General features: G+C 65.2%; 111 protein-coding genes and 1 pseudogene (2 of these 112 only partly in view). 81 read left to right on the top strand and 31 right to left on the bottom strand.

Translation table 11 applies throughout. The features are described 5' to 3' along the window. Both E4K65_RS29960 and E4K65_RS29955 read left to right on the top strand, forming a co-directional pair. Positions 1-617 carry the 3' portion of an ABC transporter substrate-binding protein gene (locus E4K65_RS29960; RefSeq protein WP_135177189.1) on the top strand. Its footprint begins 967 nt before the window's first position, so the window shows 617 of its 1,584 coding nt (coding positions 968-1,584); the start codon falls outside the window, past its left edge; its stop codon occupies positions 615-617. Further along, the gene (locus E4K65_RS29955; protein WP_135177188.1) at positions 614-1,987 is read left to right on the top strand and encodes an amidohydrolase family protein; all 1,374 of its coding nucleotides are present in this window, start codon (positions 614-616) and stop codon (positions 1,985-1,987) included. The genes E4K65_RS29960 and E4K65_RS29955 overlap by 4 nt, the downstream gene beginning before the upstream one ends. Before the next feature lie 8 nt (positions 1,988-1,995). Here the strand turns inward: E4K65_RS29955 and E4K65_RS29950 are convergent, their stop codons facing one another. Next, positions 1,996-2,895, bottom strand: coding sequence for a LysR substrate-binding domain-containing protein (locus tag E4K65_RS29950; RefSeq protein ID WP_135177187.1), 900 nt, complete (start codon positions 2,893-2,895; stop codon positions 1,996-1,998). A 272-nt stretch (positions 2,896-3,167) separates the two neighbouring features. Between E4K65_RS29950 and E4K65_RS29945 the strand changes: the two genes are divergently transcribed. The 10 genes from E4K65_RS29945 (at position 3,168) to E4K65_RS29900 (ending at position 13,086) form a co-directional block, all read left to right on the top strand. Continuing rightward, positions 3,168-4,202, top strand: coding sequence for an ABC transporter substrate-binding protein (locus E4K65_RS29945; protein WP_135177186.1), 1,035 nt, complete (start codon positions 3,168-3,170; stop codon positions 4,200-4,202). Positions 4,203-4,225: 23 nt separating this feature from the next. Then, a complete protein-coding gene (locus E4K65_RS29940; protein ID WP_167771260.1) occupies positions 4,226-5,263 on the top strand; it encodes an ABC transporter ATP-binding protein in 1,038 nt (345 codons plus the stop codon). Then, positions 5,260-6,159, top strand: coding sequence for an ABC transporter permease (locus tag E4K65_RS29935; protein WP_011089930.1), 900 nt, complete (start codon positions 5,260-5,262; stop codon positions 6,157-6,159). Before E4K65_RS29940 ends, E4K65_RS29935 begins: the two co-directional genes overlap by 4 nt. After that, positions 6,156-6,962 carry an ABC transporter permease gene (locus E4K65_RS29930; protein WP_011089929.1) on the top strand — a complete coding sequence of 269 codons (807 nt, stop codon included), beginning with the start codon at positions 6,156-6,158 and terminating at the stop codon, positions 6,960-6,962. The genes E4K65_RS29935 and E4K65_RS29930 overlap by 4 nt, the downstream gene beginning before the upstream one ends. Before the next feature lie 8 nt (positions 6,963-6,970). After that, positions 6,971-8,107, top strand: a complete 1,137-nt coding sequence (locus tag E4K65_RS29925) for an NAD(P)/FAD-dependent oxidoreductase (protein ID WP_135177184.1) — start codon at positions 6,971-6,973, stop codon at positions 8,105-8,107. Positions 8,108-8,134: 27 nt separating this feature from the next. Next, positions 8,135-8,431, top strand: coding sequence for a (2Fe-2S)-binding protein (locus E4K65_RS29920; protein WP_018641635.1), 297 nt, complete (start codon positions 8,135-8,137; stop codon positions 8,429-8,431). Then, positions 8,428-9,846 (top strand): FAD/NAD(P)-dependent oxidoreductase, encoded by a 1,419-nt coding sequence (locus E4K65_RS29915; protein ID WP_135177183.1) that lies wholly within the window; start codon positions 8,428-8,430, stop codon positions 9,844-9,846. Before E4K65_RS29920 ends, E4K65_RS29915 begins: the two co-directional genes overlap by 4 nt. Beyond that, positions 9,843-10,964: an NAD(P)/FAD-dependent oxidoreductase gene (locus E4K65_RS29910; protein ID WP_135177182.1), complete on the top strand. Its 1,122-nt coding sequence runs from the start codon at positions 9,843-9,845 to the stop codon at positions 10,962-10,964. The genes E4K65_RS29915 and E4K65_RS29910 overlap by 4 nt, the downstream gene beginning before the upstream one ends. Positions 10,965-10,979: 15 nt before the next feature. Continuing rightward, complete coding sequence (locus E4K65_RS29905; protein ID WP_027545617.1) at positions 10,980-11,327, top strand: RidA family protein; 348 nt, start codon at positions 10,980-10,982, stop codon at positions 11,325-11,327. Between the two features lie 163 nt (positions 11,328-11,490). Further along, positions 11,491-13,086: an ABC-F family ATP-binding cassette domain-containing protein gene (locus E4K65_RS29900; RefSeq protein ID WP_135177181.1), complete on the top strand. Its 1,596-nt coding sequence runs from the start codon at positions 11,491-11,493 to the stop codon at positions 13,084-13,086. Positions 13,087-13,332: 246 nt separating this feature from the next. Here the strand turns inward: E4K65_RS29900 and E4K65_RS29895 are convergent, their stop codons facing one another. Beyond that, complete coding sequence (locus E4K65_RS29895; RefSeq protein WP_135177180.1) at positions 13,333-14,661, bottom strand: dicarboxylate/amino acid:cation symporter; 1,329 nt, start codon at positions 14,659-14,661, stop codon at positions 13,333-13,335. 125 nt (positions 14,662-14,786) lie between these two features. Between E4K65_RS29895 and E4K65_RS29890 the strand changes: the two genes are divergently transcribed. Next, positions 14,787-16,118, top strand: coding sequence for a solute carrier family 23 protein (locus E4K65_RS29890; RefSeq protein ID WP_135177179.1), 1,332 nt, complete (start codon positions 14,787-14,789; stop codon positions 16,116-16,118). Positions 16,119-16,191: 73 nt separating this feature from the next. After that, on the top strand, positions 16,192-17,028 hold the full coding sequence (locus tag E4K65_RS29885; RefSeq protein WP_135177178.1) for an SDR family oxidoreductase: 837 nt from the start codon (positions 16,192-16,194) through the stop codon (positions 17,026-17,028). Between the two features lie 52 nt (positions 17,029-17,080). Here E4K65_RS29885 and E4K65_RS29880 read toward each other — a convergent pair whose 3' ends face one another. Further along, entirely contained in the window at positions 17,081-17,341 is a 261-nt protein-coding gene (locus tag E4K65_RS29880) for a DUF1488 family protein (protein ID WP_135177177.1), read from the bottom strand. A 426-nt stretch (positions 17,342-17,767) separates the two neighbouring features. Here E4K65_RS29880 and E4K65_RS29875 point away from each other — a divergent pair, with 426 nt between their 5' ends. From E4K65_RS29875 to E4K65_RS29820, 12 genes are all read left to right on the top strand, one after another. Then, positions 17,768-18,022 carry a hypothetical protein gene (locus tag E4K65_RS29875; RefSeq protein WP_135177176.1) on the top strand — a complete coding sequence of 85 codons (255 nt, stop codon included), beginning with the start codon at positions 17,768-17,770 and terminating at the stop codon, positions 18,020-18,022. Between the two features lie 40 nt (positions 18,023-18,062). After that, positions 18,063-18,860, top strand: coding sequence for a sensor histidine kinase (locus tag E4K65_RS29870; RefSeq protein ID WP_135177175.1), 798 nt, complete (start codon positions 18,063-18,065; stop codon positions 18,858-18,860). A 33-nt stretch (positions 18,861-18,893) separates the two neighbouring features. Continuing rightward, on the top strand, positions 18,894-19,298 hold the full coding sequence (locus E4K65_RS29865; RefSeq protein ID WP_135177174.1) for a hypothetical protein: 405 nt from the start codon (positions 18,894-18,896) through the stop codon (positions 19,296-19,298). Between the two features lie 145 nt (positions 19,299-19,443). Then, positions 19,444-20,265 carry an NAD-dependent protein deacetylase gene (locus E4K65_RS29860; protein WP_135177173.1) on the top strand — a complete coding sequence of 274 codons (822 nt, stop codon included), beginning with the start codon at positions 19,444-19,446 and terminating at the stop codon, positions 20,263-20,265. 141 nt (positions 20,266-20,406) lie between these two features. Continuing rightward, positions 20,407-22,491: a hydantoinase/oxoprolinase family protein gene (locus tag E4K65_RS29855; RefSeq protein ID WP_135177172.1), complete on the top strand. Its 2,085-nt coding sequence runs from the start codon at positions 20,407-20,409 to the stop codon at positions 22,489-22,491. Positions 22,492-22,493: 2 nt separating this feature from the next. Next, entirely contained in the window at positions 22,494-24,152 is a 1,659-nt protein-coding gene (locus E4K65_RS29850) for a hydantoinase B/oxoprolinase family protein (protein ID WP_135177171.1), read from the top strand. 30 nt (positions 24,153-24,182) lie between these two features. After that, positions 24,183-25,181 (top strand): TRAP transporter substrate-binding protein, encoded by a 999-nt coding sequence (locus E4K65_RS29845; RefSeq protein WP_135177170.1) that lies wholly within the window; start codon positions 24,183-24,185, stop codon positions 25,179-25,181. A gap of 10 nt (positions 25,182-25,191) precedes the next feature. Beyond that, complete coding sequence (locus tag E4K65_RS29840) at positions 25,192-25,785, top strand: TRAP transporter small permease subunit (protein WP_092187048.1); 594 nt, start codon at positions 25,192-25,194, stop codon at positions 25,783-25,785. 31 nt (positions 25,786-25,816) lie between these two features. After that, on the top strand, positions 25,817-27,121 hold the full coding sequence (locus tag E4K65_RS29835) for a TRAP transporter large permease (protein ID WP_135177169.1): 1,305 nt from the start codon (positions 25,817-25,819) through the stop codon (positions 27,119-27,121). Positions 27,122-27,451: 330 nt separating this feature from the next. Beyond that, positions 27,452-29,170 (top strand): pyrroloquinoline quinone-dependent dehydrogenase, encoded by a 1,719-nt coding sequence (locus tag E4K65_RS29830; protein ID WP_135177168.1) that lies wholly within the window; start codon positions 27,452-27,454, stop codon positions 29,168-29,170. Positions 29,171-29,323: 153 nt separating this feature from the next. Next, positions 29,324-29,602, top strand: coding sequence for a c-type cytochrome (locus E4K65_RS29825; RefSeq protein WP_235885773.1), 279 nt, complete (start codon positions 29,324-29,326; stop codon positions 29,600-29,602). A 36-nt stretch (positions 29,603-29,638) separates the two neighbouring features. After that, entirely contained in the window at positions 29,639-30,406 is a 768-nt protein-coding gene (locus E4K65_RS29820; RefSeq protein WP_135177166.1) for a substrate-binding periplasmic protein, read from the top strand. Between the two features lie 62 nt (positions 30,407-30,468). Here the strand turns inward: E4K65_RS29820 and E4K65_RS29815 are convergent, their stop codons facing one another. Then, on the bottom strand, positions 30,469-31,113 hold the full coding sequence (locus E4K65_RS29815) for a glutathione binding-like protein (RefSeq protein ID WP_135177165.1): 645 nt from the start codon (positions 31,111-31,113) through the stop codon (positions 30,469-30,471). 107 nt (positions 31,114-31,220) lie between these two features. Here E4K65_RS29815 and E4K65_RS29810 point away from each other — a divergent pair, with 107 nt between their 5' ends. After that, positions 31,221-31,865: a TetR/AcrR family transcriptional regulator gene (locus E4K65_RS29810; RefSeq protein ID WP_135177164.1), complete on the top strand. Its 645-nt coding sequence runs from the start codon at positions 31,221-31,223 to the stop codon at positions 31,863-31,865. A gap of 175 nt (positions 31,866-32,040) precedes the next feature. On the opposite strand, the gene E4K65_RS29805 is transcribed toward E4K65_RS29810, so the two are convergent. Continuing rightward, positions 32,041-34,008: a methyl-accepting chemotaxis protein gene (locus E4K65_RS29805; protein ID WP_167771258.1), complete on the bottom strand. Its 1,968-nt coding sequence runs from the start codon at positions 34,006-34,008 to the stop codon at positions 32,041-32,043. Between the two features lie 276 nt (positions 34,009-34,284). Continuing rightward, on the bottom strand, positions 34,285-35,250 hold the full coding sequence (locus E4K65_RS29795) for a 2-hydroxyacid dehydrogenase (protein ID WP_135177163.1): 966 nt from the start codon (positions 35,248-35,250) through the stop codon (positions 34,285-34,287). Positions 35,251-35,395: 145 nt separating this feature from the next. On the opposite strand from E4K65_RS29795, the gene E4K65_RS29790 reads away from it, so the two are divergent. Further along, entirely contained in the window at positions 35,396-35,764 is a 369-nt protein-coding gene (locus E4K65_RS29790; RefSeq protein ID WP_135177162.1) for a YciI family protein, read from the top strand. Beyond that, positions 35,761-37,062: an RNA polymerase sigma factor gene (locus E4K65_RS29785; RefSeq protein ID WP_135177161.1), complete on the top strand. Its 1,302-nt coding sequence runs from the start codon at positions 35,761-35,763 to the stop codon at positions 37,060-37,062. The genes E4K65_RS29790 and E4K65_RS29785 overlap by 4 nt, the downstream gene beginning before the upstream one ends. A gap of 64 nt (positions 37,063-37,126) precedes the next feature. Here the strand turns inward: E4K65_RS29785 and E4K65_RS29780 are convergent, their stop codons facing one another. Next, a complete protein-coding gene (locus E4K65_RS29780) occupies positions 37,127-37,765 on the bottom strand; it encodes a TetR/AcrR family transcriptional regulator (RefSeq protein ID WP_135177160.1) in 639 nt (212 codons plus the stop codon). Between the two features lie 31 nt (positions 37,766-37,796). Between E4K65_RS29780 and E4K65_RS29775 the strand changes: the two genes are divergently transcribed. The 3 genes from E4K65_RS29775 (at position 37,797) to E4K65_RS29765 (ending at position 39,440) form a co-directional block, all read left to right on the top strand. Further along, positions 37,797-38,342: an ester cyclase gene (locus E4K65_RS29775; protein ID WP_235885772.1), complete on the top strand. Its 546-nt coding sequence runs from the start codon at positions 37,797-37,799 to the stop codon at positions 38,340-38,342. Positions 38,343-38,451: 109 nt separating this feature from the next. Continuing rightward, positions 38,452-38,991: a K(+)-transporting ATPase subunit F gene (gene kdpF / locus E4K65_RS29770; RefSeq protein WP_135177159.1), complete on the top strand. Its 540-nt coding sequence runs from the start codon at positions 38,452-38,454 to the stop codon at positions 38,989-38,991. Between the two features lie 35 nt (positions 38,992-39,026). Next, entirely contained in the window at positions 39,027-39,440 is a 414-nt protein-coding gene (locus E4K65_RS29765; RefSeq protein WP_135177158.1) for a VOC family protein, read from the top strand. Between the two features lie 101 nt (positions 39,441-39,541). Here the strand turns inward: E4K65_RS29765 and E4K65_RS29760 are convergent, their stop codons facing one another. From E4K65_RS29760 to E4K65_RS29745, 4 genes are all read right to left on the bottom strand, one after another. Next, on the bottom strand, positions 39,542-39,892 hold the full coding sequence (locus E4K65_RS29760) for a hypothetical protein (RefSeq protein ID WP_135177157.1): 351 nt from the start codon (positions 39,890-39,892) through the stop codon (positions 39,542-39,544). A gap of 445 nt (positions 39,893-40,337) precedes the next feature. Further along, complete coding sequence (locus tag E4K65_RS29755) at positions 40,338-40,682, bottom strand: hypothetical protein (protein WP_135177156.1); 345 nt, start codon at positions 40,680-40,682, stop codon at positions 40,338-40,340. Between the two features lie 270 nt (positions 40,683-40,952). Next, positions 40,953-41,390: a hypothetical protein gene (locus E4K65_RS29750; protein ID WP_135177155.1), complete on the bottom strand. Its 438-nt coding sequence runs from the start codon at positions 41,388-41,390 to the stop codon at positions 40,953-40,955. Positions 41,391-41,552: 162 nt separating this feature from the next. Further along, positions 41,553-42,341, bottom strand: coding sequence for an SDR family NAD(P)-dependent oxidoreductase (locus E4K65_RS29745; protein ID WP_135177154.1), 789 nt, complete (start codon positions 42,339-42,341; stop codon positions 41,553-41,555). A 140-nt stretch (positions 42,342-42,481) separates the two neighbouring features. Here E4K65_RS29745 and E4K65_RS29740 point away from each other — a divergent pair, with 140 nt between their 5' ends. From E4K65_RS29740 to E4K65_RS29695, 11 genes are all read left to right on the top strand, one after another. Further along, complete coding sequence (locus tag E4K65_RS29740) at positions 42,482-42,811, top strand: cupin domain-containing protein (RefSeq protein WP_235885771.1); 330 nt, start codon at positions 42,482-42,484, stop codon at positions 42,809-42,811. 307 nt (positions 42,812-43,118) lie between these two features. Further along, entirely contained in the window at positions 43,119-43,484 is a 366-nt protein-coding gene (locus E4K65_RS29735; protein ID WP_135177153.1) for a nuclear transport factor 2 family protein, read from the top strand. A 176-nt stretch (positions 43,485-43,660) separates the two neighbouring features. After that, entirely contained in the window at positions 43,661-44,065 is a 405-nt protein-coding gene (locus E4K65_RS29730; protein ID WP_135177152.1) for a YciI family protein, read from the top strand. A gap of 65 nt (positions 44,066-44,130) precedes the next feature. Further along, positions 44,131-44,490 carry a YciI family protein gene (locus E4K65_RS29725; RefSeq protein ID WP_135177151.1) on the top strand — a complete coding sequence of 120 codons (360 nt, stop codon included), beginning with the start codon at positions 44,131-44,133 and terminating at the stop codon, positions 44,488-44,490. Between the two features lie 162 nt (positions 44,491-44,652). Beyond that, positions 44,653-45,393 (top strand): TetR/AcrR family transcriptional regulator, encoded by a 741-nt coding sequence (locus E4K65_RS29720; RefSeq protein WP_027545587.1) that lies wholly within the window; start codon positions 44,653-44,655, stop codon positions 45,391-45,393. A gap of 120 nt (positions 45,394-45,513) precedes the next feature. Then, on the top strand, positions 45,514-45,999 hold the full coding sequence (locus E4K65_RS29715; RefSeq protein WP_027545586.1) for a DUF2852 domain-containing protein: 486 nt from the start codon (positions 45,514-45,516) through the stop codon (positions 45,997-45,999). Between the two features lie 298 nt (positions 46,000-46,297). After that, entirely contained in the window at positions 46,298-46,465 is a 168-nt protein-coding gene (locus tag E4K65_RS29710; RefSeq protein ID WP_135177150.1) for a hypothetical protein, read from the top strand. 69 nt (positions 46,466-46,534) lie between these two features. Further along, the gene (locus E4K65_RS29705) at positions 46,535-46,789 is read left to right on the top strand and encodes a hypothetical protein (RefSeq protein ID WP_135177149.1); all 255 of its coding nucleotides are present in this window, start codon (positions 46,535-46,537) and stop codon (positions 46,787-46,789) included. Then, complete coding sequence (locus E4K65_RS47660) at positions 46,786-46,935, top strand: hypothetical protein (protein ID WP_167771257.1); 150 nt, start codon at positions 46,786-46,788, stop codon at positions 46,933-46,935. Before E4K65_RS29705 ends, E4K65_RS47660 begins: the two co-directional genes overlap by 4 nt. A 51-nt stretch (positions 46,936-46,986) precedes the next feature. Beyond that, positions 46,987-47,754, top strand: a complete 768-nt coding sequence (locus E4K65_RS29700) for a serine acetyltransferase domain-containing protein (protein ID WP_135177148.1) — start codon at positions 46,987-46,989, stop codon at positions 47,752-47,754. A 25-nt stretch (positions 47,755-47,779) separates the two neighbouring features. Next, positions 47,780-48,490, top strand: coding sequence for an SDR family NAD(P)-dependent oxidoreductase (locus E4K65_RS29695; RefSeq protein ID WP_135177147.1), 711 nt, complete (start codon positions 47,780-47,782; stop codon positions 48,488-48,490). Positions 48,491-48,615: 125 nt separating this feature from the next. On the opposite strand, the gene ggt is transcribed toward E4K65_RS29695, so the two are convergent. Continuing rightward, positions 48,616-50,352: a gamma-glutamyltransferase gene (gene ggt / locus E4K65_RS29690; protein ID WP_167771256.1), complete on the bottom strand. Its 1,737-nt coding sequence runs from the start codon at positions 50,350-50,352 to the stop codon at positions 48,616-48,618. 617 nt (positions 50,353-50,969) lie between these two features. Here ggt and tolQ point away from each other — a divergent pair. From tolQ to E4K65_RS29635, 11 genes are all read left to right on the top strand, one after another. Then, the gene (gene tolQ / locus E4K65_RS29685) at positions 50,970-51,686 is read left to right on the top strand and encodes a protein TolQ (RefSeq protein WP_018641591.1); all 717 of its coding nucleotides are present in this window, start codon (positions 50,970-50,972) and stop codon (positions 51,684-51,686) included. Between the two features lie 43 nt (positions 51,687-51,729). Beyond that, positions 51,730-52,182 carry a protein TolR gene (gene tolR / locus E4K65_RS29680; RefSeq protein ID WP_027545581.1) on the top strand — a complete coding sequence of 151 codons (453 nt, stop codon included), beginning with the start codon at positions 51,730-51,732 and terminating at the stop codon, positions 52,180-52,182. Positions 52,183-52,186: 4 nt separating this feature from the next. Then, on the top strand, positions 52,187-53,146 hold the full coding sequence (locus E4K65_RS29675) for a hypothetical protein (RefSeq protein WP_027545580.1): 960 nt from the start codon (positions 52,187-52,189) through the stop codon (positions 53,144-53,146). Between the two features lie 41 nt (positions 53,147-53,187). Continuing rightward, positions 53,188-54,537, top strand: coding sequence for a Tol-Pal system beta propeller repeat protein TolB (gene tolB, locus E4K65_RS29670; protein WP_027545579.1), 1,350 nt, complete (start codon positions 53,188-53,190; stop codon positions 54,535-54,537). A 236-nt stretch (positions 54,538-54,773) separates the two neighbouring features. Further along, entirely contained in the window at positions 54,774-57,104 is a 2,331-nt protein-coding gene (locus E4K65_RS29665) for an EAL domain-containing protein (RefSeq protein ID WP_135177146.1), read from the top strand. A gap of 179 nt (positions 57,105-57,283) precedes the next feature. Next, positions 57,284-58,012: an N-acyl amino acid synthase FeeM domain-containing protein gene (locus E4K65_RS29660; protein ID WP_135177145.1), complete on the top strand. Its 729-nt coding sequence runs from the start codon at positions 57,284-57,286 to the stop codon at positions 58,010-58,012. Between the two features lie 270 nt (positions 58,013-58,282). Continuing rightward, positions 58,283-58,771, top strand: a complete 489-nt coding sequence (gene pal / locus E4K65_RS29655; RefSeq protein WP_027545576.1) for a peptidoglycan-associated lipoprotein Pal — start codon at positions 58,283-58,285, stop codon at positions 58,769-58,771. A gap of 187 nt (positions 58,772-58,958) precedes the next feature. Further along, positions 58,959-60,005 carry a tol-pal system protein YbgF gene (gene ybgF / locus E4K65_RS29650; RefSeq protein ID WP_135177144.1) on the top strand — a complete coding sequence of 349 codons (1,047 nt, stop codon included), beginning with the start codon at positions 58,959-58,961 and terminating at the stop codon, positions 60,003-60,005. An 83-nt stretch (positions 60,006-60,088) separates the two neighbouring features. Further along, entirely contained in the window at positions 60,089-61,165 is a 1,077-nt protein-coding gene (tilS, locus tag E4K65_RS29645; RefSeq protein WP_135177143.1) for a tRNA lysidine(34) synthetase TilS, read from the top strand. 255 nt (positions 61,166-61,420) lie between these two features. Then, positions 61,421-63,343 carry an ATP-dependent zinc metalloprotease FtsH gene (gene ftsH, locus E4K65_RS29640; RefSeq protein ID WP_018641582.1) on the top strand — a complete coding sequence of 641 codons (1,923 nt, stop codon included), beginning with the start codon at positions 61,421-61,423 and terminating at the stop codon, positions 63,341-63,343. Between the two features lie 7 nt (positions 63,344-63,350). Continuing rightward, a complete protein-coding gene (locus E4K65_RS29635) occupies positions 63,351-63,767 on the top strand; it encodes a DUF3052 domain-containing protein (RefSeq protein ID WP_135177142.1) in 417 nt (138 codons plus the stop codon). Between the two features lie 234 nt (positions 63,768-64,001). Here the strand turns inward: E4K65_RS29635 and E4K65_RS29630 are convergent, their stop codons facing one another. The 3 genes from E4K65_RS29630 to E4K65_RS29620 form a co-directional block, all read right to left on the bottom strand. Then, entirely contained in the window at positions 64,002-64,862 is an 861-nt protein-coding gene (locus E4K65_RS29630) for an alpha/beta fold hydrolase (RefSeq protein ID WP_135177141.1), read from the bottom strand. A 108-nt stretch (positions 64,863-64,970) separates the two neighbouring features. Next, the gene (locus E4K65_RS29625) at positions 64,971-66,233 is read right to left on the bottom strand and encodes a glycosyltransferase 87 family protein (RefSeq protein ID WP_235885770.1); all 1,263 of its coding nucleotides are present in this window, start codon (positions 66,231-66,233) and stop codon (positions 64,971-64,973) included. Then, positions 66,230-67,744: a hypothetical protein gene (locus tag E4K65_RS29620; RefSeq protein ID WP_135177140.1), complete on the bottom strand. Its 1,515-nt coding sequence runs from the start codon at positions 67,742-67,744 to the stop codon at positions 66,230-66,232. The genes E4K65_RS29625 and E4K65_RS29620 overlap by 4 nt, the downstream gene beginning before the upstream one ends. A 296-nt stretch (positions 67,745-68,040) precedes the next feature. On the opposite strand from E4K65_RS29620, the gene E4K65_RS29615 reads away from it, so the two are divergent. After that, complete coding sequence (locus tag E4K65_RS29615) at positions 68,041-68,205, top strand: Flp family type IVb pilin (RefSeq protein WP_135177139.1); 165 nt, start codon at positions 68,041-68,043, stop codon at positions 68,203-68,205. Between the two features lie 223 nt (positions 68,206-68,428). Here E4K65_RS29615 and E4K65_RS29610 read toward each other — a convergent pair whose 3' ends face one another. Beyond that, positions 68,429-69,412 carry a phosphatase PAP2 family protein gene (locus E4K65_RS29610; RefSeq protein ID WP_135177138.1) on the bottom strand — a complete coding sequence of 328 codons (984 nt, stop codon included), beginning with the start codon at positions 69,410-69,412 and terminating at the stop codon, positions 68,429-68,431. A 268-nt stretch (positions 69,413-69,680) separates the two neighbouring features. Here E4K65_RS29610 and E4K65_RS29605 point away from each other — a divergent pair, with 268 nt between their 5' ends. After that, positions 69,681-70,361, top strand: coding sequence for a TetR/AcrR family transcriptional regulator (locus E4K65_RS29605; RefSeq protein WP_008136878.1), 681 nt, complete (start codon positions 69,681-69,683; stop codon positions 70,359-70,361). Positions 70,362-70,511: 150 nt separating this feature from the next. Here the strand turns inward: E4K65_RS29605 and pyk are convergent, their stop codons facing one another. Both pyk and E4K65_RS29595 read right to left on the bottom strand, forming a co-directional pair. Then, positions 70,512-71,948: a pyruvate kinase gene (gene pyk, locus E4K65_RS29600; protein WP_135177137.1), complete on the bottom strand. Its 1,437-nt coding sequence runs from the start codon at positions 71,946-71,948 to the stop codon at positions 70,512-70,514. Continuing rightward, complete coding sequence (locus E4K65_RS29595) at positions 71,945-72,544, bottom strand: DUF1036 domain-containing protein (RefSeq protein ID WP_135177136.1); 600 nt, start codon at positions 72,542-72,544, stop codon at positions 71,945-71,947. Before E4K65_RS29595 ends, pyk begins: the two co-directional genes overlap by 4 nt. Positions 72,545-72,723: 179 nt before the next feature. Here E4K65_RS29595 and E4K65_RS29590 point away from each other — a divergent pair, with 179 nt between their 5' ends. The 3 genes from E4K65_RS29590 to E4K65_RS29580 all read left to right on the top strand — a co-directional run bounded on the left by E4K65_RS29590 (position 72,724) and on the right by E4K65_RS29580 (position 74,102). Continuing rightward, entirely contained in the window at positions 72,724-73,029 is a 306-nt protein-coding gene (locus E4K65_RS29590) for a DUF1244 domain-containing protein (RefSeq protein WP_027545565.1), read from the top strand. 196 nt (positions 73,030-73,225) lie between these two features. Next, entirely contained in the window at positions 73,226-73,498 is a 273-nt protein-coding gene (locus tag E4K65_RS29585; RefSeq protein WP_008546273.1) for a DUF2312 domain-containing protein, read from the top strand. 184 nt (positions 73,499-73,682) lie between these two features. Then, a complete protein-coding gene (locus E4K65_RS29580) occupies positions 73,683-74,102 on the top strand; it encodes a DUF1801 domain-containing protein (RefSeq protein WP_135177135.1) in 420 nt (139 codons plus the stop codon). Positions 74,103-74,268: 166 nt separating this feature from the next. Here the strand turns inward: E4K65_RS29580 and mepK are convergent, their stop codons facing one another. The 3 genes from mepK to E4K65_RS29565 form a co-directional block, all read right to left on the bottom strand. After that, on the bottom strand, positions 74,269-75,888 hold the full coding sequence (gene mepK, locus E4K65_RS29575) for a peptidoglycan L,D-endopeptidase MepK (protein WP_135177134.1): 1,620 nt from the start codon (positions 75,886-75,888) through the stop codon (positions 74,269-74,271). 273 nt (positions 75,889-76,161) lie between these two features. Further along, positions 76,162-78,399, bottom strand: coding sequence for a L,D-transpeptidase family protein (locus E4K65_RS29570; protein WP_135177133.1), 2,238 nt, complete (start codon positions 78,397-78,399; stop codon positions 76,162-76,164). A gap of 347 nt (positions 78,400-78,746) precedes the next feature. After that, positions 78,747-80,246, bottom strand: coding sequence for a sigma-54-dependent transcriptional regulator (locus E4K65_RS29565; protein WP_135177132.1), 1,500 nt, complete (start codon positions 80,244-80,246; stop codon positions 78,747-78,749). A gap of 127 nt (positions 80,247-80,373) precedes the next feature. Here E4K65_RS29565 and E4K65_RS29560 point away from each other — a divergent pair, with 127 nt between their 5' ends. Beyond that, positions 80,374-82,371, top strand: a complete 1,998-nt coding sequence (locus E4K65_RS29560) for a M3 family oligoendopeptidase (RefSeq protein ID WP_135177131.1) — start codon at positions 80,374-80,376, stop codon at positions 82,369-82,371. Between the two features lie 19 nt (positions 82,372-82,390). Here the strand turns inward: E4K65_RS29560 and E4K65_RS29555 are convergent, their stop codons facing one another. Next, the gene (locus E4K65_RS29555; RefSeq protein WP_135177130.1) at positions 82,391-83,173 is read right to left on the bottom strand and encodes a sterol desaturase family protein; all 783 of its coding nucleotides are present in this window, start codon (positions 83,171-83,173) and stop codon (positions 82,391-82,393) included. 87 nt (positions 83,174-83,260) lie between these two features. Between E4K65_RS29555 and E4K65_RS29550 the strand changes: the two genes are divergently transcribed. From E4K65_RS29550 to E4K65_RS29500, 12 genes are all read left to right on the top strand, one after another. After that, positions 83,261-83,959, top strand: coding sequence for a TetR/AcrR family transcriptional regulator (locus tag E4K65_RS29550; RefSeq protein WP_135177129.1), 699 nt, complete (start codon positions 83,261-83,263; stop codon positions 83,957-83,959). 72 nt (positions 83,960-84,031) lie between these two features. Then, on the top strand, positions 84,032-87,001 hold the full coding sequence (locus tag E4K65_RS29545) for a patatin-like phospholipase family protein (protein WP_135177128.1): 2,970 nt from the start codon (positions 84,032-84,034) through the stop codon (positions 86,999-87,001). Between the two features lie 140 nt (positions 87,002-87,141). Then, positions 87,142-87,294 (top strand): aa3-type cytochrome c oxidase subunit IV, encoded by a 153-nt coding sequence (locus tag E4K65_RS29540; RefSeq protein WP_008136857.1) that lies wholly within the window; start codon positions 87,142-87,144, stop codon positions 87,292-87,294. Between the two features lie 137 nt (positions 87,295-87,431). Beyond that, on the top strand, positions 87,432-88,559 hold the full coding sequence (locus E4K65_RS29535; RefSeq protein ID WP_135177127.1) for a Re/Si-specific NAD(P)(+) transhydrogenase subunit alpha: 1,128 nt from the start codon (positions 87,432-87,434) through the stop codon (positions 88,557-88,559). Positions 88,560-88,570: 11 nt separating this feature from the next. Beyond that, on the top strand, positions 88,571-88,888 hold the full coding sequence (locus E4K65_RS29530; RefSeq protein WP_027545555.1) for a proton-translocating transhydrogenase family protein: 318 nt from the start codon (positions 88,571-88,573) through the stop codon (positions 88,886-88,888). A 39-nt stretch (positions 88,889-88,927) separates the two neighbouring features. Then, a complete protein-coding gene (locus E4K65_RS29525) occupies positions 88,928-90,325 on the top strand; it encodes an NAD(P)(+) transhydrogenase (Re/Si-specific) subunit beta (protein ID WP_135177126.1) in 1,398 nt (465 codons plus the stop codon). Between the two features lie 20 nt (positions 90,326-90,345). After that, a complete protein-coding gene (locus E4K65_RS47655; RefSeq protein WP_167771255.1) occupies positions 90,346-90,516 on the top strand; it encodes a hypothetical protein in 171 nt (56 codons plus the stop codon). A gap of 22 nt (positions 90,517-90,538) precedes the next feature. Next, the gene (locus E4K65_RS29520) at positions 90,539-91,336 is read left to right on the top strand and encodes an alpha/beta hydrolase (RefSeq protein ID WP_135177125.1); all 798 of its coding nucleotides are present in this window, start codon (positions 90,539-90,541) and stop codon (positions 91,334-91,336) included. Continuing rightward, the gene (locus E4K65_RS29515) at positions 91,290-92,768 is read left to right on the top strand and encodes a sodium:proton antiporter (RefSeq protein ID WP_135177124.1); all 1,479 of its coding nucleotides are present in this window, start codon (positions 91,290-91,292) and stop codon (positions 92,766-92,768) included. The genes E4K65_RS29520 and E4K65_RS29515 overlap by 47 nt, the downstream gene beginning before the upstream one ends. Before the next feature lie 44 nt (positions 92,769-92,812). Beyond that, the gene (locus tag E4K65_RS29510) at positions 92,813-93,910 is read left to right on the top strand and encodes a calcium:cation antiporter (RefSeq protein WP_135177123.1); all 1,098 of its coding nucleotides are present in this window, start codon (positions 92,813-92,815) and stop codon (positions 93,908-93,910) included. A 23-nt stretch (positions 93,911-93,933) separates the two neighbouring features. Beyond that, positions 93,934-94,218: a cupin domain-containing protein gene (locus E4K65_RS29505; protein ID WP_027545550.1), complete on the top strand. Its 285-nt coding sequence runs from the start codon at positions 93,934-93,936 to the stop codon at positions 94,216-94,218. Positions 94,219-94,311: 93 nt separating this feature from the next. After that, entirely contained in the window at positions 94,312-95,223 is a 912-nt protein-coding gene (locus E4K65_RS29500; protein WP_135177122.1) for a hypothetical protein, read from the top strand. Between the two features lie 121 nt (positions 95,224-95,344). Here the strand turns inward: E4K65_RS29500 and E4K65_RS29495 are convergent, their stop codons facing one another. Together E4K65_RS29495 and rpsU are read right to left on the bottom strand one after the other, a co-directional pair. Beyond that, entirely contained in the window at positions 95,345-95,995 is a 651-nt protein-coding gene (locus E4K65_RS29495; RefSeq protein ID WP_135177121.1) for a tetratricopeptide repeat protein, read from the bottom strand. A gap of 216 nt (positions 95,996-96,211) precedes the next feature. Then, entirely contained in the window at positions 96,212-96,508 is a 297-nt protein-coding gene (gene rpsU, locus E4K65_RS29490) for a 30S ribosomal protein S21 (protein ID WP_027545547.1), read from the bottom strand. Between the two features lie 261 nt (positions 96,509-96,769). Between rpsU and aqpZ the strand changes: the two genes are divergently transcribed. After that, a complete protein-coding gene (gene aqpZ / locus E4K65_RS29485; protein WP_135177120.1) occupies positions 96,770-97,492 on the top strand; it encodes an aquaporin Z in 723 nt (240 codons plus the stop codon). A gap of 97 nt (positions 97,493-97,589) precedes the next feature. Here the strand turns inward: aqpZ and E4K65_RS29480 are convergent, their stop codons facing one another. Together E4K65_RS29480 and purE are read right to left on the bottom strand one after the other, a co-directional pair. Then, positions 97,590-98,696, bottom strand: coding sequence for a 5-(carboxyamino)imidazole ribonucleotide synthase (locus E4K65_RS29480; protein ID WP_135177119.1), 1,107 nt, complete (start codon positions 98,694-98,696; stop codon positions 97,590-97,592). Next, on the bottom strand, positions 98,693-99,181 hold the full coding sequence (gene purE, locus E4K65_RS29475; protein ID WP_011089851.1) for a 5-(carboxyamino)imidazole ribonucleotide mutase: 489 nt from the start codon (positions 99,179-99,181) through the stop codon (positions 98,693-98,695). Before purE ends, E4K65_RS29480 begins: the two co-directional genes overlap by 4 nt. 142 nt (positions 99,182-99,323) lie before the next feature. Between purE and E4K65_RS29470 the strand changes: the two genes are divergently transcribed. Beyond that, positions 99,324-100,046, top strand: a complete 723-nt coding sequence (locus tag E4K65_RS29470) for a GGDEF domain-containing protein (RefSeq protein ID WP_167771254.1) — start codon at positions 99,324-99,326, stop codon at positions 100,044-100,046. A 2-nt stretch (positions 100,047-100,048) separates the two neighbouring features. Here E4K65_RS29470 and E4K65_RS29465 read toward each other — a convergent pair whose 3' ends face one another. From E4K65_RS29465 to E4K65_RS29455, 3 genes are all read right to left on the bottom strand, one after another. Beyond that, positions 100,049-100,300 carry a hypothetical protein gene (locus E4K65_RS29465; protein ID WP_135177117.1) on the bottom strand — a complete coding sequence of 84 codons (252 nt, stop codon included), beginning with the start codon at positions 100,298-100,300 and terminating at the stop codon, positions 100,049-100,051. A 22-nt stretch (positions 100,301-100,322) separates the two neighbouring features. Beyond that, positions 100,323-100,535 (bottom strand): hypothetical protein, encoded by a 213-nt coding sequence (locus E4K65_RS29460; protein ID WP_027545542.1) that lies wholly within the window; start codon positions 100,533-100,535, stop codon positions 100,323-100,325. Positions 100,536-100,675: 140 nt separating this feature from the next. After that, positions 100,676-100,882, bottom strand: a complete 207-nt coding sequence (locus E4K65_RS29455) for a YdcH family protein (protein WP_135177116.1) — start codon at positions 100,880-100,882, stop codon at positions 100,676-100,678. A 330-nt stretch (positions 100,883-101,212) separates the two neighbouring features. Between E4K65_RS29455 and E4K65_RS29445 the strand changes: the two genes are divergently transcribed. Further along, positions 101,213-101,395, top strand: coding sequence for a YdcH family protein (locus tag E4K65_RS29445; RefSeq protein ID WP_027545540.1), 183 nt, complete (start codon positions 101,213-101,215; stop codon positions 101,393-101,395). A 112-nt stretch (positions 101,396-101,507) separates the two neighbouring features. Here the strand turns inward: E4K65_RS29445 and E4K65_RS29440 are convergent, their stop codons facing one another. Beyond that, on the bottom strand, positions 101,508-102,611 hold the full coding sequence (locus E4K65_RS29440; protein ID WP_135177114.1) for an NAD(P)/FAD-dependent oxidoreductase: 1,104 nt from the start codon (positions 102,609-102,611) through the stop codon (positions 101,508-101,510). 202 nt (positions 102,612-102,813) lie between these two features. On the opposite strand from E4K65_RS29440, the gene E4K65_RS29435 reads away from it, so the two are divergent. From E4K65_RS29435 to E4K65_RS29405, 6 genes and pseudogenes are all read left to right on the top strand, one after another. After that, positions 102,814-105,501, top strand: a complete 2,688-nt coding sequence (locus E4K65_RS29435; RefSeq protein ID WP_135177113.1) for a sensor domain-containing protein — start codon at positions 102,814-102,816, stop codon at positions 105,499-105,501. 141 nt (positions 105,502-105,642) lie between these two features. After that, positions 105,643-107,142 (top strand): glycerol-3-phosphate dehydrogenase, encoded by a 1,500-nt coding sequence (locus tag E4K65_RS29425; protein WP_135177111.1) that lies wholly within the window; start codon positions 105,643-105,645, stop codon positions 107,140-107,142. Between the two features lie 30 nt (positions 107,143-107,172). Beyond that, on the top strand, positions 107,173-108,345 hold the full coding sequence (locus tag E4K65_RS29420) for an ABC transporter ATP-binding protein (RefSeq protein ID WP_135177200.1): 1,173 nt from the start codon (positions 107,173-107,175) through the stop codon (positions 108,343-108,345). Further along, positions 108,342-109,256: an ABC transporter permease gene (locus E4K65_RS29415; protein WP_135177110.1), complete on the top strand. Its 915-nt coding sequence runs from the start codon at positions 108,342-108,344 to the stop codon at positions 109,254-109,256. Before E4K65_RS29420 ends, E4K65_RS29415 begins: the two co-directional genes overlap by 4 nt. A gap of 4 nt (positions 109,257-109,260) precedes the next feature. Next, positions 109,261-110,073, top strand: coding sequence for an ABC transporter permease (locus tag E4K65_RS29410; protein ID WP_135177109.1), 813 nt, complete (start codon positions 109,261-109,263; stop codon positions 110,071-110,073). Positions 110,074-110,137: 64 nt separating this feature from the next. After that, positions 110,138-111,010 (top strand): annotated as a pseudogene (locus tag E4K65_RS29405) (methyl-accepting chemotaxis protein); the annotation flags it as partial. A gap of 59 nt (positions 111,011-111,069) precedes the next feature. Here E4K65_RS29405 and E4K65_RS29400 read toward each other — a convergent pair. After that, positions 111,070-111,909: the 3' portion of a carbohydrate ABC transporter permease gene (locus E4K65_RS29400; protein ID WP_135177108.1), read on the bottom strand. It continues 12 nt past the right edge of the window; 840 of the gene's 852 nt are visible here — the last part of the coding sequence; its start codon lies off the right edge, out of view; it ends in the stop codon at positions 111,070-111,072.

Here is a 111,909-nt window from a genome sequence, read left to right as displayed (position 1 = left end):
ATCCGGCCTTCCAGGTGTCGCCGATCGGCTACTTCGCGCCGGGGACGCCCATGGCCAGCGAGGTCGGTCTCGACGTGTTCCGCGGCCCGCGCGACTACGCCAAGGTGAAGGCGGATCTGAAGGCTGGCGGGTACAATGGCGAGAAGATCGTGCTGCTCGTCCCCACCAACTCGCTCGCGCAGAAGCCGCTCGGCGAGATCGCGGTCGACAGCTTGCGCAAGGCCGGCATGAACGTCGAATATGCCGGGCTCGATTTCGCCGTCGTGTTGCAGCGCCAGCTCAAGAAGGAGCCGATCGGGCAGGGTGGCTGGAGTGCTGCGGTCGGCAACTGGCAGGGCATCGACTGGCTCAATCCGGCCGGCAACACCAACATCCGCGGCGAGGGCAAGGTCGCCGGCTGGTATGCGAGCGAGAAGATGGGGGCGTTGCGCAGCCAGTGGCTGGCGGCCTCCGAACTTGCCGAGCAGCAGCGCATCTGCCGCCAGATCCAGGCGGTGGCATTCGAGGAAATCCCCTATATTCCGATCGGCCTGTACAAGCAGCCGACCGCCTATCGCAAGGCCATCACCGGCATTCTCGACGGCACCGCCGTCTTCTGGAACGTACGCCCCGCATGAGCACGATCGCAATCTTCGGCAGCTATCTGCTGTCACGGAAAGACGGCGCGCAGGACGTGCTGCGCGACCATTGGGTCCTGGTTGAAGGCAAAAGGATCGCCGCGGTCACGCGCGACAAGCCGAGCGCTGATCGAACTTACGATCGCCCCGGCCGCTTCGTGCTGCCGGGCCTGTTGAACCTGCACAACCACTGCTTCTCCGAAGCGGTGGCGCGCAGCCACAGCGAGGACGGCAACGGCCGCAAGAACAACCAGAGCATCGTTTACACGGTGCTGCTGCCGCTGACCAAGCGCGGCGCCGATATCCTGTCGGCGGAGGAGCGCATGGCAGTGGCCCGGCTCGGCATCCTCCAGCTGCTGAAGGGCGGCGCCACCACGGTGATGGAGCCGTTCCGCAATTCGATCCCCGAGATGTTCGACGCCGCGGAAGAGATGGGCATCCGCTTCTATGGCGCGCCATACCTCTTCTCCACCTCCGACGCCAAGGCGGGGCCGGACGGCGTCGTGCAATATTCCGGCGATGACGGCACCGCCGACATGGCGACCTGGGATGCGCTCTATCAACGCTGGAACAATCGTGGCGACGGCCGCATCAGCCTTGCGATGAGCCCGCACGCCACCGACACCTGCGGCCCCGATCTGCTCAAGGCCTGCGCGGCGCGGGCGCGCGAGCTCGGCGTTCCCATCACGACGCATATGGCGCAGAGCCGTGCCGAGGTCGAGACCATCGGCAAGCGCTATGGCGGCCGCACGCCGGCGCAATATCTGGACTGGCTTGGCCTGCTCGCGCCCGATCTCATGGCGGCGCATTGCATGTTCAGCACCGACGACGACCTCAAGCTGATGGCCGCGCGCGGCATGACCGTTCTGAATTGCCCGCGCGTGTTCGCGCGCGCCGGCGTCACCGCGGCGTTCAGCCGGTTCGCGGAGCACGGTGTGCGCACCGTGGTCGGCACCGACGGTTACAACATGGATCTGCTCGGCGAGCTCAATGCCGCCTCGCTGATCTCCAAGATCACGTCCCAGCGCGCCGATGTCGCCAATTCACCGGAGCTGATCGAGGCGAACACGGCCGTGGCCGCCGACGTCATCAAGCGGCCGGACCTCGGCCGGATCGAGCCGGGCGCGACCGCCGACCTCACCGTGGTCGATCTCACCCACCCGCATCTCCAGCCGCTGTTCGACCCGCGTCGCGCGCTGATCGCGCTCGCCAACCGCGCCAATATCGACCAAGTCATGGTCGACGGTCGCGTGCTGGTCGATGCCGCCCGCTATCTCGGCGCTGACGAGGCTGCGATTACGGCGGCAGGCACCGCCGCGATCGGCAAGATCTGGGACCTGCCGGAGGCGCAGGCCGCGTTCAACGGCTGAGCGCCATTCTAATCCTCAAACTCCGCGAGCGACTTGCGCATGGTCTCGACCAGATCCAGCGCCACCGGCGAGGGGCTGCGCTGCGCCGGAAAGACCGCGGAGAATTCGAAGTCGATGCGCGGCAGGAAGCGGCGCACGACGACGCCGCGGGTGGAAAATTCCTGCGCGGTGAAGGGATCGCAGATGGCGACGCCAAGGCCTGACGACACCATGCCGCACATGATCTCCGACAGCGTGGTCTCGACCCTGAGCACGCGGCGGACATCGTGGCGATGGAAAACCTGGTCGACCAGGTGCCGGCTCGACGACCCCGCAGACAGCGAGATGAACGTCTCGCCCTCGAAGTCGCGCGGCTCCAGCACTTCCTTCTCCGTGAGGCGGTGACCGGTCGGCAGCACCGCGACGCGCGCCGGCGCTGGCAGCCTTTGGCTCGGCAGGCCGGAATGCGCGATCGGCACCTCGGCAAAGCCGACGTCGCACTGATTGTTCAGCACCCAGTCGACCACGATCGGCGAGATCACGCCGAAGAAGGCAAGGTTGAGGTTCGGCCGCTCCTTCAGAAAGTGACCGGTAAGCCGTGGCAGATAGCCGTTCGACAGCGCTGGCAGTGCTGCAATTCGCAATGAGCCGGTGCGGCGGCCGCGGATTTCTTCCGCCGCTGCGGTGATGCGTTCGAGTCCGACGAAGGAGCGCTCCACTTCGGTATAGAGCGCCATCGCCGCGGCGGTCGGCACGAGGCCGGTGCCCCGCCGTTCGAACAACTCCATCTTCAACAGCGCCTGGAGGTCGCGCAGCAACCGGCTGACCGCCGGCTGCGTCACGGTCATCAGCGCCGCCGCCTCGGTCACGCTGCCGGTCAGCATCGTCGCGCGGAAGGCCTCCACCTGCCGCGAATTGATCCGTACCATCCAGGATTCCATTCATAACATTTGGGCATGCAGAGGGTGCCATTATTCATTGGACGATGGAAGCTCGGGTTTGCGATCTTTTTCATCAGGACTGGAGACAGCCCGCTTTTTCGGCAGATTGGAGGGGTTCAACCCTCCAGATCGCGCCAAAATCCGCCGAACAGGGGCCGGAGCCCTGATCGGGGAGGATTTGCGCGGAAGGAAATGCGGAAGGCGCTTCGGCCGGAGATTTGTCGGCACGTCACCTCATTCCGGTATGGAGATCGGACCACATGAAGACTCTTCGCCTTCTGACAGCGGTCAGCATCGCGGCGCTCGCCGCCGGCATTTCGGCCGCCTCGGCCCAGCAGAAAACGCTCTATGTCGCCGGTTACGGCGGCTCGTTCGAGAAGACCATCCGCGACGAGGTGATCCCGGCCTTCGAGAAGGAGAACGGCGTCAAGGTCGAATACGTCGCCGGCAACTCCACCGACACGCTGGCCAAGCTCCAGGCGCAGAAGGGCAACCAGCAGATCGACGTCGCCATCGTCGACGACGGCCCGATGTACCAGGCGATCCAGCTCGGCTTCTGCGGCAAGCTCGACGGCCTGCCGGCCGATCTCTACGACACCGCCCGCTTCAAGGACGATCGCGCCGTTGCGATCGGCATCGTCGCGACCGGCCTGATGTACAACACCAAGGTGTTTGCCGAGAAAGGCTGGGCGCCGCCGACCTCGTGGAATGACCTGAAGGACACGAAATACGCCAAGCAGCTGGTGATCCCGCCGATCAACAACACCTACGGCCTCGAAGCGCTGGTGATGCTGTCGAAGATGAACGGCGGCGGCGAGACCAACGTCGATTCCGGCTTCAAGATCTTCAAGGAGCAGATCAATCCGAACGTGCTCGCCTATGAGCCGTCGCCGGGCAAGATGACCGAGCTGTTCCAGTCCGGTCAGGCCGTGATCGCGGTGTGGGGCACCGGCCGCGTGCAGAGCTTCGCCAACACCGGCTTCCCCGTTGACTTCGTCTATCCGAAGGAAGGCGCGGCGACGCTGCTGACGACCGCCTGCCCGATCACCAAGCCGAACGCCTCGCCGCTCGCGTCCAGCTTCGTCAAGATGCTGCTCGATCCCAAGATCCAGCTCGTGATGCTCAAGGATTACGGCTATGGCCCGGTGCTGAAATCGCTGGTGATCCCGCCGGAGCTCGGCAAGATGGCGCCGATCGGCGAGCGCGCGGCGAAGCTCTATAATCCGGACTGGACGGTGATCAACGAGAAGCGTGAGGAGTGGACCAAGCGTTGGAATCGCGAGGTCGAACGCTGATCGTTCGCGGCGGAGACAGCGTCATGGCCTATCTCGAGCTCGATCGGGTCGCCAAGCAGTTCGGAGTGCAGACTGTGGTCGATGACTTCAGCCTGTCGGTGGGGAAGGGGGAGTTCATCTCCTTCCTCGGCCCGTCCGGCTGCGGCAAGACCACGACCCTGCAGATGATCGCGGGCTTCCTCGATCCCACGCGCGGCGCGATCCGGCTGGAGGGCAAGGACCTGACCGCGATCCATCCGGCCAAGCGCGGCCTCGGCATCGTGTTCCAGAGCTACGCGCTGTTTCCGCACATGACCGCGGCGGAGAACGTCGCCTTCGGCCTCGAGATGCGCAAGGTGCCGCGCGCTGAAAGGGCCGAGCGCGTCCGTGCCGCGCTCGCGATGGTCGGCCTTGCCGGCTACGAGGATCGTCATCCGCGCCGCATGTCCGGTGGCCAGCAACAGCGTGTGGCGCTGGCGCGTGCGCTGGTGATCAAGCCGAGCGTGCTGCTGCTCGATGAGCCGCTGTCGAACCTCGATGCAAAACTGCGCGAGGAGATGCAGATCGAGCTGCGCCAGATCCAGCGCACCATCGGCACCACCACGATCCTGGTCACGCACGACCAGAACGAGGCGATGTCGCTGTCCGACCGCATCGTGGTGATGAGCCAGGGCAAGATCGAGCAGATCGGCACGCCGCAGGAGACCTATGAGCGGCCGGCCTCGGCCTTCGTCTCGCAATTCCTCGGCAAGACCAACGACTTTGCGGCGACGATCGACCGGACCGCGACGCCCGCGCGCGTGGTGGCGGGCTCCTGGAGCGCGCCGGCGCCGGCGGGCCTCAGTGGCCCCGTCACCGTCAGCATTCGCCCTGAAAGAATCGGTTTTGGCGACGCCGGCCTTGGCGCAAAGATCGTCACGCGCATCTTCCAGGGCAATCACTGGCTGTTCCAGTGCGACAGCGAATGCGGCCCGGCGATCGTGATCCGCCAGAATGACGGCAAGGCGCAGCCGGCCGAAGGCGAGGCCGTTCGTCTCGCCTGGCGGCCTGAGGACATGAGCGTTCGCGGAGCCGCCGCATGAGCGCGGTCGCAGACACGGCTCCGCCGGGGGCCGCCGATGCGCGCATCGCACGCGCGCCATGGGTACTCTCCGCCCCTGCCTTGATGCTGTTCGTCGGCGTGCTGCTGATTCCGCTGGCGATGACCGTGATGCTGTCGTTCCACGATTGGGGTCAGTACAAGGGCATCGAGCCGGTCTTCATCCTCAAGAACTGGCACGAGATCGCGACCGATCCCTATTACGCCGAAATGTTCTGGCGGACGTTTCGCATCGCGATCCTGACGACGCTGCTCACCGCATTGTTGGGCGCGCCCGAGGCCTACATCCTCAACCGCATGAGCGGACGCTGGAAGAGCTTCTTCCTGCTCGTCATCCTCGGACCGCTGCTGATCTCGGTGGTGGCGCGCACGCTCGGCTGGGCGCTGCTGTTCGGCGGCAACAACGGGCTCGTCAACAAGCTCCTGATGTCGGCCGGGCTGATCCGTGCACCGATTCCCTTCATGTTCACCGAGACCGGTATGGTGATCGCGCTCGCGCATGTGATGATGCCGTTCATGGTGCTGTCGGTGTGGGCTGCGCTTCAGCGGCTCGATCCGCAGATCGAGAACGCCGCGATGTCGCTTGGCGCAGGTCCGATCACCACGATTCGCCGCATCATCATGCCGCAGATCATGCCGGGCGTGCTGTCGGGAGCGATCATCGTGTTCTCGCTCTCGGCCAGCGCCTTTGCGACGCCCGCGATCATCGGCGGCCGCCGGCTCAAGGTCGCGGCGACGCTGGCCTATGACGAGTTCCTGAACACGCTGAACTGGCCGCTCGGTGCGGCGGTCGCCACGCTGCTGCTGGTTGCGCTGGTCTTGATCGTGGTCGGCAGCAACGCCCTGATCGAGCGGCGCTATGCGGAGGTGTTCCGATGAGACGGAACGGCCCGCTGGCACTGATCTTCCACACCGTCTTCGTCATCGTCATGGTGGCGCCGATCCTGGTGGTCTGCCTCGTCGCCTTCACGCCGGAAGGCTTCCTGTCGCTGCCGACCAACGGCTTCTCGCTGCGCTGGTTCAGGACCATCGCGAACTATCCCGAATTCATCCACGCCTTCTGGGTCAGCCTCGGGCTCGGCGCGCTGTCGTCCTTGGTGGCGCTGTTGTTCGCGGTGCCCGCGGCGCTTGCGATCGCGCGCTATCGCTTCCGCGGCCGTGACGCGCTCGCAGCCCTCTTCCTGTCGCCGCTGATGATCCCGCATGTCGTGCTCGGCATCGCCTTCCTGCGTTTCTTTACCTCCGCGGGCCTCGGCGGCAGCTTTGCGGCGCTGATCATCGCGCATGTCATCATCGTGTTTCCGTTCGCGCTGCGGCTGACGCTGGCGGCCGCGACAGGCATGGACCTCTCGGTCGAGATGGCGGCGGTCTCGCTCGGCGCCGGTGGCTGGACGCTGTTCCGGCGCGTGACCTTGCCGCTGATCCTGCCCGGCGTCATCAGTGGCTGGGCGCTCGCCTTCATCCAGTCCTTCGACGATCTGACCATGACCGTCTTCCTCGCGGCGCCCGGTACCGAAACGTTGCCGGTGCGCATGTTCCTTTATATCCAGGACAACATCGATCCGCTGGTGACGTCGGTCTCGGCCTGCGTGATCGCGATCACCATGACCGCCCTCATTCTGCTCGACCGCTTCTACGGGCTCGACCGTGTGCTCGCCGGCAAGGGCGATACGGGACGATAGGAGAACTCATGTCAGGAGAATACGACGTCGCCGTCGTCGGCGGCGGGTTGCTCGGCTCCGCCATTGCCTGGGGCCTCGGCCGACTCGGCAAGAAGGTCGCCGTGCTCGACGAAGGCGACATCACCAAGCGCGCCTCACGCGCGAATTTCGCGCTGGTCTGGGTGCAGAGCAAGGGCCTGGGCATGCCGGCCTATACGGTGTGGACCGTGCAGGCGTCGCAGGCATGGGGCCGGCTTGCCTCCGAGCTGAAGCAACAGACCGGCCTCGATGTCTCGCTCCAGCAGAACGGCGGCTTTCACCTCACGCTCGGTGAGGATGAGTTCGGCCAGCGCGCCGAACTGGTCAAGCGCATGCACAACCAGGTCGGCGCCGCCGACTACAGGATGGAGATGCTGCCGGCGTCCGAAGTGAAGAAGGCGCTGCCGCTGATCGGGCCGGAAGTTTCCGGCGGCAGCTATTGCCCGCTCGACGGCCACGTCAATTCGCTGCGCACGTTCCGCGCCTTCCACACCGGCTTCAGGGCGTTCGGCATCGATTATCTTCCGGAGCAACCGGTTTCGGCGATCAGCAAGAGCGGCGGCGAATTCCGCCTGACCACGCCGAAGGGCGAGCTTCGTGCCGCCAAAATCGTGCTCGCCGCGGGCAATGCCAACCAGACGCTGGCGCCGATGGTCGGCCTCTACGCGCCGATGGGCCCGACCCGCGGCCAGATCGTGGTGACCGAGCGCACCATGCCGTTTCTGCCGCACCCGCTGACCACGATCCGCCAGACCGACGAGGGGACGGTGATGATCGGCGACAGCAAGGAGGACGAGCTGGACGATCGCGCGCTGAAGCATTCGATCAGCGCGGTGATGACCGACCGCGCGCAGCGCATGTTCCCGCATCTGTCGCGGCTCAACGTTATCAGAAGTTGGGCCGGCATCCGCGTCATGCCGCAGGACGGCTTTCCGATCTACGACCAGTCGGAGACCCATCCCGGCGCCTTCGTCGCCTGCTGCCATTCCGGCGTGACGCTCGCCTCCAACCACGCCTTCGAGATCGCGCGCATGGTGGCGCAGGGCGCGCTCGAGCTGGAGCTGGTCGGCGCGTTCTCGGCCAGCCGTTTTGGCGGCGCTGGCGCAGCCAACAATAGCGGCTACTAGAGATATCAAGGAGCCAAGAGGCATCCCATGTTTAGACGATCCGAACAGGACAAACGCCCGCAAGTGCAGATCTTCGTCGACGGCGTTGCCGTCGCGGCGCGTCAGGGCGATACCGTCTCCGCTGCGCTGCTGGCCTCCGGCCAGGATGCACGGCGTTCCACCGCGGTGAGCGGCGCGCCGCGTCTGCCTTACTGCATGATGGGCGTGTGCTTCGACTGCCTCGTCACCATCGACGGCGTCGGCAACCGTCAGGGCTGCCTCGTGCCCGTCGCCGAGGGCATGCAGATCGAGATCCAGAAGGGCAAGCGGGAGATCGGAAGATGACTGTGGCTCCCAAGCACGAAGATTACGATGTGGTGGTGATTGGCGCCGGACCCGCCGGCCTCGCCGCCGCTGCGATATCCGCCGAAGCCGGCCTGTCCACGCTGCTGCTCGACGAGAATATCGGCCCCGGCGGCCAGGTGTTTCGCGCAATCGCTTCGACGCCGGTGACTGAACGTAGTCAGCTCGGTGCCGACTACTGGGTCGGCGCCGATCTCGTGCAGTCGCTGCGTGCGAGCAATGCCGAAGTCATCCAGCGTGCCACGGTCTGGAGCCTCGATCGCAACCTCGACATCGCCATTTCCGTCGGCGGCGCCTCGGCCTTCGTCAAGGCAAAGCGCGTGATCCTGGCGACCGGCGCGCTGGAGCGGCCGTTCCCGATTCCGGGCTGGACGCTGCCGGGCGTGATGACCGCCGGCGCTGCGCAGACCATGCTGAAATCATCGGCGCTGGTGCCCGATGGTCGCACGGTGATCGCGGGGCAGGGGCCGCTGCTCTGGCTGCTCGCCGCGCAGATTTTGCGGCTTGGCGGCCGCATCGACCGCATCCTCGACACCACCGAGCGCGGCAATTATTTCGCCGCGCTCCCCCATGCCTTCGCCTTCCTGACCTCGCCCTATTTCGCCAAGGGCCTGTCGATGATGCGTGAGGTGAAGGCGAAGGTGCAGGTCGTCTCCGGCGTCACCGAGCTCTCCGCGTCGGGTGACGGCCAGCTTGCGAATGTGAGCTATGTCGCCGGCGGCAAGCGCGAGACGCTTCCCGCCGATCTCCTGCTGCTGCATCAGGGCGTCGTGCCCAACGTCAATCTGGCGATGGCGGCCGGCGTCGAGCATCGCTGGGACGAGCTGCAATTGTGCTGGTCGCCGGTGCTCGATGCGAACGGTTCATCGTCGGTCGCGGGCATCGCGATCGCCGGCGACGGCGCCGGTATCGGTGGTGCCAATGCCGCCGTGGTCCGTGGCCGCATCGCGGCGCGCGCGGCGGTGGAGGCGTTGGCGCCCGCGGCTGCTGCGAAGCTTCCGGCAATGGCGACTCTCCGCGCCGATCTCGCCAAGGCCCAACGCGGCCGCATTTTCCTCGACACGCTGTTCCGCCCGGCGCCGCAGTTCCGCATTCCCTCAGGCGACACCATCGTCTGTCGCTGCGAAGAGGTGACGGCAAAGGACGTTCTCGACTCCGTCGCGATCGGCGCGACCGGGCCGAACCAGCTCAAGGCCTATCGCCGCACCGGCATGGGCCCGTGCCAGGGCCGGCTCTGCGGCCTCACCGTCACCGAGCTGATGGCGCAGGCCCGCGGAAAGAGCCCGCAGGAGATCGGCTATTACCGGCTGCGTGCGCCGGTGAAGCCGATCACGCTCGCTGAGCTCGCCGCCGTCCCGAAGAGCGAAGACGACGTCAAGGCGGTGGTGCGCGGATGACTGAGAACGTGGATGCGATCGTCGTCGGCGGCGGCATCCACGGATGCTCGACCACGCTGCATCTGTGCCTTGCCGGCCTGAAGCCGGTGCTGATCGAAAAGGACTATGCTGGCCGGCATGCTTCCGGCGTCAATGCCGGCGGCGTGCGCCAGCTTGCGCGGCACGTCCCCGAAATCCCGCTCTCGATCCGTTCGATGGGAATCTGGGAGAAGATCGCCGATCTCCTCGACGATGATTGCAGTTTCGAGAGCCACGGCCAGGTGCTGGTCGCGGAAAACGAGGACGAGCTTGCGGTCTGCCGCGCGCGCGTCGCCGAGCTGAACGCGCTCGGCTTCACCCATGAGGAGCTGATCGACGCCACCGAATTGCGGCGGCTGGTGCCCGCGGTGGCCGACAGCTGTCCCGGCGGCGTGGTCTCGCGCCGCGACGGGGCGGCCAATCCTGCGCAAACGACGACCGCGTTCCGGCGCAAGGCCGAACAGCTCGGCGCGACCGTGCGCGAGGGCGTGGCGGCCAGCAACATCCGCTACAGCGACGGCCTCTGGTATGTCGATGTGGGCTCCGACACCTATGCCGCGCCGGTGCTGGTCAACGCTGCCGGCGCCTGGGCCGGGACAATCGCGGCTGCGCTCGGCGAGCCGGTGCCGGTCGAAACCGTGGCGCCGATGCTGATGATCACCTCGCGCGTGCCGCACTTCATCGATCCCGTCGTGATCCTGCGTGGCCGAAAGCTCTCCTTCAAGCAATTCAAGAACGGCACCGTGCTGATCGGCGGCGGGCATCTGGCAACGCCCTATCAGGACCGCAACGAGACGGTGCTGGACTGGAAGAGCCTTGCGATCAGCGCGCGCACCGTGTTCGAGCTGTTTCCGGTGATGCGCAGCGCGACGATCGTCCGTGCCTGGGCCGGCATCGAGGCCAAGATGAAGGACGACATCCCCGTGTTCGGGCCGAGTTCGCGGCACAAGGGCCTTTACCACCAGTTCGGCTTCTCGCTGCACGGTTTTCAGCTCGGCCCCGGTGCCGGCGCCGTGATGGCGGAGCTGATCGTCAACGGCGGCACCCAGACCCGCATCGGCGATCTCGGCATCGACCGCTTCCACCCTTCCACGCTCTAGCAACAAGAGGACATCATGAGCATCACCCGCAGCATCCGCACGCCCATCATGCACCGCGCCGTCGAGGCCAATGGCTTCGTCTTTCTCGGCGGCACCATTGCCGACGACACGTCGGTCTCGATGGGCGATCAGACCCGCAACATCCTCGGCAAGATCGCTGGCTATCTGAAGGAGGCCGGCACCGACAAGAGCCGCGTCGTCAGCGCCTCGATCTTCGTCACCGATCTCTCCAAGAAGAAGGAGATGGACGCGGCCTGGACCGAGTTCTTCGGCGACAACCTGCCGACCCGTGCCACCGTCGGCGTTGCCGATCTCGGCGGCAGCGCGCTGATCGAAGTCGTGGTCACCGCGCTCAAGGGCTGACGGCACCTGCCGATGGGGGACGTCAGCGCGCGACGCGCTGTCGTCCCCTCGGCTTGATCTTGCGCCTCTGCCGGACTAGTTAGAGGCATCTCAATCAGGAACTTCACAGCCATGGATTTTACCCCGACCGCAACGCCGATCCGCCTTGCTCACGGGGAATTCCATGCCTGCTTCCATCATCCTGTCGAACCTGTCGCTGTCCACGCCTGACGGCCGTTCTCTTTTTTCCAATCTCGATCTGACATTCGCGGCTGAGCGAGCCGGTCTCGTCGGCCGCAACGGCGTCGGGAAAACCACGCTGCTGGCGTCGATCTGCCGGGAACATGTTCCCCAGTCCGGGCGCATTCTGACCAACGGGACCATCGGCCTGCTGCGCCAGGACGTTCAGCTGCTCGCGGGTGCCACCGTGGCCGATCTGTTCGGCGTGCGGGAAGCGCTGGCGCTGCTTCGCCGTGCGGAGCGGGGCGATGCCTCCGCCGACGACATCGCCGCGATCGACTGGACCCTCGAAGCGCGGCTCGCGTCCGCGCTGGCGCGCGTCGGGTTCGATCTTGCGCCCGATACGGATCTGTCCTGCCTGTCCGGCGGCCAGACGACGCGGGTTCGTCTTGCCGCACTGGTGTTCGCCGAGCCCGACTTCCTGCTGCTGGATGAGCCCACCAACAATCTCGACCAGGACGGACGCAAGGCCGTGATCGACCTCCTCGCCGCCTGGCGCGGCGGCGCGATCATCGTCAGCCACGATCGGGGCCTGCTCGAAACGGTGGACGCGATCGTCGAGTTGACGTCGCTCGGAGCAACGCGATACGGCGGCAATTGGAGCCGGTACCGCGAGCAGAAGGCCGTCGAGTTCGCAGCCGTCCGGCACGACCTTGCGCATGCCGAGAGGCGGCTGTCCGAGATCGACGGCAAGGCGCAGGACGCCGTGGAGAGGAAGGCGCGCAAGGACAGCGGCGGCAGGAAGAAGCGTGCCAAGGGCGACATGCCGCGCATCCTGGCCGGCGCGCGCAAGGATCGCAGCGAGGGCACCGGCGGAAAGACCGCGCAAGTCGCCGAGCGGCGGCGCGCGGAGGCGCTCGAAGCCGTCGACACGGCGCGCCGGCGCATCGAGATTCTCCAGCCGCTGTCCGTGAAATTGCCGCCGACAAACCTGCCGGCGGGCAGGGAGGTGGTTTGGCTCGATCGGGTCAGCGCCGGCTATCATCCGGAGCGCGCGATCCTGCGGGGTCTGTCGTTCACGATCGTCGGGCCGGAGCGTGTTGCGGTGGTCGGACCAAATGGTTCGGGCAAGACGACGCTGCTGAAACTCATTGCCGGCGAGATCTGCCCCCTTGTGGGGACCGTGAGGGTCAGGCCCGACTTCGCGCTGTTCGACCAGAAGGTCAGCCTGCTCGATCCCGCGATCTCGATCCTGGACAATTTCAGGCGTCGTAATCCAAAGGCAGGCACGAATGAGTGCCATGCCGCTCTCGCGCGCTTCATGTTTCGCGCCGACGCTGCCTTGCAGATCGTCGGGAGCCTGAGCGGCGGGCAGCTGCTTCGTGCCGGCCTTGCTTGCGTGTTCGGCGGGACGACGCCGCCCTCACTGCTGATCCTGGACGAGCCGACCAACCATCTGGACATCGCGTCCATCGAAGCCGTCGAAGCAGGCTTGCGGGCCTATGACGGCGCGTTGCTCGTCGTCAGTCATGACGAGACGTTCTTGCAGGCGATAGGGATTACGCGGCGGCTCGATCTTGGCGGTGACCTTGCGGGCTGAGGCCGACCGCTCGGGCCTGCGGAATGATAATGCCGGTCCCGGCCACCGGCGGCGTACCATCCTGGCGCGTCGCCCCTCGCAGTGATTATCAAAAGCCCGACGCCCTGCCCCCAGCGCGTCGGGCGGAAACATTGATTATCAATCGGTGATCCCAACGCCATTGTTGTGGCGCGTATCTCACCAATTATCCACTCCGGGAAACTACCGCGTCGGAACCGGGTTGCTCCTGCCGTCGATCGGTGTCGCTTACCCGCCGCCACCCGGTTCCAGCGCCTCGCCGATCTCCAGCGGATGGGCCATGGTCTCGTGCAGCGCGTCGCGGTCGAGCTCGCCTTCGGAGATGCTGATGACGACGCAGGCGACGCCGTTGCCGATCAGATTGGTCAGCGCGCGGCACTCGCTCATGAACTTGTCGATGCCGACCAGGATCGCGATCGACTGGATCGGGATGTCAGGCACGATCGAGAGTGTCGCGGCGAGCGTGATGAAACCGGCGCCGGTCACGCCCGAGGCGCCCTTCGAGGTGATCATGGCGATGCCGAGGATGCCGAGCTCCTGCCAGATCGTCAGATGCGTGTTGGTCGCCTGCGCCAGAAACAGCGTCGCCAGCGTCATGTAGATGTTGGTGCCGTCGAGGTTGAAGCTGTAGCCGGTCGGGATGACGAGGCCGACCACCGAGCGGGAGGCGCCGAGATGCTCCATCTTCTGGATCATCTGCGGCAGCACGGTCTCCGACGACGACGTGCCGAGCACGATCAGCAGCTCGTCCTTGATGTAGGCGATGAAACGCAGGATCGAGAAGCCGGCGAGCCGTGCGATCGCGCCCAGCACGATCAGCACGAACAGGATGCTGGTGAGGTAGAACGTGCCGATCAGGGCGGCGAGGTTGAGCAGCGAGCCGAGGCCATAGGCGCCGACGGTGAAGGCCATCGCGCCGAACGCGCCGATGGGCGCGACGCGCACGATGATGCGGATGATGCCGAAGAACATCTTCGCGGCCTTGTCGACCGCCTCCGCGATCGGCTCGCCGGCCTTGCCGAGGAAGGCGATGGCGAAGCCCGAGAGGATCGAGATGAGCAGCACCTGCAACAGGTCGCCGCGCGCAATCGCGCCGAGATAGCTGTCGGGGATGATCGCCATCAGATGGGCGACGATGCCTTCCTCCTTGGCCTTGGTAACGTAGGTCGCGACCGATTTCGGATCGATCGTGGCGGGATCGATGTTGAAGCCGTGTCCGGGCTGGAGCACCTCGCCGACCAGGAGGCCGACCGCGAGCGCGACGGTCGAGACCGTCTCGAAATAGATCAGCGACTTCAGCCCGACCCGGCCGACGCGCTTGAGATCGCCCATCGAGGAGATGCCGTGCACCACGGTGCAGAAGATCACCGGTGCGATCATCATCTTGATCAGTGCGATGAAGCCGTCGCCGAGCGGCTTCAGTTCCTTGCCGAAATCGGGATAGAAATAGCCGATGAGTACCCCGAGCGCGATCGCGATCAGAACCTGGATGTAGAGAATCTTGTACCAGGGCTGGTGCCGGCGACGGACGGCTGGCTGGATCGCGATCTGTGTCATAATGTAGACCCCGGAACGTACTGATCTCGCATGATTTGCATCATGTGATGGCCGCCGCGGAAGCAACAATCACATTTTTGTCGGATCGCACGAAGATCGATCGCTGCACCGCAATTGGGGGGAACATGTCGACTGCAACAGGCTCCGACGGGCAGGCGCAAGGCCGTTCACAAGGCTATTTTCCGCGCTGGACGTTGAAGACCTCCGGCGTGATCATGCCCGAAGAGCGGTTGCCCCTGGGCCAGACGATCGTCGCGGGTCTGCAGCACGGCGTCGCGATGTCGGGCGGCACGATCATCGCGCCGCTCTTGATGGGGTTCGATCCCAATGTTGCGCTGCTGTTCTCCGGCATCGGCACGCTGATCTTCTTCGTGGTCGTGGCGGGGCGCGTGCCGAGCTATCTCGGCTCGAGCTTCGCCTTCATAGCCGTCGTCATCGCCGCCACCGGCTATGCCGGGCATGGTCCGAATCCGAATCTTTCGGTTGCGCTCGGCGGCATCGTCGGGGTCGGCGTGCTCTACGGCGTGATCGCGCTGGTCGTGATGTGGTCGGGAGTCGGCTGGCTCGAGCGCCTGATGCCGCCCGTCGTCACCGGCGCCGTGGTCGCGGCCATCGGCCTCAATCTCGCGCCGGTCGCCGTCAAGTCGGTGAGTGCTGGTACGTTCGACACCTGGATCGGGCTCGTGACCGTCCTCGTCATCGGTGTGATCGGCGTTGCGGCGCCGGGGATGTGGCGCCGGCTGCCGATCATCCTCGGGGCGATCGGCGGATATCTGTTGTACTGGCTGGTTGCCAACGGCTTCGGTCTCGGCAAGCCGATCGACTTCACCCGGCTCGCGGCCGCGCCGTGGATCGGGTTGCCGGGTTTCACCACGCCGACTTTCCAGGCCGATGCGATCGTCCTGATTGCGCCGGTCGCGCTCATCCTCGTCGCCGAGAATCTCGGACACATCAAGGCCATCGGCGCGATGACGGGGCGGAGCCTCGACGGCTTTCTCGGCCGCGCCTTCCTTGGTGACAGCCTTGCCACGATCGCTTCAGCCTGCGGCGGGGGCACCGGCGTCACCACCTATGCCGAGAATATCGGCGTCATGGCGGCGACGAAGGTCTATTCGACGCTGCTGTTCGCCGTCGCCGCCCTGGTGTCGATCCTGCTCGGCTTCTCGCCGAAATTCGGCGCGCTCATCCTGTCGATCCCGGGTCCCGTCATCGGCGGTCTTTCGATCGTGCTGTTCGGGTTGATCGCCGCGATGGCTGGGCGGATCTGGGTCGAGAACAAGGTCGACTTCGCCAATCCTGCGAACTTGATCACCGTGGCCGTGGCGCTGACCGCGGGCGCTGGCGACCTCACGCTCAAATTCGGCGCGTTCACGATCGGCGGGATCGGAACCGCGACCTTCGGCGCCATCATCCTCTATCAGATCCTCACCTCTTCCCTTGCGCAACACGCGGAATGAATCCCAGGGCTGCGCTGGTGGGATGGAACAAAACGTCGCCTCCGTCGATGATGAGGCACTCCGGAGAAAGCTCATGCCACAGACCGACCGCTCGATCCCGTTTCCCTCGCGCCTCGTTGGCCAATACGCGCTGGTGACCGGCGCCTCGCAAGGCATCGGCCGTGCCGTCGCCATCCGCCTCGCCCAGGAAGGCGCGACCGTCGCCATCAACTATTTCGATCACCCTCAGAAGGCCGAAGAGACGCTCGCGCTCGCGCGGACGGCATCGGCCGATCGCGGCCACGGCAGGCTCGATCATGTCGTCGTCAAGGCTGACGTCGGCAACGAGCAGGACATCGCCGCGATGTTCGAGACCATCCTGGCGCGCTGGACGCGCCTCGACTGTCTCATCAACAATGCCGGCTTCCAGCGGGAATCGCCGAGCGATGCGCTCGACGTGGAAACCTATCGCCGCATCATCGACGTCAATCTCAATGGCGCCGTGCTCTGCGCGCAGAAGGCGCTGGCGCATTTCGTCGCGCGCGGCGGAGGCGGCAGCATCATCAATTGCTCCAGCGTCCACCAGATCATTCCGAAGCCCTTCTATCTCGCTTATTCGATCAGCAAGGGCGGCATCGCCAACCTGACGCGCACGCTCGCGCTCGAATTTGCCGGCCAAGGCATTCGTGTCAATGCGGTCGGTCCCGGCGCGATCGACACGCCGATCAACGCGGCCTGGACCGGTGATCCGGAAAAGCGCGGCGTCGTCACCAGCCACATTCCGCTCGGGCGCGTCGGAACGCCGGAGGAGATCGCGGCCGTGTTCGCCTTCCTCGCCTCTGATGATGCGAGCTACATCACCGGGCAGACGATCTATGCCTGCGGTGGCCTGACGCTGTTCCCGGAATTCCGCGAGAACTGGGCAAGCTAGAAACGTAGGTTCACGGGCGAAATCACCAACTCATCACCCCGTGCCGACCGCTTCAGAAATCTGCTGCGAGCAGGTCGTAGGAGCCTCTGCTGCCGCGGACATACTTCCTGGCCGCGGTGGCACATATCAAGTCGCGATTGCAATCGAACGCATTCAGGAATCCCGATTCGGTGGCATTGGCGCTCGGTTGAATCTGCTTCAACGCGCCTTCATCGATGAAGAACGAGGCCTCGATGGCGCTGTCGTGTCCCCAGAACCGCACGGCATGCCGCGTCCGGTCGTATGAGCGACTGTGATTCGGAAAATCAATCATGGGTCGGGCCGATCAGGTTGCAGGTGCCATGCGCCTTCACGCCGTTTGAGTCGGGGCACGCTGGGTGGCCGACGCCCGGCTTGCGTACGTCAGGAACACGGACGTTTAGTCGAGACCTGACTTGAGCGAGCCGGTTGCGCCTCTTTCAAATGATGCTTTGACGACAGGGTTACAACAGGATTCGGTGCCGATCGCGACAAATAGTTCTTCGCAAGCCTCGCTATTCGGCGAAAGGTGACTATATCCCGTTGATCACCGCTCGCTCCTCGGCCGTTATCGGTGACTGAGAGCATCGCGCTCCCGCCGCGACCAAGAGGCGGTCAATATGTCGGATTCCCCCGGATTCATCCTTCGTGAGTGGCTCGTACCTCCGGTCTTGCTGCCCATCTTCTTCGTGCTGCTGATCGCCGCTTCCATGCTCATACAATGGTAGTCGGTTTCGGCGCGCCTTCGCCGTCGGATCAGGCATCGGATTCAATTCAGCCGTCGTTGGCTTGCGAGCTGAACTCCAGGGCGATCGACGCCTTGCGTCGCGCTCGCGAATTGCCGTCAGGAAATAAGCGCACGGCGGCAATGCGCAGGGCGGCGATTCTTGGAAATGCCGCCGAAATCCACGCGTATTTCTCGGCAACGAAGGCGCCGAAGCAAGATCGCGACGCCGCTGAAATCCCGCCTTCGTGACGAAACGTTCCACTGAAATCAGGTCGGGCAGCCAACCCTCGTGATACAGTCGCCAACGCTCGAGATCGATCTCCGCACGGGCCAGCATCCCGGCGACGGAGAATCGCATGAGGATGCTTTGGCGGCAGAGAATGTCAGCCTGCGGCTTCTCCTTGCCCAGGCCGAGATCAACACGAGGGGCCTGCTCGCCAGGGCGGGCATCGATGCAAGGGAGCGAGAGACCTCCGACAAGCTGCAAAATCTGATCCTTGAAGAGCTGCACCACCGCATCAAGAACACGCTCGCGATCGTTGCCGCCATCGTCTCCCAGAGCCTGCGCAACCTGCAAGGTGTGGAACACGCACAGCAGGCTGTCGATGGTCGGCTATTGGCACTCGGCCGCGCGCACGATCTCCTTGTGCGGGCGAGTTGGTCGAGCGCCGACCTCGGGGCGGTCGTCCGCAGCGCCATCGAAGCTTTCGACGATCCCGCCGAATCGAAGTTCTCGATTTCGGGACCCGATATCCGGATCAATTCGGGTGCCGTGATCGCCGTCGCGATGACGCTCAATGAGCTTTGCACAAACGCCACGAAGTACGGTGCCTTTTCGGCTCCAAAGGGGGGCGTCGATCTCCACTGGACGATCGATCCGCAGACGCAACGCTTGCGCCTGACCTGGATCGAGAAGAATGGTCCGTTGATCCACTCACCCGCAAAGCGCAGCTTCGGAACGCGATTGATCGAGACGCTGGGTCGCCAGCTCCAGGGCGACGTGCAACTGACCTATGAGGAGAGCGGCTTCGCGTACACGTTCGACGCTCCATTGGCGTCTCTGAGTGTCCCGACGCCGGCAGGCTGAAATACGCGGAGAGTTTCAACGAAAGGAGGCGGCATGTTCAAATTTCTACAGTATCGTGCAAGAGCGGCCGCGTACGGCGAACTGGCCAGGAGTTCGCCCGGCAAGGATGACACCAGCAAATTCGAGAAGTTGCAGGACAGCCTCGCATCGCGCGCGGACAACGAGCAGGTGCTCGCGGACCAATACGTGGATGCAGTCAACGCCGGGGAGACGGAGCGACTGCGCGGCGCAGCCCTCGCGGCGGAGGAAGAGCGCGTTTTGCGATGTCTCGGCGCGGCCGTCATCATGCAATGGAATTCTCTGCCAACGACGCTTCAGCGGGAGATCTTCGACACCGCCGGATCGGTCGGAACATTGTTGGACACAGCGGCGCTCCGTGGGCAGATCGCCCGGTTTCTTCACAAGCACAGGCATGACACCGATCCCAGCAAGATCTGACGGGTGATGTGTTCGGGCGGGACAAGCTGGTGCGCGAGCATTCGCCGCCGGCATTTCTCCGGCACGGATCAACCCATCGCCGGCTTCGAGCCGCCGGTCCGGGAGTGATCTGGCAAAATGTCGCGGCACGGACTACATCTGCGCCATGTCAAATGCTCCGCTGGCAAATCGACCGCTCCAGGATTTCGTCGCCCGGCACGAACGTCTGTTCGTGCTGACCGGCGCCGGCTGCAGCACCAATTCCGGCATTCCCGACTATCGCGACAGCCATGGCAACTGGAAGCGGACCCAGCCGGTCAATTTCCAGGCCTTCATGTCGGAGGAGCACACGCGCCGGCGCTATTGGGCGCGTAGCCTGATCGGCTGGCGGCGGTTCGGCCAGGCGAGGCCGAACGATGCGCATCATGCGCTGGCCCGGCTCGAGGCGAACGGGCGCTGCGGGATGCTGCTGACCCAGAATGTCGACCGGTTGCATCAGTCCGCCGGCCACCGGCAGGTGATCGACCTGCATGGCCGGCTCGATCTGGTCCGCTGCATGGGCTGCGGGGCGAAGACGCCGCGCAACGAATTCCAGGATACGCTCGGCCGCGCCAATGCCGAATGGCTCGCGCTCGATGCTGCGGATGCGCCTGACGGCGATGCCGATCTGGAGCACGCGGATTTTTCCTCGTTCAAGGTGCCCGCCTGCGACTCCTGTGGCGGCATCCTCAAGCCCGACGTCGTGTTCTTCGGCGAGAACGTGCCGCGCGACGTCGTCGCCACCGCGCAGGACCATCTGTCGCAGGCTGACGCGATGCTGATCGTGGGCTCCTCGCTGATGGTCTATTCCGGTTTCCGCTTCGTGCAGGCTGCCGCGCAGCGGCAGATCCCGATCGCCGCGGTCAATCTCGGGCGCACCCGCGCCGACGATCTCCTGACGCTCAAGGTCGAGGAGCGCTGCGAAGCGGCGCTTGCATTCCTGCTCTGATCGCCTGCGAGGCGAACACGCCTTGCGTATTGCATGGGTGCCAAGCAGAATGGCCGGGCGCGGCGTTGCCGGCATGCCTGATGGCACGGAAATTGCTGCGTTTTTGTCCCCAGTCTTGACGATCAGCCGGAGAATTTTGGAATGCTTGAGGGAGCCGAGGTGCGGCTTGCCGTCGATATCGGTGGCACGTTCACCGACATCGTTCTGGACATGGGCGAGGTGCGCAAGACGCGCAAGGTGCTGACGACGCCGCAGCGGCCCGAACAGGCGGTGCTGGACGGGATGCGTCTCATTCTCGCCGATGCGCGCGCCCATATCAGCGACATCGACGTCTTCATTCACGGCACCACGCTCGCGACCAATGCGATCATCGAGCGCCGTGGCGCCAAGACGGCGCTGATCGCGACCGAGGGCTTTCGCGACGTGCTCGATATCGGCACCGAGAGCCGCTACGACCAGTACGATCTCGCCATCGACAAGCCGACGCCGCTGGCGCCGCGCAGCCTGCGCTTCACCGTGCCCGAGCGCATCGACGCGCACGGCGCCGTCCGTCTCCCGCTCGACGAAGCCTCGGTGCGCGCACTCGCGCCAAAATTGCGTGAGTTGAAGGTCGAGAGCGTCGCGATCGCCTTCCTGCACTCCTACGCCAATCCCGAGCACGAGCGCCGCGCCGCCGCGATCCTCAGCGAGGAGATGCCCGGAATTTCCGTGACGGTGTCATCGGCCGTGTGTCCGGAAATCCGCGAATATGAGCGCACGTCCACCGCAGTCGCGAACGCCTATGTGCAACCGCTGATCGACGGTTATCTCGCCCGCATGGCCGATGCCCTGCAGGTCGAGCAGTTCCGTGGTGCCATCTATCTCGTCACGTCCGGCGGCGGCGTCACCTCGATCGAGACGGCGCGGCGCTTTCCCGTGCGCCTCGTCGAGTCCGGTCCTGCCGGCGGTGCGATCTTCGCGGCGCAGATCGCAGCGCGTCTCGGCGAGAGCAAGGTGCTGTCCTTCGACATGGGCGGCACCACGGCCAAGATCTGCCTGATCGAGAAATACCAGCCCGAGACCTCGCGCGTGTTCGAGGTCGATCGCGCGGCGCGCTTCCTGAAAGGCTCCGGCCTGCCGGTGCGCATTCCCGTGATCGAGATGGTCGAGATCGGCGCCGGTGGCGGCTCGATCGCCCATGTCGACGCGATGAAGCGCGTCACCGTCGGCCCCGAGAGCGCGTCGTCCGAGCCCGGCCCGGCCTGCTATGGTCGCGGCGGCCAGCGTCCGGCCGTGACCGATGCGGACGTTGCGCTCGGCATGATCGATCCCGACGCCTTCGCAGGTGGCACGATCAGGCTCGACCCCGAACTCTCGAAGCAGGCGCTGCTGCGCAGCGTCGGCGAGCCGCTGGGCCTGTCGGCGGAAACCGCGGCCTATGCCGTGCACGAGGTCGTCTGCGAGAACATGGCGAGTGCCGCACGCGTGCATGCGGTCGAACGCGGCGCCGTGGTCGGCCAGCATACGCTGATCGCGTTCGGCGGTGCCGCGCCGCTGCATGCGGCGCGCGTCGCCGAGAAGATCGGCGTCTCCCGGGTGATCGTGCCGTCGAATGCCGGCGTCGGCTCGGCGGTCGGATTTCTAGCCGCTCCCATCGCCTATGAGCTGGTGCGCAGCCGTCACGTCCGGCTTGACGATTTCGACACCGGCGCGGTTTCCGACCTCTTGCAGGAGATGGCGACCGAGGCGCGTGCGCTGGTCGAGCCCGGTGCTGCCGGTGCCCCGGTGCGCGAACGCCGCGCGGCCTTCATGCGTTATGTCGGTCAGGGCCACGAGATCAGCGTGGAGCTGCCGAACCGGCCGCTGACATCAGCCGATCTCGCCGGCCTGCGCCAGAAGTTCGAGGCTGATTATTCCGCGATGTTCGAGCGCCCGATCCCGGGTGCCGCGATCGAGGTCCTGAGCTGGTCGGTGCTCGCCACCACCGAGCCGCGCAATCCGTCCGTCGTCGCGGCCGTTGCACGCAGGCCCGCGGGCAAGGCGTCCGGCAGCCGGAAATTCTTCGACGGCCGGGCCGGAGAGGTGATCGAGATTCCACTCTATCGCCGCGAGGACATGGCGCCGGGGGCGACGATTGCCGGCCCCGCCGTGATCGCGGAGGATGAGACCTCGACCTTCGTCTCCACCAGTTTTGACGCCCATATCGACGGTGCCGGCAGCATCGTCATGGAACGGAAGGCGGCCTGATCATGAGCAAGGCAAATGGCGCGAGCCTGATCGACCTTCAGATCATGTGGCACCGGCTGATCGCCGTGGTCGAGGAGCAGGCGCAAGTGCTGCTCCGCACCGCCTTCAGCCCGATCGTGCGCGAATGCGGCGATCTCTCGGCCGGCGTATTCGACCTCAAGGGGCGGATGCTGGCGCAGGCGGTCACCGGCACGCCCGGTCACGTCAACTCGATGGCGGAATCGGTCAAGCACTTCATCGACCACTTCCCGATCGAGACGATGAAGGAGGGCGATGCCTACATCACCAACGATCCCTGGATGGGCACCGGCCACCTCAACGATTTCGTCGTCACCACGCCCTGCTTCAAGGACGGCAAGCCGGTCGCGCTATTCTCCTGCACCAGCCATCTCATGGACATCGGCGGCATCGGCTTCGGGCCTGACGCCACCGACGTGTTCATGGAGGGGCTCTACATCCCGATGCTGAAGCTGATCGACCGGGGCGTCGTCAACGAGACGCTGATGGCGATGATCCGCACCAACACGCGGCTGCCGATCGACACCGAGGGCGACACCTATTCGCTCGCCGGCTGCAACGACGTCGGCTGCGAGCGCCTGGTCGAGATGATGACCGAGTTCGGCATCGACACGCTCGACGAGCTCGGCGACTACATCTGCGAACGCTCGCGCGAGGCCGTGCTGGCCGAGATCGCCAAGCTGCCGAAGGGCAGCTGGCGCAACACCATGGTCGTTGACGGCTACGACGCGCCAGTGACGCTGGCCGCGACGCTGACGATCTCGGATGCGGGCATTCACGTCGATTTCGACGGCACTTCGACCGCCTCGAAGTTCGGCATCAACGTGCCGTTGTCCTACACCACGGCCTACACCGTGTTCGGCCTCGGCTGTGTCGTCGCCTCGCAGATCCCGAACAATGCCGGCTCGCTGTCGCCGCTGACAGTGTCGGCACCTGCCGGCGCGATCCTCAATGCGCCGAAGCCCGCGCCCGTCGCCTCGCGCCACATCATCGGCCAGATGCTCCCCGACGTGGTGTTCGGCTGCCTGCGCCAGATCATTCCCGAGCGCGTGCCGGCGGAAGGCACCTCGTGCCTGTGGAATCTCAACGTGCGCGGACAGACGCGAAGTGGCGTCGGCGGCAATTACGGGTTCTCGATGGCGGTCACCAGCAATGGCGGCACCGGCGCGCGCTTCGGCAAGGACGGCCTGTCGGCCACCGCCTATCCCAGCGGCGTGCGCGGCACGCCGGTCGAGATCGCGGAAACACAGACGCCGCTGATCTTCTGGCGCAAGGAGCTGCGCCCGGATTCCGGCGGGGCAGGGCGTACCCGCGGCGGCCTTGGTCAGATCATCGAGGTCGGCAGCGGCGTCGATGCGCCGTTCGACATTCTGGCGGCGTTCGACCGCATCGATCATCCGCCGCGTGGCCGCGACGGCGGCCGGAACGGCGAGGCCGGCTATGTCGGTCTCAAATCCGGCAAGAAGCTGCGTGGCAAGGGCTTTCAGCAGGTGCCGCCGGACGACCGTCTGGTGGTGCTGACGCCCGGCGGCGCCGGCATCGGCGATCCGACCGAGCGGGCACGCTCGGCCGTCAATGGCGACATCGAAAGCGGCCTCGTGTCGGCGGACAACGCGGTTGCAGTTTATGGGTACACGCGGTGACGCGTCAGGCGTCGTGAACGGAGGGGCTCAATGATCACGCGACGGAACTTCACCGCGGGCGCCGCGACGCTGCTCGCCGCCGGCCAGATCTCGACCCGCGCGCGGGCGGCAACGACAAGCTGGGACATGTCGACGGTCTGGCCCGACGGCAACTTCCACACCCAGAATGCGATGGCCTTCGCCGAGGAAGTGAAGAAGCAGACCGGCGGCACGGTCAACATCACCGTGAAGGCCGGCGGCCAGCTCGGCTTCAAGGGCCCCGAGCACCTGCGCGCCGTGCGCGATGGCCTCGTGCCGCTCGCCGACGTTCTCAACATCCAGCAGGTCGGCGACGAGCCCTTCATGGGCGTCGAGAGCATCCCGTTCCTGTGCGGCTCGATGGACGAGCTCAAGGTGCTGCACAAATATGTGCGGCCCGAATACGAGAAGGTCGCCGCGCGCAACAACCAGAAGATCCTCTACATTGTGCCGTGGCCGACGCAGTACCTGCATCTCAAGGTCAAGGTCGCCGACGTCGAGGGCCTGAAGAACATCAAGATCCGCGTGCCCGACAAGAACGCCGTCGACATGCTGGCCGTGGTCGGCATGGCGCCGGTGATGATCCCCTGGGGCGAGACGATCCCCGCGCTGGCGTCCGGTGCGGTGTCTGGCGTCTCGACCTCGGCGGTGTCCGGTGTCGACGGCAAGTTCTGGGAATTTCTGAAGTACATCTACCCGACCAACCACGTCTGGTCGTCGCAGATGCTCACGGTCAATCTCGACTCGTGGAAGGCGCTCAGTGCGGATCAACAGCAACTCGTCTCCGGCGTTGCCGCCAAGATGGAGCCGGGTTTCTGGGCGAACTCGCTCAAGGCCGACGCCGACAGCCTCAACCGCCTCAAGGAAGGCGGCATGGAGGTGATCCCGGTCTCGGATGCGATGATAAGCGACATCCGCAGCAAGACCGCGCCGCAGCTCGACGCCTTCCTCAAGCGTGTGCCGGCGGCCGACAAGCCGGTGCGGGCCTATCTCGCCGAAATGAAGCGCTGAGGACGAGGTTGTGACGAGCGTCCTTCCCGCAGCTCCGCAGAGCCTCAATGCAGCGGCGCCGGCGCCGCTGCGCATCCTGCTCGACGGCATCGACCGTCTCGGCCGGCTCGACGGCTGGATCGGCGGCGGCTGTCTGCTCACGCTGACGCTGTTGATGCTATGCGAGGTCGCAACCCGCTTCCTCTCGAACTTCCTGCCGTTCTTCCCGCCGACCATCTCGATCGCGTGGGAATATTCCTCCTACCTGATGGCGGCGTCGTTCACCTTCGGCGCCGCCATGACCCTGCGCGTCGGCGGCCACATCCGCGTCGTGCTGCTCCTGAAGAACGCGCCGGCGCCGGTGCAGCGCGCGCTCGAGATCCTCTCCGCAGCGGCCGGCTTCGCCTTCATGGCGTTCCTGACCTCCGCGATGGCGAAGTTCGCCTTCGGCGCCTATGTGCGCGGCCAGGTCTCGACCTCGAGCGACACGCCGCTGTGGTTTCCGGAAGCCGTCGTCACCTTCGGCATGCTGCTGCTCACGCTCCAGTTCCTGGCGCGCGCGATCCAGGCCGCGCTCGGCCTGCCGCTGGAGGATCACCGCATGAAGGCCTCCCCCGTCGAATGACCGCCTTGCCCGCCAACGGATTCAAGATCGCATGACCATCGAAGTCGTTGCCCTGTTCGCGATCCTGTTTGCACTGCTGGCATGCGGCGTGTGGATCGGCCTCACGCTCGCGCTCACCGCAACGCTGCTGCTGGCGATGTTCCGCTCGATCCCGCTCGACAAGCTGTTGCCGCAATACGCCTGGAACATCCTGACGACGCAGGAGCTGCTGGCGCTGCCGCTGTTCATCCTGATGGGCGAGCTGCTGTTTCGCACCCGCCTGTCGCGCTCGCTGTTCCAGGGACTTGCGCCCTGGGCCGGGCTTCTGCCGGGCCGGCTGCTGCATGTGAACGTGATCGGCTGCACCATCTTCGCGGCGATCTCGGGCTCGTCCGCGGCGACCACGCAGGTGATCGGCCGCATGTCACTCAACGAGCTCTTGCGCCGCGGCTATTCGCGCGACATCGCGATCGGCTCGCTCGCCGGCGCAGGCACGCTCGGCTTCCTGATCCCGCCGTCCAACATCATGATCATCTACGGCGTGCTCGGCGACGTTTCCATTCTCAAGCTCTTTACGGCGGGCGTGCTGCCCGGCCTGCTGCTCGCCGCCACCTTCATGGGCTGGGTGATGCTGCACACGACGCTCAAGCCCTCCATGGTGCCGGAGACGGAAGCAAAGCTCTCGCAGGTGCCGTGGGGCGAACGCTTCGCCGCGCTGAAGGACCTCGCGCCGGCGCTGTTCCTGATCGCCTGCGTGCTCGGCTCGATGTATGGCGGCCTCGCGACGCCGTCGGAGGCCGCCGCCGTCGGCGTGCTCGGGGCGGGGCTGGTGGCCTGGGCGCAAGGCTCGATGTCGCAGCAGGTGATCCGCGACGTGCTGATCGGGTCGGTCGTGACCTGCTCGATGATCGCGCTGATCGTGCTGGGGGCGTCCATCCTCGGCAACGCCGCAGCATTCCTCGGCATTCCTCAGGCGGTGGCCGCCTTCGTCAAGGGCCTCGGCCTGTCGCCCTTCATGCTGATCGTGGCGCTGATCGTCTTCTATCTCATCCTCGGCTGCTTCCTCGACGGCTTCTCGATGATCGTGATGACGCTGCCGATCGTGCTGCCGATCGTGAAGGGCGCAGGTTTCGACGAGATCTGGTTCGGCATCTTCCTCGTGCTCGCGGTCGAGATGGCGCAGATCACCCCGCCGGTCGGCTTCAACCTGTTCGTGATCCAGGGCCTGACCGAAGATGGCCTTGGCTACATCGCGCGCGTCACGCTGCCCTATCTGATGATCATGATCGGCTTCGTGCTGCTGCTGACGCTGTGGCCCGGGATCGTCACGATCCTGCCGCGGGTGCTGTACGGATAGAGTCGCGCCGCCCCGGCCTTGAAGATTTGTCGATTGGGACGAAACGGTCAGTGCGGCTGCCGTTTCAATTTTCCTCGTGCGTCAAGTTCACGCCGTGGGTGCATTCCGTCTTTGCACTGCCAATGATCCGGCGTACTCTGCGACGGCGAGCAGAAGTGCAATAGCAACCACTCCAGTGAACGTAGCTCCTTTGGCGACATGCGCCGAGAGAGGGAGACATCTGTTGGCAGCTCATCTTCGACGGAAAACGATCGACGCGCACTGAACTGCAAACGTCCCTCGCGGCGGCGCTCATAAGACGCAATCACACAGAAGCGGGAGGAAGTGCATATGAGGAAGCAGTGGCTTAGCTCAGGTTTACCTGTTCTTGTCGGCGCGACATTTGCGGCGTCGGCGGCGTTTGCTCAATCGGTGGATACGGCCCGGATCGAGGCCGCCGGTCAGAACGATTGGCTCACCTATCACGGTTCATACAAATCCCATCACTACAGCCCGCTCGCGCAGATCAATGCCAACACCATCGGCAATCTGGGCGTAGCCTGGATGCACATTCCCGGACGATCGACGCGCGGCCTGCAGTCGATGCCGCTCGTGGCCGATGGCGTGCTCTATTACTCGGGTTCTTACAGCCGGGTCTTTGCGCTGAACGGCGCGACGGGCGAGGTCATCTGGTCGTTCTTTCCGGAGCTCGATGAGGCGCTCATCAGCCGGCAGACCCACTCGCCCTACAATCGCGGCGTAGCCCTCGGTGAAGGCAAGGTCTTCGTCGGCACGATGGACGGTCGTGTCTTCGGGCTGGATTCGAAGACGGGAAAGGTCCTCTGGGAGACCAGGCTGATCGATTCGCAGAAGCTCACGGTCGGTTTCACCGGCGCACCGCTTTACGCGAAAGGGAGCGTGATCATCGGCTCGCAAGGTGGCGAATGGCCGGGCCGCGGCCCGATCTTCGCGCTTGATGCCACCACCGGAAAGAAGAAGTGGGAGTTCCTGACGGTCGCAGGCACCGACGAGGCCATGAAAACCTGGGGCAACGATTCCTGGCGGACCGGTGGTGGCGGCGGCTGGATGCCGGGGACCTACGATTCCGAGACCAACACCATCCTGTGGGGCACCGCGAACCCGGCGCCGCTCTATGATTGGTCGGGCTCCGACTACAAGACGCAAGGCGCGCGTCCCGGCGACAATCTCTATACGAGTTCTGTCATCGCTCTCGATATCGATACCGGAAAGCTGAAATCCTACCATCAGGAACTGCCGCACGACGCCTGGGACTTCGACAGCGCCGTCGGCGAGTTCGTGATGCTCGAACGCGACGGCCAGAAATACGTGGTTCATCCGAACAAGGGCGGCTTCGTCTTCGTCTACGACCGCAATCTCGGCGTGAAGAACGTCTGGCGGCTGGTTGAGAACATCAACTTCGTCAAGGATATCGATCCCAAGACCGGCGCGCTGATCGGTCGACGCGATTTCGCGGCCGGGAAAGTCGCCGAACCGCCGTTGTGTCCATTCATCGGCGGCGGCATCAGCTGGAATGCCGGCTCATACAGCCCGAAGACCGGTCTCTACTACAAGCTCGGCCAGGAATGGTGCATGACACTGGAAGTCCAGAAGACGACGCCGGTCACCGCGCCGCAGGTCCAGCTCAACATCGGCGCCGACTTCAAGATGGCGCCTCCTCCGGGCGGCGAGATCTACGGACATCTTGACGCGCGCGATCCGATAACGGGAGCGAAGAAATGGGAGGTCCGCTATCCTGAGCCGCCGCTTGGGAGCGTACTGTCGACCGCGGGCAATCTCGTGTTCGTGCCCGACTCCCGCGGCGTCCTTCACGCCTACGATGCCGAAACCGGCGCCGAGCTGTGGAAACACAACAATGGCACCGGCCATCAAGGCGGCATCGTCAGCTACTCCGTCGGGGGCAAGCAATATATCGCAGTGGCCGCAGGCTTCGGCGGGATGCTTGCGGATGAATATGCGCCAAACTTCGGCGGCGCCTACAAGAGCATGCCGCGTGACGACGGCGCGCTCATCGTCTTCAGCCTGAAATAGTCTGCCGCAAACGTTCGGTCATGGAGTGGACGCAAGCCCACACCATGACCGATCGAAGCTGCGACGCGTGATTTCAGGAATGGAGCGGACGTGTTGAGACTGCATTTGAAAACGATTCCTGCGGGACTGGGTGCCGCGTTGCTGTGCGCTGTGATGGCTCAAGCACAATCCGCCACGCCCGCGCCCGAGAACGGGTCGTTCGAGGTCGAACCGGTGTTCGCGGGAACTTGCGGCTTCTGCCACTCCGACGGTGGCCGGGCGCCCGGCAAGGGGCCGCAGCTGATGAACTCGCCGCGCGACGACGACTTCATTCGCGACCGCATCAAGCACGGCAAGCAAGGGGCGATGCCGGCATTCGACGGCGCCTTCACCGACACCCAGATCGACCAGATCGTCAAATACATCCGCGCCTTGAAACCGCGCGCGGGCTGAAGCGCACGGCGCGATCCATTCAGATGAGAACGCCGAATGAAGGCATTTGTCCCGCTCATTGCCGTTGCCGCCATCGGGCTATCCGGACCGGCGCAGGCGCGAACCCTGGACGCGATCCGCTCGAGCGGCGCGATCGGGCTGTGCGCGCATCCCAACTCGCTTCCCTTTGCGCGCAAGGCGGGCGATCCGCCCGGCTTTCAGGTCGAGCTCGGTCAGGCGCTGGCACGCGAGCTCGGTGTCTCGCTGCGGCTCGACTGGATCATCACGCAGTACCAGATGCGCAGTGCCGGCTGCGACATTCTTCTGGACGTCATCGCTGATCGCGAAGCGCAAGGCGAAACCCGCCTGAGGATATCGAAACCGTACTATCGCACAGGCGTCGCGCTCGCGGTGCCGTCATCCAGCACGCTCAGCTCGTTCAAAAGCCTCAACGGGGCCACCAAAGTGGGAGTGCAGGTTGGATCGGTCGCGGCCATGATCATTGGTCAGCGGCGCGTGCCTACATCGACCTTCGGCTTCGAGAGTGACAGCCTCGATGCCGTGTCGAATCATGAGATCGATGCCGCAGCGGTCACCCCCACTGCGGCGAGCTATTTCAATCTGACGCATCCGGACAAGGTACTCCGGATCCTGGATCGCGACGAGAGCGTGGCCGATCTCAACTGGAATGTCGCCGTCGGCATGATTCGCCCCGATGATGCGTTGCGCGAAGCCATCGACGGAGCGGTGGAACGGCTGCGCAGCGACGGCACGATCGATCGGATCTACGGTCGCTACGGGATCGCGCTGCAAGCGCCGAGATAGTCGAATTGCAACGAAGGAACGACGTCGTCCCGGCCCAGCCGGGACGACGTCGCCGTCTTGACTTAAGCCGCCGCCTTCTTCCTGGCGAGTTCGGCCTTGTACAGCTCGAACTCCTCCGCGATCGCCTTTGCGACCGAGGGCCGCTGGCGCAGGCGTTCGTAATAGGCCTTCACGTTCGGCCATTTGGCGAGCTCGATCGGCGGTGTCGCCATGGTCCAGTTGATGACCGTGACGAGATAGGCGTCGGCCACACTGAAATGGTCGAGCAGGAAGTCGCGTCCCTTCAGGTAGTTGTCGAGATAGTCGAGCCGCGACAGGTTCTTCTCCAGCGCGTAGGCCTTGGTCTCCTGCGGCGCCTTGCGGTCGAGCACGGGGATGAAGAGGCCCTTGTGCAGCTCGGTGCCGATGAAGCAGAGCCATTGGTGCAGCCGCGTGCGCTCGATGCCCGCCGCGGCGCCGAGGCCGGATTGCGGAAAGCGGTCGGCGACATATTGCAGGATCGCCGCGTTCTCGGTCAGCACCACGCCCTCGTCGGTGCGCAGCGTCGGCACGAGGCCGATCGGGTTCACGGTGCGGAAATCGGTACCGTCGTTCAGCACCTTCTTGGTCGGCGGATCGACTTCGAGATAGTTCGCTTCGGCACCGGCTTCGTACAGCGCGACGCGGGTCGCCATCGAGCAGGCGAGCGGCGAGAAATAGAGATCCATCTGTAGCCTCCTTGGGCAGTTCCTCTTTCGGGTATCGCTCAACCTGGCCAGATTGATTTTTGTACCATCTTGCATAATATGGCGAGGGTCAAGGATTAATTTGCGAAATGGTACAAAAATCGAAACCGCCAGCTGCTGCCAATGAACCGAAGCGCCGTGGCCGGCCGCGCGCCTATGAGCCCGAGGTCGCGCTCGGCAAGGCGCTCGACCTGTTCCGCCGGCAGGGTTTTGCCGCGACCTCGCTCGACGATCTGAGCGAAGCCACCGGCATGAACCGCCCGAGTCTCTACGGGGCCTTCGGCGACAAGCGCGAGCTCTACATCAAGAGCTACCAGCGCTACCGCGAGGAAGCGCGGGCATCCATGGCTGCGATCTTTCGCGACGAGATGCCGCTGCGCCAGCGCCTGGAGCGCATCTTCGCCTCCGCGCTGAATATCTATCTCTCCGGCGAGACGGGCCCGCGCGGCTGCTTCACCGTGGTGACGGCGGCGTCCGAGGCTGTCGGTGATCCCGACATCCGCGCCATGGTGCTCGACGGTCTCGCCGAGCTCGACAAGGCGTTTGCGAGTTGCTTCCGCCGCGCCAGGGAGAAGGGCGAACTGCCGGAGAGCGCGGACCCGGCCGTGCTGGCCCAGCTCGCATCAGCGACAGTGCACTCGATCGCCATCCGCTCGCGCGCCCGCGTCTCACGGAAAGATCTGGAAGCGATCGTGAAGGGTGCGATTGATGTGATGTTGGGGGTCAAGCCCTAGCTGTCGTCCCGGACAAGCGCAGCGAAGCGGAGCGCCGATCCGGGATCCATAACCACAGGGAGTGGTTTAGCGAAGACTCGGAGTTATCAGTCTCGCGCCGCAACTTCTCCCTGGGGTTATGGGTCCCCGCCTTCGCGGGGACGACAGCGAGAATGTAGCGCGATCCTTCGCCCGACTAGGCCGCGCGAATATGCGCCAGGAAGCGATCGACCTCGTCGCGCAGACGTTGCGACTGCTTCGATAGCTCGATCGCGGAGCCCAGCACTTCCTCGGCTGCCGTGCCGGTCGCGGCGATGCCGGCGGTGACGCCGGAAATGTTCTGCGAGACCTCGCCGGTGCGGGCGGCGGCCTGCTGGACGTTCTGCGCGATCTCCTGCGTCGCGGTGCCTTGCTGCCCGACGGCGGCGGCGATCGCAGCCGAAATTTCGTCGACCTGCTGGATCGTCGCGCAGATCGACTGGATGCCGTCGACCGCGCCGGTCGTCTCGCCCTGCACCGCTGTGACCTGCGCGCCGATCTCTTCGGTTGCCTTCGCGGTCTGGGTCGCCAGCGCCTTCACTTCAGAGGCGACCACGGCAAAGCCGCGCCCGGCTTCGCCCGCGCGCGCCGCTTCGATCGTTGCATTGAGCGCCAGCAGATTGGTCTGGCCTGCAATGCCATTGATGAAGGCGACGACGTCGCCGATCTTCTGCGCGGCATCCGCCAGGCTCTGCACGCGCGCATTCGACTGCCGTCCGTCGCTCGCGGCCTTGCCGACCACTTCGGTCGCGTGCGCAAGGCGCCGGCTGATTTCGGTCATCGACGAGGACAATTCCTCCGCTGCGGCCGCGACCGTCTGCACGTTCTCCGAGGCCAGCGCCGAGGCCGACGACACCGTGCGGGTCTGCTCGCGCGACTGCTCGACGATATCGGACATCGAGCGCGCCGTGTGCTCCATCTCGACCGCGGCCGCGGACACCGTGGTGACGACCTCGCGGATGCTGGCCTCGAAATTGTCGGCAAGCGCGGCGAAGGCGCGCCGCTTCTCCGCTTCGGACTGCGCCTTGGCCTCGAGCTGCTCGGCCTGGAGCTTGCCGAAATTCACCGCATTGTCGCGGAACACCGCGACCGCCTTCACCATCGCGCCCACCTCGTCATTCGACTTGCTGGTGGGTACAGTGACGTCGAGACGTCCGTCCGCGAGCTCGCGCATCACGTTGGTGATCGACAGGATCGGGCGCGAGATGCTGCGGGCGATGAGATAGCCGACGATCGCCGCTAGAACGAGCCCGAGCGCGGCGATACCGATCGCCAGCAGCCAGGCGCGATCGGCGGAGGCCTCGTAATCGGCATTGTCCATCACGAGCTCGACCGCGCCGAGCGGCTTTCCGGAAAAGTCCCTGATCGGTCCGAGCAGCGCGGCGACCGGCGTGGTGTCGAGCTTGGCCCGTCGCACTGTGAAGCTGCCCCCGGCGGCGCGGCCGTAATCGGTGGCATCGAAGAAGCTCTTGCCTTTCAGCGTGCCGCCGAACAGCTTGAAGCCCGAACCGTCGGCGAGATGGAAGGCGACGTCGACATGGCGGTTGTTCCTGAAATCGTCGAGGAAAGGCTGGCCGAAGGTCAGGCCGAATTCGACCGTGCCGAGGTGCTTGCCGTCCTGCGCGATCGGCACCACGCCGCGGATGCCGAGCCCGGCCATGCCGCCCTCGAGCCCGACCACGACCTTGCGGTCCTGGTTGGCGACGACGACGGTCTTGCGGAAGCCGGAGAGGTCGTCGCCGAATTTGGCCGGCTGGTGCACGCGCAGGTAGGACGTCGCCGGCGGCACGTGGAACTGGAACTGGTCGACGCCGTAGTCGGATTTGATGGCCGTGAACACCGGCCCGAACAGGCGCACCAGCGTCTCGCGGTCCTGCTTCGCCATCGCCTCCTGCGTCGCCGGCATCGCGGCCACCACGGCGCTCATCGCGGCGGCGCGGTGCGATTCCTCCGCGATGCGCGATTGCAGGGCGTCGTAATGGCTGCGCAGCTCGCGCTGGTCGGCGCGGTCGATGATGCCGGCGATGATCCACATCGCGCCCAGCACGGCAAACAGCGCGGTCGCCGCCGCCGTCACCGCCAGCGCAACCGTGATCCGCATCCTGAGGCCGAGACTCGTCCGCATGTCCGACTCGTTCTTTGAGCGTTGGTTAACACCGCTTATCAACTTCTCGCTAAGAGAGGGTGAACGGGATACCGGCGGAGCGGGGTGGTTGTGGGGTGCGGGCTGCCGGCCCAAACAAAAGGTGTCGTCCCGGCGAAGGCCGGGACCCATAGCCACAGGATGTGGTTTGGCGAAGACTCGTCGTTCGGTACTGCGACCGGCCACGATCGGTAGATCACGCGGTATGGGTCCCGGCCTTCGCCGGGACGACATGGAGTTTGTAGAGCCAGGCGAGCCCTAATACCCCCGTGCCCGGTCCACCACGTTCTCCAGCTCGCCGCCCGCCTCGAACCGTGCGATCTGCTCGGCGACATAGGCCGAGATCGCGTCCGCGTCGGTGTCCGCGGCGTTGTGCGGGGTCAGCAGCACCTTGGGATGGGTCCAGAAGCGGCTGTCGGCCGGCTGTGGCTCCTGCACGAAGACGTCGAGGGAGGCGGCGCCCAGCGTGCCGTCGTCGAGACAGGTGAGGATATCGGCCTCGTTCTGCAAGCCGCCGCGGCCGGCATTGATCAGCACGGGTGCGCCGAGCGGGCTCTTGCGGTTGAGCTTGGTGAAGACGTCGCGATTGAGGATGCCGTGCGTGTCCGGGGTCAGCGGCAACAGCGAGACCAGAATGTCGGTCGCGCGCAGGAACGCATCGATTCCGGCGACGCCATGGAAGCATTCGACACCGTCGATCGTGCGCGGGCTGCGGCTCCAGCCGACGACGCGGAAGCCGAGCCGCCGCAGCACGTCGGCCGCATCCGCGCCCAGCGTGCCCAGCCCCATCACGCCGACCGTCACCGCGCTCGCCGGCCACTGATATTTCGGCTCCCAGCGTTTCTCACGCTGCGACTGCCGCAAGTACAGCTCCTGGCGGTGGTGCATCAGCACGTGCAGCACGACATATTCGGTCATGCGATTGGTCAGGTCGGGCACGGCGACGCGAACCAGCGGCACGTCCGGCAGGCTCTTGTCCGCCATCAGCGCATCGACGCCGGCGCCGAGATTGAAGATCGCGCGCAGATTGGGGAACGAGCCGAGATCGCCCGGCACCGGCTTCCACACCGCGGCATAGTGCACCTCGGCCGGATCGAGCCCGGCATCGGGCAGCAGCACCACGCGGCGACCGCCGCAGACCGAATCGAACCGGGCCTTCCAGCGCTCCGGCAGCCAGTTCTGCTGCGTGCTATTGATCAGGACGGCCAGTGTGCCTTTGGTCATTCGAAGTGCCTCGTCGGGGTTCCGCTTTTGAGGGCTCTCCTTGGCACGATCCGCCGGATTTTTCTTGCAATTTTTTTCCGCAGCCCTGTCGGGGCAGGGCATAGTGGATCGTCTTCAAAACAAGAGGTCAGGGAAGGTACTGCCCATGCTTTATGCGATCCTTTGCTATCATGACGAGGACTTCGTCGGCTCCTGGAGCAAGGACCAGGACGAGGCGGTGATGAAGAAGCTCGCCGTGGTGCAGGAGAAGCTCACGAGCCAGGGCCGGCTCGGTCCGGTGGCGCGGCTGTTGCCGACCACCGCGGCGGCGACGCTGCGTAAGGAAGACCCGCCGCTGGTGCTCGACGGCCCCTATGCCGAGACCAAGGAGCAGTTGCTCGGCTTCTACATCGTCGATTGCAAGAACCTCGACGACGCGCTCGACGTCGCGCGCGATCTCGGCTCCGCCAATCCCGGTGGTGCTTATGAGGTGCGCCCCGTCGGCGTGTTCAGGCCGGGAGGAAACCTGACGTGAGCGAGACCGACACCGCCTGGATCGAGACCGCGCTGACTTCGGCGCGACCCCAGGCGGTCGGCGCGCTGCTGCGCTATTTCCGCGATCTCGACACCGCCGAGGAAGCCTTCCAGAACGCCTGCCTGCGCGCGCTCAAGACCTGGCCGCAGAACGGGCCGCCGCGCGATCCCGCGGCCTGGCTGATCATGGTCGGCCGCAATGTCGCGATCGACGAGGTGCGGCGCGCCCGCAAGCAGCAGCCGCTGCCCGAGGACGATCAGGCGATCTCCGATCTCGGCGATGCCGAGGGCGCGCTCGCCGAGCGGCTCGACGGCTCGCATTATCGCGACGACATTCTGCGCCTGATGTTCATCTGCTGCCATCCGCAATTGCCGGCGACGCAGCAGATCGCGCTCGCCCTGCGCATCGTCTCCGGCCTCACGGTGAAGCAGATCGCCCGTGCTTTCCTGGTCTCGGATGCGGCGATGGAGCAGCGCATCACGCGCGCCAAGGCGAAGGTCGCTGAAGCCGGGGCGCCTTTCGAAACGCCCGGTGCAGTCGAGCGCTCCGAGCGGCTCGCCATTGTCGCGGCGATGATCTACCTGATCTTCAACGAGGGTTATTCGGCGAGCGGCGACACCGCCGAAATCAGAAAGCCGCTCTGCGAGGAGGCGATCCGGCTGGCGCGGCTGCTCCTGCGGCTGTTCCAGAGCGAGCCGGAGATCATGGGGCTGGCGGCGTTGTTGCTCTTGCAACATGCGCGCAGCGCCGCGCGGTTTGCGATCGACGGTTCGCTGATCCTGCTGGAGGACCAGGATCGCTCCCTGTGGAACGGCACCATGATCGCGGAAGGGTTGGCGCTGATCGACAAGGCGATGCGCCATCGCCGCAGCGGGCCCTACCAGATCCAGGCCGCGATCGCCGCACTGCATGCCCGAGCGGCGACGCCGGAGGAGACCGACTGGGCCCAGATCGACCTGCTCTATGGCGCCCTGGAACTGGTGCAGCCTTCGCCGGTGGTGACGCTCAACCGCGCGGTCGCGGTGTCCAAGGTGCGCGGGCCACAAGCCGCGCTCGACCTGATCGAGCCGCTGGCGCCGAAGCTTGCCAACTACTTCCATTTCTTCGGCGTGCGCGGCGCCTTCCTGATGCAGCTCGGCCGCAACGACGAAGCCCGCATCGCCTTCGACCGCGCCATCGCGCTCGCCAACACCTCGGCGGAAGCCGCCCACATCCGCATGCACATTGATCGCCTGATCCGGGACAGCCAGCCGAAGAGTGGCAACGGGAGCGCCCGGCAGGGTGCGAAGGCGAAATAGTACGGGCTCCCTCCAGTCCGTCACGGCCGGGACAAAGGCGAGCGGCGCGAAGGGCAATCGGGGACTAACCAACCGGCTCATCGCGGCATAATTCGCGGCGCAGGACATCGCGCAGCCAGCTTTCGTAATCACTGGCCGGCCATCGCGATTCGATCACGAGCAACCTGAAGAGCTCCCGGCTCGTCAGTGTCCACATGATATCGGCGGCGCGCGCGACGGAGAGGCCGGGGCGGAGCTGGCCTTGCCGACGAAGGTCCTCGATCAGCGGGCGCTGAGGCGTCCGGCGGCTTTCTTCGCGCGCATCGACCAGCGCGGCGAGTTCGGGCGAGACGGCGGCCGCTCCCCGCACGAGATCCAGAGTCGCCTGCTCAGCCTCGTAGATCTGGCGCGCAATGCGCGCCGACACGGCAAGGCGCGCGCGCGCATCGCCCGTGTCGTTGGCCTCTGACACGAGGGATTTGTACGCCTCGCCGAAACGGGCCTGGTCCAATAGCGCGAGGACGATGCCGCGCTTGGATTTGAAGCCGGAATAGACGGTCGGCGCCGCGACGCCAGCCTTGCGGGCAATCGCCTCGATCGTCGTTCCGTCAAACCCTTCGATGCTGAACAGGGTTTCAGCAGCGGCGAGAATGCGGCGCTGCGTGTCCGCCGCCTGCTGCTGGCGCGCCGAAGAAACGTAACGACGAGACTTTTCCTTTGACATCGGCACCGCGATTTAAATATAGTAAGCTATATTGAATACCGATGACTATCGTAACCGATCGAAAGCGACGCGTCTTGCCCGGGCCAAACGTTCGCAAGCGCCGTCATGGGCTCGGCTACTGCAAGCGAAACCTTGGAGAGAAAACATGACCAGCGCCCATCAGCTTGCCCTGAACGAAGAGATCGTTCGCGAGCTCTACACCTGCATTCAGGCTAATCGCGCGGACCGCTTCGAAGCGCTGGTCTCGACCGAGCATGTCGATCATTCCAACGGGCGGCACGGACCCGCCGGCTTCGCCGCGGCCGTCGCGAATCTTCACAACGCGTACTCCAATTTCCGGATCGAGCTGGAGACCGTCGTTGCAGCAGACGATCTGGTCGTCATCCAGTGGCATGAAACGGGGTTGCACACGGGCCAGTTCTTCAATCTCAAGCCGACCAACCAGCCGTTCGAAGCACGCGGCTTGAACATGTACCGGCTGGCCCACGGAAAGATCGTGGATTCTTGGATCGCAGTCGATCCGAAGACGTTCCGCGCGCAGCAGCTGGCCCAAGCCACGCTCCGAGATGCGACCTGATCGAGCTTGGGGGGCAGGTCGTGGCTCCGGCGGACGATGAAAAAATCGTCCGGCTGTGTCGGTCCCAGCCCATTCCCTTCGTCCTTAGCCCGTATCCACGGAGCTACCTATGCTGAAAGCCATTGCCATCATCGCCATCATGCTCGCGGTCGGACTAGCGGGCGTCCTCGTCTTTGCATTGACAAAACCCGACACCTTCCGTGTCGAGCGCTCGCTCGCCCTGAAGGCGCCGGCCGATGCGATCTATCCGCTGGTCGCCGATTTCCATCGCTGGACCGCCTGGTCGCCCTATGAGGATCGCGACCCCGCCATGAAGCGTATCTTCGGCAGAACCGCGTCGGGCAAGGGCGCGACCTATGCCTGGGACGGCAACAATAATGTCGGCGCCGGGCATATGGAGATCCTCGAGGCGAGCACGCCGTCGAAGCTCCGCATCAAGCTCGATTTCGAGCGCCCGTTCGAAGGCCACAACACCGCCGAGTTCACCTTTGTGCCGCAAGGCGATGCCACACTGGTCACATGGGCGATGTATGGTCCGGCGCCGTTCATGTCCAAGGTGATGCAGGTGTTCATCAACATGGACAACATGATCGGCAAGGACTTCGAGGCCGGCCTCACCAGCCTGAAGAAGCTCACCGAGAAGAAATGAGCCTCACTGCCCAAGGAAAGAAAAGGAGAGAAACGATGCTCAATCCCTATCTGTTCTATCAGGACACCTGCGAAGCGGCGTTCAACTTCTACGCCAAGGTTCTCGGCGGCAAGATCGACGCGATGATGCGTGCCTCGGACGCGCCGCCGGACATGCCGGCCGCACCCGGCCGCGAGAAGACGATCATGCATGCGCGGATGTCGCTGCCCGGCGGCAGCGTGCTGATGGCCTCCGACGCGCCGCCCGAGCGTGTTCAGAAGCCGCAGGGCTTCTCGATCTCGCTGACGATCGCCGATGTCGCGGACGCCGAGCGCAAGTTCAACGCGCTCGCCGACGGCGGCACCGTCACCATGCCCTTCAGCAAGACGTTCTGGGCCAAGGGTTTTGGCATGTGCGTCGACAAGTTCGGCATCCCCTGGATGGTGAACTGCCCGGCGGAAGGCATGTGACAGGCGCGACCGCCTGATACGTGGCGCCCCTCCCTCGATTGTTGCGGGTGAGGGGCGCGCCCAAGACGGTCACGCCATCGCCGGGTCGGCCGCTCGCTGTCTCAACGGACCGATCCGGTCACATCCTCGCCGGGTGACGGCGACTGGACGCAGCGGGGGCAGATCACGAGCTTCGTGCCGAGCTGCCTGTCATTCTCCGCCTCGATTTCGTCATGGACCGCCCACCACGCTTCGGAGTAGGGGCGCAAGGTGCCGAGCACTCTTTCCCGTTCCTGGTTGGGATTTTCCTGTGCAGGTGCGGGGTTCGCTGCGCGCCGCTTTGTGACAGGTGGCCGGTTCGGGTTCTGTCCGAGGCCGTCCCATGCGATCGGACGACGCTCCTGCGCCGGCGCCGCCGCGCAGCTCATGAGCGCTGCGCAAAAAGTGAGCAAGACGAAGCCGTGTCGCATCATGCCGAACCCTCAGTGCGGTACGCGACACGCAAAATCCGCGTGAGAGACTTTGCATCGCGTCGGTTAAATGGAACCTAAGGGAAAAGACGTGGCCGGCACGGCCGAATATGGAGTCTCGATTCGCATGACTTTGCGCGAGCAGTGGGGCCGCTTCGTGAAATGATCGGGACCGCATCGCACAACAACTGGCGCAATAATAGGCTGTGAACAGCCCGTCAGAATCGCTAATCATTCCTTCATAAATTGTACAAACTGGGATGGGCGCGACTTGGAAGGGGAGCGACCGATGGCGGCGGCGCTACAGATCAACTTTGCACTTTGGGGTATGCTCATCTGCGCGAGCATGGAATTGGCGCAGATGATCCAGGGGTTCTTCTAGAACCCGATGGCGCGCAAGACCGGCGCAATTTCGCCGGCGCGCTTGCGTGCCAGCTCACGAGCGCCCTTAGCTCACAAGCAATGCGATGAGCGTGAAGCTGACGCTTGCGATCACGATCATCGAAACGACGTAGCCGCGCGGCCGCGCCGTCCGCGAGGGCGGCGGTCTCTTCGGTCGCGACGGCGCGATCTCGTGCCAGGCGGGTTCCGTCGGCGCGAGCCCGGCTTCCGCGCCCGAGCCGACATACTTCACGTAGAGCTCGAGCAGCCGCAGCTCGGACGGCAGGTCCATCAGGCCCTCGCGGTCGCGCCGTGACAGGAGTTCGAATTCGACGGTTTCCTCGGAGCTCAGTTGGCCGAGGACGATCCGTCCCTGGTCCGACAGGCGGTAGCGAAAGTCGATGGGCTGCATGGCAAGCGCCCCATTTGAAAATGAGTAATCTTGAAAAAGTCGAACCATTCTCGTCTGTGACCATTGCTGAGATTGTGACGACGCCGCAGCCTCAGTCTGGCCGCAACCATCATAGACTGCAGGGAAAAGCTGCAAACCGCGTAAATTGTGCAGGCATTGCGAAGCGGATGAGCGGATTCAGCGTCCGGAGAGGCGAAATTCCGCAAAATTGCTCAATCGTCGGACAGCGGCGAGCTCAAGCTGCTCACACGGCCGATGGCCGCCCGATCCTCACCGGCAGCGCGGATAGATCGCGGCGAGGTCGCGCCCCTTCAACAACAGCAACCGTGAGGTGAGGCCGCCGCGGCGGCCGATCCAGTCGCGCACCGGCCCCGGATAGGCTTGGAGCACCGCGTCGGAGGCTTCCGGCTCGGCATAGAAGCGCCCGCGCCGGTCGACCGAACGCGCTGCATGGAATCCGAGCACGGCGCGTTTGGTGACACAGATGCGCTCGCCCGGCACGATGCTCAGCACCAGCGTGCAGGCGGACAGGCAGGGGCCGTCGATCACCACGCGCTCGCCGCTCTCGCGCACCTTCTCGAACAGGTCGAGGAACGGCCCGACCTGTCCGCCCGGTGACTGGATGATGCGGATTTCGGCGGCAACGGGTGTTGAGGCGAGCAGGGCGGTCGCGAGCATCAGGGCTTTGACCAAAGCAGCATGTTGCATCGTACTCTCCGCACATTCGACGTCGTAGGGTGGGCAAAGCCACCGGGTCGCGCGAGTGCGCGCCCGATGACAGGCTCCGCGTGCCCGCCAATGGCACCACAAATCCGCAGAAGGTGGCGGGCACGGCGCGTCGCGCCCTTGCCCATCCCGCAAATCCCGTGCCTACCCGTTGCGCCGTTGCCCGCGCAGCGTCGGCAGGCCAATGCCGGCTGCATCAAAGCCGCCATCGACGGCCAAAATTTGGCCGGTGATATAGCTCGCGCTTCCCGAGCACAGAAAGAAGACCGCCTCCGCGAGCTCCTCCTCGAGACCGTAGCGGTTGAGCGGAATGGCGTCGTGATAGTCGGCGCGGATCTCCTTGGTGTGCACCTGCTTCGCCATCGCGGTGTCGACCGGCCCCGGCGCAACCGCGTTGACGCGGATGTTGAGCGAGGCGAGCTCGACCGCGAGCTGCTTGGTCAGGTGCGCGAGCCCCGCTTTGCTGGTGCCGTAGGCCGCGCGCAAGGTCGAGGCGCGCACCGCCGAGATCGAGGTGATGTTGACGATGGCGCCGCCGTCGCTGTCGCGCATCAAGGGCACCGCGGCCTTGGTGCAGAGGAACGGGCCGGTAAGGTTGACCTCGAGCACGCGGCGCCAGTCGGTATCCGGCGTCTCCATCAGCGGCGCGAACACGGCGATGCCGGCATTGTTGACGAGCGCATCGAGCCGGCCGAACCGCCGCTCGATCGTCGTCATCGCGGCGCCGACCGCGGCCGCGTCGGAGACGTCGCAGGTCAGCGCGAGCGTCGCCTCGTCCTGGCCGATCTCGGCGACCGCGCGGCCGAGCAACTCCCCCTCGATGTCGAGCAGCGCCACGCGCCAGCCCTCGCCAAGGAACTTCTTCGCGGTCGCAAGCCCGATGCCGCGCGCGGCTCCGGTGACGAGGGCGACTTTTTGCGGGGCCTGCGGCATTTGCTAGTCTGTCCTGTGTTCGAAAGGCTGTTCCCACGCGAGGGCCGGCCCCTTTTACTTCGCTTTCGTCCTCACAAGAAAGGGCCTGAAGCCATGCCCATCGATCCCGGAGCGACCCCGCTCGAGGAATGGCGGCCCGTGTGACGACCCGCATGGTGACCTCCGCGCGCAATGGCGCGGCAGCGCTCTGCATCTTCGAGCAATGGGTCGCCCCCGGCGCCGGCGCGCCGACGCACAGCCATCCGGTCGAGGAGGTGCTGACCGTGCGTGAGGGCGAGGCTGAGATGTGGATCGAGGCCGAGCGCGTCACGGTGAGGGCCGGCCAGTCGCTGCTGATTCCGGCCGGCCGCAAGCACGGATTCCGCAATTCGGGCACGGCGACGCTGCACGTGCATGCCGTGCTGGCCGCGCCGGTCTTCGAGGCGCTGCCGGAAGGGGCGACTGAAGCGACGCGGCGGTGGGAGCAGTAGGGTAAGGGCGTCGTTATCTATCGCCGTCACCCTGAGGTGGCCGCTTCTTCAGCGGCCCTCGAAGGATGACGGGGATCGTGATAAAGCCAGAGCTTACGCCAGCTCCGCCGATGTGCGCTGCATGTTCGACGATATGTCGGAGGTCACGCGAGGCGTGCTGGAACCTGGCCTTGCTGTTGAAATTGAACACGTGAAGTTCCCCGGAATGGTTCAATTTCGCATCGTCTCTGGTGAAATTCCGCAAGCAATGTCGGCGCAAGCGTGCGTGCATCGTCTTCAAGAGGATTTTCTCTACGGAGGCCGATCAATGCCTGACGACCGCGAGCGACTGATTCGAAACCTCTTCGCAGCCTATCTCGGCAACGACCGGCAACGGGTGAGCGAGGCGCTCGCCGACGATTTCCGCTTCACCAGCCCGTTCGACGACGACCTCGACAAGGCGACCTATTTCGAACGCTGCTGGCGGGACACCGGCTGGATCGCGCGCCACGATATCGAGCGCATCTTCGTCGTCGGCGACGAGGCCTTTGTCACCTATCGCTGCCTTGCGACAGATGGCAGGAGCTTTCGCAACACCGAGTTCTTCACCTTCGCCGGCGGCAAGGTTCGCCGGATCGAGGTCTATTTCGGCGCTGCGTTCCAGGACGGCCGGTTCCTGCCGCAGCCGCGCTGACGCAGGAACTTCCGAGGCATGACCTCCGGAATAATTTTCGCCACGGTGTCGATTCCATAGCAAGGCGTTCGTCTTACAGGGCAGCGCGGGCTCGTTCGGCCCGCTCATCGCCCCCGGATTTCGGGCCTGCGCCTCGCGGCGCATCCCGGACGGACCAGGTAAGCAAGGAACTGCCCATGCGATTCATGATGCTGATGATCCCGCTCGGCTACGAGACCGCGCCGCCGGACGTGCAACTCGATCCCGAGCGCGTCGCCGCGATGATGCACTACAACGAGGCACTGAACGATGCCGGCGTCCTGATCACGCTCGACGGCCTGCATCCGCCCTCAATGGGCGCGCGCGTTTCGTTTGCGACGGGCGAGCCTGTTGTGACCGACGGCCCCTGCACTGAAGCCAAGGAAGTGCTGGGCGGCTACTGGATGATCGAGGTCGACTCGCGTGCCGAGGCGATTGCGTGGGCGAAGCAGTGCCCGGCCTCGGCCAATGAAGTCATTGAGATCCGGCAGGTGCAGGAGATGGCCGACCTTCCGCCGGACGTGCAGGCCGCGGCCGCCGGCTTCGACGGTGTGAAGAACTAGCCAGAGCGGCCGCGATTGGAATTCGCGGCCGTCATCAACAAAGTCATCAACAAAGGAGAGAACCAATGACCGACACCTATCTCGCCGTGTTCCTCGGCAGCAAGACCAGCCCGAAATGGGCTGCATGGAATGCGATGTCAGACGCCGAGCGCAAGGCGAAGGAACTGGAGGGCATCGCGGCCTGGAAGGGTTGGGTCGAGAAGCATCAAGGCGCGATCCAGGCGATGGGCGGTCCGCTCGGCAAGACCAAGCGGGTCGACGACAAGGGCACTGCCGACACCGCCAACGAGATGGGCGCCTTCACCGTGGTCCGCGCCGCGTCCCATGAAGCGGCTGCGAAGATGTTCGAGAACCACCCGCACTTCGCGATCTTTCCCGGCGAGCGCGTCGAGATCATGCCGGTGCTGCCGATCCCGGGCGGTTAGTCAGCTTCGTCATTCCGGGGCGCGCGCAAGCGCGAGCCCGGAATCTCGAGATTCCGGGTTCGGCTCTTTCGAGCCGCCCCGGAACGACAGTGAAAATACGGGTTCACCAAATCCCGCCTGCGCTAGTGACCTTCACCCCCGGCTCATGTAAAAGCCGTTCACATGAGCTGGCGCAAGGAGACGCGCCGCGCCGAGCGCGGCTATCACCACGGCAACCTGAAGGAAGCCTTGTTGCAGGCTGCCCTCGGGCTGATTGCCGAGAAGGGCGCGGCCGGCTTCACCTTTGCCGATGCCGCGCGCATGGCCGGCGTCAGCGCGGCGGCGCCCTACCGGCACTTCCGCGACCGCGATGAACTGTTGTCCTCGATCGCCCAGCGCGGCTTCGAGCAGTTCGAGGCGCGCTTGACCGCGGCCTGGGACGACGGCCGGCCCGATACGGTCACCGCGTTCGAGCGGGTCGGCAGGGCCTATCTCGCCTTCGCCCGCGAGGAGCCGGCATTCTACAACGCGATGTTCGAATCCGGCCTGCCGGTCGATGCCAATCCCGCTTTGCAGGCCGCGAGCGAACGCGCCTTCAACATCATTCGCGCCGCGGCGGAGCGGCTCGCGGCACTCGCACCGCCCGGCACGCCGCGGCCGCCGGCGATGATGATGGCGCTGCACATCTGGTCGATGGCGCATGGGGTGGCCTCGCTGTTCTCGCGCGGCGATGCAGCGCGACGAAAACTGCCGATGTCGCCGGACGAACTGTTAGAGGCCGAGGTGCTGATCTATCTGCGCGGTCTCGGCTTCCCGACCGATCGCCGTCCGCCCGCGAAAAGCGCCGAGCCGCCGCCGGTACCACCGGAGGCGTCCTCCGGTTCTGGCGTGCCGCCCGGTGGCCCCTGGGGCAAGCCGAAATAAAATTGCGCAAATAATTCGCCCGGCCTGTCGGGCGGCCGGCTTGACAAAATCGCGGGATGGGCTAGCTATGTAAATGTTATTTACATTCACAACGGCGCTGGTGCCGTGATGGAGATGGAAATGGCCTACACCGCTGATGTCAATCGATGGCGCGGTTCCTCTGACGAACACTATGAGCGCCCCCACATGCTCGACACGCCCTGGCATCCCGGCTGGATCGCCGTGACCATCCTCGGCTTCATCATCTGGTGGCCGATCGGACTCGCCCTTCTCTTTTTCACACTCGGGAGCAGAAAAATGGGTTGCTGGAGCCACCAGGATCGCTGGCAGAACAAGATGGAGCGGATGCAGTACAAGATGGACCGCATGCGCGGCCGCATGGAGCGCCGCGGTTTCGGCTTCGGCTTCGGCCCGCCCTCCAGCGGCAACCGCGCCTTTGACGAATATCGCACCGAGACGCTGCAGCGGCTCGAGGAGGAGCAGGTCGAGTTCAGGAACTTCCTCGACCGTCTGCGTCACGCCAAGGACAAGGAAGAGTTCGACCAGTTCATGGCGCAGCACAAGACGCGTCCGACCCCGCCGCCGACCGACCAGCAGCAGGGTTGATCTGGACACTTCTCAAAGCCTTCAGGCGCATGCCCCCAAAGTCCTGATGGCCCCGAGCCGCTCGCCTGCGTACCCCGCAGGCGGGCGGTTTGGTTTTGGGGAGAGCTCCGTTCCACGCAGATGAGAGGTCGTCATGCCCGGGCTTGTCCCGGGCATCCACGTTCTTCATACCGCATGGCAAGGCGTGGATAGATAGGCCAGCGCTTTTGATTCAGAACCGGCGCACGGTTCAGCGACACCAAGACTTGCGCGCGCTGTCCCACCGGGCCGCGCTGCTCTTGCATGGACGAGGCGCATCATGGACCCCTGGACCCGCCTGCTGCTTGGCGTGACCGCCTTCGCGGCGCTGGGCTATATCAGCGTCGTCTATGGCAGCTGCGCGTCCGATCCCGACTGCCATTTCCGCCTGTGCCCCGGCCGGCATTCGCTATGTGGCGTTGATCACGCACATGTGCAGGACCGGTAGAACCCGATTCGCGCCAGGCCCGACCAAGCCCTGACAGCGCGCCTCCCGTGCGCGCCAACGGGTACGACCATGACCGCCGAACGCAACGAGATCAGCCAGCGTATCGCGCTCCTCGAGCGCGCCTCGGCGCTATTCGACCGGTTCGGCGTCTCAGTGCCGCTCGCGATCGCGTTCCTCAACCACTGGCCGACGGAGATCAAGTCCTATCAGGACCTCGTGACCACCGATGCCTGGAAGATCTTTCTCAGCTGCGCCCTCTACGAGCTTGCCGCGTTCGCGCTGCGGCGCGCCGTCAAGTTTGCGACAGCGGACCTTGCCCCATGATCCTGCTCCGCGATTTCGCGCTTTACGTCCTGCCGGCCCTCGTCGCAGGCGGCGGCTGGCTGTATGCGCTGTGCCTGCGCAAGCGGGCGCGGTCGGGTCGCGCCCCCGAGCGGCGTTACGTCCCTCCGGCATCACTGGCGCCTTGATGCGGACCGCCTATATTCGCAGCTACAAACGCGGATGGGCCGGAGGCGACAATGGCGGAAGCTGCGATCATGACGAGCGACAGGCTCTGGCAGCAGGTCCGCGGCGAGGCGCAGCGCGTGGCGGACGCCGATCCCATCTTCGGCAGGGCCCTTGCCGGCACCATTCTCGCTCATGATGATTTCGCCGCGGCCTTGTCCGATCTGATCGGACGTCGGCTCGGCGGCAGTGAAGCCGAGCGCGCGCGCGTCTCGGCCTTTTCCCTTGCTGCCTTTCGCGGCTCGCCCGATCTGATCGAGCTGGCCAGCCGCGACTTGCAGGCCATCGCGATCCACGATCCCGCCATCGCCGACCTGTTGCCGCCACTGCTGCATTTCAAGGGCTATGTCGCGCTGCAAGCCTGGCGCGTCTCGAACTGGCTCTGGCTCCACGATCATCGCGATGCGGCGCTGCTGTTCCAGAACGAGGCCTCGAATGCCTTGCAGGTCAGCATCCATCCGGCCGCCAGCATCGGATCATCGGTCTATCTCGACCATGCCACGGGCATCGTGATCGGCGCCAATGTGGTAATCGGCGACGAGGTCACCATCCTCCAGAACGTCAGCATCGGTCGCGGCAGTGAACTGCCGACGCGCTCACCGCGGATCGGCCGCGGCGTCTATATCGGCGGTGGTGCGACCATCCTCGGCGACATCAGCATCGGCGATTTCGCCAAGATCGGCGCCGACGCGCTCGTGACGTCAGACGTGCCCGCTGGCTGCACGGCCGTCGGCAATCCCGCGCGGCTGACCAACTGCCCCGAACCTGCCTCGGCGGCCTGATCCCATCATTGTACGGAGCCACCCCATGAAGACGGCAATCGTGATCGGTGTCGGCCCGGACCGCGGGCTCGGGGCCCGGCTCTGCAAGCGCTTTGCGGCCGATGGCCTCAAGGTGATCGTCGCGGGCCGCACGCTGTCCGCGTTGCAGGCGGTCGCAGACGACATCATCAAGGCGGGCGGAGCGGCCGTGCCCATCGTCGCGGACGCGACCAGCGAGAGCGAAATTGTCGCTCTGTTTGATGCCGCCGGCGAAGACCTCGATCTCGCCATCTACAACGCCGGTAACAATACGCCCGGCAAGATCATCGAGATGGAAGCCGACTATTTCGAGAAGGCCTGGCGCGTCGTGTGCTTCGGCGGCTTCCTGTTCGGCCGCGAGGCGGTGCGTCGCATGGTGCCGAAGAAGGCAGGCACGCTGCTCTTCACCGGCGCCAGCGCCTCGCTGCGCGGACGCTCCGGCTATGGTGCGTTCAACTCGTCAAAGGCTGGCCTGCGCACGCTGGCACAGGCGATGGCCAAGGAATATGCGAGCGACGGCATCCATGTCGGCCATGTCGTGGTCGACGGTGCGATCGCCGGCGACAAGATCCTTTCGCGCTTTCCCGATGCGGCGAGCCGCGAAGACAGCCTGATCGACATCGAAGGCATCGTCGATGGCTTCGCCTTCCTCTACCGCCAGCCCGAACGTGCCTGGTCGTTCGAGCTCGATGTGCGGACCTCGAAGGAGAAGTGGTGAGGGAAGGGCGCCGTAGCCCGGATGAGCGAAGCGATATCCGGGATCGCCCGAAAATCCCCCATGCGGGCTACGAACTGAATACCCCGCTTTCGCGGGGTATTCAGTCGTAAGGGTGGGGAAGGCGATCAATACCCGGCCGCCAGTCCACTGTTGCGGCGTGGATCATTGGCCCCGTAGTAGCGGTTATTGCCGACTTGCTCGCCGTTCAGCGAGGGCGCGCCGACGATGATGACCGCGAGGTGGTTCGCCGGTTGCGGCGGCCCGAATTTGTGCCCCATCCCCTCTAGAATCTTCTGCGTGTCCGGTGACAGCGCGTAGTTCTCGACGTTGGTGAGGTCCGGCAGCCATTGCTGGTGGATACGCGGCATGTCGACGGCCTCCTGTGCGTTCATGCCGTAGTCGATCGCGTTGATCATGGTCTGCAACACGGCCGTGATGATGCGGCTGCCGCCGGGCGTGCCCACGACCATGACGGTCTTGCCGTCCTTGGTGACGATGGTCGGGCTCATCGAGGACAACGGCCGCTTGCCCGGAGCGATGGCATTCGCCTCGCCCTGCACCAGGCCATAAAGGTTCGGCACCCCGACCTTGGCGGTGAAGTCGTCCATTTCGTCGTTCAGCAGCACGCCGGTCTTGGCCGCCGTCACCTTGGCGCCGAACCAATCGTTCAGCGTGTACGTCACCGATACGGCGTTGCCGTCCTTGTCCGCGATTGAATAATGCGTGGTGTTGCTGCCCTCGTGCGGCGCGACGCCCGGCTTGATGTCCTTGGAGATCGCGGCCTTGTTCGGATCGATCACGGCGCGGATCTTGGTCGCGTAATTCTTGTCGAGGAGGCGGTCGAGCGGATTCTTCACGAAATCCGGATCGCCGAGATAGCTGTTGCGGTCCACGTAAGCGTGCCGCATGGCCTCGATCTGCACGTGCACGGCCTGCGCGGAATGATAGCCCAGCTCCTTCAGCGGATAGCCCTCCAGGACGTTCAGGATCTCGCAGATGATGACGCCGCCCGAGCTCGGTGGCGGCGCGGAGATCACGTGGTAGCCGCGATAGTCGCATTCGACGGGTGCGAGCTCGCGCGTCTTGTAGCTGTCGAGGTCGTCCTGCGTGATCAGGCCTTTGCCAGCCTGGCTCGATGCCACGATGGCGCTGCCGACCCAGCCCTTGTAAAAGCCGTCGGTGCCCTTGCTGCTGATCTCGCGCAGTGTCTTGGCGAGTTCCGACTGCGCCAGCTTCTCACCCACTTCGAACGGTTTGCCGTTGTTGAGGAAGATACCGGCGGACGCGGGGTCTTCCTCGAAATCCTTCGTCGCCGTGCGCAACAAGTCGATGTCGCCTTGGTCCAGCGCAAAGCCCTGTTCGGCGAGCTGGATCGCGGGGGCGAGCAGGTCGGCGCGCTTCATGGTGCCGTATTTTTCGCGCGCATATTCCATCCCCGAGACGGATCCTGGCACGCCGACAGCGAGATGCCCCTTGGTCGAGATGCCCTTGATGACGTTGCCATCCTTGTCGAGATACATATTGGCCGTCGCTGCCTTGGGCGCCGTCTCGCGGAAATCGAGGAAGGTCTTGCGGCCGTCGGCGAGCTGGATCGTCATGAAGCCGCCACCACCGAGATTGCCGGCGGCCGGATAGACGACGGCCAAGGCATAACCGACGGCCACAGCGGCATCGACGGCATTGCCGCCGCGCTTCAGCACATCGACACCGACCTGGGTCGCCAGATGCTGCGCGGACACCACCATGCCGTTTTGCGCGGCGACCGGCGCGACCGATGCCGCGCGCGCGGCGCCGAACGTGACGAGGCCGACCGATACGATCGCGGCGGCCATCCACCGCATATTGGTTTGTGGTTTCGACATGGGATGCTCCTCGGGCTGGCCGGTGATGCCGGCACATTGTTGTCCGCGAGCTCAGCCTATCAGCTCGTGCCCGCCGCGAGATGCGAGATGGAGCATGTGGGCGTGGTGTAGCTGTGGCGCACACGACGCTCCCTGCGATTGCGGGCTGGGCGGGGGAGGAGGTTCCAGAAGGGGCGGTCGGTTGCGCAGTGTCGTAGCGCCACGAGTCCCCCTGTGCGGCACCCCTCCCTGGCCTTCCCTGGCAAGGGTGGTGGGAACCCGCCGCCAGTGGGATCCGCTCCGGTCCGTCGGCCGCCATGCACCGCCCAAAGCCGCCAACCGCCTGCACCGCCTACCTTTCCCGCAGCCAAATTCAGCTCCGGTAACCCCGCATTAACTATCGCCGGGCTCTGGTAAGAACGGACAATCGCGCCCATAGCCGTCGTCGAGGCCCATAGTTTTGACATCTTGGCAGGGAAAGCAGGCGGCCGGCTTTGGACGAGCCCCCTGCACCCCAGAAAGACAAGGCTTTGAGCGGGCTTGCCGGCCGCGCCGGTTCTAGCGCGGCAGTTGGGGAACCGGCGGTCATTTGCTGCCGCGGAGCATCAGGTAACGATCGCCTTGAGAGGATACTGCTTATGAATCCGGCCGACGTGGCTCAGTCAGCCCTTCCGGTTGCCGCTTCCGCGGACGTGTCGCTGATTGCGCTGTTCTGGCAGGCTCACTGGATCGTGAAAGCGGTGATGCTGGGACTTCTGTCCTGCTCGGTCTGGGTCTGGGCGATCGCCATCGACAAGATCTTCCTGTTTGCCCGCACCCGCCGCTCGATGGACCGTTTCGAGCAGGCCTTCTGGTCCGGCGAGTCGATCGAGGAGCTCTACCGCACCCTCTCGGCCAAGCCGACGCATTCCATGGCTGCCTGCTTCGTCGCGGCGATGCGCGAGTGGAAGCGCTCGTTCGAGAGCCACGCCCGCTCGGTCGCGGGCCTTCAGATGCGCATCGACAAGGTGATGAACGTCTCGATCGCCCGTGAGGTCGAGCGCCTGGAGCGGCGCCTGCTGGTGCTCGCCACGGTCGGCTCCGCCGGTCCCTTCGTCGGCCTGTTCGGCACGGTCTGGGGCATCATGTCGAGCTTCCAGTCGATCGCGGCGTCGAAAAATACCTCCCTTGCGGTGGTCGCCCCCGGTATCGCCGAGGCGCTGTTTGCGACCGCCGTCGGCCTTATCGCCGCCATTCCTGCCACTATTTTCTACAATAAGTTCACATCCGAGGTGAACCGGCAGGCCCAGCGGCTCGAAGGCTTCGCCGATGAATTTTCAGCCATTCTGTCGCGTCAGATCGACGAGCGGGGCTGACGGACGGCATGTATAGTGTGAAGGGCAATTTGGGCATTCGATCATGGCGATGAACGTAGCCAGTTCGTCCGGAGGCGGCGGGCGCCGTGGTCGGCGCAAGCCCGTCGTGGCCGAGATCAACGTCACGCCGATGGTCGACGTGATGCTGGTGCTGCTCATCATCTTCATGGTCTCGGCGCCGATGTTGACGGTCGGTGTGCCGCTCGACCTGCCGCAGACCCAGGCCAAGAGCCTCGAAAACAACGACCAGAAGCCGCTTCAGATGTCTGTCGACATCAAGGGCAAGGTCTTCATCAACGACGCCGAGGTCGCGATCAACGAGCTGGTGCCGAAGCTGAAGGCGATCACGGATGCGCGCGGCGGGCTCGAGGAGCGCATCTATCTGCGCGCCGACAAGAAGGCGGATTACGGCACGGTAGCCAGGGTCATGGGCCTGTTGTCCGGCGCCGGATTCAAGAAGCTGGCGCTCGTCACCGAAGCGGATCAGGGGTCCTAGGCCGGTGAAGGTGAACGTCGACAAGACACTCGTTGCGTCGATTGCCCTCCACGTCCTCGTGCTTGGATGGGGCCTCGTCACCTTTAGCAGCAGGGCCTTTGTCGCGCCGGAAGAGTCGCTCCCGGTCGACATCATCTCCTCCGATCAGCTCGCCAAGATGATGGCGGGGCAGAAGACCGGCAAGAAGGAAGAGCCGAAGCCCAAGGTCGAGAAGATCGCGGAAGCCAAGCCCGAAGAGGACGCCGTCGGCAAGGTCACCGAGAAGAAAGAGCTGATCAAGACCAACTCGACGCCCGAGCCGCCGCCCAAACCCGTCGAGAAGCCGGTCGAGAAGAAGCCCGAGCCGCCGAAGCCCGTGGCCGAGGCGAAACCGAAGGAAGAGCCGAAGCCGCAGGAGAAGAAGCCTGATCCAGCCAAGGAAGATCCGATCGCTGAGCTCCAGAAGAAGCTGGACACCAAGAAGCCGCCGCCCAAGCCCGTGGAGCAGAAGGTCGCGGCGGTGCAGCCGCAGCAGCAGCCGAAGCCCAAGGAGCGCAGCTTCGATCCCGCGCAGATCCAGCGCGACCTCGACAAGCGCGCTGCGACCCGGCACGAGCTCACCGGCTCGGCGCTGAATGCGTCCGCCGCGCTGGGATCGGCGACCGGGACGGCCGCCAACAACGTCGCGACCTGGCGAGGTGCATTCCAGGGCGCGGTCAAGCGCTGCTTCACGCCGACCTATAACGGGCAGGACGCCGACCAGTACGAAGCCGACATCGACATTCCCATGAAGATCGACGGATCGCTCGCGTCCGAGCCCGTCGTCGTCGCGGTGCGGGGGCCGTCGCGCTCGATCGCCCAGGCGGTGGCCGAGAGCGCCAAGCGCGCCATCGTGCAGTGCCAGGTCTATTCATTCATGCCGAAGCAGCAGTACGAGAGCTGGAAGCTCATTCCGATGACTTTCGGCCTGAAAGATATGTTGTGACATCCGAACAAAAGAACTTTGCAATGAATGACGTCCGCTCGATGAACCGCCGCCGCTTCATGACCCTGACAGGATCGACGCTCGCGATGCTCGGAGGCGGACAGGCCTTCGCTCAGCAGCCGCAGGGACGGCTTCGCATCGATCCCACGGAGTTTCGGCCGATCCCGATCGCGATCAGCAATTTCGTGCCAGGCTCGCCCGCCGACGGTGACGTCGGCAACGGCGTCACGCAGGTCATCACCAACAATCTGAAGCGCTCGGGCCTGTTTGCCCCGATCGACCAGGCCGCCTTCATCGAGCGCATCAGCAACATCGACGTCGCGCCGCAATTCGAGAACTGGAAGACCCTCAATGCGCAGGCGCTCGTCACCGGCCGCATGACGCGGCAGCCGGACGGCCGCCTCAAGGCCGAATTCCGCCTGTGGGACGTGGTCACCGGCCAGCAGCTCGCCGGCCAGCAATATTTCACCTCGCCGGAATATTGGCGCCGCATCGCCCACATCATCTCCGATCAGATCTATGAGAAGTTGACCGGCGAGAAGGGCTATTTCGACAGCCGCGTGGTGTTCGTCGACGAGTCCGGGCCGAAGGAGCGTCGCGTCAAGCGGCTCGCGATGATGGACCAGGACGGCGCCAATGTGCGCTATCTGACCCGCGGCTCAGACCTCGTGCTGACGCCGCGCTTCTCGCCGAACTCGCAAGAGATCACCTATATGGAGTTCGGGCAGGGCGATCCGAAGGTCTATCTCTTCAACATCGAGACCGGCCAGCGCGAGATCGTCGGCAACTTCCCCGGCATGACCTTTGCGCCGCGCTTCTCGCCCGACGGCCAGCGCGTCATCATGAGCCTGCAGCAGGGCGGCAATTCCAACCTGTTCGTGATGGATCTGCGCTCGCGCTCGACCACGCGCCTCACCGACACGCCGGCGATCGACACCTCTCCGTCTTACTCACCGGATGGCACCCGCATCTGCTTCGAGTCCGATCGCGGCGGCAGGTCGCAGATCTACGTGATGGGGGCGGGCGGGGGAGCTGCGCAGCGCATCTCCTTCTCCAAGGACGACACCAACGCCAGCTATTCGACGCCGGTGTGGTCGCCGCGCGGCGACTACATCGCCTTCACCAGGCAAGGCGGCGGGCAGTTTTCGATCGGCGTCATGAAGCCGGACGGCTCCGGCGAGCGGCTCCTCACCTCCGGCTTCCACAACGAGGGCCCGACCTTCTCGCCGAACGGCCGCGTGCTGATGTTCTTCCGCGATCCCGGCGGCAATGGCGGGCCATCGCTGTACTCCGTCGACATCTCCGGCCGCAACGAGCTGAAGGTGCCGACGCCGGGCTTCGCCTCCGACCCGGCATGGTCGCCGCTATTGTCTTCGACGGCGGGTCAATAGATCGCGTCTTCGGACGCGCGATCTTTTCGAAAAATCACACCGATTTTTTCGCTTTCTGGGCGGAAGGCAAGCTTTCCTTCACCTTGCGCCCGGCAAGGCTTGCCTAGTTGATTGATATTTCAGCAGAAACAGGTTCGCTATTGCCGAAAAACAACCCGCCTTTAACGATGTTCCCTCAGGAAAGCTTCACCTGGGCTGGGTAAAAGTACGCGCCAAACAGGACGCGTAACAAGCCGATGCAGCTGGCCGACCAGAAGCAGAGCGATCGAGACGAGCTGGAGCCGATACTCCACGCCGCTCTCATCAACTCTATGGTGCAGAATTTCTGGGCGATTTTCCTGGGCTCGGCCTCTGCGGCCGTGGCCGCGGTGATGACTGCGCTGAAGACCGGCGATGTCTGGCTGTGGCCGCTCGCATTTCTGCTGATCGCCATCGGCACAGCACGCGCGTTCCAGATGCGCGGATACGAAAACCGTACGCGCCCATTGTCATTCGAAGAAGCCAAGCATCTGGAGCCGCGCTACTGGATCGGCGCGCTCAGCTATGCGGCGGTGCTCGGCATCTGGGCCTTCGTCGTCATCTACAACAACGAGGATCCGGTGGCCGACATGCTCTGTGTCGCCATCGGCATCGGCTATACCGCCGGCGGCGCCGCCCGCAATTACGGCCAGCCCCGGGTGATCCAGTGGCACGTCGCATTGGCGTGCGGTCCGATGTCGCTCGCGCTGCTCCTGCACGGCGGCTTCTATCACATCGGTCTTGCCATCCTGCTCGTGTTCTTCTTCATCGGCCTGAAGAACATCAACCTCAGCCTGCATGCGATCTTCGTCAAGGCGCTGACCTCGAGCTTCCGCGAATCCGCGCTGGCGAGCCAGTTCGATACCGCGCTCAACAACATGCCGCACGGCCTGTGCATGTTTCGCGCCGACGGGCGCCTTGCGGTGATGAACCATCGCTTCGGCGAACTGATGAGCTTGCCCGAGGACCTGGTCAAGCGCGGCGCCACCGCCGCCGACATCGTGTCGGCCTGCGTCGCAGCAGGCTCCATCTCGGCGGAGAGCGGCAACCAGATCCTGGCCGAGATCGAGCACGCGCGGATCCGCGAGATCGTCACCGCCGATCCCAATCCCACGCGCGGCCGCTCCCTCTCCTGGACCTTCCAGCCGATGACCGGCGGCGGCACCGTGCTGCTGCTGGAAGACATCACCGAACGCACCAACGCGGAAGCCCGGATCAGCCATCTCGCCCGCTATGACGAGCTCACCGCGCTGCCCAACCGGGTCTCCTTCCGCGATGAGATCGAGCGGCTGCTGGCGATTTCGCACCATGCCGAACGGCTCTCCGCGCTGCTGTTCATCGACCTCGACCAGTTCAAGCAGGTCAACGACACGCTCGGTCATCCCTGCGGCGACCAGCTGCTGTGCGCGGTCGCCAACCGCCTGCGCGAGATGCTGCGGCCGGAGGATTTCGTCGCCCGCTTCGGCGGCGACGAGTTCGTCGTGTTCCAGCAGGACATCAGCACGCCCGAGGATGCCGCGAGCCTTGCCCGCCGCATCGTCGAGCGGCTGAGCGAGCGCTACCGCATCGACAATCACCTGGTCGAGATCGGCGCCAGCGTCGGCATCGCGCTGACCTCGCCGGAGGGCATCAGCGCCGATACGCTGCTCAAGAACGCCGACATGGCGCTCTACCGCGCCAAGGCCGACGGCCGCGGCACCTTCTGCTTCTTCCGCGACGAGATGGCGGCGACCGTCGAGGCCCGCCGCATCCTCGAGCTCGACCTGCGCAAGGCGCTCGCCAACGAGGAGTTCGAGCTGTTCTACCAGCCGCTGGTCAATCTCAAGTCCGGCAAGATCACCACCTGCGAGGCGCTGCTGCGCTGGAATCATCCGGTGCGCGGCACGGTGTCGCCGGTCGACATCATCCCGGTCGCCGAGGACATGGGCCTGATCGTCGATCTCGGCCGCTGGATCCTGCGCCGCGCCTGCATGGAATGCATGAAGTGGCCGGAGGGCGTCAGCGTCGCCGTCAACTTCTCGCCGCAGCAATTCCACCAGCGCGACGTGCTGAGCGAGATCCGCTACGCGCTGGAGGTCTCGGGCCTGCCGGCGCATCGGCTGGAGATCGAGATCACCGAATCCTCGCTGCTGCGTAACACCCAGCTCACCCACGACATCCTGTCGCAGCTGCATGCGCTCGGCGTGCGCATCTCGCTCGACGATTTCGGCACCGGCTATTCGAGCCTCAGCTACCTGCATAATTTCCCGATGCAGAAGGTGAAGATCGACCGCTCCTTCCTCGAAGGCATCGACACCGACCGGCCGCTGACGCTGTTGCGCGGCGTGGCGCGGCTGTCCGCCGATCTCGGCATGGCGGTCGTGGTCGAGGGCATCGAGACCAACGAGCAGCTCGAGCTGATCAGCGCCGACGGCACCGTCTCCGAGGCGCAGGGCTATCTGTTCAGCCGTCCGGTGCCCGCCGTGCGGATGCGCCAGCTCCTCAACGCCTCGCATGGCCGGCGCGACGAACCCGTGCTCCAGGTCGTCGGCTCGCGTTCCTTCGCCTAACGCCGCTTCCGAGATTTTCCCGCCATTTCAGTCTGTTGCCGGGCACCGTAGTGCTACGGGGAGTTAACCCTAACCATTCGATTGCTTTGCTTCATTGTTAAGAAGCTGTTAATAAATCATCACGCGCGTGGAGGTTGTTCCGCGCGCATGCGTTGAGTGGTGATGGGTAAGGAGTTGGAATGCAGTCCTCAGCCAGAGCGATCATTTCGGCTGTTGGACGGGGTGCAGAGCTCCTCACCGACGTCGATTATCATCTCGCCGACACGGCGGCCGAGAAGGAGAAGATCTACAATCTCCGCTACCGCGCCTACCTGCGCGAAGGTGCCGTCAAGGAATCTGCGGACGCGCGCGTCACCGACCAGTATGACGAACTGCCGAACGCGTGGACCTTCGGCGTCTATCTCCACGGCGAGCTTTGCAGCTCCGTGCGCATCAGCGTGCTGACGTCGGAATGGCGGCAGTCGACCTCGGCCGATGTCTTTCCCGAGATCCTGCTGCCGCGACTCGATCGCGGCGAGGTCATGATCGACCCCACGCGGTTCGTCGCCGATCCCGACCAGGTGAAGCGGGTTCCGGAATTGCCCTATCTGACGACCCGGCTCGCCTACATGGCCTGCGAGCATTTCAATGCCGATCTCGGCCTCGCGATCGTGCGTCCCGAGCATCAGGCCTTCTACCGGCGGGTGTTTCTGCATGAGACCATTGCCGAGCCGAGGCTGGTTCCCGGTCTCACCAAGCCGTTCGGACTGATGGCGGCGGATTTCCCGACCTTCCGCAAGAAGGTGTTCGAGCGTTATCCGATCATGCGGTCCACCGCCTTCGAGCGGCGGATGCTGTTCGGGCGCAGCGCGCAGCGCCAGTTGTCGCCGCAGCAGCCGCTGCTGGTGCCGGATGCCGCTCACGCCTGATTCCGGCGGGGCCGACTGATCGAAGGCGCTCCGGGATTTCCCGGGCTCAGGCCAAAATTCAAGCAAGTCCAGCCAATTTGCCGGTTAACGCGGCTTGCCTTCACCCTCGCGCCACATTTACAACCCATTAACCATGACGGGTGCTTTTCGCCGGGTGGGGGGCATTTGACCGGCTCTGGCAACATCCCATCAAGGTTGACGGAACGTTCGCTTAACCAACCCCCTGTAGACCGGACAGCAGTGGACTAACGTGAGCGTGGAGGCTCCGGAATGAAACATCCTATGCGTATCCTCCAGGGATTGAAGCTGGCCGCGGTGCTTGCTGTCGCGCTGTCGATGGGCGCCTGCGCCAACAAGAACTCTGCTGCGGATGCGATGGCCAACGCGGCGACGCCGGGCAGCCAGCAGGACTTCGTCGTCAACGTGGGCGACCGCGTGTTCTTCGAAAGCGACCAGACCGATCTGACCCCGCAGGCGATCGTGACCCTGGAGAAGCAGGCGCAGTGGCTGCAGACCTATGCGCGCTACAGCTTCACCATCGAAGGTCATGCCGACGAGCGCGGCACCCGCGAATACAACATCGCCCTCGGCGCCCGCAGAGCCCAGTCGGTGCGTTCGTTCCTCGCCTCGCGCGGCATCGATCCGAACCGCATGCGCACGATCTCCTACGGCAAGGAACGCCCGGTCGCCGTCTGTAACGATATCTCCTGCTGGTCGCAGAACCGTCGCGCTGTGACCGTGCTGAACGCGAGCTCCTGACGTTCAGTCAGGCGCCGTTCATCTTCAGGAATCGATCATGCCGGCGCCCTCACGGGCGCCGGTTTCGTTTCAGCGATCTGTGACAGAAACCCCTTTGTAGCAGTCACATTTTTGGCGTACTCCCCTTCAATGTGTGGCGCGTCGAATGTTCCGTCGCAGGCCATTTCGCTTTCGTCGTCAGGGCAAGATGTCATCCAGATTTAAGGTATTAACCGGCACCGTGGCGACCGCCGCGCTGCTCTCCTTGTGCTCGCCCGTCTTCGCGCAAACGGACGATGATCCCGAGATGCGGATCGAGCGGCTGGAGAACCAGCTGCGCCAGCTCACCGGCCAGAACGAAGAACTGCAATACCGCAATCGCCAGCTCGAGGAGCGCCTGCGGGCGCTCGAAGGCGGTGCGCAAGCCGCACCCGGGCAGGCGCCGGTCCAGCCCAATGTCGCTGCCGTGCCGCCCGCCCAAATTTCGCCCTCTCAAGGCGCGCCGGGCTATCGCCAGCAGCAGCCCGCCCAGCCGAACTACGAGCAGCCGCAGAGCGCTTCTCCCGCGCCGATCGTTCAGGAGCAGCCGGCGCCCGGCGCTCCCGGCTCGCGCCGCCGCGGCGATGCCTTTGACCCCAGCCAGAATCCGAGCGCGCCCGGCGCGCCGCGCGCCCTCGGCGGCGGGCAGCAGCCGATGCAGGGAGGAGCCCCCGGCGGGCGCAACGCCGGCGAGCCGCTCGATCTCGCCAATACCAGCCCGCGCTATCAGCCGCAGGCCGCGCCCCCCGCAGCCCAGCCCGGCTATCCGCCGGCCCAACAGGGTTATCCCGCGCCTGCCGCAGGCGCTGGCCTGACCACGCTGCCGCCCTCGGCAACGCCGCGCGACGAGTTCGATCTCGGCATCGGCTACATGCAGCGCAAGGACTACGCGCTCGCCGAGCAGACCATGAAGAACTTTGCGCAGAAGTATCCGAGCGACCCGCTGCTCGGGGACGCGCAATACTGGCTCGGCGAGAGCTACTTCCAGCGCCAGCAATATCGCGACTCCGCGGAAGCCTTCCTCGCCGTCACCACCAAATACGAGAAGTCGGCCAAGGCGCCGGACGCGCTGCTGCGGCTCGGCCAGTCGCTGGCCGCGCTGAAGGAGAAGGAGGCCGCCTGCGCCGCCTTCGGCGAGGTCGGCCGCAAATATCCGCGCGCCTCCGCCGGCGTCAAAGCCGCCGTCGACCGCGAGCAGAAGCGGGTGAAGTGCTGACCACGCGGCGTTGCTCGCTGACAACGCGGACGGCGCTGCGCTAAAACGTGCCCGCCATTCGGTGGTGATTGCTGGGCAGCGCCATGTCAGACGACGATAATTCTCCGATCTCGGTGCGCGAGGCGAAGCAGCTCTTCGCCGAGTTGAAAAGTGCGCCCGCACTGGTGCTCGCGGTGTCCGGCGGGCCTGACTCGATCGCGCTGATGTGGCTCGCCGCGCGCTGGCGGCGCAGCCTCGCGCGCGGCCCGCTTCTCACCGTCGTCACCGTCGATCACGGCCTGCGGGCCGAGGCGGCACGCGAGGCGCGCGAGGTGAAGCGGCTCGCCACCGAGCTTGGCTTGCCACACCGGACCCTGCGCTGGCGCGGCGCCAAGCCGAAGACGGGACTGCCCGCGGCCGCGCGCGAGGCCCGCTACCGCCTGCTCGTGCAGGCCGCGCGCAGCGCCGGTGCGAGCCATGTGCTGACCGCCCATACCCGCGACGACCAGGCCGAGACCCTGTTGATGCGCCTCGTCCGCGGCAGCGGACTTGCCGGGCTGTCGGCGATGGCGCGCCTCACGCCGCGCGACGGCATCGTGCTGGCGCGCCCGCTGCTCGACGTCCCGAAGGCGCAGCTGATCGCGACCCTGAAGCGCGCGAAGATCGGCTTTGCCGATGATCCCACCAACCGCGACACCGCCTTCACCCGGCCGCGGCTGCGCGCGCTGTTGCCGCAGCTTGCGGCCGAGGGCGGCGACGCCCGCAGTCTGGCGCGCCTCGCAGGCAGGCTGGCGCGCGCCAATGCAGCAGTGGAGGTGCTGACCGATGGGGCCGAGCGCTTCCTTCGTTTGAGGGATCGCGACGATGCGCCGCATGGGCCGGGCATGCGAAGTTTCGAGGCCGGCGCCTTCGCCACCCTGCCGGAGGAGGTCCGGCTGCGGCTCCTGCTGCGGGCCATCAACGCGCTCGGGCACGAAGGGCCGGCGGAACTCGGCAAGGTCGAGACCCTGATGGCCGTGCTCGATCAAGCCATCCTTGATCAGGACATGGCCGCGAGCCCCCGCGCAGCCGCAAACGGCCGCCCGGTCCTGAAGCAGACCCTTGCGGGAGCCTTGATCAGCCTTGCCGGCGGGCGTATCCAGATCGCACCGGCGCCGGCCCGGCGGCGCAGGGACAGATGAGGGCGGATCATGACACCGGCTGTTTCGAGGCAGCGCCGTCAGGTCACCTTAACCAGGCAGGAAAAACCCCGGGTAGGTCGCCATTATTTCAGCGGGAATCGCCCTAAGATGGGATAAATAGTCCCATCTCGTTCCCTTGGCAGCGACCGGGGCGGCACCTAAATTGTATGCGTCTAACCGAGAGGATTCCTTGGGGATTTCCTCGTACTGCCCAAGGATTCAGGCCGCGATCCGCGCGACCACGAAGGAAGATCGATGAACGCCAATCTGCGCAATTTCGCCCTCTGGGTCATCATTGTCTTGCTGCTGTTGGCGTTGTTCACGCTCTTCCAGAATCCGGGTCAGCGCGCCTCTTCGCAGGACATCGCCTTCTCCCAGCTGCTGAGCGAGGTTGACCGCGGCAATGTGCGCGACGTCGTGATCCAGGGGCCGGACATCCACGGCACCTTCACCAACGGCTCCAGCTTCCAGACCTATGCGCCGAACGACCCGACGCTGGTCAAGCGCCTCTATGACAGCAAGGTCCAGATCACCGCGAAGCCGCCGGGCGACAACGTGCCCTGGTTCGTCTCGCTGCTGGTCTCCTGGCTGCCCTTCATCGCGCTGATCGGCGTCTGGATTTTCCTGTCGCGGCAGATGCAGGGCGGCGCCGGCAAGGCGATGGGCTTCGGCAAGTCGCGCGCGAAGATGCTCACCGAGGCGCATGGCCGCGTCACCTTCGAGGACGTCGCCGGCGTCGACGAAGCCAAGCAGGACCTGCAGGAGATCGTCGAATTCCTGCGCGACCCCGGCAAGTTCCAGCGCCTCGGCGGCCGCATTCCGCGCGGCGTGCTGCTGGTCGGCCCTCCCGGCACCGGTAAGACCCTGATCGCGCGTGCGGTCGCGGGCGAGGCCAACGTGCCGTTCTTCACCATCTCCGGCTCCGACTTCGTCGAGATGTTCGTCGGCGTCGGCGCGAGCCGCGTCCGCGACATGTTCGAGCAGGCCAAGAAGAACGCGCCCTGCATCATCTTCATCGACGAAATCGACGCCGTCGGCCGTCATCGCGGCGCCGGTCTCGGCGGCGGCAATGACGAGCGCGAGCAGACGCTGAACCAGCTGCTGGTCGAGATGGACGGCTTCGAGGCGAACGAGGGCGTGATCCTGATCGCCGCCACCAACCGTCCTGATGTGCTCGATCCCGCGCTGCTGCGTCCCGGCCGCTTCGACCGTCAGGTCGTGGTGCCCAATCCTGACGTCGTCGGCCGCGAGCAGATCCTCAAGGTCCACGTCCGCAAGGTGCCGCTGGCCCCCGATATCAACCTCAAGACCATCGCGCGCGGCACCCCGGGCTTCTCCGGCGCCGACCTGATGAACCTCGTCAACGAAGCCGCGCTCACCGCCGCCCGCCGCAACAAGCGGATGGTGACCCAGGCCGAGTTCGAGGAGGCCAAGGACAAGGTGATGATGGGCGCCGAGCGCAAGTCGCTCGTCATGACCGAGGAAGAGAAGCTCTTGACGGCCTATCACGAGGGCGGCCACGCCATCGTCGGCCTCAACGTGCCCGCGACCGATCCGATCCACAAGGCGACGATCATCCCGCGCGGCCGCGCGCTGGGCATGGTCATGCAGCTGCCCGAGCGCGACAAGCTGTCGATGTCGCTGGAGCAGATGACCTCGCGCCTCGCCATCATGATGGGCGGCCGTGTCGCCGAAGAGCTGATCTTCGGCCGCGAGAAGGTGACCTCGGGCGCCGCCTCCGACATCGAGCAGGCGACGCGCCTGGCCCGCATGATGGTGACGCGCTGGGGCCTCTCGGAAGAGCTCGGCACCGTCTCCTACGGCGAGAACCAGGACGAGGTTTTCCTGGGCATGTCGGTGTCGCGCACGCAGAACGCCTCTGAAGCGACCGTCCAGAAGATCGACTCCGAAATTCGGCGCCTGGTCGAGGAAGGTTACAAGGAAGCGACCCGCATCCTCACCGAGAAGCATGCCGACCTCGAGGCGCTGGCCAAGGGCCTGCTCGAGTTCGAGACGCTCTCCGGTGACGAGATTGTCGATCTGCTCAAGGGCAAGAAGCCGAACCGCGAGTCCGTGCTCGAGCCGACCACGCCGCGCGCCTCCGCCGTGCCCCCGGCCGGCAAGTCGCGCCCGCGGCCCGATCCGGATCCGGGCCTGGAGCCGCAGCCGCAGGCGTAAAGCCTCCGTGGCCGGCTATTCCGGCAAACCGCTAGTGCAAAAGCTCGGCATCAAGCCGGGCTTTTGTATTTTTGTGGACGGCCTTTCGACGGCCTATCGCGATGTCGTCGGTGAATTGCCTGATGACGTGAAGATCGCAAGGACCGCCAAGGCGCCGCTCGACATGGTGCATGTCTTCGCGACCGAAGCGACGGGCTTTGCGGTCAAGCTGCGCAGCTACCGCAAGGCGATCGCACCCGACGGGATGATCTGGGCGTCATGGCCGAAGAAGGCCTCAGGTGTCGTCACCGACGTGACGGAAACGCTGGTGCGCGTGACCGCGCTCGCAAACGGTCTCGTCGACATCAAGGTCTGCGCCGTAGACGACGTCTGGTCCGGCCTGAAGCTCGTGATCCCCGTGAAGGATCGTCCGCCTAAGAAGTAGGGTGGGCAAAGGCGCCATAGCGCCGTGCCCACCATCTCCAGCGCGTCCGGGCGACGAGAGAGAGGCGCGCTGTAGCTGCAAGCTCCGTCATTGCGAGCGCAGCGAAGCAATCCAGAAATCCCGCCGCGGAAAGACTCTGGATTGCTTCGCTGCGCTCGCAATGACGTTGTAGTTGCGCCGTGCCCGTGCTCACGAGGGTGGGCACGCTTGCGCTCTGCCCGCCCCACGATCTTCTCACTTCGCGGCCCCGTCACCGCCACGCTCAAGAAAACGCATCACATCGTCGTTGAATTGCTCCGGATCCTGCAGGAACGAGAAGTGGCTGACCTCCGGCTGGATCAGCAGGCCGGCCCCCGGAATGTTCGCCGCCATGAACTCGGTGTTCTCGCGCTTGATCGCCTCGTCGTGATCGCCATCGACGATCCAGGTCGGGATCTTGATCGTCGCGAGGTCCGACGCCGTCCATTTCGGCTGGCTCTCCCACATCTTGGTGATCTCGTCGACGAAGCTCTTGTACTCGGTCGGGGTCGGCGAGAGGCGCTTGTATTCGTCTCCCGCCCTGGCGATGTAGGCGTTGAAGACGTCGCTCGTCGCGATATCCGCAACGCCTGACGGGTCCGAGTTCGCGGCGAAGGCGAACAGCCTGCTCACCCGCTCCGGGTGCTTCATGGCGATGTCGAGGCCGATGATCGCGCCGTCGCTCCAGCCGACGATCGCCGCCTTCTTGATCTTGAGATGGTCGAGCAGCGCGACCACGTCCGAAGCCATCAAATCGGAGCCATACGGCTCCTGGTTGCGGCTGCTGCGCCCATGCCCGCGGCTTTCCATGACGATGACCTGATAGCGCCGTTGCAGCGCGCGAACCTGGTGACCCCAGTAGTTGGCGTTGGCGAGGCCGCCATGCAGCAGCAGCACCGGCTCACCCCGGCCGAACATTGCGTACCAGACCTTGATGCCGTTGACGGGCGCGAAGCCGCTCTGCGTTGCCCTGGGTAATGTTGGCGTCGGCGGCAGGTTCAGCCATCGTGGCGCCGCGTCGGCGGCGCTGAGCGAGACCGTGACGAGAAGCGCGATGACGAGACTGCGAAGCAGCATGATGTGCTCTCCTGTTCAACCATCGGCTATTACCGCACGGCAGACGGGTGCGTCACTTCCCAACGCGGTGAAGCACGTCCGGGGACAAGGGTGGGACGCGCCTCAGTTTCACGCTCCTCGCGTCGACGACGCGGGAATTGCCGGCCCGCCGGATCTCGCCGGGCTGCGCAACGCGCCGAAGACGAGGCCAATGAGTGCGACGGTGAGGAGCGGTGACAGCCTTCCCGCCGGGACATAGACGGCCGGGCTGAGCAACGGCACCATCCAGATGCCGAGCCCGATCAGCCAGTCGCGAAAGCGCGGAGCATCGATCGATGCGGCAAGCCACAGCACGACGGCGACCGCCAGCAGCGTCGCATCATAGGGGCCCGAATGCGGGGCCGCCAGCACGGTTGCCGCAAGCAATACGATCAGCTTGTTGTCGGTGCTGAGCGAGGAGCGAAACGCCACCAAGGTCGCCGCCGCGCTCGAGAGGATCGCGGCCAGTTGCAGCATCGAGGCCAGCCGTTCCGGCACGCCCAGCAGCACCGCGCAGGCCCAGACGCTGTGGCCCCAGATGCGGCCATAGCCCAGCCATTTCGCATCGGGGCTGACCAGATTGTTGAGCGCCTGCGGTATCCACCACAGCCACAATTCGACGCCAAAAACCATGGCACTTGCAACCGCCAATGCGAATGCCGAGCATGCAGCAGCGCACAGGCTGCGATATTGGCGCAAGCCCAGCAGCGCGAGCGGGACGAGCAGGAAGAATTGCGGCTTGAAGCTCAGAAGCCCGAGGATTGCGCCGCCAAGGAGCGGCCGCGGTCCGAGCAGCCTGACGCCCGCGACCAGCAGCGCGGCAACGAGAAAGGCGCACTGTCCATCGGCCAGGTTGAGGGCTGCGGCTGGCGAGACCAGAACCGCCGCGATGATGTAGGGCGTCAGTTGCGGCTGATCGGCCCGGTTGCGAAACGCCCAGGCCAGGAAGCCTGCAGTCGCGGCCTGGAATGCGACATAGGAGCCGACAAAACCAAGCGGCGCGACGGGTAGCAGCAGAACGAGGAAGCTGGGCGGATAGAACCACGGACGGAACTCCAGCGGCACCGTCAGCCATGATGCGAACGACCGGTTGAGATAGGCGGTGAACGCGTCGCCATCGATGACCAGTGCAAGATTGCCGGCGAGCATCGACCTGACGGCGCCGTAGAACACCATCCAGTCGGTGCCGGGGCCGATGTGGTTCAGGCCGATCCAGCCGGGATGGACGAGGGTGGAGATCAGGATACCCCAGCCGAACAGCGTTGCGATCGCCATCGCCGGCAGGAGCATGAGGGGAATCCCGCTCCAGCTGCGCGATGGACCGGGCATCGGCCGCTGAACGGACACGCTCACTTGAAAGCTTCCCGCGATGTCTCCGCTTGCGGCGCCGCACCGGCCTGTGCGTCGGCGGTTCGCACATGGATCACCGCGATGTCGTCCGTATAGATCCGCTTCCAGCCCTTGAGCTGATCGAGGATCTGCGGGCCCGGCGCATCGGCGACCAGGAGCGTCGCGTCGATCTTGTACTCATCCAGCAGGCGCGGAAGCAGCTCGGGCTTCTTGCCCTCCGTCGCCTTGAAGAAATCCATGACGAATGTCTCGCCATAGAGCTCGGCGCGGCCGTCGACATAGACAGGGATGTCGCGCGAGATCAGATAGCCGCCGAACTGATAGGCGTTGAAGATGCGCTGGGCCTTGCGTTGCTCGAGCAGGTCGACGGCGGCAACCGGCGTCTGCGTCATCGTGAAGGTGAAGCGGTTGTGCCCCATGTAGAGCGAGGTCGAGGTCCAGCCCGCGGCCACGATCATCAGTGCGCCAAGCGCGGTGACATAGCGGGCCGGCCAGCGGTCGGTGCCGGTGGCGTCCGGCTGCGGGCGCGTAACCATCTGGCCGAGCGGCTTCGCCAGCACCAGCGGCACCAGGAAGGCAAATGCCTCGATGCTCCTGACATGGGTCAATGCGCTCCAGGTCAGGAACAGGATCAGGAAGATCCTCGGCGCCGAGAGCACGAGGCCGCGATAATAGCCGAATGCGATCAGGCCGAGCAGCGCGCCTTCGAACGAGCTGAACGTGGCAAAGTTCGCCGGCATCCATTCGAAGATCAGCGACAACAGCTCGCCGAGACTGAGGATGTTGGTCGCGCCCAGCAGCGTCTTCCAGCCGTAGGGCGTGCAGCAGCTCGCGATCAGTGCGCCGATGCCGAACAGCACCCAGCGCATGAACAGCTGAAGCCGCCGCCCTTTTTCCGCGTGCTCGACGGCCTCGAGCGAGATCGGACCGATCAGCGCCAGGCCGAGCACGAAGCCGCCATGCAGGTTCGCCCAGAGCGCCATCAGCGGCAGCCAATACCAGGACGGCGCGCGCCTGCGGTCGGCAGCCGCCATTAGCAGGCCGACCCACGCCACCATGACGGGCAGCGCCAGAATATGCGGACGCGCCAGGACGTGGTGCAGCGACAGCAGCAGCGCCAGCATCGCAAACAGCACCGCACGCGGCGCCTCGATCTGCGCGTCGAGCAGATAGACGAAGATGGCGGCCGTGAGCGCGACCGCCATCGTGGTGAGGATGACGGGACCTGCCCAGTCCCATTGCGCATGGGAGAAGGCGAACAGCACTTGCGACAGCCACGACGTCGAAATCCACGGCGCGCCCGTCCGCGTGAAGGAATAGAAATCCGTGGTGGGGACAGTGCCGTGATCGAGGATCCATTGCCCGATCTTGATCTGCCAGAACGAGTCGGAGTCCTGAAGCAGCGTGTCGCCGACATGGAGGAAGAAGAGATAGGCGCCGGCACCGACGCAGAGCGGCACCAGGGCTCGCGCGCGGCTCTGCATCGCGATGCTGTTGGCAAAGGAAAGGGACATTCCGCCTCGTCGTCCTGTTGTTCTTGTCGGTTGGCCGAGCGGCGGGCATTGGACCATGGCGGTCATAACTTCGGGTAAACCGGCGGCGGGGGCCGTTTCATGTCCGGACAATTTAACGGATTGTTTTGGATTTCGGTTTACCATCGGCGAATACGTGCAAACCGCTCTGTGTTTACGCAGTCGAATTAACTGCGGCGAAATTCTTTGCCACTACGTTCGGTTCCATGGTCGGGCGGCGCTGGGAAGCCGAAAAGACCAGATCAGTTGTAGCCTCGTGTACCCATTTGGAGCACTCTATGAAGAACCTCGTTGCGCGCTTTGTGAAGGATGAATCCGGCGCCACCGCCATTGAATACGGCCTGATCGCTGCCGGCATCGCGCTGGCCATCATCACCGTGGTCAACAATCTCGGCACCACGCTGAACACCAAGTTCACCTCGATCTCGACCGGCCTCAAGTAAGGCCGGACGACCTGAGAATTCTGAGAGCCCCGTCCTCGACGGGGCTCTTTTCTTTTGGTCGGCGATTTCAGTTCGGAGATGGGCATAGCTCCGTCATGGCTTGAAGACCGAAGGCGGAGCCCACCATCGAGACTTCGGGACATTGAAAATTCCGCGTGGGCACGGCGCTACGCGCCTTTGCCCGCTCTACGGCAACTTGTCTCCGACCGCGACGATCGCGCCGTCATTCTGCGAGGCTGGTCTGCCAGACTGGCGATAGCTCAGGTGCGGCAGACACGGGCGCCGTGCGGCCGAGCCGTTGAACATAGAATGTCGTCACCCAGATCGATGCAGCGGCGACCGCGATGCCGCCGGCGACGTCGATGAGGTAATGCGCACCAATCGCCGGCGTCGCCGCGATCATCAGGAGGTTGAGCGCGGCTGCGATGCCGCCGATGCCGCGCACCGGCCACAGCGCCCACATGTAGAGCACGGCGGAAGCGGCGTGAAAGCTCGGAAACGAGACGATGCCGGAGAGGAAGAACAGCCGGAGCTCGTGCAGGCTGCCGTCGCGCAGTGCCAGGATGTCGCGCAACTGCCCGGCATAGACCGCGGTGTTGATCTCGGGGAAATGCGCGGCCGGCAGTTGCAGCCCGTAATAGGTGCCGATCGCCGGCACGACGGCGGAGATTGCGATGGTGACCGCGAGCGCAAGGCTCATCGCGAGCATGAACACTTGCAGCCGCACATGGCGCGCTGTCAGTGTCAGCACGACGGGGATGCCGAGCAGCGGCCATTTGATCAGTCCGTAGCCGCGAGCCAGGCAGTCGGCGAGCCAGGGATGGTCGTTGACGTAGCGCGCGATCGCTTCGGGATCGAGGCCGAGCGCCCGGTCGATCGCCAGCAGTGCGTCGTCCTGGAGCGGCCAGTTCAGCTTGCCCGCGACATAGCTGAGCGGTCCGACGATGGCGCAGGTGAGAATGGCCTGTCCGATCGTGCCCAGCGAGAACACCAGTTTCGGATCGGCTAACTCGCCCTTGGCGAGCCGGTGGCCATAGGCGACTACGACCAGGACGGCGGCGATCACCACCGTGATGGCGTAGGCAACAGGCTCGAGGCTCAGACCGGTAAGGGGCAGGCCGAGCGCCAGCAGGGCGCCCATGGCTGCGACAGGAAGCCAGTTCAGATTGAAGAGCTGCCAGGCGGTCCGGGCGTCCGAGTCGATCATGCTGCACCGAGGAGGGATCGCAGTACTGCGGTACAGTCGCCGGGCTGCTTTTAAGATCGCGGTAACAATTGTGGTTAGCCGTTTACCAACCGGCTCTGCGCATTTGAGCGAATCTGTCTCGCCGCTTTGATATGACGCTTCGCGCAAATGCATCTTGTCATCCCCCCTGAATAGTTGTTCAGTCCTTGCGGGGCGATTTGCAATTACTGCAGTGACGAAGCGTTCGGCCGCAGGGCGTGCGGCAGGCGTGTGGGACAGGAAGCGCGCCATGGTTTATCGGCGGACGCATCAAGTGGTTAAGCGCCTTGCGGCCCGGCGCAGTGCGATATTGGCGGCGGCGCGGGAGGCTGCGGCGGAAGGCGGGATGGCGGCGGTGCAGATTGCGCCGGTCGCGGTCCGGGCCAATGTCGCAGCCGGCACGGTCTACCGCTACTTCCCCTCCAAGGCAGAGCTGATCTCCGAATTGATCGCCGAGGTCTCCCGCGACGAGCTCGCGGCGATCCGTAGGGCGGCCGACGCCGCGCCGGGGCCGTCCTCGGCGCTGGCTGCCGCCGTCACCACGGTGGCGGTCCATACCCTGTCGCAGCGCAGGCTGGCCTGGGGCATCCTGGCCGAGCCGGTCGACGTCGATGTCAGCGCCTCGCGCCTTGCGAGCCGGCGCGAGATCGCCGGCGAGATCGCAGGCCGGATCGATGCGGCCGTGCGCGCCGGTCACCTGCCGGCGCAGGACACCGCGCTGGCCGCCACCGCGCTGCTCGGTGCCCTGCATGAGGCGCTGGTCGGGCCGCTCGCGCCTGACAATCTCGAAGATCCCGTCAAGATGCGCGATGCGGTGCAGACCGTGACGCTGCTCGCGCTGCGCGCCGTCGGCGTCATGGACGCCCGCGCCCGCGGCCTGGTGGTGCAGCAGACGCTGCTCCCGACGACGAAGGCGCTGGTTGGGGCTTAAATCGAGGGTGCAGCCGGGGCGGCGGCCTGATCGCGCTCAGGCCGTTGTCCGAACGCGCCTTTTCGAACAATCCGAGCAGGCTCGCCGGACCGGCCGGCCACTGTGCATGGGGTTGTTTTCGACGTTTTTATTTGCCGGACGCCCGCGGACCTAGATATCCGCGCCGCCCTCGGGGCCGACCGAGGCGATGCGCACCATGTTGGTGGTGCCGGGGATGCCGAGCGGCACGCCGGCGACGATGATCACGCGCTGGCCGGCGCGGACGAAGCCGTCCCGGAACGCGATCTGGCCGGCGCGGCTCACCATGTCGTCCTGGTCGCGCGCGTCTTCCGCCACCACGCAATGCACGCCCCAGACCACCGCGAGCCGGCGTCCGGCCGCGATGTTCGGCGTGATCGCCACGATCGGCGGCTTCGGCCGCTCGCGCGCGACGCGCACCGCGGTCGAGCCCGAGCTGGTCCAGCAGATCAGGGCCGGCAGGTCGAGCGTCTCGGCGATCTGGCGCGCGGCGTCCGCGATGGCGTCGCCGGCGGTGGATTCCGGCGCGGGGCGCTGCGCGGTGAGCACGGAACGATAAATCGGGTCGCGCTCGACCTCTTCGCCGATGCGGTTCATGGTCGAGACCGCCTCGACCGGGAATTTGCCGGCCGCCGATTCCGCCGACAGCATGATGGCGTCGGCGCCTTCATAGACGGCGGTGGCGACGTCCGAGACCTCGGCGCGGGTCGGCACCGGCGACTGGATCATCGATTCCAGCATCTGGGTTGCGATCACCACCGGCTTGCCGGCGCGGCGCGCCATGCGCGTCATCTGCTTCTGGAGGCTCGGCACGCGCTCCAGCGGCAGCTCGACGCCGAGATCGCCGCGCGCCACCATCAGCGCGTCGGAGGCCTCGATGATGTCGGCGAGGCGGTCGATCGCCTGCGGCTTCTCGATCTTGGCCATGACGGCGGCGCGGCCGCGGATCATCTTCTTGGCCTCCAGCACGTCGTCGGCGCGCTGCACGAAGGACAGCGCGATCCAGTCGACGCCGGTGACCAGCGCCGCCTCGAGGTCGGCGCGGTCCTTCGGCGTCATCGCCGACACCGGCAGGTCGGTGTCGGGCAGGCTGACGCCCTTGCGGTCGGACATCCGGCCGCCGACCACGACGCGCGTCACCGCGTGCTCTTTGGAGGTCTCCTCGGCGATCAGCCGTACCTTGCCGTCATCCAGCAGCAGCGCATGGCCGGGCCGCAGCGCGGCGAGGATCTCCGGATGCGGGAGATTGACGCGCGTGGCATCGCCCGGCGTCTTGTCGGAATCGAGCGTGAACGTCTGGCCGTTCTGGAGCTGGACCGCGCCTTCCGCGAAGGCGCCGAGCCTGAGCTTCGGCCCCTGAAGGTCGACCAGGATGCCGATCGGTCGGCCGTAGCTGCTCTCGACATTGCGGATCGTCGCCACCAGCTCCCGCATCTTGTCATGCGGGGTGTGGCTCATATTGATGCGGAACAGGTCGGCGCCGGCCTCGAACAGGCGGCGGATCATCGCGAGATCCGAAGAGGCAGGTCCAAGGGTCGCGAGAATCTTGATACGGCGAAGACGCCTCATGGCTTATTCCCAGGCGGGGGCGGAGCTGCGGCCGGTGGCAGGCCGGGCGAGCCCGGGGGCGTAGCACCGGGCGGGCCATTGGGCAAACCCGGAACGCCGCCACCGGGGCCAACCGGGCCGGGCATGCCAGGCACGCGCGGCTGTGCCGGCTGCTCGTTGGCATCGGTGAGCTGCACCGTCCAGGCGCGCTGCTCGCCGGTGTCGACCTCGAAATAGCCGGTGCGGTCATAGCCGCGCGCCAGGCAATCCTCGGTGCCGCGGATGGTGAATTCCTTGTCGCGCGAGCACATGAAGGCCTGGCCCGACCATTCGCCGCCGCGGTCATAGTCGATCGCGTAGATGTAATAGTAGCGGGCGACCAGCGTTCCCCGCAGCAGGGTCTCGCAGGAGCGGGAGGAGATGTTCCACCAGCCCTCGGTGGTCCAGCCCTCGGCGTCCTTGTAGCCGAGCGCAATGCCGACCCGGCTCGAGGTGTTGTTGCACAGGCGGAAATCGGCGGAGGCCGGGCTGGTCCAGAGGCACAGCACGGCAATCGCCAGCACCGGGACCAACCGGGCGAGCAGGCGAAGGGGAGCGCGGGGAGATTCGGCGATCATTGTCGCGGAAGCTATATCAGATCATTGACGATTTGGCGTAGAGGCGGGGAACTGCCCCAAAGCTTGGCTTGCGCCCGTTTGCGCCGCGATGTGGCAAAATCTGTGACAGGACCCCACCTGATCCCGTAAGGGTGACCGCCATCGGGGTCAGGCCGGGTCGGAGCTTAAGGAATTCAGCTATGGCAATCGACGACAAAACCAGAACGGAGCTCGAAGCGGCCGCTTTCCGGCGCTTGGTCGATCATTTGAAGACGCGAACGGACGTCCAGAATATCGACCTGATGAATCTGGCCGGCTTCTGCCGCAACTGCCTGTCCAACTGGCTCAAGGACGCCGCCGACGCCCAAGGCGTCGCCCTGAGCAAGGACGAGAGCCGGGAGGCCGTCTACGGCATGCCCTACGAGACCTGGAAATCGAAATACCAGGGCAGGGCCACGCCGGAGCAGCTCGAGGCCATGAAGAAAGTCCATCCTCACGGGCACTGAACGGCGCCGGCGCGCATCGGCTGAGTCGCACCACACAACAGCTTTCTTCGAGCAGCCGCACGAAGGTGTGGGCGCGCTGTGGACGAGCGTGATGCTTGCTTGAACGCGGGGGGCACCAACCCTAAGGGTCTTCCAGCACGCGCGGTGAGGGATGCCGGCGTCACCTCGTTTTGCCAGTTCCATTGGGAGTACCAAGATGGCCACCTCCGCCGCCGTCCGCGACGACGAGCCCGCGACGAAATTTGCCAAGGACCAGCTCAAATCCATCATCGAGCGCATCGAGCGGCTGGAGGAAGAGAAGAAGGCGATCTCCGACGACATCCGCGACGTCTATGCCGAGAGCAAGGGTAATGGCTACGACGTCAAGGCGCTGCGCACCATCGTGCGCCTGCGCAAGCAGGACCCCAACGAGCGTGCCGAAGCCGAGACCATTCTCGAGACCTACATGCAGGCGCTGGGGATGATCTGAGGCCTGTGCTGTCGTCCTGGCGAAGCCAGGACCCATCGTCACGGGATGTGGTTGTTGCGAAGGCCGGCAGTTGCATTATCGTCGCGCGGGATCGGTACCGCGCGTCACCGATAGATTCCGCGGTATAGGTCCTGGCTTTCGCCAGGACGACACCGGTGTTGTGGACCCATCGAGGGAGACCGCCGTGGCCGCGCCGCCAATGCCGCGCGAGGTGAGCCGCGCCTTCGACGCTCTTCCGGCGTCGATCGGCAAGCGGCTGCTTCAGGTGCGTGCGCTGATCTTCGCGACCGCTGCGGCGCATGACGACGTCGGCCGGCTCACCGAGACGCTGAAATGGGGCGAGCCCGCTTACCTGACCGATGAGACCGGCAGCGGCTCTACGATCCGGCTCGGGCGCGTGAAGGGCGCCGAGCAGCCGGCCATTCTGTTCAACTGCAAGACGACCCTGGTCGACACCTTCCGCGAGCGCTTTCCCGATCAGTTCGAATACCGGCAGACGAGGGCGTTGCTGTTGCCGGTATCCGGCGCGCTGCCAAGGCAGCCGCTGTCGATCTGCCTGTCGCTGGCGCTGCGCTATCATCTGGACCGGCGGGGTCGGAAATAAAGTCGTCGTCCTGGCCAATGCCAGGACCCACTACCCGAGGCAGCAGTTCGGCGAACATTCGTCGCCCGGTATGACCATCGCGCGCAGCAGATAGATCACGCGGGATGGGTCCTGGCCTTCGCCAGGACGACACCGGAGATTCTGGAAGCAGCAAAATGTGGAAGCGTTAGCGCAACGCCGCCGTGCGCACGACGAAGGAGGTCGTCTCGAGCTTCGAGGTCGCGGCGCCCGAGAAGCTGTCGCAGGACAGGCCCTGCATCGGATCGTCGGTGAAGCCCATCGCGATCACGGCCTGCGGCTTGACGAAATAGCCGCGCATCGCGGCCATATCGAGCTCGCCCATCAGCGTCACCGACATCGCGCGGCTGGCGCTCGGCGACAGCATGACGATCTTGAGCCAGATGCTCTCGCCCTTGGCCGCGGAGAGCCGGGTCGCGGTTGCGACCATGCCGTCGACGCTCTTGCCGACCACCGTGTTGATCTCGGTTGCCTGAGCGACGTTGCGCGACGCGGCGGCGGGACGGGCGGAGCGCGGGATCGGCGCGGAGGCGGCGACGACGTTGGCGCGGTCGACCGGGGAGGCGGCGGCCGGCGCATAGGCCAGCGCCTGATAGGCTGCGTTGGAGACACTGGCGGTCGGCTGCGGATCGGTCGCGGCGGCAAGCGCCTGGCGGGCCTTCAACGCGGCGACCTGCGCCGGCGTCGCCTGTTGCGGCGTAGCCGGGATGTCCCAGAAGCCGCGGGCATTGATGATGTCGGCCGGGGTTTCAGGCTTGCCGGCGGCCGGCTTGTCGGCCACGGGCGCGGGCTTCGGCTTGGGCGGCGCAACGATCTGCGCATCGGCCGAGGCGAGCTGGAGCGTGGCGGCGATCTGCGGCTTGGCGCGCGGCGTCGGCACCGGATCGGCCGGCTTGGCCGCGGCGGCGACCACGGTGGGCGCCACGGGCTTGGCGGCCGGGGCAGGTGCGCCCTCGTCATCCTCGTCGCTGGTGGCGGCGGGCGGGGCCGACTTGCTCTTGAACAGGGCGGCGAAGAAGTTCGGCTTGCTGCCGGAATCGTCACCGTTGCCGCGGCGCTCGATCTCGGCCTTGGCGAGCTCATAGCCCTTCAGCGGCGTGCCGTCGGTCGGCAGATGTACCGTCTTTCCGTCCGGGAACACGCGGGCGAGCTGGTCATGCGTCATGCGCGGCCAGTGCCGGATGCTTCCGGTATCCAGATGCACGAAGGGCGAGCCGGAGGTCGGGTAGAAGCCGACGCCGCCGCGCTGGAGGCGCAGGCCGGCGAAGCGGATCTGCTCCAGCGGCACGCCCGGAATGTGGAAGTCCATCGCATGCCCCAGCATGTGCTGGCTGAAGCGCGCCACGCCGGAGGAGCGGCGGCGGAGCATCGCGTTGGTGGCGGGGGAGCGGTAGGAGGAGATGATCTGGATCGGCTGCTTGCCGTCGACGTCGCGATAGACTTCCCAGAGGATGTCGAAGAGGTGACGGTCCATGACCGTCTCGTCCTGGGTGCGCCAGTCGCGGAGGAAGTGGTTGAGCTGCTTCAGCGCCGCCTCGTCGTAGCGGCCGTCGCGCTTGAAGGTGACGGTGAGGTCTTCGCCGGAATGGGTGTGGTGGAAGGAGAGCGTCTTGGTCTCGTTCAGCGCGGCGGCGTTATGGACCGAACCCGCGGCAGCAAGCAGCAATACGGCAGCAAGGCCGATCCGGGATCCGGCCTTCACTCCCGCATGGGACGACGACAGCACAGCGAATTGGCGTGCGAGTCCAGACAGCACGTATGAGCCCACCCAGTCGACGAGCGTTCAAAATGGACTCTCCCGCCAACCCCGTTAGCGCGCGAAAGAGGATGAACGCTTTCTTAAAGCGAGAAGGTTAATTCGAGGTTGACCTTCCCGCGCCCAAACCAAGTCAGAATACAAACCTAACCGGTTGAGTGTGGCAAAAAAACGCCCGCTGCCCGAGGCCAGGTGGGGGAGTGGTTAACGTTAAGCGACCCCATCCAGGGGACGGGGTCGCTGATTTCATTGCAGAATTTCAGGAAACAAGAGGCCGGGCCGGGCTCAGCGGGTAAACACCCGCTGCGGCCGGCGGCCCACCGGAGCCGGCGGCGGGGTCGGCGCCCCGAACAGCCGCTCGAAGAAGTTCGGACCGGACGAGCCGAAGCCGCCGCCATTGTTGGCCACCGCCACGCCCGAGGGCAGCGTCGTCGCCGGGCGCGAATAGCTCGGCTGGGAGTGGGCGACGATGTTCTCGAGGTCCTTGCCGCGGCTGTTCTTCAGGATGTTGATCATGGTCGCGTCGCGGCCATAGACGTCCTTGCGGAATTGCAGCTTGCCGGCATCGTCCACGAACGCGGTCTGGTAGGTGATGTTGACCGGGATCGGCGTCGGGAATTTCAGGTCGATCTCGCTCTTGCCGTACATGCTGCGCACGCGCTCCGGCGTGTACTTCTCGTTCGGCATGGCGATGTTGAGCAGCACGGAGGCGTACTGATCCGGGTTCTGCACGCGCATGCAGCCGTGGCTGAAGGCGCGCTCGTCCCGGGCGAACAGGTTCTTGTCCGGCGTGTCGTGCTGATAGACCAGGAACTTGTTCGGGAAGTTGAAGCGGATGCGGCCGAGCGCGTTGGCTTCGCCGGGCGGCTGCGAAATGTGCACCGAACCGTCGCGGTTCTGTTCGAGCTTGAGGCCCATGCGCTGGAGCACGGTCGGGTCCTGCTGAAGCGCCGGCAGGTATTCGTTGTAGACGATCGACGGCGGCACGTTCCAGGTCGGGTTGACCGTGATGTACTTCATCGTTTCGGTCAGCAGGGGCGTCGCGTGCTGGCCCGGCTTGCCGGTGACGACGCGGGTGGTCCAGACCTGCTGGCCGCGCTGCATCACCTTCAGCGTGTAGTCGGGAATGTTGAGGATGACATAGGCATCGCCCAGCGAGGGCACGCCGAGGTCGCGCGGCAGCCAGCGCCAGCGCTCCATGTTCACCAATACCGTGTCGATCTGCCTGTCACGCTTCGGCGTGTTGATCGCCTTGACCGTCTTGTCGTCGAGGACACCGGTCGCCTTGAGCTCGGCGCTGTTCTGGAATTTTCGGACGGCCTCGGCGACCGTGGCGTCATAGCGGGTGTCGCTGGCATTCTCGGTGATGCCGAGCTTGGCGCGGAGCTGCGGCACGCGCGGATCTTCGACGACGACCTCAGCCTGCTTCTTGCCGGCGGGGGTATATTTCAGCGCCGGGCCATCGGCGACCTCGATCGCCGGGCCGTTGCCCTGGCCGCGGAGCTCCGCGAGCTTGGCCTTCAGTTCCTTGTAGAGCTTCTGCGGCGGGTTGTAGCTGTCGAGCGCCGCGGAGGCGTCAGCCGCGGTCGTGACCTTGGCGAGCACCTCGCTCGGGTCGACCGGGTGCTCGGGATAGAGGATGTCGGCGCTGACCTGCGACCAGTGCATGCGGCCGCTCTGCGCCTGGCGCGCATAGTCGAACATGCTGGCGGTCAGCTTCAGCTCGGCGTCGGCGAGCGCATCGGGGTTCGTGGCGGCGGCGAAATCCGGCACCGGATAGTCGGCCGGATTGAGGCCGTCGGAGGCCGCATCCTTCAGCCGCGCGATCACGCCCTTGGCCGCGGCGGTCAGGCTGCCGCCCTGGGTCCAGACCGGGGCGAAGTCGCGCCCACCGTAGAACTTCTCGACGGCGGCGCGCTCGTTCTTGCGGTCGAAATGGCGCGAGGTCTTGGCACCGATGATGTCCTTGAGCTTGTCCGCGACCGGCTGGTCGGCGGCGGGAACGGCGCTCGCGGCCTTCACGGGCTCGGAGGCCGGTTGCTCCTTGGCGACGTCCTTCGGCGGCTCGGCCGTAGTCGCTGCGGCGGCGGGGGCCGTCGCAGTGTCGGCCTTGGCAGGTTCGCTCTTGGCAGGTTCGCTCTTGGCGGGTTCGGTCTTGGGAGGTTCGGTCTTGGCCGTCTCGCTCTTCGGCGCCTCGCTGGCGGGCGTGGTGGCGACGTCGGCGGGCTTGGTCCCGACCTTGTCGGGCGCAGGTGCGGCTTCGGCCTTCGCAGCGTCCTTGGCCGGCTCCTTCGCGGAATCCTGGACCGTGGCGGTGGTGTCGAGCTTGATGTCGGACGCGGTCGGGGGCGGGACGTTGGCGGGCTCGGGACGCGGGATCGCGGCTTCGATCGCCAGCTCGGCGGCGCTGCTGCGCGCCTGATCCTGCGCCAGGGCTGAGCTGGCCGACACCGTGAGGAAGGTTGCCGCGACCGTCATCAAGACACGGTCGAAGCCTGCACGGTGGTTCAAACAGTCACGCATTGTGTCGCACCCCTCGGGTGAACTGTCCCTCGTGGAACAGCTTTGTTATCGCCTAATTGAGCTTCGGCTAAACCGCGCCGGCCTCTCGAAAGTTGCACGCCTGCACGCAACGATTCATACGCAGACGATATACAGGCCCCGGTTTTGCAGCCAGCGCTACCCGAGACAACTCACGACAAACTGACTTCAAGGGAGCCTCTTGGCAACGGATTGTGGGCCTTGGCCACACGCTTTTCCCTCTGTCTGTCACTTCCAAGTCACGGTTCAAATCGCAGTCGAATTCTGTCGTCATGCGAACGGCTTACAGCGTCACCGTGCCGTCGCGCGAACCTCCGTTCGCATCAGGCTCAGTGCGTCTCCTCACCGCTTTTCCCGCCATGTCCGGGAACCCCGGCCTCGTCGAGTTTTCGGTAGAGCGTGGACCGGCCGATTTTGAGACGGCGGGCGACCTCGGACATCTGCCCGCGATAATGCGAGATCGCGAAGCGGATGATCTCGTTCTCCATGTCCTCCAGCGGGCGGACGTCGCCGGTCGCGGTCAGCATGGGAAGAGTTCCCACCGAGGGGAGCGGTGCAATCGGTATTTCGCTACCCGACGACACGACGGAAGGCGCCGCGATCGGCTCGAGCATCAGCGGCGCGGTCGGGATGTCGGTCGCGGGATGCGGCTGCGAGGTGAGCAGGGGGAAGTCGCCAAGGCCAAGCTGGTCGCCCTCGCTCATCACAACGGCGCGGTACACCGCATTTTCGAGCTGGCGGATGTTGCCGGGCCAGTCGAGCTGGGCGAGATGCGCCACGGCCTCGCCGCTGATGCCGGTGATGGGCCGGTTCTCCTCGGCGGCAAAGCGCGCCAGGAAATGCCGGAGCAGATGCGGGATGTCCTCGCGCCGGGTCCGCAGCGAGGGGATCGTCAGCGGCAGCACGTGCAGGCGATAGAACAGGTCTTCGCGGAAATGGCCCTGCTTCACCCGTTCCAGCAGCCTGCGGTTGGTTGCCGAGATGATGCGGACGTCGACCTTCACGGGCTTGCGGCCGCCGACGGCCTCGACCGCGCCTTCCTGCAGCGCGCGGAGCAGCTTGACCTGCGCGGCCAGCGGCAGCTCGCTGACCTCGTCCAGAAACAGCGTGCCGCCATGGGCCTCGACGAACTTGCCGGTGTGGCGTTCGGTGGCGCCGGTGAAGGCGCCCTTCTCATGGCCGAACAGGATGGACTCGACGAGGTTGTCGGGGATCGCGCCGCAATTGACCGCGACGAACGGCTTGGCCTTGCGCTCGCCGCTGCCATGGATAGCGCGCGCGAACATCTCCTTGCCGACGCCGGACTCGCCCTCGATCAGCACGGGGATCGAGGAGTTCGCCGCCTTCTGCGCGGTGCGCATGACGCCCGCCATTGCTTCCGCGCGGGTGATGATGTCGGAGAAGGTCAGCCGACCCTCGCGGCTGTGACGGATGCGCTGCAATTCGCCCTTGAGCGCGGAGGCGTTGAGCGCGTTGCGAAGCGAGACCTGGAGCCGCTCCATGCCGACCGGCTTGACCACGAAATCGGCAGCACCTGCACGCATCGCCGAGATCACGTTGTCGATGCCGCCATGGGCGGTCTGCACGATGACGGGCACGCTGAGGCCGGCTTCGCGGATCTTCGCCAGCACGCCCATGCCGTCGAGGCCGGGCATCACGAGATCGAGGATGACGCCGTCGATAGCAGGTGCATCGGGGGCGGTGAGGGCGGCGATCGCGGCGTCGCCGGAGTCCACGACGACCGTCTCATAGCCGCATTTCTGCACCATGTTCTCGATCAGCCGGCGGGCTACTGCGTCGTCGTCGGCGATCAAAATACTGGCAGCCATGGTGTTCCCCGCACGCTACTACTATCTGTCTCGAATCGGGGCACTCTGGCCGAAGCCGATTAACGCACTCTTAAACCTTGATGCCCCCGCCCGCCGTCGCGCTTGTTGAACACAGGTTTCCCACAGAATGACTTCGCGCTCCAAATCTGCCTTGAAGAAGCCCGCTCCCAGCAAACCCGCTCTCCGCAAGCCGAGCACCAGGAAATCCGCCGCCAAGAAATCCATCGTCAAGGCAAAGCCCTCCAAATCTTCACTCGCCAAATCTTCACTCGCCAAGTCGTCACTTGCCAAGTCGTCACTTGCCAAGTCGTCGCTCGCCAAATCTTCACCCGCCAAGCCTGCGCGCAAGACCGGCAGGCTTCCGGAATGGAACCTCGCCGATCTCTATTCCGGGATCGACGCGCCGGAAGTGGCGCGCGATCTCGAAAGGATGGATGCCGATTGCGTCGCGTTCGAGACCGACTACAAGGGCAAGCTCGCGACAGGGACAGCAAACGAAGATGGCGGAAAATGGCTCGCCGAGGCGGTGCGACGCTATGAGGCGATCGACGATCTCGCCGGCCGTCTCGGCTCCTATGCCGGTCTCGTCCATGCCGGCGACAGCGTTGATCCCAAGATTTCAAAGTTTTACGGCGATGTCTCCGAGCGGCTGACGGCGGCGTCCACCCACCTTCTGTTCTTCGCGCTCGAGCTCAACCGTGTCGATGACGATTTGTTGACCCGCGCGATGCAGGCGCCGGAGCTGGCGTATTACCGTCCCTGGATCGAGGATCTGCGCAAGGAGAAGCCCTATCAGCTCGACGACAAGCTCGAGCAGCTTTTCCTGGAGAAGGCGCAGACCGGCTATTCCGCCTTCAACCGGCTGTTCGACCAGACTATCTCCAGCCTGCGCTTCAAGGTCGGGCCTAAAGAGCTCGCGATCGAGCCGACACTCAATTTGTTGCAGGACCGCGACGGCGCCAAGCGCAAGAGCGCGGCAGAGGCGCTGGCGAAGACCTTCAAGGCCAATGAGCGCACCTTCGCACTGATCACCAACACGCTGGCCAAGGACAAGGACATCTCCGACCGCTGGCGCGGCTTCAAGGATGTCGCGGATTCCCGCCACCTCAACAACCGCGTCGAGCGCGAGGTGGTGGATGCGCTGGTCGCCTCGGTGCGCGCGGCCTATCCAAGGCTGTCGCATCGCTATTACGCACTGAAGGCGAAGTGGTTCGGCAAGAAGCGGCTGGCCTATTGGGACCGCAACGCGCCCTTGCCGTTTGCGGCGACCGACATCATCGGCTGGCCTGATGCCCGCAACATGGTGCTGACGGCCTATCGTGGCTTCTCGCCCAAAATGGCCGACATCGCCGAGCGCTTCTTCACCGACCGCTGGATCGACGCGCCGGTGCGTCCGGGCAAGGCGCCGGGCGCGTTCTCGCATCCCACCACGCCGTCGGCGCACCCCTATGTGCTGATGAACTACCAGGGCAAGCCGCGCGACGTGATGACGCTCGCCCATGAGCTCGGCCATGGCGTGCATCAGGTGCTGGCGGCCAAGAACGGCGCGCTGATGGCGCCGACGCCGCTGACGCTGGCGGAGACCGCGAGCGTGTTCGGCGAGATGCTCACCTTCAGGCGGCTCCTGGCACAGACCAAGAGCGCCAAGCAGCGCCAGGCGCTGCTCGCCGGCAAGGTCGAGGACATGATCAACACCGTGGTCCGGCAGATCGCCTTCTATTCCTTCGAGCGCGCGGTCCACACCGAGCGCAAGAACGGCGAGCTCACCGCGACGCGGCTCGGCGAGATCTGGCTGTCGGTGCAGGGCGAGAGCCTGGGACCGGCGATCGAGATCAAGGCCGGCTACGAGAACTACTGGATGTACATCCCGCACTTCATCCATTCGCCGTTCTACGTTTATGCCTATGCCTTCGGCGACTGCCTCGTGAACTCGCTCTACGCGGTCTACGAGAACGCGGCCGAGGGCTTTGCCGAGCGCTATCTCGACATGCTCGCCGCCGGCGGCACCAAGCACTACTCCGAGCTGCTGCGGCCGTTCGGACTCGATGCCAAGGATCCCAAATTCTGGGACGGCGGCCTCAGCGTCATTGCCGGCATGATCGACGAGCTGGAGGCGATGGGCTGAGCGGCGCGGACGCTTCGCGCTAGCTGGTCGGGTTGGCCCTGCGGCCGAGGCTATTTTGCCCGGCCGCAGGTTCGTTCACGTCGGCGAAGGCGAGCATCGCGCCAAACCGGTCGGTCGCCGGCTTGTCGAAGCCGACCGCGCCCTCGAAGCTCGCGGGATTGCGAAAGGTGCCGAGCAGCATGTCCCAGATCGGCAGGTCGCCGTAGTTGAAGGCGTGCACGTCACGCTGGTGATGGATGCAATGCGCCTCCGGCCGTTGGATGATGAAGCCGAGCCATTGCGGCGTGCGCACATTCATGTGCTGGAAGTACCCGTAGAAGGCGGCGATGTAGCCGGTCGCGGCGGCTGCGACCGGATCGAGCCCGAGCACCAGCGTCGTGACCACGGATGCGATCGCGAAGAATGCGATCGTCTCCAGCGGATGGAACAGCGCCGCGCCCGACATGTCCATGCGCTCCGGGCTGTGATGGATCTGGTGGAATAGTCGCCACATCAAGGGGAAGGTGTGGGCGCTGCGGTGCCAGCCGTAATTGACGAGCGAGAGCACGGCATAACCGAGCACCGCGCCGCCGGCGACGCCAAGGCCGGTAAGGTCCATCAGCCTGTGCCGCTCCAGCCAGGCTTCCGGGATCAGCAATGGGGTCAACGTGGCAAGCAGGCCCTGCACGGTCAGGAAGCAGAAGCCCCTGAGCCGCCAATAGGGAATATCCGGGAATTGCCGCGCCGGGATCAGACGCTCGATTCCGAGCATCACGAGATAGGTCAAGGGCACCAGCAGGCTGAACAGGTCAATCGCAGACATCGCCTCAGCTCCAACCTTACAGTGTAAGTTCTACTTCACAATACAGCCTTTCAGTGTAAGGTTGCAAGCGGGTTCGATTCGGATGTCATGATCAAGAAAGCCAAAGCGCGCCGGAAAGCTCCGCCTGCGCCGCGCAAGCGCCGCGCCGCGGGCCACGGGGGCCGAGGACTGTCGCGCGAGCGGATTGCGGCCGTCGCGATGGCGCTGGTCGATCGCGATGGGTTGGCCCAATTCTCGACGCGCAGGCTCGGCGAGGAGCTCGGCTGCGAGGCCATGAGCATCTATCATCACTTCCCGAGCAAGGCGCACCTGATGGATGCGCTTGTGGACCTGATGCTTGCCGAGGCGCAGGTTGCGATGGAGCCGCAATGGGACTGGAGCGAGCGCCTGCGCCGAGCCGCCCACGGCTTCCGCGCCATGGCGCTGAAGCACCCTGCGTTCTTCCCGTTCTTCGCGGTGCATCGGCTCAACACGGCTGCCGGCGTCGCCTATATCGACGGCATCATCGGCATCCTGCGCGACGCCGGCTTTTCCAACCGCGAGGCGGCCGTCTATTTTCGGGAACTCGGCTATTACCTCACGGGCGCGGCACTCGATGAGACGGCGGGCTACGCCCGCGGTCCTTCCTCGGCCGAACCGGTCCCGGACGAAACCATCGCCACGAACTTCAAGCATCTTGCGGCCGCTGCGCCGTATTTTCAGCCTGCGCATTTTGACGCGACGTTCGAGACCGGCCTCGAGATCCTGCTCGCCGGCATTGAACGTTCGAACCAGAGGCAAGACTAATCCTGTAGATACTTGATTGACTTTTTCAACCGCTGATTGCCGATTGCTTCTTATTGCTCGGGGGAGGCTCGCATGCCCGATCAGGGACAGGTCCCGCGACCTGGAGCGGCGCGGAACGCCGCAGCCTTCGAGGAGGAAACGCCCTGGTGCGAGAAGCATCAGCAGATCGTTCGCGACGAGATCGCGGCCATCAACACGCGCCGCGAGGAAGCCCGGCAACTCGACCCCGACGGCATCGTCGCCTGCCAGATGCTCGACGTCGTCGGGCTCGCCTTGTCCGGTGGCGGCATCCGCTCCTCGGCCATGTGTCTCGGCGTGCTCCAGGCGTTGAACCACCACGATCTGATCAGGCGGATCGATTATCTCTCCACCGTATCGGGCGGCGGCTACATCGGCACCTCGCTCAGCACGACCATGACGGTGACAGGGCGTTTCGTGTTCGGCGAGCGGCCGGCCGGGGAAACCGTGACCGCCAGCGAGATCAGCGACACGCCGTCGGTCGGGCACATCAGGAATTATTCCAACTACCTGGTTCCGGCCGGCTTCCGCGATCTCCTGACCGGGATTGCGATCGTGGCGCGCGGCCTGATCGCCAATATCGGGCTGACGCTGCCGGCCGTGCTGCTGCTCGCCGCCGTCACCATCTGGTCGACGCCGCTGCGGAGCTGCCTGACCGTCGCGAACTTCTTCGGTGTCGATCTTGCCGACGGCGCTTCGCCGCAATGCGAGCTGCACCATTTCGGCTGGATCGCGGACCGTTTCGGCTTCACCGCCATCGGCGCGATCGTCGCGCTGGCGCTGCTTGCCTGCGGCGGAATTGCCTATCTGCGCTCACGGGCAGAGCGGGGCATCGGCCCAACCGTCTTCCTGACCTATGCCGCAGGCATCGCGTTCCTGCTCGGCATCGCGTGCGACTTCGCCCGCGTCCTGCAGATCAGGAATTTCGCGCTGACGCTGGCAACGGCGATCATCGGCGTCGCCCTGTTCTTCGGCTGGGCGCTCAAGCAGTCGTTTGCAAGTCCCGAGAAACGCCAGGAGTTTCGCTCGCATTGGCCGACCGCCGGCGCGACCTTCCTGGTGCTGCTTGCCGTGATCGCGTTCTTCGAGTTCCAGCCCTTCATGCTGTCCCAGATGTTCGATGTCGTCGACAGCAACACGATCGGCGGGCCGGTCGGCGGCGTCGCCGTCAACTGGATCAAATCGCTCGCCGCGATTGCCGCGCCGATCGGCGTATTCGTCACTGCCTTCAGGCAGCAGTTCGCCGAATTCCTGAAGGGCAACAGCGTATCCTCGCAATGGGGCTCGCTGGTGCTCGCGATCATCGCCAAGATCGCGCTGTGGATCGCGGGATTGGCGCTGCCGCTGATCATCTGGGTCGCCTATCTCTATCTGTCCTATTGGGGCATCGCCAACGATCCGATCGAAAAATGTCAGGCGCCCCTGACCGCGATTGCGCAGAAAGGCTGTCTCGCGGCCAATAAATCGACCGTGCCCGCGTCGGGAAACCTGTCGGGCAAGATCGAGTTCGACGCTGCCGCCGGCACCTTCACGGCCGAGATCACGCCAAGGCCCGCCGCAACGACGGCGGCGACGGACTGGTTGACGCCGGTATCCCATGTTCCGGCCTGGCTCGTATTTGCCGCGGGCAATGTCGCAAGACAATTCGATTGGACGGATCGAGGCTCCGGCTACGCGCACAGCCTGCCCGTGGTGATCCTGTACACGCTCGTCGGCATGCTGCTGTTTGCGATCTCCTGGTCGCTGACGCCGAATGCCAATTCGCTGCATCGCCTCTACCGCGATCGGCTGAGCAAGGCGTTCCTGTTCGACCCCGGCCGCTCGGCGGACGGCAACATCGCCCGCGCCGAGGCGAGCCTCGACCAGGGGCGCGATCTCAAGCCGCTCGATCGCATGAAGTTGAGCGAGCTCTTCGCGGTCGCGGACGACGGTGCCACGACGAACGATCGGCCGGCCGCGCCGAAGCTGCGGGCGCCCTATCATCTCATCAACACGGCGCTCAACATCCAGGGGTCGGACTTCGCCAACCGGCGCGGCCGCAATGCGGACTTCTTCGTGTTCTCGCCGCTCTATGTCGGCAGCGAAGCGACGCGCTACGCCGGGACCCCGGCGGTCGAGCGTCTGGAGCAAAGCCTCGACCTCGCCACCGCCATGGCGATCTCGGGGGCGGCCGCGTCGTCGAACATGGGCTCGAACTCGATCAGGGCGCTGACGCCGACGCTGGCGCTGTTGAACGTGCGGCTGGGCTACTGGCTGAGCAACCCGCGCTATGTCGGGGCCAACGCCCGGCCGCAGCGCCGCTCCACGCCGCTGTTCCTGTGGTCGGAAATCTCGGGCCGTCTCTACGAGAACAGTGACGGCGTCTATCTCACCGACGGCGGCCACATCGAAAATCTCGGCGTCTACGAGCTGCTCCGCCGGCGCTGCAAGGTGATCGTCGCGGTCGACGCGGAAGCCGACGCACCGATGAATTTCTCCTCGCTGATGAAGCTCCAGCGCTATGCGCGCATCGATCTCGGCGTCCGGATCGATCTGCCCTGGACGCCGATCCGCGACCGCACGCGCGCCATCATGGCGGAGAATGCCGGGAAGTCCGCACAAGCATCCCCTGATGCATCGGACGAGGCCGCGAGGGACCATGTTCACGTGGCGATCGGCATCATCGACTATGGCGGCGACGACAAGGGCTATCTCGTCTATATCAAGTCCTCGCTCTCCCGCGACGAGAACGACTACATCCGCGACTATGCGCGGCGTAACGACACCTTCCCGCACGAGACCACCGGCGATCAGTTCTTCTCGGAGGAGCAGTTCGAGGTCTATCGTGCATTGGGGTTCCACATGACCCATGGTTTCCTGGCCGGCGACCATTCCGTCGCGGTCGGCCCCGGCACGAATCCGCGCATGGCTCGATTTACCGAGGCGGGCGAGAAGGCGATCGACGCGGTCCGCGAGGCGCTCGGTCTTCCGGAACCCCGGCGACCGACCGCGAGCGCCGCCACCACGATGATCGACCAGGGCTGAGCGGCGCCAGAGCCGGATTCCCGGCAATCGGAATTCCAAATGACCTGATTTGCGGGAAAACCGCGCCTGCCTGCCGTTGCCCTGCCCGGCGGTTTGCGCTATTGCCAGCCGGGAATTCGGCTTTCGACTGGGGACAATCCATGGCTGACCATAGCGAAGTGGCGTACACCACTGCCGACGGCAACGACTACGTTGCCCACGAGCAGACCTATGAGGGCTTCATCAAGCTGGTGAAATACGGCACGGCCTCGGTCGCGCTCATCGTGATCCTGATGGCGATCTTCCTCACCTGATCCATCGTCTGCCGCACCGCCAGCGTCGTCGGTGCCCATAAAATTTGCATTCAAGCCGGATTGAAAACCGGTATCCAACGTTGCGGGAGTAACGCTAAGTTCGCGTGCGCGCTTTTGCCCGCGTCGCCGGAGGGCCTATGAAGATCGCCGTTGCCAAGGAAATCGATCCGTCGGAGCCGCGCGTTGCCGCTTCGCCTGATACGGTGAAGAAGTTCAAAGCGCTCGGCGCCGAGATCGCCGTCGAGCCGGGCGCCGGCCTCAAATCGGGGCTGCCGGATTCCGAGTTCACCGCGGTCGGCGCCACCGTCAGCGCCGATGCGCTGAAGGACGCCGACATCATCATCAAGGTGAAGCGCCCCGAGGCATCGGAGCTCGCGCAGTACAAGCGCGGGGCGCTCGTCATCGCCATCATGGATCCCTACGGTAACGATGCCGCGCTGAAGGCGATGGCCGATGCCGGCGTTTCCGCCTTCGCGATGGAATTGATGCCGCGCATCACGCGCGCTCAGGTGATGGACGTGCTGTCCTCGCAGGCGAACCTCGCCGGCTACCGTGCCGTGATCGAGGGCGCCGAAGCCTTCGGCCGCGCCTTCCCGATGATGATGACCGCGGCCGGCACCGTGCCCGCCGCCAAGGTGTTCGTGATGGGCGTCGGCGTCGCCGGGCTCCAGGCGATCGCGACCGCGCGCCGTCTCGGCGCCATCGTCACCGCGACCGATGTGCGGCCCGCGACGAAAGAGCAGGTCGAATCGCTCGGCGCAAAATTCCTCGCCGTCGAAGACGAGGAGTTCAAGAACGCGCAGACCGCCGGCGGCTACGCCAAGGAAATGTCCAAGGAATACCAGGCCAAGCAGGCGGCGCTCACCGCCGAGCACATCAAGAAGCAGGACATCGTGATCACCACGGCGCTGATTCCGGGCCGGCCGGCGCCCAAGCTCGTCTCGGGCGAGATGGTCAAGTCGATGAAGCCCGGCTCGGTGCTGGTCGATCTCGCCGTCGAGCGCGGCGGCAATGTCGAAGGGGCCAAGGCCGGCGAGGTCGTCGACCTCGATGGCATCAAGATCGTCGGCTACACCAATGTCGCAGGCCGCGTCGCGGCCTCGGCCTCCAGCCTTTACGCACGCAATCTTTTCAACTTCATCGAGACCATGGTCGACAAGACCAGCAAGTCGCTGGCCGTGAACTGGGACGACGAACTCGTGAAAGCGACCGCGCTGACCAGAGACGGCGCCGTGATCCACCCGAACTTCCAGCCGAAAGCATAAGGAGAGCCGCCATGGAGCATGTTGCGCAGGTCGTCGACCCCTTCGTCTTCCGGCTGTCGATCTTCGTTCTCGCCGTCTTCGTCGGCTATTTCGTGGTGTGGTCGGTGACACCGGCATTGCATACGCCGCTGATGAGCGTGACCAACGCGATCTCCTCGGTGATCGTGGTCGGCGCGCTGCTCGCCGGCGGCGTCGCGAACGTCTCGAGCGGCTCGGGCTGGGCCCGCGCCTTCGGCTTCGTGGCGCTGATCTTCGCCTGCGTGAACATCTTCGGCGGCTTCCTTGTCACCCAGCGCATGCTGGCGATGTACAAGAAGAAGTCGAAGTAAGCGGCCACCTCGGGCTGAAGGGATCAATGGGGACCTGAGATGAACGCCAATCTCTCTGCATTCTTGTATCTCGTAGCGGGGGTGCTGTTCATCCTGTCGCTGCGGGGATTGTCGAGCCCGGCCTCTTCGCGCCAGGGCAATTTGTTCGGCATGATCGGCATGGCGATCGCGGTCGCCACGACGCTCGCCAACCATCCGCCGGCTGACGGCCTGGCCTGGGTGCTCGTCATCGTCGGCATCGCCATCGGCGGCGCCATCGGCGCGGTCATCGCACGCCGCGTGCCGATGACCTCGATGCCGGAACTGGTCGCCGCCTTTCACTCGCTGGTCGGCATGGCCGCGGTGCTGGTCGCCGCCGGCGCGTTCTACGCGCCCGAGGCCTTCGACATCGGCACGCCCGGCAACATCCATGCGCAGAGCCTGGTCGAGATGTCGCTCGGCGTCGCCATCGGCGCGCTGACCTTCACCGGTTCGGTGATCGCGTTCCTCAAGCTGTCGGCGCGCATGAGCGGCGCGCCGATCATCCTGCCGTTCCGCCACATCATCAACATCGCGCTCGCCGTGGCGCTGGTGTTCTTCATCGTCGGTCTCGTCCTGACCGGCAGCGCGATCGACTTCTGGCTGATCGTCATCCTCGCGCTGGCGCTCGGCGTGCTCATGATCATCCCGATCGGCGGCGCCGACATGCCGGTCGTGATCTCGATGCTGAACTCCTACTCCGGCTGGGCCGCGGCCGGCATCGGCTTCACCCTCGGCAACTCCGCACTGATCATCACCGGCGCGCTGGTCGGCTCCTCGGGCGCGATCCTGTCCTACATCATGTGCCACGCGATGAACCGGTCCTTCATCTCGGTCATCCTCGGCGGCTTCGGTGGCGAGACCGCCGCGGCCGGCGGGGCGACGGGCGAGCAGAAGCCCGCCAAGCTCGGCTCGGCGGACGATGCCGCCTTCATCATGAAGAACGCCTCCAAGGTCATCATCGTGCCGGGCTACGGCATGGCGGTGGCGCAGGCCCAGCACGCGCTGCGCGAAATGGCCGACATGCTGAAGAAGGAAGGCGTCGAGGTGAAGTACGCCATTCACCCCGTGGCCGGTCGCATGCCCGGCCACATGAACGTGCTGCTGGCCGAAGCCAACGTGCCCTATGACGAGGTGTTCGAGCTCGAGGACATCAACTCCGAATTCGCGCAGGCCGACATCGCCTTCGTGATCGGCGCCAACGACGTCACCAACCCGGCCGCGGAAGAGGACAAGACCTCGCCGATCTACGGCATGCCGGTGCTTCAGGTCTGGAAGGCCGGCACCGTGATGTTCATCAAGCGCTCGCTCGCCTCGGGCTATGCCGGCATCGACAATCCGCTGTTCTATCGCGACAACACCATGATGCTGCTCGGCGACGCCAAGAAGGTCACCGAGAACATCGTCAAGGCGATGTAGCGCGCGAAGGAAGTGGGACCGTGGCCATCAACAAGGAATGGCACCGGTCCCATCGCATGCCGCCCAAAGCGACGCGCGCGCAGCGCGTCAAATGGCACGTCGCGCATGCTGCGGCGTGCGGCTGCCGCGACATTCCCGCGAGCATCCGGCTCGACGTCATGAAATTGCTGCGTAGCCGGCGCAAGCCCTGAGCCGGAGACCGGCCGCATCATCATGACCATCGTCAAGTGGATCGCCATCCTGCTCGCGGCCGTCTATTGCGCCGGTCTCGTCGTGCTGTATGTCCGGCAGCGCGAGATGCTGTTTCCGATCCCGCCGGTCGGTCGCACCGCTCCGGATGCCGCAGGCCTGCCCGAGGCGGAAGAGCATGTCCTGACCACGTCCGATGGCGAGAAGGTCATCGTCTGGCACGTGCCGGCCAGGCCCGGCCGTCCCGTGATCCTGTATTTCCCTGGTAATGGTGATTCTCTCGCGGGCTGTGTCAGCCGCTTCAAGGCGATGACGGCAGACGGCACCGGCCTCGTCGCGCTGTCCTATCGCGGCTATGCCGGCTCCTCCGGCGCGCCGAGCGAGGAGGGCCTGCTGCGCGATGCCGCGGCCGCCTACGCCTTCACGACGGCGCGCTACGCGGCGGAACAAATCGTCGTTTGGGGCTTCTCGCTCGGAACGGGCGTTGCGGTCGCCATCGCCTCCGAACATCCGGTCCGCAGACTGATCCTGGAGGCGCCATACACGTCGGCGGTCGATGTCGCCGCCTCGCTGTACCGCTTCGCTCCCGTTCGCCTCCTGATGCGCGATCAGTTTCGCTCCGACGGGCGGATTGCGCGCGTCACGGTGCCGCTATTGGTGATGCATGGCACCAATGACCTTGCCATTCCGATCGGGTTCGGAGAGCGTCTGTTCGCGCTCGCGCATGAACCGAAGCAGTTCGTTCGCTTTGCGGGCGGCGGACACGACAACCTTGATGCTTTCGGTGCGATCGAAACAGCAAAGCGCTTCATTGCTTCCTAGACGGCTCGTGACGTTGCGCGGCGGCGTGCCCGCCGCCGCGATCCTGGCGATGTTGCCGCAGCCCGCATGGGCGGCGGCCGGGCTCGACGGCGCGGCGATGCGCTGGCCCTATGCGCTGCCCTTTGCCGGCCTCCTGCTGTCGATCGCGCTCGGGCCGCCGCTGTTTGCAAAATTCTGGCACCATCATTACGGCAAGATCGCCGCGGCCTGGTCGCTGCTGGCGCTCGGCTCGCTGGTCTGGCTCGCAGGAGGCATGGCGACGCTGGCCGCACTCGTCCATGCCATGCTCGCCGAATATCTCGGCTTCATCGTGCTGCTGTTCTCGCTCTATGTCGTCGCCGGGGGCATTCTCATCACGGGCGACATCAGGCCTACGCCGTCGGCCAATACCGGCATCCTCGCGCTCGGCACGCTCATGGCGAGCATCGTCGGCACCACGGGTGCCGCCATGATCCTGATCCGTCCGCTGATCCGCGCCAACCGGCCGCGGCGCCACAACGCCCACGTCGTGGTCTTCTTCATCGTCCTGGTCGCCAATGTCGGCGGTGCGCTGAGCCCGCTCGGCGATCCCCCGCTGTTCGTCGGCTTCCTGCACGGCGTCGACTTCTTCTGGACCACCCGGACCATCTGGCTGCAGACGGCGATCGTTGCCGGATTGCTGCTGGCGATCTTCGTCGTCATCGACGTCTGGCGCTTCCGTGGCGAGCCGGTGCGGGGAGACGCCGGCCCCGCGAAGCCGCTGCGGATTCGCGGCCTCATCAACCTCGTGCTCATCGCGGCCATCGTCGCGAGCCTGCTGGCCTCGGCGATGTGGAAGCCCGGAATTGCCTTCGACATTCTCGGAACGAAGCTGGAGCTGGAAGACATCGCCCGCAATGTGGCGCTGCTCGCGATTGCCGCTCTGTCGGTGTGGCTGACGCCGGAGGAGCACAGGCTTGCCAACGGCTTCACCTGGGAGCCGATCCGCGAAGTCGCAAAGCTGTTCGCGGGCATCTTTGTCGCCATCATCCCGGTCATTGCTATGCTCGATGCCGGGCATCACGGCGCCTTCGCCTGGCTTTTGTCCGCCGTCACGGCACCGGACGGAACGCCGCGCGAGGTCGCCTATTTCTGGTTCACGGGCATGATGTCGGCGTTCCTCGACAATGCGCCGACCTACCTGCTGTTCTTCGAGCTCGCCGGCGGCGACCCGCAGGTGCTGATGCATACGCTCTCGGGCACGCTCGCCTCCATCTCCATGGGGGCGGTCTACATGGGGGCGCTCACCTATATCGGCAATGCGCCGAACTTCATGGTCGCCAGCATCGCCAGCGAGAACGGCGTCGAGATGCCGAGCTTCTTCGGCTATTTCCTGCGCGCCGGCGCCGTGCTGATCCCGCTGTTCCTGCTGCTGACCGTGCTGCCGGTCGCGCCGTTCCTGCACTGGCATTGAATCTGCGGGCTTGCTACTGCTCGGCTGACAATTGGAGCCGGTGGATGAGCGCGCATAATCCGATGCCCCGGTCGGCCTGGATATTTCCGGCGCTGGCCGTGCTGATGTTCGCGGCCGTCAGTGCGACGGGCTACGTCTTCACGCTCTCGCTGGGCGGGCTCGTCTTCGCCGTCGTCCTTCTGGTCATCCTGTTCGGCACGGTGTTTGCCGCCGTTCATCATGCCGAAGTGATCGCCGAACGGGTCGGCGAGCCCTATGGCACGCTGGTGCTGACGCTCTCGGTGACGATCATCGAGGTGGCCCTGATCACCACGATCATGCTCGGCGACAAGCCGGCGCCGGAACTGGCGCGCGACACCGTGTTCGCCGTCGTCATGATCGTCTGCAACGGCCTCGTCGGGCTCTGCATCTTTATCGGCGGCCTGCGCTATCGCGAGCAGGGGTTTCAACTCTCCGGGGCCAACGTCTATCTCAGCGTCCTGTTCGCGCTCGCGACCATCACGCTGATCATGCCGAATTACACGACCACCACGCCGGGCCCGGTCTATTCGGCGGTTCAGCTCGGCTTCGTCGATGTGGTGACGCTCGCGCTCTATGCGGTGTTTCTCTACACCCAGACCGTCCTGCACAAGGACTACTTCGTTCATGAACGCGCGAAGGGCGAGGGCGACGAGGCGCACCTGTCGGTCGGGGCGCTTGCGCTCACCGTGGGGCTGCTCCTGGTCTCGCTCCTGGCAGTCGTGCTGCTGGCCAAGAAGTTCTCGCTCGTGGTCGATGCCGTGGCCGCCAGGATCGGCGCGCCGCCGGCCTTCGCCGGGCTTCTGGTCGCGCTCCTGATCCTGATGCCCGAAGGTGTCTCGGCCATCGCGGCGGCCCGCAAGAACGATCTCCAGAAGAGCATCAACCTGGCGCTGGGCTCCTCGCTCGCGACCATCGGCCTCACCATCCCGGCCGTCGGCATCGCCACCTACGCCTTCGACAAGGAGCTCGAGCTCGGCCTCAGCGGCCAGGGCAGCGTCCTTTTGCTCCTGACCTTCTTTTTGAGCATGCTGACCTTCGGCACGGGCAGGACCAATGTCCTGTTCGGGCTGGTCCATATGGTGGTATTTGCCGTCTACGTGTTCATGGTTTTCGTGCCCTGAAGCGATTCTCCAGGAGATTTCCGATGCTTGCCGCCAAGTCCGAGGTTCAGATCGACAACGAAGAGGTCCGGGTGACCGAATGGCGGCTCGCCCCGGGCAGCGCGACCGGGCACCACACCCACGGGATGGACTATGTGATTGTTCCCGTCGTTGCCGCCGAAATGACCATCGTGGCACCCGGCGGTGAGCGCTCCAAGGCGCAGCTTGCGGCCGGAAAATCCTACTTCCGCAAGGCCGGCGTCCAACACGACGTACTTAACGAAACCTCAACTGAGATCGTGTTCCTTGAGATCGAGCTGAAGCCGTAAGTCTGGCTTACCGTTTGCCATCGATCTGTCGCAGTTGATCCCTTACAATGCCCCAAAGTTCCCGCATCAGATCGCGCGGGGAGTGGCCGAGAAATGCTGAAATACCTCGCTAAAATCTCGATGGATATTTTCCCCTCGGTGCTCGCGACGATCATCGGGGCGTACATCGTTAACCACTACATCAACGCCAAGCCGGCGGCCGATACCCCTGCGGCCGTGGTGGCACCTGCCGAGGCCGGCAAGAACGGCAAGCCCGCCGACGTCGCCAACCTGCCGGCGTCCGGCGTCAAGGCCAAGGGCGTCTCCGAAAAGAGCGTTTCCGAGAAGAGTGCGACGGAGAAGGCTGCGGCCGAGAAGCCCGCCGACAAGCCTGAGACCAAGGCTGCGGACGTCGCTCCCGCCGATACCGCCTCGCATGGCCGCCCCCCGGCGCGCGAGAAGGCGGCCGCGAAGTCGATCCCGGCAGCTACCGCCCCGGTGGTGGAGGCCAATTCTGCGCCGGCCGCGGCGTCCCCGGCTGCGACCCCCGACGCCAACGATCTGGCGCGTGCCGCCATCGAGCGCCTGCGCAAGTCGCCTGAGGGCAAGGCTGCCGAAAAGGCTGCCGAAGCCAAAGCCGCCGAGACCAAGCCGGTCGAGCGGACCCCCGAGCCCGCGGTGCGTGAAGCCACCCGCGTCCCCGAGGCCCCGCGTGTCGTCACGACGGAGCCGTCCGCGGTCCGTCCGCTGCCGCCGCCGATCACGGTGTCCACGCCCTCACCCGAGGCGTATGGCAATGGCGGTTCGTCGCCGTCCTACACGGCCTCGGTCGGCAATGACGACCCGAACCGGATCACGCCGCCGGCTGACATTCCCGTGCCGGTGATCGCGCCGCCGCTCGACCTGCGTGCCGATGCCGGCGCAACCATGCCCCGGCCGAAGAAGACCAACGTCGCGGACGAGATGCTGTCGGGCATGAAGTCGATGTTCCACTCCGTCTTGCCGAAGAGCTCCACCCCCGATTAAGGTGGTGGCTTAGAGCGTTTTCGGGCGAAGTGGACCACCGGTCCGCGTGAAGAAAACCCCTCAAACCGAGATCCCCCAGCTTCGGGTCTGATCCAGTCAGAACCGAAGCTGTGGCTGCTTGTCAGCCGCCGACGCGGGCGAGGCCGCTGCGGGCGGCATCGTCGCGTGGGCGAAGTGCGACCGCCTTGGTGTAGGAGGCCGCCGCCTTGGCCTTGTCGCCCAGCCGCTCATAGGCCTGCCCCCGCGCGGTCCAGACCTGGGCATTGTGCGGATCGGCCTCGGAAGCCTCGTCGAGATCGGCCGCAGCCTCCTTGATCTTGCCGAGGGCGAGATGGCTGATGGCGCGGCCGAGCAGCGGCTCGGCCTTTTGCGGGTTGAGCCCGCTCGCGGCGGTGAAATCGGCGATGGCGAAATTGTGCTCGTTATTGCCCTGGTAGATCAGCGCGCGGCCATAGAGCGCCTGCGCGTTGTAGGGATCCAGCCCGACCGCGCGATTGAATTCGTCCAGCGCTGCTGCCGTCTCGCCTGACTTGGCCAGGGTCTGGGCCTTTGCGGTGCGGGCCTGGGCCTCAGTGACGTTGCCGGGGCTGACCGCGCTCTCCGTGGCGACGGCCGGCTTGGGGGCCTCCTGCGGCTTTTCCTTCTCCGGCATCAGCGATCCCAGATCGAAGGAGCAGCCGCACAGTGCGATCCCCATCAAGGCCAGCGCGAACGGCTGCCGCCAAATCTGGCGCAGTCGCGCCAAGCCACGCTCGGGGAAAGGGGAGGCCATCTACGGTTCGCTCGCGCTAGAGCATGATCCGGAAAAGTGTGCCGCGGTTTTCCGAAAAGATCATGCTCAAACAACAATCTAAAGCGCGATGACCAACCTCATCGCGCTTTAGCGCCGCATCTGTAGTGCCCCGTCCCAGAAAGGCACCGCTCACAAACAATAACGCGGGCCAGCGGCCCGCGTTATCGAAAACTGAGGTCTTAAAAATTCGGCAAATCAGCGCGGTCCGCGCGGACCTGCACCCGGGCCGCCACGGCCGCCACGCTCACCACCGGGGCCAGCGCCGAACACCGGCTTCGGCTTCATCGGCAGCAGGCCTTCACGCTGGAGCTTCTTGCGGGCCAGCTTGCGCGCGCGGCGCACGGCTTCGGCCTTTTCGCGAGCCTTCTTCTCGGAGGGCTTTTCGTAGTGACCGCGGAGCTTCATCTCGCGGAAAATACCCTCGCGCTGCATCTTCTTCTTCAGCGCCTTGAGGGCTTGATCGACATTGTTATCGCGAACGAGAACCTGCACGCGGCATCCTCTTCAGTGGACAGGATTTGAATTCTGGTAAGTCAAAGGGGATGACAAAACGCACAAGCCCTTAGCCTTGAGCGCGCGGATGTATCAGACAAAACCCTGGATGTCCACCTGCCAAGCGGGGTTTTGGGCCAAGTTCAGCCATTAAATAAGGCGAAAAGACCTCTGTGCGGCCCCGATTTGGGAGATTTGGCGTCCTTGACGGGGCCGTGACCGGAGCTTTGCTCCGGAAACTTTGAAATCAGGGGACGACACATGGATATGAAGAAATATGCTGCCGAGGCCATCGGCACCTTCTGGCTCACATTCGCAGGTTGTGGCAGCGCGGTGATCGCAGCCGGCTTCCCGCAGGTCGGAATCGGCCTGGTCGGCGTGTCCCTGGCTTTCGGCTTAAGCGTCGTCACCATGGCCTACGCGATCGGTCACATCTCGGGCTGTCATCTCAATCCGGCCGTCACGGTCGGCCTTGCCGCCGGCGGGCGCTTTCCGGCCGGCCAGATCCTGCCCTACGTGATCGCGCAGGTCTGCGGTGCGATCGTTGCCGCCGAACTGCTCTACGTCATCGCCAGCGGCGCCCCAGGCTTCGACGTCACCAAGGGCTTCGCGTCGAACGGATACGATGCGCATTCGCCCGGTCAGTACAGCATGGTGGTCTGCTTCGTCACCGAGGTGGTGATGACCATGATGTTCCTGTTCGTCATCATGGGCGCAACTCACGGTCGCGCGCCCGCGGGCTTCGCGCCGCTCGCGATCGGGCTCGCGCTAGTGATGATCCATCTCGTCAGCATTCCCGTCACCAACACGTCGGTGAACCCGGCGCGCAGCACGGGCCCCGCGCTGTTCGTCGGCGGCTGGGCGCTGGCGCAGCTCTGGCTGTTCTGGGTCGCGCCGCTGATCGGCGGCGCGCTTGGCGGGGTGATCTATCGCTGGCTCAGCGAGGAGCCCGCCGGCGTCGTCGCAGGCGTGAAGACGGCCTAGAGCGTTTTCGAGCGAAGTCGATACCGGTTCGCGTCAGGAAAACGCGTCAGAGCAAATCTAGTCGGCAAGCGGAATCGCGGCGGTTGCCGCGGTCCCGTCACTTCTCCTGGGGCGGCCGGACTTCGGTGACATGGCCCATCTTGCGGCCGGGGCGCGGTCCGCCCTTGCCGTAGATGTGGATGGTCGCGCCCGGAACGCTCAGCCACTTCTCGTAATCGTTGATCTCGTCGCCGATCAGATTGGTCATGGTGACGATCTCGCCGTGGCGCACCGGCTTGCCGAGCGGCCAGCCGGCGATGGCGCGGATGTGCTGCTCGAACTGCGAGATGGAGGCGCCGTCGAGGGTCCAGTGCCCGGAATTGTGCACGCGCGGGGCGATCTCGTTGACCAGCACCTTCGGCCCGGTGCCGTTGGCGAGCACGAACATTTCCACCGCAAGCACGCCGACATAATCGAGCGCGCCGGCGATCTTGCCGGCGATGCTGCGCGCTTCTTCCGCGAGCGCATCCGGAATCAGTGCGGGGGCGCGGGATATCTTCAGAATGTGGTCGCGGTGCTCGTTCTCGGTGACGTCGAAGCACTCGACCTGGCCCGTCGCCGACCGCGCCGCAATCACGGAGATCTCGCGCTCGTAGGGGATGAATGCTTCGAGGATCGCCGATTTGGTGGCGAGGCTGGTCCAGACCTTGGCGATGTCGTCGCCCTCGCGGATGATGGCCTGGCCCTTGCCGTCATAGCCGAAGCGGCGGGTCTTCAGCACGGCCGGAAGACCGATCCTCACAATCGCCTCGCGCAACGAGGAGACGGAGGTGACATCGGCATAGGCTGCGGTGCCGATGCCGAGCCGCGTCACGAAATCCTTCTCCGCGAGCCGGTCCTGGGTCGTCTCCAGGATCTTGCGGTTGGGCAGCACGGGGCGGCGCGCATCCAACACCATCGCGGCCGCGGCCGGCACGTTCTCGAATTCGTAGGTGATGACGTCGACGTCGTTGGCGAACAGCTCGAGCGCCTCGACGTCGGCATATTCGGCGCAGGTCGCGTTCAGCACGACGTCGAAGGCCGGCGAGTCAGGATCGGGCGAGAACACCTGGCAGCGCAGGCCGAGCCGCGCCGCGGCCATCGCCAGCATCCGCCCCAATTGTCCGCCGCCGAGGATTCCGATGGTGTCGCCGGGCTTCAGCTTCACCTGCTTTGCGTCAGTCACGCCTTGTCCTCCGGGCGCTCGGCAACCGCCTCGGTCTGCGCCTTGCGCCAGGCGGCGAGGCGGTCGGACAAGGCCGGGTCGGACAATGCCAGCACGGCGGCAGCAAGCAACGCCGCGTTGATCGCGCCGGCCTTGCCGATGGCAAGGGTGCCGACCGGGATGCCCGCGGGCATCTGCACGATCGAATAGAGCGAATCGACGCCCTTGAGTGTCTTCGATTCGACGGGAACGCCGAAGACGGGGAGTTCCGTCAGCGCCGCCGCCATGCCCGGCAAATGTGCAGCGCCGCCCGCGCCGGCGATGATGATCTTGTAACCAGCCGCCTTGGCGCCCTTGGCGAAAGCGACCAGCCGGTCGGGGGTGCGGTGGGCCGAAACGATGCGGGTCTCGGCGGCAACGCCGAGCGCTTCAAGCGTGTCGGCGGCATGCCGCATCGTGTCCCAGTCCGACTGGCTTCCCATGATGATGGCGATCGGCGCGGTCATGACGTTAATTGTGCTCGGGAAAACAGAAACATAGGCCAGATTAACGGTTCCGGCCGGCGGCTCGCAAGGCGGTGGCAAGGAGAAGGGAATGCACTATCCTGTCTTGGTGAATCCCCGCAAGCCTTCATTGAGCAGGATGCCCATGAAGAAACCAAAAAGGGCAAGTGCTGCGAAGGCCAAAAAGGGCCGGAAGACCAGTGCCAGCCGATCCAAAGCCGCCCCCAAGCGTTCAGTCAGGCGTGGGGTCAAGGCGCCGCGGCGCGGGGCGTCGGCCGATGATGGGGGCAACGACGGTGCCAAGGTCATCCGCGGCCTGCGGACCAAGCTCAAGCAGGCCTTGCAGCGCGTTGCCGAACTCGAGGCCGCCGCCGACACCGATTTCCTGCTCGAGATTCCGAACCGGCGCGGCTTCGAGCGCGAGCTCACGCGCGCCATTGCCTACATGAAGCGATATCACGCCAGCGGCGCGCTGATCGTGCTCGATGTCGATCGGCTGAAGCCGATCAACGATTCCTTCGGCCACGCCGCCGGCGACGAGGTGCTCAAGGCGATCGTCGGCGCGCTGACGCGGCAGGTCCGCGCCTCCGACGTGGTCGGCCGGCTCGGCGGCGACGAGTTCGCGCTGCTGCTGTGGAATCTCAACGAGACCGATGCCAAGGCGAAGGCCGCGGTCCTCGAGCAGGCGATCGACGAACTATCCTTCGTCTTCCACGGCCAGCATGTGACCGCGGGCGCCTCTGCCGGCGTCGCATTGCTGGGGGCGCAATCCGACGCAGGCCGCGCCCTGGAGGAGGCGGACGCCGCAATGTATGTGCGCAAGGCGTGCCGGCGGCACGAGCCGCGGATCAGGCTCGTCAGCAACTGACTCTACAACGTGGCCAGATCTTCCGGCACGTTGCCGAATTTGCGCAGCAGCGTAGCGTCGCCGAATTCGCCGGTCATGGGATCACCGCTGCGGCAAAACGCGATCGCGCCGATGTGGCCGGCGCCGCGCGCCAGAATCTCGGCGCGCCGCAGCGCGGCCGTCGAGGACTGACATTCCTCCGCGGCGCCCGCGACCGGTGATCCGTCGTCACCGATCAGGAAGGGCATTGCAACGTAGTAGGTGACGTCCGACATGGCGTTGCTCCGGTCATCAACATCAGGCGGCGCTGCTCCGCGCCTTGCTGCGAGAGGTCTCCGGAATGCAGCCGGCTGAAATCGCCGCCTGCAATTCCTCGAGCTCCGCCTCCAGATATTCGTTGGCCATGATCAGCGCCTTGATGGTGCTGCGCAGATTGCCGTCGCACATCGCGATCGCCTGATCGCAGGCCTGTTCATAATGGCTGTTGTCCAAAAGGGCGGTTGCCGACATCTGCTTTGTCCTTGCTGGTTCCTTGGGCGCTTCTCTGGGCGTTTCCTGGGGGGCGTTGGATGCTGAAATGTTCCTATTTTGTTCTTTTGGAGTCAAGCGGATTCACCCGCGGCGCCCTGCCTCGAAAAGCCCGCTGGGGATCAGGCGATGATGTCGGGCGTGATCTGGTCTTCGATGAAGGCGATGCGGTCGCGCAACAACAGCTTGCGCTTCTTCAGCCGCTGTAACCGCAATAGGTCGGGGGCAGGCGATTGATGCAGCGCATCGATCGCGGCATCGAGATCTCGGTGTTCCTGCTGCAACCGGGCGAGCTCGGTTTCGAGTTCGCGCTCGTCTTCATGGGTCATGTCTGCGGTGGCCGAAAAACCGATAGCGTGAGATTTAAGGCTGTGGATGCCCTGTGGAAATTATCGTCCTTGCGCGCCGTGACCGCAAGCGATCTCGGGCCGTCGCGCACCGAATCTCTCGCGAGATATTTTCAACGGTTCGCTGCGGCGCTACGCAAGCACATTGATATCATGGATTTTTCCCAGCGTGGTTCCTTACTCACGCTTCGTTACATATGAATTTTCAAAAATGACATTGCGACGACGGATATCCATCGACAGAACGAATCGGTGATGTACACTTGCTCGTCCGGATCGAATCCAAGGTCACCCCTACCGAGGAGGTTTCGAATGACAATTCAGGCACATCTGGTTGAATTGGAACGGAAGCACAAAACTCTCGAAAACGAATTGCACGAAGCTCTCGTGCACCTTTCAACAGACGACCTGCAAATTGTTGAGTTGAAGCGCCGGAAGTTGATGGTCAAGGACCAGATCGAGCGTCTGAAGCAAACTAGCGACACGCTTCACTAGTAAACCCCGTAACAGTGCAAAGTTTGATCGCACCCTTTCAGGCAGGGGTGAGCGCTGTTGCGCTCATCCCTGTTGGAAGGTGCGAAGCCGCGCAAGGACATTTGCGCGGCGCCTAGATTCCTGCGAGCTCGGCGACGTGATCCGCGATCGCGAGCGAGGAGGTCAGTCCCGGCGATTCGATACCGAACAGGTTGATCAGGCCTGCGACGCCGTGATCGCGCGGGCCCTGCATCAGGAAATCCTGCGTGGCGACCGCCGGCGGCACGATCTTCGGGCGGATGCCCGAATAGCTCGGCATCAACGCGCCGTCAGGCAGCGTCGGCCAGTATCTCCGGATTGCCGGATAGAAGCGATCGGCGCGTGACGGATCGACCTCGTAGTTGATCGTCTCGATCCACTCGACGTCAGGGCCAAAGCGCGCCTGCCCTGCCATGTCCAGCGTCAGATGTACGCCGAGGCCGCCGGGCTCGGGCACCGGATAGATCAGGTGCGAGAACGGCGCCTTGGCATTGCAGCTGAAGTAATTTCCCTTGGCGAGATAGGCCCGCGGAATCCGGTCCAGCGGCATGCCGTCGATGTTGCGCGCCACTGTTGTCGCCGCGAGGCCCGCAGCGTTGACGAGCAGGCCGCATTGCAGCGCCATCGGTGCCTCGCCGCCGGCCTCGACCTCGATCACGCCGGCGGCCGCCTTGGCGCGGATCAGCGGGGTGTGAAACGCGAAGGCCGCGCCGGCTTCCTCGGCCTCACCGCGCAGCGAGAGCATGTAGGCGTGGCTGTCGATGATGCCGGTCGATGGCGAGAGCAGCGCGGCGTCGCAGGCGAGCGCCGGCTCCAGCGCGCGTGCGGCCTCACCGGTGAGCAACTGCATGTCGAGCACGCCATTGGCCTCGGCGTGCGCCTTGATCGATTGCAGCTTCTCGGTTTCCTTCGCATTGGTCGCGACGATCAGCTTGCCGCAATTCTTATGCGGGATGCCGCGCTCGCCGCAGTATCGGTAGAGCGCGTGCTTGCCGCTGACGCACATGCGCGCCATCCAGCTCCCGGCGCGGTAGTAGATGCCGGCATGGATCACCTCGCTGTTGCGCGAGGAGGTGATGGTGCCGATGGCCTCGGCCTCCTCGAGCACGATGACCTCGCGCCCGGCCTGGGCCAGCTTTCGAGCCACCGCGAGCCCGACCACGCCGGCTCCGATGACGATGCAGTCGACCCTATCCATGGTTGTGCTGGAGGTCCGCTGGAAGCGCCGGTGGCATCAAGCCCGGGAACGACGGCGCGGGGTCATTTTCCGTTAAGGAGCCATTTATCATGTCAGGGCAATTGCCGTATTTCACGTCACATTTTTTTGTTGCGCGTACAGGCGTTTACCCGATCCAAACCCGTGAAGCCAGACAATCCGACGTTGAAATCGCGGGTGGCTGATGGCTGAGAAGAACTGGCACGCGGACAGCACGATGCCGATTGCTGTGCAGGCCGTCGTGTGCCTGATCGGCACGGTCGCGCCTGCGCGTGCCTTTGCGCTGTCGGACAGCTTCGCTCCGCCGAGCTCGCTCGACAACCTCGATCCCAACCTGATCTGGGAAGCCCTGATCGGGGGCATCGTCGTCTGCGCGTTCCTGGTGGCAATCGCGTTGTGGATCCACTCCGCGCTGCGCCGGACCAGGCGGTCGCAGCTGCGGCGCAACGCCTTCGTCTCCTCCGCCATGAACAATCTCAACCAGGGCGTGGTGATGACCGATGCGCAGCGGCGCGTCATCTTCTGCAACGACCGCTATCTCGAGATCTATGGCCTGTCACGGTCGGATCTGTGGGCCAACATGAACGGCCACGACATCCTCGAGCTGCGGCGCAAGCGCGGGGTCCTCGGTGGCGTCTCCGACAAGGAGTTCTATGAGAAGGCGGCAGGCGGCAACGGTCTGAACACCGAACTGCCTGATGGCCGGGCCATCCTGGTGAAATATTTCGTGCTGCCGAACGGCGGCTCGGTGGCGACGCATCTCGACGTCAGCGAGGAGCGCAGGCTGTCGCGGCAACTCGCCTCGACCAAGCAGTTTCTGGAAACGGTGCTGGACAATGTGCCGGCCTGCGTCGCCGCGAAGAACATCGACGACGGCTGCTACATCTTCGCCAACAGCGCCTATGAGCGGTTCTGGGGTTTCACGCGGGACCAGGTCGTCGGCAAGAACGCGCGCGAGTTGTTTGCCCCCGTCTCCGTGGCCGCCATCGAGACGGCCGACCGGGCAGCGCTCAATTCGCCGGACGGCCAGTTCCGCAACGAGTTCGAGGTCGACCGCAGCGGCGCGCGGCGCATGGTGGCCTCGATCCGGATCACGGTCCGCAACGAGAACAACAAGCCCGAATTCCTGCTGATCGTGTTCGAGGACATCACCGACCGCCGCTCGCTGTCGCAGGAGCTGGAGAGCACCAAGAAATTCCTCGAGCTCGTCGTCGACAACATCCCGGTGGCGCTGATCGTCGAGCAGGTCAAGGACGGCCGCTATCTGCTCGCCAACCGCAGCGCCGAGACGATCCTCAACCGCAGGCGCGAGGAAGCCACGGGCCTGACCGCGTCCGACATCTTCAATCCCAAGGAAGCCAAGCTGATCATCGCGCGCGACGAGGCTGCGATCAAGAAGCGCGGGACGATCACCGAGGAGCATCCGATCTCCACCAAGGACGGCCTGCGCCTGTTCCTGACCCGGCGCGCCACCGTGCTCAGCGACGCCGGCGAGCCGCAATATCTGATCAAGACCCACGAAGACGTCACCGACCGCCGGCAGACCGAGTCGCGCATGGCGCACATGGCCTATCACGACGGCCTCACCGATCTGCCGAACCGCGCCGCCTTCCTGCAGGCGCTGACCCAGATGATCGAGGCCTGCGAAGGCACCGGCGAGGAGTTCGCCGTCCTCTGCGTCGACCTCGACGGCCTCAAGGAGGTCAACGACGTCTTTGGCCATGCACTCGGCGACAAGCTCCTGGTCGAGGTCGCCCAGCGGCTCCAGGATTCCGCGCGCGGCGGCGTGGTGGCGCGCCTGTCCGGCGACGAGTTCGGCCTGATCATCGACGGCAAGCAGCCGGAGGCGGGTCTTGCGCTGGCGCAGCAGCTCGGCGAAGCGGTCGCGCGGGAATTCCAGATCGATGGCCGGCCGGTCCGCGCCGGCGTCACCACCGGCATGTCGATCTTCCCGCACAATGGCGCCGACGGCGCCTCGCTGCTCGCCAATGCCGGTGCGGCGCTGTTCCGCGCCAAGCAGAAATCGCGCGGTACGATCAGCCTCTACCAGCCGGAGATGGACCAGCAGATCCGCGATCGCCGCGTGCTGCATCAGGACCTGTCGATGGCGATCAAGAACGGCGAGCTCTCGCTCGCGTTCCAGCCGCAGGGGGCCGCCGGCCATAGCGTCGCCGAGAGCGAGATCATCGGCTTCGAGGCGCTGGCGCGCTGGCAGCATCCGGTGCGCGGCCAGGTCTCGCCGGCCGAATTCATCCCGATCGCCGAGGAAAGCGGCCTGATCGTCGAGATGGGCGAGTGGATCCTGCGCGAGGCTTGCCGCGAGGCGGCGTCCTGGCCCAAGCCGCTCCAGGTCGCGGTCAATTTGTCGCCGGCGCAGTTCATGCACGGCGACGTGGTCGGGCTGGTCCATTCGATCCTGATCGAGACGGGGCTGGCGCCCGGCCGGCTCGAGCTGGAGATCACCGAGGGCGTGCTGATCGAGGATTTCGACCGGGGCCTGGCGCTGCTGCGCCGGCTGAAGGCGCTCGGCGTGCGCATCTCCATGGACGATTTCGGCAGCGGTTATTCCTCGCTGAGCTATCTCCAGGCGTTCCCGTTCGACAAGATCAAGATCGACCGCGCCTTCATCATCAATCTCGGCCGCAACCCGCAATCGGCGGCGATCGTGCGCGCCGTGATCGATCTCGGCCACGGCCTCGAAATGTCCATCATCGCCGAGGGCGTCGAGACGCTCGACCAGCTGGCCTTCCTCGCCAAGGAGGGCTGTGACGGCGTGCAGGGCTATCTGCTCGGCAAACCACTGCCGATCGGGAAGTATGCCGGCCTCGTCGGCCGCGCCGAAGCCATGGAGCTCGCGCTCAAGACCGGCTAGAGCGTTTTCGAGCGAAGTGGAAACCGGCTCGCGTCAAGAAAACGCGTCAAAACAGGAATCCGGAGCCGCGTTCCGATACCATCGGAACGGAAATGGCTCTAGTGATGAGAGCGCTTCGCTTCGCTCCTTCTCGACGGCTTCATGGCGGATTACGACCTTGCGATCATCGGCGGCGGCCTGAACGGTGTCAGCCTCGCGCGCGATGCGGCCGGCCGCGGCCTGCGGGTCATTCTGTTCGAACAGGGCGATCTCGGCGGTGCCGCTTCGTCGGCGACACCGCGGCTGATCCATGGCGATCTGTCGGTGCTGGAGCGCCGCGGGTTCTGGCGGGTGCGCCGGGCGCTGGCCGAGCGCCGCACCTGGCTCCGGATCGCGCCGCATCTGGTCCGGCCGATGCGTTTCGTGATCCCCGCCCATTCCGAGGAGCGTCCGCCATGGCTGCTGCGGGCCGGCCTGTATGTTTATGACGGCCTCACGAACCGGGGCGGCCTGCCGCCATCAGCGACCCTCGACATCACGCATCATCCGGTCGGCAACGCACTGAAGCGCCCGTTCGGCACGGCGTTCGAATATTCTGACTGCGTCGTCGATGATTGCCGCCTGGTGGTGCTCACGGCGCTGGATGCCGCCGAACGTGGTGCCACGATCCGGACCGGCGCGCGCTGCGTCCGCGCTGACAGAACCGACACATGGCGCCTTGCGGTGGTCGATCGCGGCCACCGCCGCGCTATCACGGCCCGGGCGCTGGCCAACGCCACCGGCGGATGGACGTCGATGGTGGCGGACACCGTGCTGCGGCAGCCGCTGCCCGCCATGGCCGCCATGCAGATGAGCCAGATCATCGTGCCGCGGCTGTTCGATTCCGGGAACGTCTACGTCTTCCAGAACAATGATGGACGGCTGATCTTCGCGCGGCCCCTCGCGCGCGACTTCACGCTGATCGGCACGGTCACCCACGCTTTCACCGGAGATCCCGCGATCGTCGCTATGGCGGGCGCTGACGTCAGCTATCTCTGCGAAGCGGCCAGCCGCTATTTCCGCGAGCGCGTCGCCCCGACCGACGTGGTCCGCACGGTCTCGGGCGTCAACCTGACGCTGGCGTCCGCGCGGGGACGCGACGGCACGACGCTGTTCCATGCGCGCCGGCGCAAGGCGCCGCTGATCACGCTGTTCGGCGGTGATGTCACCACCTCGCGCCTGCGCGCGGAGCGGGCGGTGACACGGCTGACGCCGTTCTATCCGATGTCGCCGCGCTGGACCGCCGGGGCAGCGCTGCCCGGCGGCGATTTCGCCTGGGACCGTTTCGATACTGAAGTCGACCTCGCGCGCGACCGCTGGCGCTTTCTCTCGGAGCCGGAGGCCCAGCGCCTGGTCGCGGCCTATGGCTCGCGACTGCCGATGGTGCTCGGCGAGGCAAAGAGTCGTGACGAACTCGGTCCCGCCTTCGGCCCCGAACTGACCGGCGCCGAGGTGCGCTATCTGATGGGCCATGAATGGGCGCGCTTCCCCGAGGACGTCTTGTGGCGCCGCTCCAAGCTCGGTCTGACCATGCCGGCAGCGGACCGCGACGCGCTGGCCGCGTTCATGGCGGATGTGAACGATCGCCCCGAACCGGTTGAGCAAAGGCCGATCGGCCGCTAGCGTGCTGCGGAATCGGGGTTGGCAGGGACCATGGCGGAAGAGTTGCCCGGAACGGACGTCGCGGCCGATACGGCCGCCGGAGATGCATTTCCCGTAGCGGGTCAGCCTTTGCTGCGCATTGAGGGCGTCGCCAAGACGTTCGGGACGTTCCGGGCCGTGGACGGCGTGTCACTCGACATCAAGGCCGGCGAGTTCTTTGCCCTGCTTGGCCCGAGCGGCTGCGGCAAGACCACGCTTCTGCGCATGCTCGCCGGCTTCGAGGCGCCGGACGAGGGGCGCATCCTGCTCGGCGGCAAGGACATCGCGCAGGCGCTGCCGCACGAGCGCCCGATCAACATGATGTTCCAGAACTACGCGCTGTTTCCACATCTGTCGGTGCGCGACAACATCGCCTTCGGCCTGAAGCGTGCCGGCATGGCGCGTGCCGACATCGCCACGCGCGTCGCGGAGATGGTCGCGCTGGTGAAGCTCGAGGGGCTCGAGAAGCGCAAGCCCGACCAGCTCTCCGGCGGCCAGCGCCAGCGCGTGGCGCTGGCCCGCGCTTTGGCACGCCGCCCGCAACTGCTGCTGCTCGACGAGCCCCTTGCAGCGCTGGACAAGAAGCTGCGCGAGAGCACGCAAGGCGAACTGATGGAGCTCCAGCGCCGGCTCGGCATGACCTTCGTCATCGTCACCCACGATCAGGAGGAGGCGATGACGATGGCGAGCCGGATCGGCGTGATGAAGGCCGGCAAGCTGGCCCAGGTCGCTGGCCCCCGCGAGCTCTACGAGGCGCCGCGCTCGCGCTGGATCGCGGAGTTCGTCGGCGACGTCAATCTGTTCGACGCCGAGTCCAGATTGCGCGACGGCCATCGTCTGGTCATCGGCACGCGTGATGCGGGGACGCTGGTGGTGGCCGAGCCGCGCGAGCCGGTCGGCGCGGGAAAATTGTCGGTCGCGATCCGTCCCGAGAAGGTCAAGCTGTCGCGCCGCGGCCCGGTGAGCGAGGCCGGCCGTGAAACGGCAATCAACCGGCTGGACGGCGTGATCGCGGACATCTGCTATCTCGGCGGCACCACCACCTACAAGGTGAAGCTCGACACCGGCGGGATCGTGCAGGCGTCCGTCGCCAACAGCGCGCGCCTCGACGTCGACGCCTACAGCGTGAACCAGAACGTCGTCGCCTGGTTCACGCCCGACGACTGTATGGTGCTGCCGTCATGAGCTCCCGCCGCATCTTCGCGCGACCGGCGCGCTTTGCCGCGATCGCCCCCTATATCTGGATGGTGCTGTTCTTCCTGGTGCCGTTCGGCTTCGTACTGAAGATCAGCCTGTCGCAGACCGCGATCGCGCAGCCGCCTTACGAGCCGGTGTTCGACCTGACGGCGGGGTGGGAATCGGTCAAGGTGGCCTTTGCCGCGCTGTCGTTCGACAATTTCAGGCTGCTCGGCTCCGATGACATCTATGTGTACGCCTATGTGCGCAGCCTCACCGTCGCGGTCACGGCGACGGCACTGCTGCTCCTGATCGGCTATCCCATCGCCTATGGCATGGCGCGGTTGCCGAAGCGCTGGCAGGCGGTGGCGATGGTACTGGTGATCGTGCCGTTCTGGACCTCGTTCCTGATCCGCATCTATGCCTGGATCAACATCCTTCAGCACGACGGCCTGCTCAATCAGATCCTGCTCGCGCTGCATCTGGTCAGCCAGCCGGTGGTGTGGCTCTCCACCGATACCGCGATGTATATCGGCATCGTCTACTCTTATCTTCCGTTCATGATCCTGCCGCTCTATGCGACGCTCGCCAAGATGGAGCCGGCGCTGGAGGAGGCGGCCTCCGATCTCGGCGCGCCGCCCTGGCAGGTGTTCTGGCTCGTCACCTTCCCGCTGTCGCTGCCCGGCGTCGGCGCCGGCGTGCTCTTGTGCTTCATCCCCATCGTCGGCGAGTTCGTGATCCCCGACCTCCTGGCCGGCTCCAATTCGCTGATGATCGGCCAGACCCTGTGGCTCGAATTCTTCACCAACAAGGACTGGCCGGTCGCGTCCGCCGCAGCCATCGTGCTGCTGGTGGTGCTGCTGGTGCCGCTGTTGCTGTACGAACGGCTCCAGAAGCGGCAACTGGAACAGGGACGGTGAGCCGATGCGCAAGGTCTCTCGCCTGTCCCGCTTCAATGTCGCCTCGCTCGCGCTGGGGCTGGCATTCCTCTATCTGCCGATCCTGATCCTCGTCATCTATTCCTTCAACGCCTCGCGGCTGGTGACGGTGTGGGGCGGCTGGTCGCTGCGCTGGTATCACGAGTTCTTCAATGATCGCGCGATGATCGAGGCGGCCTGGATGAGCCTGCGGGTCGCGGCCTCCTCCGCGACCATCGCCACGCTGCTCGGCACGCTCGCCGCGGTGGCGCTGTCGCGCGGCGAGAGGTTTCGCGGCCGGACGCTGTTCTCCGGCATGCTCTATGCGCCGCTGGTGATGCCGGAGGTGATCACCGGATTGTCGCTGCTGCTCCTGTTCGTGGCGCTGAACGCCGAGCGCGGCTTCTGGACAGTGACGATCGCCCATACGACGCTGACGATGTGCTTCGTCGCCGTGGTCGTGCAGTCCCGCCTCGGCTCGCTCGACCGCTCGCTGGAGGAGGCTGCGATGGACCTCGGCTGCAACCCGGTGCGCGCGTTCGTCGCCGTTACGCTGCCGTTGATCGCGCCCGCGATCGTCGCCGGCTGGATGCTCGCCTTCACGCTGTCGCTCGATGATCTCGTGATCGCGAGCTTCACCACCGGGCCGGGTTCGGCGACCCTGCCGATCCGGATCTATTCGGAGGTGCGGCTGGGCGTGAAGCCCGAGATCAACGCCATCTGCACGCTGGTGATCGCCCTGATCGCGGTCGTCATCGTCATCGCCTCGCTCGCCTCGAAACTGTCGAGCTCGCAGGGCGAGAGCGCGGCGCCGTTGTAGCCATCCGACGTGTCGTGTATGGCGCCCGGGCCCTGCCCGGAATCTAGGTTAACAATTCATATAGCGTGCCGCAGCCGAGACGGAACGCGCGGCGATGATGGCGCAGCTCGCCGACCGCTTCGATCGCGGCATGGAGGGCGTCATTGGCGGCGTCTCGAGTCGTGCCGAAGAGATGGGGCGGAGCGCCGGAAGTCTTGCTCGCATCGCGGAGCGGGGTCGCTCGCTTGCCGAGCAGGTCGCCGCGACATCGGCCCAGGCATCCTCGAATGTGCAGACCGTTGCGGCGGCGACGCATCAACTCGCCGCCTCGATCAAAGAGATTTCGAGCCAGGTCTCGCGCTCCGTATCGGTGTCGGATCAGGCAAAGGGTGAAGCGTCGCGGACCGAGGCGCTGATGCGCGCACTGTCGGATTCTGCCGAGCGGATCGGGACGGTGGTACAGCTGATCCAGGCGATCGCGAGCCAGACCAACCTCCTGGCCCTCAATGCCACGATCGAGTCGGCGCGGGCCGGGGATGCCGGCAAGGGCTTTGCCGTGGTCGCCAACGAAGTGAAGAGCCTCGCAACCCAGACCGCGCGCGCCACCGAGGAGATCGCGGGGCTCGTTGCCGAGATACAGGGCTCGACCGGACAGTCGGTCGCTGCGATCGGCCAGATCGGCAGAACCATCGCCGAGATGACGGAGATCGCGACGACGATTGCCTCAGCCGTCGAGGAGCAGGGAGCGGCAACCAGCGAGATCGCGCGCAATGTCGAGCAGGCCGCGAACGGGACATCGGCCGTGACCGACCAGATCGGCGCCGTCCGCACCGTCGCCGGCGAGACCGATGCCGGCGCCGAAGCCGCACTCACGACCGCCTCGGCCTTGCAGGATCAGGCACGTGCGCTCAAGAAAGATGTCGCAGAGTTCTTGCAGACCGTGCGCAAGGCGGGGTGAGAGCATCTCCCCGCGGCTGCCCTTCTACGGGCGCACCGCGGGAAGCGCGCATCTGACATTCAGGACTTCACCGCACCCGCCGTGAGCCCGCCCACCATGTAGCGCTTGAAGGCGTAATAGACCGCGGCTGGCGGCAGCGCGTAGATGAAGCCGGTGGTCATCAAGAGCTCCCACGGCGAGTCGTCGGCGGCGAGGAAGTTGCCGAGGGCCACGGGCAGCGTAATGTTGGTGTCCTTGGAGAGCAGGAGGAATGCGTAGAGATACTCGTTCCAGGCGAGCAGCACCGCATAAGTGCCGATCGCGACCAGCGACGGCATCATCAGCGGCAGATAGACCAGGCGGAACAGCTGCAGCGTGGTCGCGCCGTCCATCACGGCGGCCTCGTCGAGCTCGACCGGCAGCTTGTCGGACGCCTGTTTAAGCACCCAGATCGCGTAAGGCGAGGCGATCGTCACCATGGCCAGGATCAGCGACCAGTGATTATTCAGGAGGCCGTAATTGCCCATGGTGCGGTACATCGGCACGGCGAGGAACGCCGCCGGGATGAAATAGGTGAACAGCGCCAGGTTCATCACCCAGCGGCCGCCCGGCACCTTGAGCCGCGAGATCGAGAATGCGGCGGCGGTCGCGATGAACAAGGTCAGCCCGCCTGCGGCCAGCGCGATCACGGTCGAATTCCAGAACTGAATCCAGAAGTCGCGCAGGAAATAGTGCTCCTGGTAGAACACAATGTGGAAGTTGTGCAGCGTCGGATGATCCGGCCACAGCTTGCCCGAGAACGCGTCCTCCTTCGGTGAGATCGCGAACAGGAACATGTGGTAGATCGGAATCATGGTCCAGATGAAGACCGGGATGCCGATCAGCAGCAGCTTGGCCTCGTTGCCAATTTCGCGGAGGGT

This window comes from Bradyrhizobium niftali (assembly GCF_004571025.1).
Classification (GTDB): Bacteria; Pseudomonadota; Alphaproteobacteria; order Rhizobiales; family Xanthobacteraceae; genus Bradyrhizobium; species Bradyrhizobium niftali.
Note: the sequence above shows the minus strand (reverse complement) of the source record. Positions and strands in the feature narration are given on the sequence as shown.

Excerpts from the sequence above, each read along its gene's own strand:
- E4K65_RS29955 (WP_135177188.1), top strand. The coding sequence starts at position 614 with ATGAGCACGATCGCAATCTTCGGCAGCTATCTGCTGTCACGGAAAGAC.
- E4K65_RS29950 (WP_135177187.1), bottom strand. The coding sequence starts at position 2,895 with ATGGTACGGATCAATTCGCGGCAGGTGGAGGCCTTCCGCGCGACGATG.
- E4K65_RS29945 (WP_135177186.1), top strand. The coding sequence starts at position 3,168 with ATGAAGACTCTTCGCCTTCTGACAGCGGTCAGCATCGCGGCGCTCGCC.
- E4K65_RS29940 (WP_167771260.1), top strand. The coding sequence starts at position 4,226 with ATGGCCTATCTCGAGCTCGATCGGGTCGCCAAGCAGTTCGGAGTGCAG.
- E4K65_RS29935 (WP_011089930.1), top strand. The coding sequence starts at position 5,260 with ATGAGCGCGGTCGCAGACACGGCTCCGCCGGGGGCCGCCGATGCGCGC.
- E4K65_RS29930 (WP_011089929.1), top strand. The coding sequence starts at position 6,156 with ATGAGACGGAACGGCCCGCTGGCACTGATCTTCCACACCGTCTTCGTC.
- E4K65_RS29925 (WP_135177184.1), top strand. The coding sequence starts at position 6,971 with ATGTCAGGAGAATACGACGTCGCCGTCGTCGGCGGCGGGTTGCTCGGC.
- E4K65_RS29920 (WP_018641635.1), top strand. The coding sequence starts at position 8,135 with ATGTTTAGACGATCCGAACAGGACAAACGCCCGCAAGTGCAGATCTTC.
- E4K65_RS29915 (WP_135177183.1), top strand. The coding sequence starts at position 8,428 with ATGACTGTGGCTCCCAAGCACGAAGATTACGATGTGGTGGTGATTGGC.
- E4K65_RS29910 (WP_135177182.1), top strand. The coding sequence starts at position 9,843 with ATGACTGAGAACGTGGATGCGATCGTCGTCGGCGGCGGCATCCACGGA.
- E4K65_RS29905 (WP_027545617.1), top strand. The coding sequence starts at position 10,980 with ATGAGCATCACCCGCAGCATCCGCACGCCCATCATGCACCGCGCCGTC.
- E4K65_RS29900 (WP_135177181.1), top strand. The coding sequence starts at position 11,491 with ATGCCTGCTTCCATCATCCTGTCGAACCTGTCGCTGTCCACGCCTGAC.
- E4K65_RS29895 (WP_135177180.1), bottom strand. The coding sequence starts at position 14,661 with ATGACACAGATCGCGATCCAGCCAGCCGTCCGTCGCCGGCACCAGCCC.
- E4K65_RS29890 (WP_135177179.1), top strand. The coding sequence starts at position 14,787 with ATGTCGACTGCAACAGGCTCCGACGGGCAGGCGCAAGGCCGTTCACAA.
- E4K65_RS29885 (WP_135177178.1), top strand. The coding sequence starts at position 16,192 with ATGCCACAGACCGACCGCTCGATCCCGTTTCCCTCGCGCCTCGTTGGC.
- E4K65_RS29880 (WP_135177177.1), bottom strand. The coding sequence starts at position 17,341 with ATGATTGATTTTCCGAATCACAGTCGCTCATACGACCGGACGCGGCAT.
- E4K65_RS29875 (WP_135177176.1), top strand. The coding sequence starts at position 17,768 with ATGGTAGTCGGTTTCGGCGCGCCTTCGCCGTCGGATCAGGCATCGGAT.
- E4K65_RS29865 (WP_135177174.1), top strand. The coding sequence starts at position 18,894 with ATGTTCAAATTTCTACAGTATCGTGCAAGAGCGGCCGCGTACGGCGAA.
- E4K65_RS29860 (WP_135177173.1), top strand. The coding sequence starts at position 19,444 with ATGTCAAATGCTCCGCTGGCAAATCGACCGCTCCAGGATTTCGTCGCC.
- E4K65_RS29855 (WP_135177172.1), top strand. The coding sequence starts at position 20,407 with ATGCTTGAGGGAGCCGAGGTGCGGCTTGCCGTCGATATCGGTGGCACG.
- E4K65_RS29850 (WP_135177171.1), top strand. The coding sequence starts at position 22,494 with ATGAGCAAGGCAAATGGCGCGAGCCTGATCGACCTTCAGATCATGTGG.
- E4K65_RS29845 (WP_135177170.1), top strand. The coding sequence starts at position 24,183 with ATGATCACGCGACGGAACTTCACCGCGGGCGCCGCGACGCTGCTCGCC.
- E4K65_RS29835 (WP_135177169.1), top strand. The coding sequence starts at position 25,817 with ATGACCATCGAAGTCGTTGCCCTGTTCGCGATCCTGTTTGCACTGCTG.
- E4K65_RS29830 (WP_135177168.1), top strand. The coding sequence starts at position 27,452 with ATGAGGAAGCAGTGGCTTAGCTCAGGTTTACCTGTTCTTGTCGGCGCG.
- E4K65_RS29825 (WP_235885773.1), top strand. The coding sequence starts at position 29,324 with ATGGCTCAAGCACAATCCGCCACGCCCGCGCCCGAGAACGGGTCGTTC.
- E4K65_RS29820 (WP_135177166.1), top strand. The coding sequence starts at position 29,639 with ATGAAGGCATTTGTCCCGCTCATTGCCGTTGCCGCCATCGGGCTATCC.
- E4K65_RS29815 (WP_135177165.1), bottom strand. The coding sequence starts at position 31,113 with ATGGATCTCTATTTCTCGCCGCTCGCCTGCTCGATGGCGACCCGCGTC.
- E4K65_RS29810 (WP_135177164.1), top strand. The coding sequence starts at position 31,221 with ATGGTACAAAAATCGAAACCGCCAGCTGCTGCCAATGAACCGAAGCGC.
- E4K65_RS29805 (WP_167771258.1), bottom strand. The coding sequence starts at position 34,008 with ATGCGGACGAGTCTCGGCCTCAGGATGCGGATCACGGTTGCGCTGGCG.
- E4K65_RS29795 (WP_135177163.1), bottom strand. The coding sequence starts at position 35,250 with ATGACCAAAGGCACACTGGCCGTCCTGATCAATAGCACGCAGCAGAAC.
- E4K65_RS29790 (WP_135177162.1), top strand. The coding sequence starts at position 35,396 with ATGCTTTATGCGATCCTTTGCTATCATGACGAGGACTTCGTCGGCTCC.
- E4K65_RS29780 (WP_135177160.1), bottom strand. The coding sequence starts at position 37,765 with ATGTCAAAGGAAAAGTCTCGTCGTTACGTTTCTTCGGCGCGCCAGCAG.
- kdpF (WP_135177159.1), top strand. The coding sequence starts at position 38,452 with ATGCTGAAAGCCATTGCCATCATCGCCATCATGCTCGCGGTCGGACTA.
- E4K65_RS29765 (WP_135177158.1), top strand. The coding sequence starts at position 39,027 with ATGCTCAATCCCTATCTGTTCTATCAGGACACCTGCGAAGCGGCGTTC.
- E4K65_RS29760 (WP_135177157.1), bottom strand. The coding sequence starts at position 39,892 with ATGATGCGACACGGCTTCGTCTTGCTCACTTTTTGCGCAGCGCTCATG.
- E4K65_RS29755 (WP_135177156.1), bottom strand. The coding sequence starts at position 40,682 with ATGCAGCCCATCGACTTTCGCTACCGCCTGTCGGACCAGGGACGGATC.
- E4K65_RS29750 (WP_135177155.1), bottom strand. The coding sequence starts at position 41,390 with ATGCAACATGCTGCTTTGGTCAAAGCCCTGATGCTCGCGACCGCCCTG.
- E4K65_RS29745 (WP_135177154.1), bottom strand. The coding sequence starts at position 42,341 with ATGCCGCAGGCCCCGCAAAAAGTCGCCCTCGTCACCGGAGCCGCGCGC.
- E4K65_RS29735 (WP_135177153.1), top strand. The coding sequence starts at position 43,119 with ATGCCTGACGACCGCGAGCGACTGATTCGAAACCTCTTCGCAGCCTAT.
- E4K65_RS29730 (WP_135177152.1), top strand. The coding sequence starts at position 43,661 with ATGCGATTCATGATGCTGATGATCCCGCTCGGCTACGAGACCGCGCCG.
- E4K65_RS29725 (WP_135177151.1), top strand. The coding sequence starts at position 44,131 with ATGACCGACACCTATCTCGCCGTGTTCCTCGGCAGCAAGACCAGCCCG.
- E4K65_RS29720 (WP_027545587.1), top strand. The coding sequence starts at position 44,653 with ATGAGCTGGCGCAAGGAGACGCGCCGCGCCGAGCGCGGCTATCACCAC.
- E4K65_RS29715 (WP_027545586.1), top strand. The coding sequence starts at position 45,514 with ATGGCCTACACCGCTGATGTCAATCGATGGCGCGGTTCCTCTGACGAA.
- E4K65_RS29710 (WP_135177150.1), top strand. The coding sequence starts at position 46,298 with ATGGACCCCTGGACCCGCCTGCTGCTTGGCGTGACCGCCTTCGCGGCG.
- E4K65_RS29705 (WP_135177149.1), top strand. The coding sequence starts at position 46,535 with ATGACCGCCGAACGCAACGAGATCAGCCAGCGTATCGCGCTCCTCGAG.
- E4K65_RS47660 (WP_167771257.1), top strand. The coding sequence starts at position 46,786 with ATGATCCTGCTCCGCGATTTCGCGCTTTACGTCCTGCCGGCCCTCGTC.
- E4K65_RS29700 (WP_135177148.1), top strand. The coding sequence starts at position 46,987 with ATGGCGGAAGCTGCGATCATGACGAGCGACAGGCTCTGGCAGCAGGTC.
- E4K65_RS29695 (WP_135177147.1), top strand. The coding sequence starts at position 47,780 with ATGAAGACGGCAATCGTGATCGGTGTCGGCCCGGACCGCGGGCTCGGG.
- ggt (WP_167771256.1), bottom strand. The coding sequence starts at position 50,352 with ATGTCGAAACCACAAACCAATATGCGGTGGATGGCCGCCGCGATCGTA.
- tolQ (WP_018641591.1), top strand. The coding sequence starts at position 50,970 with ATGAATCCGGCCGACGTGGCTCAGTCAGCCCTTCCGGTTGCCGCTTCC.
- tolR (WP_027545581.1), top strand. The coding sequence starts at position 51,730 with ATGGCGATGAACGTAGCCAGTTCGTCCGGAGGCGGCGGGCGCCGTGGT.
- tolB (WP_027545579.1), top strand. The coding sequence starts at position 53,188 with ATGAACCGCCGCCGCTTCATGACCCTGACAGGATCGACGCTCGCGATG.
- E4K65_RS29665 (WP_135177146.1), top strand. The coding sequence starts at position 54,774 with ATGCAGCTGGCCGACCAGAAGCAGAGCGATCGAGACGAGCTGGAGCCG.
- E4K65_RS29660 (WP_135177145.1), top strand. The coding sequence starts at position 57,284 with ATGCAGTCCTCAGCCAGAGCGATCATTTCGGCTGTTGGACGGGGTGCA.
- pal (WP_027545576.1), top strand. The coding sequence starts at position 58,283 with ATGAAACATCCTATGCGTATCCTCCAGGGATTGAAGCTGGCCGCGGTG.
- ybgF (WP_135177144.1), top strand. The coding sequence starts at position 58,959 with ATGTCATCCAGATTTAAGGTATTAACCGGCACCGTGGCGACCGCCGCG.
- tilS (WP_135177143.1), top strand. The coding sequence starts at position 60,089 with ATGTCAGACGACGATAATTCTCCGATCTCGGTGCGCGAGGCGAAGCAG.
- ftsH (WP_018641582.1), top strand. The coding sequence starts at position 61,421 with ATGAACGCCAATCTGCGCAATTTCGCCCTCTGGGTCATCATTGTCTTG.
- E4K65_RS29630 (WP_135177141.1), bottom strand. The coding sequence starts at position 64,862 with ATGCTGCTTCGCAGTCTCGTCATCGCGCTTCTCGTCACGGTCTCGCTC.
- E4K65_RS29620 (WP_135177140.1), bottom strand. The coding sequence starts at position 67,744 with ATGTCCCTTTCCTTTGCCAACAGCATCGCGATGCAGAGCCGCGCGCGA.
- E4K65_RS29615 (WP_135177139.1), top strand. The coding sequence starts at position 68,041 with ATGAAGAACCTCGTTGCGCGCTTTGTGAAGGATGAATCCGGCGCCACC.
- E4K65_RS29610 (WP_135177138.1), bottom strand. The coding sequence starts at position 69,412 with ATGATCGACTCGGACGCCCGGACCGCCTGGCAGCTCTTCAATCTGAAC.
- E4K65_RS29605 (WP_008136878.1), top strand. The coding sequence starts at position 69,681 with ATGGTTTATCGGCGGACGCATCAAGTGGTTAAGCGCCTTGCGGCCCGG.
- pyk (WP_135177137.1), bottom strand. The coding sequence starts at position 71,948 with ATGAGGCGTCTTCGCCGTATCAAGATTCTCGCGACCCTTGGACCTGCC.
- E4K65_RS29595 (WP_135177136.1), bottom strand. The coding sequence starts at position 72,544 with ATGATCGCCGAATCTCCCCGCGCTCCCCTTCGCCTGCTCGCCCGGTTG.
- E4K65_RS29590 (WP_027545565.1), top strand. The coding sequence starts at position 72,724 with ATGGCAATCGACGACAAAACCAGAACGGAGCTCGAAGCGGCCGCTTTC.
- E4K65_RS29585 (WP_008546273.1), top strand. The coding sequence starts at position 73,226 with ATGGCCACCTCCGCCGCCGTCCGCGACGACGAGCCCGCGACGAAATTT.
- E4K65_RS29570 (WP_135177133.1), bottom strand. The coding sequence starts at position 78,399 with ATGCGTGACTGTTTGAACCACCGTGCAGGCTTCGACCGTGTCTTGATG.
- E4K65_RS29565 (WP_135177132.1), bottom strand. The coding sequence starts at position 80,246 with ATGGCTGCCAGTATTTTGATCGCCGACGACGACGCAGTAGCCCGCCGG.
- E4K65_RS29560 (WP_135177131.1), top strand. The coding sequence starts at position 80,374 with ATGACTTCGCGCTCCAAATCTGCCTTGAAGAAGCCCGCTCCCAGCAAA.
- E4K65_RS29555 (WP_135177130.1), bottom strand. The coding sequence starts at position 83,173 with ATGTCTGCGATTGACCTGTTCAGCCTGCTGGTGCCCTTGACCTATCTC.
- E4K65_RS29550 (WP_135177129.1), top strand. The coding sequence starts at position 83,261 with ATGATCAAGAAAGCCAAAGCGCGCCGGAAAGCTCCGCCTGCGCCGCGC.
- E4K65_RS29545 (WP_135177128.1), top strand. The coding sequence starts at position 84,032 with ATGCCCGATCAGGGACAGGTCCCGCGACCTGGAGCGGCGCGGAACGCC.
- E4K65_RS29540 (WP_008136857.1), top strand. The coding sequence starts at position 87,142 with ATGGCTGACCATAGCGAAGTGGCGTACACCACTGCCGACGGCAACGAC.
- E4K65_RS29535 (WP_135177127.1), top strand. The coding sequence starts at position 87,432 with ATGAAGATCGCCGTTGCCAAGGAAATCGATCCGTCGGAGCCGCGCGTT.
- E4K65_RS29530 (WP_027545555.1), top strand. The coding sequence starts at position 88,571 with ATGGAGCATGTTGCGCAGGTCGTCGACCCCTTCGTCTTCCGGCTGTCG.
- E4K65_RS29525 (WP_135177126.1), top strand. The coding sequence starts at position 88,928 with ATGAACGCCAATCTCTCTGCATTCTTGTATCTCGTAGCGGGGGTGCTG.
- E4K65_RS29520 (WP_135177125.1), top strand. The coding sequence starts at position 90,539 with ATGACCATCGTCAAGTGGATCGCCATCCTGCTCGCGGCCGTCTATTGC.
- E4K65_RS29515 (WP_135177124.1), top strand. The coding sequence starts at position 91,290 with ATGCTTTCGGTGCGATCGAAACAGCAAAGCGCTTCATTGCTTCCTAGA.
- E4K65_RS29510 (WP_135177123.1), top strand. The coding sequence starts at position 92,813 with ATGAGCGCGCATAATCCGATGCCCCGGTCGGCCTGGATATTTCCGGCG.
- E4K65_RS29505 (WP_027545550.1), top strand. The coding sequence starts at position 93,934 with ATGCTTGCCGCCAAGTCCGAGGTTCAGATCGACAACGAAGAGGTCCGG.
- E4K65_RS29500 (WP_135177122.1), top strand. The coding sequence starts at position 94,312 with ATGCTGAAATACCTCGCTAAAATCTCGATGGATATTTTCCCCTCGGTG.
- E4K65_RS29495 (WP_135177121.1), bottom strand. The coding sequence starts at position 95,995 with ATGGCCTCCCCTTTCCCCGAGCGTGGCTTGGCGCGACTGCGCCAGATT.
- aqpZ (WP_135177120.1), top strand. The coding sequence starts at position 96,770 with ATGGATATGAAGAAATATGCTGCCGAGGCCATCGGCACCTTCTGGCTC.
- purE (WP_011089851.1), bottom strand. The coding sequence starts at position 99,181 with ATGACCGCGCCGATCGCCATCATCATGGGAAGCCAGTCGGACTGGGAC.
- E4K65_RS29470 (WP_167771254.1), top strand. The coding sequence starts at position 99,324 with ATGAAGAAACCAAAAAGGGCAAGTGCTGCGAAGGCCAAAAAGGGCCGG.
- E4K65_RS29465 (WP_135177117.1), bottom strand. The coding sequence starts at position 100,300 with ATGTCGGACGTCACCTACTACGTTGCAATGCCCTTCCTGATCGGTGAC.
- E4K65_RS29460 (WP_027545542.1), bottom strand. The coding sequence starts at position 100,535 with ATGTCGGCAACCGCCCTTTTGGACAACAGCCATTATGAACAGGCCTGC.
- E4K65_RS29455 (WP_135177116.1), bottom strand. The coding sequence starts at position 100,882 with ATGACCCATGAAGACGAGCGCGAACTCGAAACCGAGCTCGCCCGGTTG.
- E4K65_RS29445 (WP_027545540.1), top strand. The coding sequence starts at position 101,213 with ATGACAATTCAGGCACATCTGGTTGAATTGGAACGGAAGCACAAAACT.
- E4K65_RS29440 (WP_135177114.1), bottom strand. The coding sequence starts at position 102,611 with ATGGATAGGGTCGACTGCATCGTCATCGGAGCCGGCGTGGTCGGGCTC.
- E4K65_RS29435 (WP_135177113.1), top strand. The coding sequence starts at position 102,814 with ATGGCTGAGAAGAACTGGCACGCGGACAGCACGATGCCGATTGCTGTG.
- E4K65_RS29425 (WP_135177111.1), top strand. The coding sequence starts at position 105,643 with ATGGCGGATTACGACCTTGCGATCATCGGCGGCGGCCTGAACGGTGTC.
- E4K65_RS29420 (WP_135177200.1), top strand. The coding sequence starts at position 107,173 with ATGGCGGAAGAGTTGCCCGGAACGGACGTCGCGGCCGATACGGCCGCC.
- E4K65_RS29415 (WP_135177110.1), top strand. The coding sequence starts at position 108,342 with ATGAGCTCCCGCCGCATCTTCGCGCGACCGGCGCGCTTTGCCGCGATC.
- E4K65_RS29410 (WP_135177109.1), top strand. The coding sequence starts at position 109,261 with ATGCGCAAGGTCTCTCGCCTGTCCCGCTTCAATGTCGCCTCGCTCGCG.